General features: G+C 43.6%; 93 protein-coding genes and 2 tRNA genes (1 of these 95 cut by a window edge). 48 read left to right on the forward strand and 47 right to left on the reverse strand.

The genetic code is table 11. The features are described from left to right. Positions 1-29: 29 nt before the first annotated feature. The 9 genes from ppdK to ACDC99_RS04110 all read right to left on the reverse strand — a co-directional run bounded on the left by ppdK (position 30) and on the right by ACDC99_RS04110 (position 13,647). Positions 30-2,750, reverse strand: coding sequence for a pyruvate, phosphate dikinase (gene ppdK, locus ACDC99_RS04070; protein ID WP_042519919.1), 2,721 nt, complete (start codon positions 2,748-2,750; stop codon positions 30-32). A 259-nt stretch (positions 2,751-3,009) separates the two neighbouring features. After that, positions 3,010-4,029: a rhamnogalacturonan acetylesterase gene (locus ACDC99_RS04075; protein ID WP_231556906.1), complete on the reverse strand. Its 1,020-nt coding sequence runs from the start codon at positions 4,027-4,029 to the stop codon at positions 3,010-3,012. A 295-nt stretch (positions 4,030-4,324) separates the two neighbouring features. Then, on the reverse strand, positions 4,325-5,686 hold the full coding sequence (hisS, locus tag ACDC99_RS04080; protein ID WP_022316004.1) for a histidine--tRNA ligase: 1,362 nt from the start codon (positions 5,684-5,686) through the stop codon (positions 4,325-4,327). A gap of 22 nt (positions 5,687-5,708) precedes the next feature. Further along, positions 5,709-6,983, reverse strand: a complete 1,275-nt coding sequence (locus tag ACDC99_RS04085) for an adenylosuccinate synthase (protein WP_303222612.1) — start codon at positions 6,981-6,983, stop codon at positions 5,709-5,711. A 271-nt stretch (positions 6,984-7,254) separates the two neighbouring features. Beyond that, entirely contained in the window at positions 7,255-7,866 is a 612-nt protein-coding gene (locus ACDC99_RS04090) for a DNA alkylation repair protein (RefSeq protein WP_022316002.1), read from the reverse strand. A 21-nt stretch (positions 7,867-7,887) separates the two neighbouring features. Then, complete coding sequence (locus tag ACDC99_RS04095) at positions 7,888-9,843, reverse strand: dipeptidyl-peptidase 3 family protein (RefSeq protein WP_330071027.1); 1,956 nt, start codon at positions 9,841-9,843, stop codon at positions 7,888-7,890. A 107-nt stretch (positions 9,844-9,950) separates the two neighbouring features. After that, a complete protein-coding gene (locus ACDC99_RS04100; RefSeq protein WP_022316000.1) occupies positions 9,951-10,418 on the reverse strand; it encodes a helix-turn-helix domain-containing protein in 468 nt (155 codons plus the stop codon). Between the two features lie 592 nt (positions 10,419-11,010). Next, the gene (locus tag ACDC99_RS04105) at positions 11,011-11,886 is read right to left on the reverse strand and encodes a glycoside hydrolase family 25 protein (RefSeq protein WP_082026291.1); all 876 of its coding nucleotides are present in this window, start codon (positions 11,884-11,886) and stop codon (positions 11,011-11,013) included. A 111-nt stretch (positions 11,887-11,997) separates the two neighbouring features. Further along, on the reverse strand, positions 11,998-13,647 hold the full coding sequence (locus ACDC99_RS04110; protein WP_022315998.1) for a diphosphate--fructose-6-phosphate 1-phosphotransferase: 1,650 nt from the start codon (positions 13,645-13,647) through the stop codon (positions 11,998-12,000). Between the two features lie 385 nt (positions 13,648-14,032). On the opposite strand from ACDC99_RS04110, the gene ACDC99_RS04115 reads away from it, so the two are divergent. The 20 genes from ACDC99_RS04115 to ACDC99_RS04210 all read left to right on the forward strand — a co-directional run bounded on the left by ACDC99_RS04115 (position 14,033) and on the right by ACDC99_RS04210 (position 38,187). Continuing rightward, positions 14,033-14,305 carry a hypothetical protein gene (locus tag ACDC99_RS04115; RefSeq protein ID WP_022315997.1) on the forward strand — a complete coding sequence of 91 codons (273 nt, stop codon included), beginning with the start codon at positions 14,033-14,035 and terminating at the stop codon, positions 14,303-14,305. 20 nt (positions 14,306-14,325) lie between these two features. After that, complete coding sequence (locus ACDC99_RS04120; protein WP_044065841.1) at positions 14,326-14,889, forward strand: 1-acyl-sn-glycerol-3-phosphate acyltransferase; 564 nt, start codon at positions 14,326-14,328, stop codon at positions 14,887-14,889. Positions 14,890-14,968: 79 nt separating this feature from the next. Continuing rightward, positions 14,969-17,689, forward strand: a complete 2,721-nt coding sequence (locus ACDC99_RS04125) for a golvesin C-terminal-like domain-containing protein (protein ID WP_370755914.1) — start codon at positions 14,969-14,971, stop codon at positions 17,687-17,689. A 147-nt stretch (positions 17,690-17,836) separates the two neighbouring features. After that, positions 17,837-18,157: a hypothetical protein gene (locus tag ACDC99_RS04130; RefSeq protein ID WP_022315994.1), complete on the forward strand. Its 321-nt coding sequence runs from the start codon at positions 17,837-17,839 to the stop codon at positions 18,155-18,157. After that, the gene (locus ACDC99_RS04135; protein WP_022315993.1) at positions 18,157-20,277 is read left to right on the forward strand and encodes a YgiQ family radical SAM protein; all 2,121 of its coding nucleotides are present in this window, start codon (positions 18,157-18,159) and stop codon (positions 20,275-20,277) included. Before ACDC99_RS04130 ends, ACDC99_RS04135 begins: the two co-directional genes overlap by 1 nt. Beyond that, positions 20,204-21,016, forward strand: a complete 813-nt coding sequence (locus ACDC99_RS04140) for a hypothetical protein (protein ID WP_370755916.1) — start codon at positions 20,204-20,206, stop codon at positions 21,014-21,016. Before ACDC99_RS04135 ends, ACDC99_RS04140 begins: the two co-directional genes overlap by 74 nt. Positions 21,017-21,084: 68 nt before the next feature. Next, positions 21,085-21,840: a 3-deoxy-manno-octulosonate cytidylyltransferase gene (gene kdsB / locus ACDC99_RS04145; protein ID WP_044080070.1), complete on the forward strand. Its 756-nt coding sequence runs from the start codon at positions 21,085-21,087 to the stop codon at positions 21,838-21,840. A gap of 308 nt (positions 21,841-22,148) precedes the next feature. After that, positions 22,149-23,483 carry a TolC family protein gene (locus tag ACDC99_RS04150; protein ID WP_288745044.1) on the forward strand — a complete coding sequence of 445 codons (1,335 nt, stop codon included), beginning with the start codon at positions 22,149-22,151 and terminating at the stop codon, positions 23,481-23,483. A gap of 82 nt (positions 23,484-23,565) precedes the next feature. Then, positions 23,566-24,744, forward strand: coding sequence for an efflux RND transporter periplasmic adaptor subunit (locus tag ACDC99_RS04155; RefSeq protein WP_044072447.1), 1,179 nt, complete (start codon positions 23,566-23,568; stop codon positions 24,742-24,744). Between the two features lie 501 nt (positions 24,745-25,245). Beyond that, the gene (locus ACDC99_RS04160) at positions 25,246-26,271 is read left to right on the forward strand and encodes an IS110 family RNA-guided transposase (protein ID WP_370755918.1); all 1,026 of its coding nucleotides are present in this window, start codon (positions 25,246-25,248) and stop codon (positions 26,269-26,271) included. Between the two features lie 98 nt (positions 26,272-26,369). Beyond that, on the forward strand, positions 26,370-27,122 hold the full coding sequence (locus tag ACDC99_RS04165) for an ABC transporter ATP-binding protein (RefSeq protein WP_042519608.1): 753 nt from the start codon (positions 26,370-26,372) through the stop codon (positions 27,120-27,122). Positions 27,123-27,140: 18 nt separating this feature from the next. Continuing rightward, positions 27,141-28,379 carry an ABC transporter permease gene (locus tag ACDC99_RS04170; protein ID WP_042519609.1) on the forward strand — a complete coding sequence of 413 codons (1,239 nt, stop codon included), beginning with the start codon at positions 27,141-27,143 and terminating at the stop codon, positions 28,377-28,379. Beyond that, positions 28,376-29,488: a sensor histidine kinase gene (locus tag ACDC99_RS04175; RefSeq protein WP_044065852.1), complete on the forward strand. Its 1,113-nt coding sequence runs from the start codon at positions 28,376-28,378 to the stop codon at positions 29,486-29,488. The genes ACDC99_RS04170 and ACDC99_RS04175 overlap by 4 nt, the downstream gene beginning before the upstream one ends. Beyond that, the gene (locus ACDC99_RS04180) at positions 29,463-30,176 is read left to right on the forward strand and encodes a LytR/AlgR family response regulator transcription factor (RefSeq protein WP_370755920.1); all 714 of its coding nucleotides are present in this window, start codon (positions 29,463-29,465) and stop codon (positions 30,174-30,176) included. Before ACDC99_RS04175 ends, ACDC99_RS04180 begins: the two co-directional genes overlap by 26 nt. A 316-nt stretch (positions 30,177-30,492) precedes the next feature. Next, positions 30,493-30,565 (forward strand) — tRNA-Pro (locus ACDC99_RS04185). An 86-nt stretch (positions 30,566-30,651) separates the two neighbouring features. Next, positions 30,652-30,724, forward strand: a tRNA-Pro gene (locus ACDC99_RS04190). 182 nt (positions 30,725-30,906) lie between these two features. Further along, the gene (locus ACDC99_RS04195) at positions 30,907-32,520 is read left to right on the forward strand and encodes a CTP synthase (RefSeq protein ID WP_044072024.1); all 1,614 of its coding nucleotides are present in this window, start codon (positions 30,907-30,909) and stop codon (positions 32,518-32,520) included. A 50-nt stretch (positions 32,521-32,570) separates the two neighbouring features. Beyond that, entirely contained in the window at positions 32,571-34,466 is a 1,896-nt protein-coding gene (gene yidC, locus ACDC99_RS04200; RefSeq protein WP_370755921.1) for a membrane protein insertase YidC, read from the forward strand. Between the two features lie 81 nt (positions 34,467-34,547). Then, entirely contained in the window at positions 34,548-36,713 is a 2,166-nt protein-coding gene (gene dpp5 / locus ACDC99_RS04205) for a dipeptidyl-peptidase Dpp5 (RefSeq protein ID WP_042519670.1), read from the forward strand. 61 nt (positions 36,714-36,774) lie between these two features. Beyond that, positions 36,775-38,187, forward strand: a complete 1,413-nt coding sequence (locus tag ACDC99_RS04210; protein ID WP_370755923.1) for an MFS transporter — start codon at positions 36,775-36,777, stop codon at positions 38,185-38,187. A gap of 668 nt (positions 38,188-38,855) precedes the next feature. Here the strand turns inward: ACDC99_RS04210 and ACDC99_RS04215 are convergent. Continuing rightward, positions 38,856-39,239: a DUF3127 domain-containing protein gene (locus ACDC99_RS04215; RefSeq protein ID WP_288761690.1), complete on the reverse strand. Its 384-nt coding sequence runs from the start codon at positions 39,237-39,239 to the stop codon at positions 38,856-38,858. Positions 39,240-39,458: 219 nt separating this feature from the next. Here ACDC99_RS04215 and dnaN point away from each other — a divergent pair, with 219 nt between their 5' ends. From dnaN to rho, 14 genes are all read left to right on the forward strand, one after another. Then, positions 39,459-40,583 (forward strand): DNA polymerase III subunit beta, encoded by a 1,125-nt coding sequence (gene dnaN / locus ACDC99_RS04220; RefSeq protein ID WP_370755926.1) that lies wholly within the window; start codon positions 39,459-39,461, stop codon positions 40,581-40,583. A gap of 370 nt (positions 40,584-40,953) precedes the next feature. Beyond that, a complete protein-coding gene (locus ACDC99_RS04225; protein ID WP_044072567.1) occupies positions 40,954-41,817 on the forward strand; it encodes a 3'-5' exonuclease in 864 nt (287 codons plus the stop codon). Beyond that, positions 41,811-43,052, forward strand: coding sequence for a bifunctional phosphopantothenoylcysteine decarboxylase/phosphopantothenate--cysteine ligase CoaBC (gene coaBC / locus ACDC99_RS04230; protein ID WP_022316418.1), 1,242 nt, complete (start codon positions 41,811-41,813; stop codon positions 43,050-43,052). Before ACDC99_RS04225 ends, coaBC begins: the two co-directional genes overlap by 7 nt. Before the next feature lie 38 nt (positions 43,053-43,090). Next, positions 43,091-43,999 carry a type IX secretion system protein PorD gene (gene porD / locus ACDC99_RS04235; RefSeq protein WP_022316419.1) on the forward strand — a complete coding sequence of 303 codons (909 nt, stop codon included), beginning with the start codon at positions 43,091-43,093 and terminating at the stop codon, positions 43,997-43,999. A gap of 73 nt (positions 44,000-44,072) precedes the next feature. Beyond that, positions 44,073-45,734 carry a DNA repair protein RecN gene (gene recN, locus ACDC99_RS04240; protein WP_022316420.1) on the forward strand — a complete coding sequence of 554 codons (1,662 nt, stop codon included), beginning with the start codon at positions 44,073-44,075 and terminating at the stop codon, positions 45,732-45,734. Between the two features lie 63 nt (positions 45,735-45,797). Beyond that, positions 45,798-47,477 (forward strand): tetratricopeptide repeat protein, encoded by a 1,680-nt coding sequence (locus ACDC99_RS04245; RefSeq protein WP_288744728.1) that lies wholly within the window; start codon positions 45,798-45,800, stop codon positions 47,475-47,477. A 145-nt stretch (positions 47,478-47,622) separates the two neighbouring features. After that, positions 47,623-48,036 (forward strand): 2-amino-4-hydroxy-6-hydroxymethyldihydropteridine diphosphokinase, encoded by a 414-nt coding sequence (locus ACDC99_RS04250; RefSeq protein WP_022316422.1) that lies wholly within the window; start codon positions 47,623-47,625, stop codon positions 48,034-48,036. After that, positions 48,036-49,325: a M64 family metallopeptidase gene (locus ACDC99_RS04255; protein ID WP_370756906.1), complete on the forward strand. Its 1,290-nt coding sequence runs from the start codon at positions 48,036-48,038 to the stop codon at positions 49,323-49,325. Before ACDC99_RS04250 ends, ACDC99_RS04255 begins: the two co-directional genes overlap by 1 nt. After that, entirely contained in the window at positions 49,322-49,990 is a 669-nt protein-coding gene (locus ACDC99_RS04260; RefSeq protein WP_022316424.1) for a tetratricopeptide repeat protein, read from the forward strand. Before ACDC99_RS04255 ends, ACDC99_RS04260 begins: the two co-directional genes overlap by 4 nt. A gap of 107 nt (positions 49,991-50,097) precedes the next feature. Beyond that, on the forward strand, positions 50,098-50,370 hold the full coding sequence (locus tag ACDC99_RS04265) for a hypothetical protein (RefSeq protein WP_044073918.1): 273 nt from the start codon (positions 50,098-50,100) through the stop codon (positions 50,368-50,370). 29 nt (positions 50,371-50,399) lie between these two features. Further along, positions 50,400-51,002 carry a riboflavin synthase gene (locus tag ACDC99_RS04270; RefSeq protein WP_022316425.1) on the forward strand — a complete coding sequence of 201 codons (603 nt, stop codon included), beginning with the start codon at positions 50,400-50,402 and terminating at the stop codon, positions 51,000-51,002. A gap of 137 nt (positions 51,003-51,139) precedes the next feature. Next, a complete protein-coding gene (gene yihA / locus ACDC99_RS04275; protein WP_022316426.1) occupies positions 51,140-51,751 on the forward strand; it encodes a ribosome biogenesis GTP-binding protein YihA/YsxC in 612 nt (203 codons plus the stop codon). 126 nt (positions 51,752-51,877) lie between these two features. Then, a complete protein-coding gene (gene abc-f / locus ACDC99_RS04280) occupies positions 51,878-53,671 on the forward strand; it encodes a ribosomal protection-like ABC-F family protein (RefSeq protein WP_022316427.1) in 1,794 nt (597 codons plus the stop codon). Positions 53,672-53,924: 253 nt separating this feature from the next. Then, positions 53,925-55,976 carry a transcription termination factor Rho gene (rho, locus tag ACDC99_RS04285; protein WP_370755931.1) on the forward strand — a complete coding sequence of 684 codons (2,052 nt, stop codon included), beginning with the start codon at positions 53,925-53,927 and terminating at the stop codon, positions 55,974-55,976. A 241-nt stretch (positions 55,977-56,217) separates the two neighbouring features. Here rho and ACDC99_RS04290 read toward each other — a convergent pair whose 3' ends face one another. The 11 genes from ACDC99_RS04290 to ACDC99_RS04340 all read right to left on the reverse strand — a co-directional run bounded on the left by ACDC99_RS04290 (position 56,218) and on the right by ACDC99_RS04340 (position 67,515). After that, positions 56,218-56,745, reverse strand: a complete 528-nt coding sequence (locus tag ACDC99_RS04290) for a 30S ribosomal protein S16 (RefSeq protein ID WP_022316429.1) — start codon at positions 56,743-56,745, stop codon at positions 56,218-56,220. A gap of 154 nt (positions 56,746-56,899) precedes the next feature. Next, positions 56,900-57,574 (reverse strand): lipocalin-like domain-containing protein, encoded by a 675-nt coding sequence (locus ACDC99_RS04295; protein ID WP_288967260.1) that lies wholly within the window; start codon positions 57,572-57,574, stop codon positions 56,900-56,902. An 83-nt stretch (positions 57,575-57,657) separates the two neighbouring features. Continuing rightward, positions 57,658-58,464 carry an MBL fold metallo-hydrolase gene (locus tag ACDC99_RS04300; protein WP_022316431.1) on the reverse strand — a complete coding sequence of 269 codons (807 nt, stop codon included), beginning with the start codon at positions 58,462-58,464 and terminating at the stop codon, positions 57,658-57,660. A 357-nt stretch (positions 58,465-58,821) separates the two neighbouring features. Next, positions 58,822-59,409, reverse strand: a complete 588-nt coding sequence (locus ACDC99_RS04305; protein ID WP_370755934.1) for an IMPACT family protein — start codon at positions 59,407-59,409, stop codon at positions 58,822-58,824. 112 nt (positions 59,410-59,521) lie between these two features. Beyond that, positions 59,522-60,769, reverse strand: a complete 1,248-nt coding sequence (locus tag ACDC99_RS04310; RefSeq protein WP_042519625.1) for a DUF1015 domain-containing protein — start codon at positions 60,767-60,769, stop codon at positions 59,522-59,524. A gap of 44 nt (positions 60,770-60,813) precedes the next feature. Continuing rightward, entirely contained in the window at positions 60,814-61,734 is a 921-nt protein-coding gene (locus tag ACDC99_RS04315) for an NAD(P)-dependent oxidoreductase (protein ID WP_022316434.1), read from the reverse strand. Between the two features lie 127 nt (positions 61,735-61,861). Then, positions 61,862-62,929: a 3-phosphoserine/phosphohydroxythreonine transaminase gene (gene serC / locus ACDC99_RS04320; RefSeq protein WP_022316435.1), complete on the reverse strand. Its 1,068-nt coding sequence runs from the start codon at positions 62,927-62,929 to the stop codon at positions 61,862-61,864. Between the two features lie 286 nt (positions 62,930-63,215). Continuing rightward, positions 63,216-64,292: a tRNA 2-thiouridine(34) synthase MnmA gene (mnmA, locus tag ACDC99_RS04325; RefSeq protein WP_370755937.1), complete on the reverse strand. Its 1,077-nt coding sequence runs from the start codon at positions 64,290-64,292 to the stop codon at positions 63,216-63,218. 33 nt (positions 64,293-64,325) lie between these two features. Continuing rightward, complete coding sequence (locus tag ACDC99_RS04330) at positions 64,326-64,901, reverse strand: Maf family nucleotide pyrophosphatase (protein ID WP_022316437.1); 576 nt, start codon at positions 64,899-64,901, stop codon at positions 64,326-64,328. Positions 64,902-64,910: 9 nt separating this feature from the next. Continuing rightward, positions 64,911-66,509, reverse strand: a complete 1,599-nt coding sequence (locus ACDC99_RS04335) for an OmpP1/FadL family transporter (RefSeq protein ID WP_370755939.1) — start codon at positions 66,507-66,509, stop codon at positions 64,911-64,913. A 43-nt stretch (positions 66,510-66,552) separates the two neighbouring features. After that, positions 66,553-67,515 (reverse strand): hypothetical protein, encoded by a 963-nt coding sequence (locus ACDC99_RS04340; protein ID WP_370755941.1) that lies wholly within the window; start codon positions 67,513-67,515, stop codon positions 66,553-66,555. Between the two features lie 218 nt (positions 67,516-67,733). Between ACDC99_RS04340 and prmA the strand changes: the two genes are divergently transcribed. The 5 genes from prmA (at position 67,734) to serS (ending at position 73,294) form a co-directional block, all read left to right on the forward strand. Continuing rightward, positions 67,734-68,636, forward strand: coding sequence for a 50S ribosomal protein L11 methyltransferase (gene prmA / locus ACDC99_RS04345; protein ID WP_370755943.1), 903 nt, complete (start codon positions 67,734-67,736; stop codon positions 68,634-68,636). A 172-nt stretch (positions 68,637-68,808) separates the two neighbouring features. Beyond that, positions 68,809-69,126 (forward strand): 50S ribosomal protein L21, encoded by a 318-nt coding sequence (gene rplU / locus ACDC99_RS04350; protein ID WP_022316441.1) that lies wholly within the window; start codon positions 68,809-68,811, stop codon positions 69,124-69,126. A 21-nt stretch (positions 69,127-69,147) separates the two neighbouring features. Further along, complete coding sequence (rpmA, locus tag ACDC99_RS04355; RefSeq protein WP_022316442.1) at positions 69,148-69,411, forward strand: 50S ribosomal protein L27; 264 nt, start codon at positions 69,148-69,150, stop codon at positions 69,409-69,411. 288 nt (positions 69,412-69,699) lie between these two features. Further along, entirely contained in the window at positions 69,700-71,913 is a 2,214-nt protein-coding gene (locus ACDC99_RS04360) for a RelA/SpoT family protein (RefSeq protein WP_370755945.1), read from the forward strand. Positions 71,914-72,004: 91 nt separating this feature from the next. Beyond that, positions 72,005-73,294: a serine--tRNA ligase gene (gene serS / locus ACDC99_RS04365; RefSeq protein WP_022316444.1), complete on the forward strand. Its 1,290-nt coding sequence runs from the start codon at positions 72,005-72,007 to the stop codon at positions 73,292-73,294. Positions 73,295-73,430: 136 nt separating this feature from the next. On the opposite strand, the gene ilvA is transcribed toward serS, so the two are convergent. Further along, a complete protein-coding gene (gene ilvA, locus ACDC99_RS04370) occupies positions 73,431-74,624 on the reverse strand; it encodes a threonine ammonia-lyase (RefSeq protein WP_288744740.1) in 1,194 nt (397 codons plus the stop codon). Positions 74,625-74,721: 97 nt separating this feature from the next. Continuing rightward, the gene (locus ACDC99_RS04375; protein WP_278839706.1) at positions 74,722-75,642 is read right to left on the reverse strand and encodes a glucosaminidase domain-containing protein; all 921 of its coding nucleotides are present in this window, start codon (positions 75,640-75,642) and stop codon (positions 74,722-74,724) included. A 182-nt stretch (positions 75,643-75,824) separates the two neighbouring features. On the opposite strand from ACDC99_RS04375, the gene ACDC99_RS04380 reads away from it, so the two are divergent. Continuing rightward, the gene (locus ACDC99_RS04380; RefSeq protein WP_042519633.1) at positions 75,825-76,214 is read left to right on the forward strand and encodes a thioesterase family protein; all 390 of its coding nucleotides are present in this window, start codon (positions 75,825-75,827) and stop codon (positions 76,212-76,214) included. Between the two features lie 322 nt (positions 76,215-76,536). After that, on the forward strand, positions 76,537-76,962 hold the full coding sequence (locus tag ACDC99_RS04385) for a hypothetical protein (RefSeq protein WP_044075325.1): 426 nt from the start codon (positions 76,537-76,539) through the stop codon (positions 76,960-76,962). 27 nt (positions 76,963-76,989) lie between these two features. Here ACDC99_RS04385 and ACDC99_RS04390 read toward each other — a convergent pair whose 3' ends face one another. The 4 genes from ACDC99_RS04390 to ACDC99_RS04405 form a co-directional block, all read right to left on the reverse strand. Beyond that, positions 76,990-77,715, reverse strand: coding sequence for a DUF5932 domain-containing protein (locus ACDC99_RS04390; RefSeq protein WP_370755949.1), 726 nt, complete (start codon positions 77,713-77,715; stop codon positions 76,990-76,992). Positions 77,716-77,762: 47 nt separating this feature from the next. Then, the gene (locus ACDC99_RS04395; protein ID WP_370755950.1) at positions 77,763-81,290 is read right to left on the reverse strand and encodes a DUF5112 domain-containing protein; all 3,528 of its coding nucleotides are present in this window, start codon (positions 81,288-81,290) and stop codon (positions 77,763-77,765) included. A 4-nt stretch (positions 81,291-81,294) separates the two neighbouring features. Then, on the reverse strand, positions 81,295-81,963 hold the full coding sequence (locus ACDC99_RS04400) for a bifunctional 4-hydroxy-2-oxoglutarate aldolase/2-dehydro-3-deoxy-phosphogluconate aldolase (RefSeq protein ID WP_022316451.1): 669 nt from the start codon (positions 81,961-81,963) through the stop codon (positions 81,295-81,297). 102 nt (positions 81,964-82,065) lie between these two features. Beyond that, a complete protein-coding gene (locus tag ACDC99_RS04405; RefSeq protein WP_022316452.1) occupies positions 82,066-83,091 on the reverse strand; it encodes a sugar kinase in 1,026 nt (341 codons plus the stop codon). Positions 83,092-83,298: 207 nt separating this feature from the next. Between ACDC99_RS04405 and ACDC99_RS04410 the strand changes: the two genes are divergently transcribed. From ACDC99_RS04410 to ACDC99_RS04440, 7 genes are all read left to right on the forward strand, one after another. Continuing rightward, on the forward strand, positions 83,299-84,363 hold the full coding sequence (locus tag ACDC99_RS04410; RefSeq protein WP_022316453.1) for a LacI family DNA-binding transcriptional regulator: 1,065 nt from the start codon (positions 83,299-83,301) through the stop codon (positions 84,361-84,363). A gap of 99 nt (positions 84,364-84,462) precedes the next feature. Then, positions 84,463-85,959 (forward strand): UxaA family hydrolase, encoded by a 1,497-nt coding sequence (locus tag ACDC99_RS04415; RefSeq protein WP_370755952.1) that lies wholly within the window; start codon positions 84,463-84,465, stop codon positions 85,957-85,959. A 431-nt stretch (positions 85,960-86,390) separates the two neighbouring features. Then, complete coding sequence (locus tag ACDC99_RS04420) at positions 86,391-87,686, forward strand: Na+/H+ antiporter NhaC family protein (RefSeq protein WP_022316455.1); 1,296 nt, start codon at positions 86,391-86,393, stop codon at positions 87,684-87,686. Positions 87,687-87,762: 76 nt separating this feature from the next. Then, a complete protein-coding gene (locus ACDC99_RS04425) occupies positions 87,763-88,476 on the forward strand; it encodes a hypothetical protein (RefSeq protein ID WP_370755954.1) in 714 nt (237 codons plus the stop codon). A gap of 56 nt (positions 88,477-88,532) precedes the next feature. Beyond that, entirely contained in the window at positions 88,533-89,249 is a 717-nt protein-coding gene (locus tag ACDC99_RS04430; RefSeq protein WP_042519637.1) for a glycoside hydrolase family 25 protein, read from the forward strand. Positions 89,250-89,331: 82 nt separating this feature from the next. Then, positions 89,332-90,498, forward strand: a complete 1,167-nt coding sequence (locus tag ACDC99_RS04435) for a zinc ribbon domain-containing protein (protein ID WP_288771764.1) — start codon at positions 89,332-89,334, stop codon at positions 90,496-90,498. 35 nt (positions 90,499-90,533) lie between these two features. After that, positions 90,534-92,234 carry a bifunctional metallophosphatase/5'-nucleotidase gene (locus ACDC99_RS04440; RefSeq protein WP_370755957.1) on the forward strand — a complete coding sequence of 567 codons (1,701 nt, stop codon included), beginning with the start codon at positions 90,534-90,536 and terminating at the stop codon, positions 92,232-92,234. Between the two features lie 9 nt (positions 92,235-92,243). On the opposite strand, the gene ACDC99_RS04445 is transcribed toward ACDC99_RS04440, so the two are convergent. From ACDC99_RS04445 to ACDC99_RS04540, 20 genes are all read right to left on the reverse strand, one after another. After that, positions 92,244-93,245, reverse strand: coding sequence for an AMP-binding protein (locus ACDC99_RS04445; protein ID WP_370755959.1), 1,002 nt, complete (start codon positions 93,243-93,245; stop codon positions 92,244-92,246). Next, a complete protein-coding gene (locus ACDC99_RS04450) occupies positions 93,224-94,255 on the reverse strand; it encodes an o-succinylbenzoate synthase (protein ID WP_370755961.1) in 1,032 nt (343 codons plus the stop codon). The genes ACDC99_RS04445 and ACDC99_RS04450 overlap by 22 nt, the downstream gene beginning before the upstream one ends. Before the next feature lie 88 nt (positions 94,256-94,343). After that, a complete protein-coding gene (gene menB / locus ACDC99_RS04455; RefSeq protein ID WP_022316462.1) occupies positions 94,344-95,171 on the reverse strand; it encodes a 1,4-dihydroxy-2-naphthoyl-CoA synthase in 828 nt (275 codons plus the stop codon). Positions 95,172-95,177: 6 nt separating this feature from the next. Then, positions 95,178-96,890 carry a 2-succinyl-5-enolpyruvyl-6-hydroxy-3-cyclohexene-1-carboxylic-acid synthase gene (gene menD / locus ACDC99_RS04460; RefSeq protein WP_044072405.1) on the reverse strand — a complete coding sequence of 571 codons (1,713 nt, stop codon included), beginning with the start codon at positions 96,888-96,890 and terminating at the stop codon, positions 95,178-95,180. 45 nt (positions 96,891-96,935) lie between these two features. Continuing rightward, positions 96,936-97,991, reverse strand: a complete 1,056-nt coding sequence (locus tag ACDC99_RS04465) for an isochorismate synthase (RefSeq protein ID WP_156136929.1) — start codon at positions 97,989-97,991, stop codon at positions 96,936-96,938. A 62-nt stretch (positions 97,992-98,053) separates the two neighbouring features. Beyond that, complete coding sequence (locus tag ACDC99_RS04470; protein WP_022316465.1) at positions 98,054-98,476, reverse strand: PaaI family thioesterase; 423 nt, start codon at positions 98,474-98,476, stop codon at positions 98,054-98,056. A 140-nt stretch (positions 98,477-98,616) separates the two neighbouring features. Then, positions 98,617-99,885: a phosphoglycerate kinase gene (locus tag ACDC99_RS04475; RefSeq protein ID WP_370755964.1), complete on the reverse strand. Its 1,269-nt coding sequence runs from the start codon at positions 99,883-99,885 to the stop codon at positions 98,617-98,619. 273 nt (positions 99,886-100,158) lie between these two features. Further along, positions 100,159-100,965, reverse strand: a complete 807-nt coding sequence (gene rsmA, locus ACDC99_RS04480; RefSeq protein WP_288967287.1) for a 16S rRNA (adenine(1518)-N(6)/adenine(1519)-N(6))-dimethyltransferase RsmA — start codon at positions 100,963-100,965, stop codon at positions 100,159-100,161. Between the two features lie 51 nt (positions 100,966-101,016). Continuing rightward, positions 101,017-101,490 carry a cytidine deaminase gene (gene cdd / locus ACDC99_RS04485; RefSeq protein ID WP_022316468.1) on the reverse strand — a complete coding sequence of 158 codons (474 nt, stop codon included), beginning with the start codon at positions 101,488-101,490 and terminating at the stop codon, positions 101,017-101,019. Positions 101,491-101,517: 27 nt separating this feature from the next. After that, positions 101,518-102,957 (reverse strand): right-handed parallel beta-helix repeat-containing protein, encoded by a 1,440-nt coding sequence (locus ACDC99_RS04490; protein ID WP_370755967.1) that lies wholly within the window; start codon positions 102,955-102,957, stop codon positions 101,518-101,520. 193 nt (positions 102,958-103,150) lie between these two features. After that, on the reverse strand, positions 103,151-105,091 hold the full coding sequence (locus ACDC99_RS04495) for an NAD(+) synthase (RefSeq protein ID WP_337478462.1): 1,941 nt from the start codon (positions 105,089-105,091) through the stop codon (positions 103,151-103,153). Between the two features lie 28 nt (positions 105,092-105,119). Further along, on the reverse strand, positions 105,120-106,208 hold the full coding sequence (locus tag ACDC99_RS04500) for a DUF2027 domain-containing protein (protein WP_370755969.1): 1,089 nt from the start codon (positions 106,206-106,208) through the stop codon (positions 105,120-105,122). A gap of 21 nt (positions 106,209-106,229) precedes the next feature. Then, complete coding sequence (locus ACDC99_RS04505) at positions 106,230-107,447, reverse strand: S-adenosylmethionine:tRNA ribosyltransferase-isomerase (RefSeq protein WP_370756907.1); 1,218 nt, start codon at positions 107,445-107,447, stop codon at positions 106,230-106,232. A 188-nt stretch (positions 107,448-107,635) separates the two neighbouring features. After that, on the reverse strand, positions 107,636-108,316 hold the full coding sequence (locus ACDC99_RS04510; protein ID WP_370755971.1) for a phosphatase PAP2 family protein: 681 nt from the start codon (positions 108,314-108,316) through the stop codon (positions 107,636-107,638). 9 nt (positions 108,317-108,325) lie between these two features. After that, positions 108,326-110,893, reverse strand: coding sequence for a BatD family protein (locus ACDC99_RS04515; RefSeq protein WP_370755973.1), 2,568 nt, complete (start codon positions 110,891-110,893; stop codon positions 108,326-108,328). A 47-nt stretch (positions 110,894-110,940) separates the two neighbouring features. After that, positions 110,941-111,630, reverse strand: a complete 690-nt coding sequence (locus tag ACDC99_RS04520; protein ID WP_156132542.1) for a tetratricopeptide repeat protein — start codon at positions 111,628-111,630, stop codon at positions 110,941-110,943. Between the two features lie 24 nt (positions 111,631-111,654). After that, a complete protein-coding gene (locus tag ACDC99_RS04525; protein ID WP_370755975.1) occupies positions 111,655-112,674 on the reverse strand; it encodes a vWA domain-containing protein in 1,020 nt (339 codons plus the stop codon). Positions 112,675-112,803: 129 nt separating this feature from the next. Further along, entirely contained in the window at positions 112,804-113,802 is a 999-nt protein-coding gene (locus ACDC99_RS04530) for a vWA domain-containing protein (protein WP_042519651.1), read from the reverse strand. Positions 113,803-113,812: 10 nt separating this feature from the next. Then, entirely contained in the window at positions 113,813-114,877 is a 1,065-nt protein-coding gene (locus ACDC99_RS04535) for a hypothetical protein (RefSeq protein WP_370755977.1), read from the reverse strand. A gap of 30 nt (positions 114,878-114,907) precedes the next feature. Next, a protein-coding gene (locus ACDC99_RS04540; protein WP_042519654.1) for a DUF58 domain-containing protein crosses the window boundary here: on the reverse strand, positions 114,908-115,343 show its 3' portion. The gene runs 434 nt beyond the window's last position; the window shows 436 of its 870 coding nt (coding positions 435-870); its start codon lies beyond the right edge, outside the window; its stop codon occupies positions 114,908-114,910.

The raw sequence follows: 115,343 nt of genomic DNA on the forward strand, positions 1-115,343 counted from the left end.
TCGATTCGCTAATTTTCAGCATTCTAGGATTATTCCTCCACAGCAGCCTGCGCCGCTGCGAGACGTGCGATTGGCACGCGGAATGGAGAGCAGCTTACGTAGTTGAGACCTACTCTATGGCAGAACTTGACTGATGAAGGCTCACCACCATGCTCACCGCAGATACCGCATGTAAGGTTTGGACGGGTCTTACGGCCATTGTCGACTGCCATCTCTATCAACTGACCGACACCTGTCTGGTCGAGCACCTGGAATGGGTCTACGTTCAGAATCTTCTTGTCCAGATATACTGGCAGGAAGCTTGCGATGTCGTCGCGGCTGTAGCCGAAAGTCATCTGAGTAAGGTCGTTTGTACCGAAGCTAAAGTATTCAGCCTTCTTTGCGATGTAACCAGCCGTAAGGGCTGCACGAGGAATTTCGATCATCGTGCCGACCTTGAATTCAACTTCAACACCAGCCTCCTCGAAAATCTTATTGGCTGTAGAGCGGATAACTTGCTCCTGCATGTCGAACTCGTTGACGATACCAATGAGCGGCACCATGATTTCCGGCTCCGGATTGAAGCCTTCCTTCTTCAGCTGCACGGCAGCACCGAGGATTGCTTTTGTCTGCATCTCTGTGATCTCTGGATATGTGTTTCCGAGACGGCAGCCGCGGTGTCCGAGCATAGGGTTATGCTCGCTCAGGCTGTCAACGCGCTTCTGAATCTCTGCTACGGTAAGACCCATCTCCTCTGCCATTGTCTGCTGACCTGCGAGATCGTGTGGCACGAACTCATGCAATGGTGGGTCGAGCAAGCGGATGTTTACAGGGCATCCGTCCATGGCCTTGAGGATTCCGTAGAAGTCCTTAGTCTGATAAGGCAGCAGCTTCTCGAGCGCCTTCTTGCGTCCTTCTACTGTGTCGGAGAGAATCATTTCACGCATTGCCTTGATCTTCTCGTTGTCGAAGAACATGTGTTCTGTACGGCATAGTCCGATACCTACGGCTCCGAAGTTGCGTGCAACCTGGGCGTCGTGTGGTGTGTCTGCATTGGTACGAACCACGAGTCTCGTATATTTGTCGCAAAGCTTCATGAGGTCGGCGAAATCACCTGTCACCTCTGCTGGCTTTGTCTTCACCTCGCCGAAATATATTTCACCTGTAGAACCGTTGAGCGAGATGTAGTCGCCCTCCTTGAGTGTGACACCGTCGATTTCTACAGTTCTTGCCTTATAGTCAACGTTCAACGCACCGGCACCTGAAACACAGCATTTACCCATACCTCGGGCCACAACGGCTGCGTGTGATGTCATACCGCCACGTGCGGTTACAATACCCTCTGCGGCAGCCATACCTGCAAGGTCTTCAGGACTTGTCTCGATGCGCACCATTATGACGCGTCGACCAGCCTCATGCCATTTTTCTGCGTCGTCGGCAAAGAATACGATCTGTCCGCATGCTGCACCTGGAGATGCAGGAAGACCGCGTGTGAGGACCTTGGCTTTCTTCTGAGCGTCTTTGTCGAATACGGGGTGTAGGAGCTCGTCAAGTTTGTTTGGCTCACAACGCTTGAGTGCTGTCTTCTCGTCGATCTCGCCCTCGTGGAGCAGGTCCATGGCTATCTTTACCATTGCGGTACCTGTGCGCTTTCCGTTACGTGTCTGCAGGAACCACAGTTTGCCCTCCTGTACGGTGAACTCCATATCCTGCATATCGTGATAGTGCTTCTCTAGCTTGTGCTGCAGAGCGTCCAGCTGAGCGAAGATTTCCGGCATGGCCTCTTCCATTGAAGGATACTTGGTTGCACGCTCCTCTTCTGGTATCTGCTGCTGCTCAGCCCAACGCTGTGAGCCGAGCTTTGTGATCTGCTGTGGTGTGCGGATACCTGCTACCACGTCTTCGCCCTGTGCGTTTACGAGGTACTCACCGTTGAACACGTTCTCACCAGTCGCGGCGTCGCGGCTGAAGCAAACACCCGTTGCCGATGTGTTGCCCATGTTTCCGAATACCATAGCCATTACAGAAACGGCTGTTCCCCACTCTGCCGGGATTCCTTCCATCTTTCTGTAGAGGATGGCACGCTCGTTCATCCAACTGTCGAACACGGCGCAGATGGCGCCCCAGAGCTGGTCCATAGGATCTGTAGGGAAGTCCTTGCCGGTCTGCTCCTTAATGGCTTTCTTGAAGAGGTCTACGAGCTGCTTGAGCTCGTCTACTGTCATTTCGTTGTCGAGAGAGATTCCGCGCTGTGCCTTCACTTTCTCTATGATGGCCTCAAACGGATCGATGGCTTCCTTGTTTACTGGCTTCATTCCGAGCACCACGTCTCCGTACATCTGCACGAAGCGGCGGTAGCTGTCGTATGCAAAACGCTCGTTGCCGGTCTTCTTTGCCAATCCCCTCACAACTTCGTCGTTGAGACCGAGGTTGAGGATTGTGTCCATCATGCCTGGCATTGAAGCTCTTGCCCCTGAACGCACGCTGACGAGCAATGGATTCTCAATGTCGCCGAACTTGCTGTTCATCAGTCCTTCTATATGGTGTACCGAAGCGATTACCTCATCTCTGAGGAGACTTACTACGGTTTCCTTTCCTTTCTCGAAGTATTCATTACAAACGTCTGTAGTGATAGTGAATCCTGGAGGTACTGGTACGCCGATAAGGTTCATTTCCGCCAAGTTGGCACCCTTACCTCCGAGCAGGTTTCTCATGTCTGCCTTACCTTCAGCCTTACCATTGCCGAAGGTATAAACTCTTTTTTCGCTCATAGTTTAATAAAAATTACGTGTATTTAGTTAGAATTATTCTCCGTTTTTCTGAATTATTTTTCTTAGTTCTTTAGAATTATGGTTCAGTTTTATTGGAAATATGTTTCCTTTGTTCTGCAAAAATAATAAATTAGGGAATAAAATGCAACATTTCAGACAAAATCTTAACATTTGTGCATGTTTTAATTTTTCAAAAAATGATTTATATCAAAATACTCCTTATGTTTATGACCATTTTGCAAACTCTACTTTATAAATATCAAAGGAACTTTGCTCCTCGTGTCAACACGAACTTCACCTTCTTTCCCTTCATGGCCTCAGGCTTTTTCCATTCTCCTCCCGACACGGCGATTGTGACTTTCCTGCCTTTTGGAGCGCTTGCCACCGCAGACTCGAGGTCGTCAAATTGTCCGCTGCCGTTTTTCGACACATAAATGTCATAGTATACGTGATGTTTTGCCAGCTCGGCCACTTGTCTGCAAAGGGCGTCGGCGAGCAATCCTGCAACCTTGTTGGCGCCAAAGATGTTATAGTGTGTGTTGTCTTGCCTTCCGTCTGGCAGCGATGGAGTTTCTCCCGGCTTGAATATCATGTGCAGTTTCTTGGAACCTTCTTTTCCCATCGACTGTTCCAAATCGTGTGTAATCTTGTTTGCGTCAACGAAGACTACACCCATTTCCTTGGCCACGCGCCTTGGCGAGACGAGATATTCACCGTGGGTGTCTATCAGGGTGTCGCCCTCGGCGAGTTGTTTTGAGGAGTTGTCACGCAGGTCATCGTCGGCAACAGCCGTCTTTGAGTCGCTGAAGTTGCGGCGCACCACGCTGTTCATGAGTATCGGCGTGGCGCCCTTTTCTCTTGCTTCCCTTACAAAGCGTCTGAGGTTGGCGTCGAAGGTGGTTCCTGGTGTGGTGTGGCGAGCCGAGTCAGTTTTCTCGTCGTTGTGGCCGAACTGTATTATGAGGTAGTCGCCGGGCATTATCCTGTCGAGCACAGCTTTCCATCTGCCTTCGTTGATGAAGCTCTTCGATGAGCGTCCGTTCATGGCGTGGTTGTCCACGATGATGCCGTCGTCGAAATAGTTCTGCAGCATCATTCCCCACCCTCTCTCTTGCTTGTCTCCGCTGATGTCTTTGTTAGCCATCGTTGAGTCTCCTATCATGAAGATTGTCTTTGTCTTGTCTGCCCTGAACGACGAGATGGCAAGCACTGCAAGGACCATTGTCAGAATCGTGTGCAATGGAGTTGCCAGGTCTGCAATCGATTTTTTAATTTTCATTTGTTTTATGTTATAAATGTATTTGTTTTGGTATTTGAAATTGTGAATTGCCTCGTAACGGATAGTGAATGGAGTACTGGCATCCTGATGGAATGCCATGATGACAGATGCCGGATAGGCTTTCAGAAATCCTACTACATAATATACATAATATATATGGTGGCGATTATGCAATAAATCATATTATGATGGTCTTCAAAATTTCCAGGCACTATATGCCTACTATAATTACGCTGGGGGCTTAATCGAAAAAGTGCCGACAGAAACTACTTACTGCCGGCACTCGATATACGTATTATCCCTTCACAATTTCTATCAGTTGTTCTGGTGTTACTTGTTCCTGCTCTCCTGTTTCCATATTCTTGAGCGTCACCACCCCTTTCTGTATCTCGTCGTCGCCGGCGAGAGCCACATATGGTATGGCGTTGGCATTGGCGTATGCCATCTGCTTTTTCATCTTCGCTGCATCAGGGAACATCTCCGTGCGTATTCCGTTCTGTCTGGCTTTGGCAACGACAGGAAGACAATAGCAGGTTTCTTTCTCTCCAAAATTTATGAAGAGCAGTTGGGTGTCGGTCGTTATCTCCTTTGGATAGAGGTCAAGAGTGTTAAGCACATCATATATTCTGTCGGCTCCGAATGAAATTCCCACTCCACTTATTCCTGGCATTCCGAAGATTCCTGTGAGGTTGTCGTAGCGTCCTCCGCCTGTGATGCTTCCCATTGGAGTGTCCAACGCCTTGACCTCAAAGATTGCCCCTGTGTAATAGTTGAGTCCACGAGCCAACGTGAGGTCGAGCTGAAGTTCGTTTTTCAGGTCAACCTGTGATGCGGCATTCAGAATAAAACGAAGTTCCTCTATTCCCTTCATGCCCACTTCAGACGAAGCAAGGAAGTCTTCCATGACCTTGAGTTTTTCTTCATTGCTTCCGGATAAAGTTATGACAGGCTGCAACTTGGCTATCGCCTCTTCACTTATTCCGTCAGTTCTCAATTCTTCGTTCACCTTGTCGAGACCGATTTTGTCGAGCTTGTCGATAGCCACCGTAATGTCCACTATCTTTTCAGCCTCTCCTACAATCTCGGCAATTCCTGATAGCAACTTTCGGTTGTTGATTTTTATCTGTACTCTTATTCCAAGACGCTGGAATACGGTATCCATTATCTGCACCAACTCCACCTCGTTGAGCAGCGAATCGCTGCCCACGATGTCGGCATCACATTGATAGAACTCTCTGTAACGACCTTTCTGTGGACGGTCTGCTCTCCACACAGTCTGAATCTGATAACGCTTGAAAGGCAACTGGATTTCATCTCTGTGCATCACGACAAAGCGTGCAAACGGCACGGTGAGGTCATAGCGCAATCCTTTCTCGCAGATTTTTGAAGAGAGTGCAAGCGAATTTCGTTCTGCCAGCTGTTCGTCGCTCACCTTGGTGAGATAGTCTCCGCTGTTGAGCACACGGAAGAGGAGTTTGTCACCCTCCTCGCCATATTTTCCGAGCAACGTCTGCAACGTCTCCATAGCGGGTGTCTCTATCTGCTTGAAGCCGTAGAGGGCGTAAACGGAGCGAATTGTATCGAAAATATAGTTTCGTTTCGCCATCTCCGCTGGAGTGAAGTCGCGCGTGCCTTTGGGTATTGATGGTTTGCTCATCTGTTGTATTTATGTCTATATGTTAATTTCTTACGATTGTCTGTTCTCTATCCGGACCGACCGACACGATTTTTATAGGAGTCTCGAGTTCAGCCTCCAGGAATTCGATGTAGTCTTTGAATTCTTTCGGGAACTGGTCTTCTCTCGTTATCTTTGTCATGTCTTTTTCCCATCCTGGCAGTTCTGTATATACAGGCTCTATGCCATGCTCGATATCGAATGGGAAATCACGAGTCTCGACTCCATCCTTGCGGTAGGCCACGCAAGCCTTGATTGTGTCGAATCCGTCGAGCACATCGCTCTTCATCATGATGAGCTGTGTAACTCCGTTTATCATTATAGCGTAGCGAAGTGCAACGAGGTCGATCCATCCGCAGCGGCGCTCTCTTCCTGTAACGGCTCCATATTCGTGTCCGATATCACGCAGTCTGCTTCCGGTCTCGTCGAAAAGCTCTGTAGGGAACGGACCAGCTCCGACACGTGTACAGTAAGCCTTCATAATGCCGTAAACCTCTCCAACCTTGTTGGGGCCTATGCCGAGTCCTGAGCAGGCCCCCGCACAAATAGTGTTTGAAGATGTTACGAACGGATAGCTACCGAAGTCAACGTCGAGCATAGTGCCCTGTGCGCCTTCGCAGAGCACGGTTTTGCCGTCTCTCAGCACCTTGTTGATGACATGCTCAGAGTCAACAATCTCAAACTGGCGCAAGTATTCTATACCTTCCATCCATGTCTTCTCCACGTCGGTTATGTCGTAGTCGGTATAGCCGAGGTCTTTGAGCATCTCTTCATGGCGTGCTTTATGCTGCTGATATTTCTGTTCGAAGTTGTCGAAGATATCTCCTACACGAAGTCCTGTACGTGAGATTTTGTCTGTATATGTCGGTCCGATGCCTTTTCCTGTCGTTCCGACCTTGTTCTTGCCCTTTCTTGCCTCGTATGCGGCGTCGAGCAGTCGGTGTGTAGGCATGATGAGATGGGCTTTCTTTGATATTTTCAGACGCTTGGTGAGCGGGTGTCCGCTTTTCTCCAGTTCTTTGGCCTCAGCCATGAAGAGGTCAGGAGCCAGAACTACTCCGTTTCCGATGATGTTTGTCTTTCCACCCTGGAAAATACCTGACGGGATACTGCGCAGTACGTATTTCTCTCCTTCGAACTCCAGCGTGTGTCCAGCGTTTGGACCGCCCTGGAATCTGGCAATGACATCATAGTTTGGTGTCAGTACGTCTACAACTTTTCCTTTTCCCTCATCGCCCCACTGCAAACCGAGCAGGACATCAACTTTTCCTGTTTCCATTTTTATATGTTATTTTTATTAGCCGAAGAGTTGAAAATTGGCAAATTGAAAGTCAACGGAATTCTTTGGACCAAAACAAATCTAATGAATTGGTGACAACAAAACTTCATGACGTTGACGGACGACATGCCGACGGTCAACCTTCGCCTTCTGTTATTTCCTGTTCTTTGCCACGGTCAGCACTTTTAAAAAACGTGCATGAACCGTTTCTGCGTACAAAAATACTACTTTATTTTATATTTACGTGTACTACACGAAAAAAAGTGCACTTCTACATGCACTTTCTCATTGCCGCCTCTACTATTTTTTCCTGCAACTCCCCCATATCTGCAAAAGCCACGAGACTGTTGTTTGCGGCATGTCTCACAGCCATGGAATTGTCGGCGAGGGCCGCTATTGCCTGGTCTAAAAATTCATTGATGTCTCTATCATCTGGTTCTGCTCCTTTTCTGAAGAGACACGAGAGCAGGTTGAAACCGCAAATCTGCTCCAGAGTCTTGTCTGAAGCTATCCACGCAAAGGCATGGAGCGACGCGCTGTCCGTATATTGAAACAGGTTGAATGTGGCGTATTCTGCCATCTCTTGAGTCGTAGTCTGCTCCATCCAAAGGTCAACGAGGTCTGAACTCATCCTTTCGGCTGGCATTATCAACGTGGCTAGGATCTTACACTCTCTGACGTTTTCTTTCCACAGGGCAGCGGCCAGGTCATAATCCTTGCCGTACTGTTGTGCTATGTTGCGGAGCGCTGGCAGCTGGATTCCCCAATTCAGGTATCCCCCGATGCCTTTCTCTCTCATCGATGCCGACGCCACACCATTCATCTGCAGCGAGAAGCCTCGTTTAATAAGTTTTATGGTATCCTGTACTTGTTGCTGTTCCATGTCTTGTATGGTTTCATAATTCTACAAAGCTCCATATTCCTTGCCGTATCTCATCATCTGCTGGTCGTAGTCCTCAGAATAGTCAACAAGAATATCCTTTACATCCCCTCTGTCGTCCGTAACAGGCGTGAGCTTCGGATTCAGAAAGCCCTTATATGGCGCAAGGTCAAGCCTGGCATATCTGTCGAGTACTTCTTTGTGGAGTTTCTCGTCCACATTCACGCCATAAGTCTCCACGAGCAGTCTTGCCGCCTCGAGGTCTCCCTCGCTTTTCACGCGTTGTATCTCAGCAAGGAGTTGGGCAAACAGTCGGCGGAGAGCCTCGTAGTCGTTTATGCGCAAGTAAGTCTTCCCGTTGTCGGTATATAACTCGGCCACACTGTTCTTCTTTCCCTTCTCATAACACCACCTGGCTATTAGAGCCCTGTTGCGCATGTGTGCCTCCTCAATCTTGTTGCCTGGCGCAATTCTCACGAGCTGAGTCATGAGTCCGTTGAGCATATAAGAATAATATGCTGCATGATATGCCTCGCTGTTGTCCAGGAGTCCGAGCTGCAGCAGCTTTGGATCCGCTATGAAATACAGACCGAAAAGGTCCGCCCTCGCCTCCTCTATCGTGCTGCCATATGATTTGAGTGCGTCCGGCGACACTCCGTCAAGCAGTTTCCCGCTTCCGTGTCCCAGACATTCGTGCAGATCGGTGTGCAGATTGTCGCATTGGTCACCCCATTTGTCTATCAATTCCACCATCTCCTTGTCTTGTATGAATTCTTCTTTGAATCCGTTACCGTGTGCAGCCTTATTGTATGCGTCGATAAGATTGCTTATCGTGACGCTCTTGCTGCCGTGTGCAGCCCTTATCCAGTCGGCGTTCGGAAGGTTTATGCCGATTGCCGTTGACGGATATTCGTCACCGCCGAGCATTGCGGCCCTCACCACGTGTGCCGTCACTCCCTTCACTTTCTCTTTCTTGAAGCGGAGGTCTACGGGCGAATGGTCTTCAAACCACTGAGCCTCATCGCTTATAGTCTTGGTGCGCCGTGTCGCCTCCTGGTCTTGGTATTCCACTATGCCCTCCCACGAGCCTTTCAGTCCTAGAGGGTCGCCATACACTTCGATGAACCCGTTTACGAAATCAACGTCGGATTCATGCTCTCCTACCCATTCTATGCAGTAGCGGTTGAAAGTATTCAAGTCGCCTGTCTCATAATATTTCACAAGTGTCGAGATGTATTGCGCCTGTGATTCGTTGAGCGCCAGCTGTTGGGCTTTCTTGAGCCAGTATATTATATGACTGATGGCCGGAGCATATTTCCCTTGAGCGCTCCACACGTCTTCTCTGATTTGTCCGTCGGTGCCTTTCACAAGCGTAGAGTTGAGACCGTGCGACACCGGTTCCGGTCCGTCATCTTTTGCCTGGTCACGATAGTATTCTTCCACTTCTTCCTGTGTCAGCCCCTGGTAGAAATTGCATGCCGACTCTTTCACGATGTCTACGCCGTCTTCTGTACACACGCGTTTAGGCATATAGTGTGGGTCGAATATTGGGCGGCGCAGCTCTTCAATGAGCCCATCAACGGTCTGCCCGTCGTCTAGCGGCAATTGGCTGGCAGGCAATGCCCTCACCTGCGTTTCGAAGAATTCATCTGAGAAACGAGGTTCAAACTTCTCGCATCCATAATGATGATGAATTCCATTTGAGAACCATACCCTTCTGAGGTACTCTTCAAACGACCTGTACTCTTCTTGATTTCTGTCGCCCTTGAACCCGCTATAGATTGCTTCAAGGACCTTTCTGATCTTGAGATTGTGGAATCCGAACTGGTCGAAGGTGATGTCGCGCCCCCATAGCGTTGCCTCAGAAAGACAATATATAAGTTTCTTCTGCTGCAATGACAATCGTCCGAAGCCTTCAAGTCTGTATCGTAGTATCTGTATGTCTGCGAACCTGACGTCTGTGTATTTATAGTTTTCCATTTCTTCCTTTTGGTGGTTATGGGAAATCTTTCCCAATGCTGCCAGAGCCTTGGCTGTCTACTGCTATTGTCGCTACTGCGACTGCATCTCACGTAACCATGTTCCCGTTACTGCTCCTGTGTGTCCTGCTCTATCGGCTCAGGCACCTTCATTTTCTCAGGCTTCGGTTCAGACGACAGCTTATACTGTCTTGGAGTGATGCCTTCGAAGCGGTAGAAGGCAGCGTAGAACGATTGCCGGTTTGCGAATCCCACCATGCTGCTTACATCCTCCATCGTCATCCCACGATACCGGTCGTCCTTGAGTATCTGCATAGCCTCGGAAACGCGGTAGCGGTTTACGAACGAGGTGTAGTTCATGCCGAATCTAACATTGAGCACAGCAGACACATATCTAGTGTTAGTACCGATGTCATAAGCCAGGCGCTTTGCTGAATATGCCTTCTCCTTATACATCTTCTTGTTTCCTATATAGTCGATGATTCTGTTTTCCAGTGTTTCCATCAGCTCAGGATTCACAAGATTAAGATAAGTCACCTCTTTTGTTTTCTTTTCTCTAATATTATATTTTGCCATACCTATTAAATGTTTTGGACCATTACGGTCTTTCCTGCTACAATTTATATACCTTAGTATTATGTTTCACGTGCATTATGTCTTACGTTCGATACGCAGACTATCGTCTCATGTGCCATGTTTGCCTGTAAGCAAAAGGCTTGGACCCTTGATTGAATTTATCTGTTGATACGACGCATCCCGGAAATGAGGGAACAGAATGAAATGAATCCATTCATTTCTTATCCCGAGCCGAAGCTTATATTATGCAAAGATAATGCAAATTATTTACAAACAAAAAGATTTTGTTGAGCTTTTTGTTTTTTTTAAGTTGACATGTCATGAGAATTCTTGGGCTTTGGCTTTTGTCTTGATTTACTATTTCTTCTGAAAGTCATTCATTCCAAGACCTATATCATCTTCGATAAAGCAGACAAACAAAACATTAAAAGCTTTTCAGCAAGCAAAAAAGCAACGTTTTGACAAACATAAACCGCCTTCTTGTATCAGAAGAATAATAGGTTTACGCAACACAAACAAGGGGAATAGAAACAGGAAACAAGGCAAAGAATTAAAGGATTCTCAAAGATTGCCTCAACAGCCCAAAGTGACATTAATCTATGCAGAGCCTTTTCAAATCATAGAATGACCCATTGTAAATGTTGAAGTCAACGTAGCCCTTGATGCCTGGAAGTTTGCCGGCATCGGTATGCTGCCAGAACTTCCATTCGCCCTGGTATTCTATTTTGTCCACATAGTAATGAGCAATCCAGTAAGGATAGTCGTCGAAGACGGGAGTGTCGAGATACTGCTTCTTGAATTTATAATATGTATAGATTATCGGCTTTACATGATACCTGTCTTCCACGATATGAAGCCATGTGAGAATGTCCTGCTGGAAATCCTCCACGCTCTTGTCTTTCGGCTTGTGCTCAACATCGAGCACTGGCGGGAGATCTCCCGACTCGAGAGGTACGTTGTTGAGAAAGAAATAAGCCTGCTGACGAGCCGAAGAATGGTTGCTCCAAAAATGATAAGCTCCTCGGATATAGCCATATTCCAGAGCTTGTTTGAAGTTATACTTGAATGAGGGATCTATCTTGCTTGAGCCCTCGGTAGCCTTCATGACAATGAAACGGATGGGACATTTCTCTATCATGGCATTCTGCAGCTGATCCCAATCTATATCTCCCTGATAGTGGCTGATGTCGATGCCTCTGATTTCATAGCCGCCCGGATAGTTTGCATCACCATAGAGAGCTCGCCATCTGAATCCGAATGGACCAACGAAGAAATAATAGAATGCCCAAACATACGCCACAGCTATAAGTATTCCTCCCGTCCACCATGCCAACCTTGCACGCGTACCGAAGAGTAGCCCAAACAACCCTCCAATCTTGTGTTCAGAGCGTCGCTTTGTTACGGGGCGATGCTTCGTTGAGGAGCGTCGCCCTGTTGGCTTTACGGTTCTTCTTCTGTTGGTTGTCATGGTTTAATTTATTATAGATATATAAACATCCAAACCTCAAACCGGCCTTACCCCCATAAAAGGAAGTGTAGAAAGGTTTGAGGTCTGGATTATCATATTCAGGAATCTTCCCTACGCTTTTCCTCCTCTCTCTAATGCGAGAGTCTTGGTAGTGCGGTCACAGAGCTCAGAAGGTCCCCAATACTGCACAGGTCCGGGATATACGAACGATGTCTCCTTCGACCACTCATCGCGGTGTTCAACCAGTTCCTTGAACGGCCTGCCGTTGAGGTCAACAAGCGCCTTGCGTATAACAGGCTTCATCTTGCCATTGCGTCGTTCCACGTTAAAGAGCGACGTGATAGGCACTCCACCCGCTTTCCAATCTGCTGGTTTGGCTGTAGTATTGCGCACCACTGCCATATAGCCAGTCTTGCCGTTGGCGATGAGATGGGCTGCACTTGCTCCAAGAGCATAGCAATAGTTTGCGTCGAAATTGGAAGGCGCAGCGCAACGTCCCTCATAACCGAAGAAATGATGGATAGAGTTGAAGCTTCCATTAAACTTCCCTTCTTTTTTCCAGGCCTGCAGCTTTGCATCCACCATTCTCGAAAGCAGACGTTCTGTCTCGATAAGCGAAACCTGAACGTTGCCGTGTGGGTCGCGATCTAGCGAGAGTTGTCGTGCCACGTCATCGGGTAGCGTTTCAAACGTTTTGAGGTTCTCTTCAGATAGATGTTCTAAAATATATTGCTTCTGCTCCATAGGCGAGAGGTCCTTGTAATCCTTGCCATGAAGGGCGAGCAGATCATTTAGTTCGTCAATGAGTCTGCCGATTGCCGGAATGAACTCAATAAGTCCCTCAGGAATAAGCACGACTCCATAGTTCATGCCACGGTCAGAACGATATTTCACCATACGGCAGATGTCTTCAACGATATCGTTGAGGCTCAGATCCTTTGCCTCCACCTCTTCTGATATCAGGCACAGGTTAGGATGGCATTGCAAGGCACACTCCAAAGCAATATGCGAAGCAGAACGCCCCATGAGCTTCACGAAGTGCCAGTATTTACGGCTCGAGTTGCAATCGCGCTCAATGTTTCCGATAAGTTCTGAATAAACTTTCGTTGCCGTGTCAAAACCGAAAGACGCCTCTATCTGCTCACATTTAAGGTCGCCGTCGATGGTTTTCGGACATCCTATCACTTGAACAGGATAGTTCTTCATCTTGTAGTACTCTGCCAACACGCATGCATTGGTGTTGGAATCGTCGCCTCCAATGATGACAAGCGCCTTGATGTTGAGGTATTTCAGTATTTCGTATCCTTTTTCAAATTGGTCTTCCTTTTCGAGCTTGGTTCTTCCGGAGCCAATCATATCAAAACCGCCCGTGTTACGGAAGTCATTGATGTAGGTCTCAGTAATTTCAATATACTTGTGATCTACCAGTCCGCCCGGTCCGAGCAGGAATCCGAAAAGTCTGCTATGTGGATTGATTTTCTTGATGGTATCGAAGAGTCCGGTTATTACGTTGTGACCGCCAGGAGCCTGTCCACCACTCAGGATTACACCCACGTTGATAGGATCCGTGCCTCGCTCCTCGCCTTCTACGAACTCCACGACAGGCATTCCGTATGTGTTGGGGAACATTTTCTTTATCACTTCCTGATCAGCAACGCTTGTCGTTGCCTCACCTTCCTTAATACCTACTGCTGTCCGCAAGCCAACCGGCAGAACCGGCGTGAAGGCATCTCTGACTTGCTGGAAAACACTTTTCTCCATAAAAAATACTTTAAATTGTTTGTTGTTGTCAGTCTGATAGTGATTGCGCCGCAAGCGACGCTGAGCATCATGAAAAGAAAGCGCTACAACCTACATCGGGAATGTTTACTATTCCCAAGCCATATTGCTCTTTACGCTTTGCTCCACTGAACATTAATATATGTCTAACACCTAATGACGTTCGTCCGCAGACATACGGGATCAGCACCCTGCCTGCTTTCTTCGTGCAAATGTAAGATTTTTATTCTGAATAAGAAAAAAAAATCACATTTAATCATCATTAAAACATTTTTTATTGCATTTATTGTTTTACATCAAAGAAAAAAGGCTATATTTGTCGCTGATTATAAAACGTATTTGTTTAATCTAAAATTTCAACAATATTATGGCAAGTAAACGTGATTTGAAGAAAAACATCAATTATATATGCAGCGAGCTTTTCGCCGAGTGCGTGGCAAGTTCAATATACAGCGCCAAATGCTCGAAAGAGAATTCCGACGCATTGCTCCACTCCATTCTGACTATCCACAACGATTTCGTATGCCGCATCTCGCACCCGGAGCCAGGAATGGAACCTAAGAAATACTTCGCTGACCTAACCAAGAATTTCAACTCGCAAATTAGCGAGATAGTCGATCAGATTGCCAATCTGAACTAACAGAGGAGGACAGGCAACACATGATAAGAACAATTTGCAAATGGATGCTCTACAAGAAACTGGGATGGAAAAAGACAGTAACAGTAGAGCACCCTGATAAATTTATTATATGTCTGGCACCGCATACGAGCAACTGGGACTTCTTCTTTGGACAACTCTACGAAAGGGCTGAAGGACTAAAAATCAATTTCCTGATGAAAAAGGAGTGGTTTTTTTGGCCTCTTGGACCGATTTTCAAACATATGGGAGGAATTCCAGTATGGAGGTCGAAACACACAAGCCTGACGGACAACTTAGCAAATACGGCATTGGACAGAGAGGAGTTCAGACTATGCATCACGCCGGAAGGCACAAGAAAAAGAGTGGAAGACTGGAAAAAAGGTTTCTACTTTATAGCCCTGAAGGCCAACCTGCCGATTCTGCTCTATGGCGTGGACTATGAGAAAAAGGAAATAACATGTACGGAATGTTTCCATCCTACAGGCGATGTGGAAAAAGACATGAAGCACATAAAGCTGTATTTCAAGGACTTCAAAGGAAAGAAACCGGAAAATTTCTCCATAGGAGACGCAGCTCAAGAATAGAAGTGAGCAATAACTTATTGCAACTGCTCAGTGGTTCCGGCCATCATCGACTCGGAAAAATGAAACACACCGGAAAAAGATGAAAAAGAAGATTGTCATATTGGCGGCAGTAGCAATGCTTTGTGCATGCGCAAGCCACCGCGACTCCTCAAAGACAAAATGGAAGGAGACCCCCTACGCTTCTGTGAAACAAGACGGCAAGGGCAAAAAAGAAAAGAAAAGCAAAAAGAATAAGAAAGATAAGAGGAATAAGCAGGAAGCCTCAACAGAAAACAAGACCACACCCATTGTACCGGCAAAACGAGGTAAAGAATATGACGGGGAACAATGGGTGAGAAATATGTCGTGGCCACTTAAGCCAACGAAAGGCCTGCTGAACAAGCATTTTGCCGTGTGGGCAAGTCATGGAAGATACTACGACAAGAACAAAGACAAATGGGAATGGCAAAGACCAAACCTATACTCCACGACGGAGGATCTGTTCACACAGACAATCGTAGTGCCTTATCTTATTCCCATGCTCGAAAATGCCGGGGCAACGGTGTTCTCTCCAAGGGAAAGAGACTGGCAACCAAGTGAGGTGATAGTGGACAACGACAACCCACAACTGCCCTACTACACCGAAACCTCACTACAAGGACGTTGGACTGATGCAGCAACGCCGGGTTTCGCTGGAGTAGCGCAAACTATATTATATGGTAATACAAATCCCTTCACATGGGGAACTACCCGCAAAACGAAGGCAGACAAAATGCCTACATGTATGATTTCATACCAACCTCGAATAGAAAACGAAGGAAGGTATGCCGTATACGTAAGTTATCCCACGCTCAAAAACAGCGTGGACGATGCTGAATACACCGTTTACCACAAAGGAGTCAAGACTGTATTCAACGTGAACCAACGCATGGGAGGCGGAACATGGGTTTATCTCGGAACATTCGAATTCGGGAAAGGGTGCTCTTCTGACAACCGTGTAGTACTTTCTAATTCAAGCCGCTGCAAAGGAGTAGTAACGGCGGACGCCGTACGCTTCGGAGGCGGTATGGGAACGGTAAACCGCAACGGCCAGACAAGCGGAATGCCAAGGTGTCTGGAGGGCGCAAGATACTATGCACAATGGGCTGGAGCACCTGAAAACGTATACAACTCATATAATGGAACTGACGATTATAAAGACGATATAAACACCAGGTCGAAAATGACGAACTGGCTTGCTGGAGGTTCTTGCTTCGTTCCTGACAAGGACGGAAAGGAAGTGCCGCTTGAGATGTCACTTGCAGTACACAGCGATGCCGGATACGCCCCCGACTTCAGGTCTATATTCGGTTCGCTGGCAATATGCACAACGCAATTTCACGACGGACTTCTCGCTGACGGTTCATCGAGACAAACATCAAAGACTCTTGCTCAGAACCTGCTTTCCGGATTGGACAACGACATGAAGCGGCTATTCGGCAAATGGAACAAAAGGGATCTCTATGACCGGAACTATTCGGAAACAAGACTGCCAGAAGTACCGTCGGCCATTATAGAGACCCTGTCGCACCAGAGTTTCCCGGACATGATTATGGGACAAGATCCTAACGTGAAGTTTGTGATAGCAAGAAGCTTATACAAGACGATACTGAAATTTACAGCTGAAAGACACCGCAACGACTACATCGTGCAACCACTCGCCCCCAAGAACGCCTATCTTCGTTTCGTTGACGAAGGAGTGGTGGAACTGACTTGGGATGCACAAGCTGACCCACTGGAACCATCAGCAAAGCCAACAGGATATATTGTATATACCGCAGCTGGAAGTCAAGGGGGATTTGACAATGGTGAGCTTGTACAAGGCAGGAAGATACGAATAAAACTATCGCCTGATGCCGTTTATAGATTCAGGGTTACAGCGACGAACAAGGGAGGAGAAAGCTTCCCCTCAGAAACTCTGACAGCTGTTTATCACCCAGGAGCTACTAAAAGCATACTGATAGTTAATGGATTCTACAGACTGGCGGCTCCTGCCATAGTGAAAAACGAATGGCAACAGGGATTCGACCTGGCATCTGACCCTGGTATGCAAATGGGAATGACAGTGGGATGGAGCGGACAACAGATAAACTTCGACAAGTCGCGTCATACCACTGTAGGACCTGATGGGTTGGGATATAGCGGTACGGAACTGGAAGGACGTTTCATAATGGGAAATACCTTCGACTATACCGCTGAACATGCCGAAGCAATGGTTCCGATGAAGAAATACAATGTGGTGAGCGCATCGTCTCATGCTGTTGAAAACGGAAGGGTGAATCTTTCAGAATACGCATGCGTAGACCTTATATTGGGCAACCAGAAATATACCTCCACGGCGACAGAAGATTACAAGACGTTCACATATCTGATGCAGAAGGTTCTTGAAGACTATGTCGCAGCAGGTGGCAACATACTGGCAAGTGGTTCCTATATCGCCTCAGACATGCAGTCTGACAGAGAAAAGACTTTTCTGCGTAACGTGCTGCATATTGATGATTATGCAGAAGATACCGGACAGTCTGTGTCGGGAATGGGAACAGCATTCGACATTTATGATTCACTCAACGACAGGCATTACGCCGCAACAAGAGTAAACGTGGTAACACCCACTCCACAAGCATTCTGCACGCTTACTTACGCCAATGGCAAGTCGGCCTGCGTGGCATATAAGGGAACCGCCAACAGGACTCTCGCAATGGGTTTTCCTTTCGAATGCATAACATCGGCAAAAGCAAGGAGAATGATAATGAGGGGATTCCTGACATTTCTAAATGAATAAATAAACAAGAGGGAACAAATAAACAAATTAATTTGACCCGGCAAATGGTCAAGTAAACCTCCTCATTCACCTGTCAGACCATCGACAGACAGAAGGAGAAATACTTGTCTGACCCATTAATTTGAAAACAAATAAAAACAAAATTAAATGTACAAGATTCAAGCTAACGCTTCGGGAACAAGAAGCATAAACGTGACAGACGAACATCTGGCAACAGTAAAGAAATATTCATTATTAAGAAATCTCATCGACAGCACAGGCTTCATTGACGAAACCGTACTCGACAAACTCAAACTCAACATGAGGTCGATGCTGGAGTCGAACATGGGAGCAGACAAAGGGTTGATAGACCTGTGTCTCGACGTTATTTACAACAAGAACATGAAAGCTTTCGGACTACACCAACTCGTACTCCTATATATAGAATGGGACGAGAAAAACAACGGTGAAACCGAAATGGAGGACTGATGGCAGAACTGAGACTAACAGATTGGCTGCCAACGACAAAGAAGGAAGTAGAGCTCAGGGGATGGGATGAACTAGACGTCATTCTGTTCTCTGCAGACGCATACGTAGACCATCCGTCGTTTGGAGCGGCAGTAATAGGAAGAGTGCTTGAGGCCAACGGATTGAAGGTGGCAATAGTGCCACAACCCGACTGGCACGGCGACTACCGGGACTTCAAGAAACTTGGAAAGCCGAGACTGTTCTTCGGAATATCTCCTGGCTGCATGGACTCAATGGTGAACAAATATACGGCAAACAAAAGACTGAGGTCGGAAGATGCATATAGCCCCGACGGAAGACACGATTGCAGACCGGAATATCCAACCATCGTATACAGCAGAATCCTAAGAGAGATTTACCCAGACGTGCCTATAGTGCTAGGCGGCATAGAAGCTTCCCTGAGAAGACTCACCCATTACGACTACTGGCAAGACAAGCTCATGCCTTGCATTCTGAAAGAAGCCGGGGCAGACATCATAATATATGGTATGGGAGAGAAGCCCATCGTGGAACTAGCCAAGCAACTCGTTGACGGCAAAGAAATCAAAGAGATTAAAGACATTCCACAGACAGTTTACATTTCACCAGAAGATGGAATAAGCGGAGGAATAACAGAAAAGGACATCGTTATCCACTCCCACGAGGAATGTCTGCAAAGCAAAAAGGCAGAAGCGGAGAACTTCAGACACATAGAGGAAGAGTCAAACAAAATCCATGCACAGCGCATCATACAGGGATTGGGCAAAGAATACGTAGTGGTGAATCCTCCTTATCCACCGATGGACACTAAGGAATTGGACATGGTCTTCGACTTGCCTTACACTCGTTTGCCACACCCTAAATACAAGAACAAACGCATTCCGGCATACGAGATGATAAAATTCTCCGTTAACATCCACAGAGGATGTTTTGGAGGATGTGCCTTCTGCACCATAAGTGCGCATCAGGGCAAATTTATAGTTTGTCGAAGCAAAGAAAGCATACTGAAAGAAGTGAAGAAGGTAATCCAGATGGATGGTTTCAAAGGCTATCTCAGCGACCTTGGTGGTCCGTCAGCAAACATGTATGGAATGTCTGGACGCAACAAGAACCTATGTGAGAAATGCAAGAGACCATCGTGTATCAACCCACAGATATGTCCGAACCTCAACACGGATCACACGGCTCTGCTCGACATCTACCATTCTGTTGACGCTCTGCCTGGAATAAAGAAAAGTTTCATCGGAAGCGGTGTGAGATACGACTTGCTGCTGTACAAAAGCAAGGACGATAAAGCGAATAAGGCTGCACGAGAATATACAAGGGAACTTATTTGTAAGCACGTAAGCGGACGACTGAAAGTTGCTCCAGAACACACGTCAGACAATGTGCTGAGGCTTATGAGAAAGCCATCATTCGAACAGTTTGGAGAATTTAAACGGATGTTCGATAGAATAAACAATGAAGAGAACCTGAACCAGCAAATTATCCCCTACTTCATAAGCAGCCATCCTGGTTGCATGGAGGAAGACATGGCGGAACTCGCGGTAAAGACAAAAAGACTGGATTTTCATCTGGAACAGGTACAGGACTTCACGCCCACTCCAATGACGGTAAGTACAGAAACATGGTATACAGGTTTTCACCCATATACACTCGAACCTGTGTTTTCAGCCAAGACACCGAAAGAAAAACTCGCTCAAAGGCAGTTCTTCTTTTGGTATAAGCCCGAAGAGAGACGAAACATTGAAAGAGAGTTGAAACGAATTGGAAGAGCTGACCTCATAACCCAACTCTATGCTAACGTCTACAGACAGACATCTGCCGGTCCACGCACCAGCAACCAATGGAAGGACGACGGACAAGATTCACATAAAGGCAACGGCCGAAGCCGCAACAAAAAAGAATATGTTCACAACGACAATGGATATTCGAAAAATAGCAGCGACTATGTATGGAGTAAGAACAGGTACGGAAAGAACACAGGCAGAACGGGAAGACTTACATCAAGCAACAACGAAAAAGGAAATGACAATCATAGAACAAAAGACGGAAGGAAAGGCGGGCAGGCTGCTAAACGAGGACGGCATAACGGCAGATGACAATTTCGTTGCCGTCGTAGACGGAAGTACAAGCAAAACAGAACTGAAAGTTAACCCTGAGATGAGTAACGGCAGATACTGCATGCTCGCTATCATAAAAGCCATCAAAAAGATGCCACGCGACATCTGTATGGAGAGATTTTGTGAAAAGGTGACAGAAGAAATCCGTTCCATATATAATGCACATGCTGTTGACATTCAGAAGTTGAATGATGTTCCAACGAACAGGATGACGGCAAGTGCCATCGTCTTCAGTCTCAGCAGGAAGGAGATATGGATGGTGGGCGACTGTCAGTGTCTCGTTGACGGTAAACTATACGAGAATCCTAAACCAGGGGAAAAAGAAATTGCAGCCCAAAGAGCGCTGATAATTAGAAAATCCTTGAAAGAAGGTATGTCAGAAGCCGAAATGAGAAGAAATGACATCGGGCGCAAAGCAATATTGCCAACATTGAAGAAAGCATGTCTGGAACAGAACAAGCTCTACCCGGTAATAGACGGATTCAATATCCCTACACATCTCGTGAAAGTTATACCCATAGATGACAAAACGCATGAAATAGTGCTTGCCTCTGACGGATACCCAAAGTTGATGCCTACGCTAAACGAAAGCGAAGCAGAGCTACAGAGACTGCTTGAAGAAGACCCGCTATGCATATACGAAAACATAGAGACCAAAGGCCTCAATGAGGGACAAACTTCTTTCGATGACAGATCATATATAAGGTTCAGAATTTGATGTCAAGTCACCCACAAACGCACTCAATGGAATTCCATTGTCAATTTAAAACTAAAAAAAACATAAATATGAAATTCGTAGGAATAATACCGGCAAGATACGCATCACAACGTTTCCCCGGAAAACCACTCGCCATACTTGGCGGTAAGACTGTGATTCAAAGGGTCGTCGAACAAGTAAAGAAAGTGCTCGACGACGTATATGTAGCTACTGATGATGACCGCATTTTCAATGCGGTAGCAGAATTCGGCGGAAATGCCATTATGACTTCCACTAAACACAAGAGCGGAACTGACCGTATTGAAGAAGCAGTAGAAAAACTCTGTGAGGAGTACGACGTTGTGATAAACATACAAGGCGACGAACCGTTTATCCATGAATCACAGATAAAAGAACTATGCCGTTGTTTTGATGACGACAACACTCAGATAGCGACACTCGGAAAGCCCTTCACAAAAGATCAGGACATTGTTGATCTTGACAATCCGAACTCTCCCAAAATAGTTAGAGACAACAATGGATATGCAATGTATTTCAGCCGTAGCGTGATTCCATATCTCAGGAATGTGGATCATGGTGAATGGCTTCAGAACTTCAACTATCTGAAACACATCGGCCTCTATGCCTACAGAAGAAACGTACTGAAAGAAATAACCAAGTTGCCACAGTCGTCACTCGAAATGGCAGAGAGTCTGGAGCAATTGAGATGGCTGCAGAATGGATACAAGATTAAGGTGGGACTGACCGATGTTGAAACCGTAGGCATTGACACTCCAGCAGACCTGCAGAGAGCTGAAGCCTTTCTGACAAAGAACAAGGGATAAATCCTTCATCATCCTAACCTTCTCAAAGGAAGAAACAAATTATCAAAGCAGACTACGAATAGACCTATTCTGTCTCATATATGCACAATAAGATAATAGGCTACAGTTTCTTACTTTGAAAAGATTAGGATGATTTTTCACAATCACGCTCGTCCATGAGTCCGTATTTCTGTTAAAAAACAGTTAATTTAGAGGTTCTACATCAAAGAAACAAAACTTTTCCTCTACTAACACACCCCTTATATCTATTTCATTATCATGCAGGGAATAGAATGCCTATATTTGCAGAGTAATCAAAGAAAGCAAATATGAACAAAATCATTATGACTACAGCCTTGGCATCTTTGTCGATAGTCTCCTCTCTTGCGCAAAGTACAAAACAGTGGACTCTTGAGGAATGCATTGACTATGCCATGGCCAACAATATCTCATTGAAGAAGAAAGCACTCGATAAGCAGACTGCACACGAGAATACTCTCCAGGCAAAAGCCCAACTGCTGCCATCTGTGAATGCAAGCACAACTCAAGGGGTGGGATTCAGGCCGTGGCCAAACGAAAGCATGGGTATGGTGAGCAATGGTACAGTACAACGCAGCGTAGACAAACTGTCGTATAACGGTACATACGGAGTGAATGCCAACTGGACAGTATGGAACGGCAACAAAAGCACCAACACTCTGAAATTAAGCAAAGTGGCAGAAGAACAAGCCGCTGCCGACTCTGCCATAACGGCAAAGACAATCGAAGAGCAGATAACACAGCTCTACGTACAGATTCTCTATACCAACGAGGCCCTGACAGTAAACAAACAATCATATGAGGCAAGTCTGGCTAATGAGAACAGAGGCAAAGAGATGGTAAATGTAGGAAAGATGTCGAAAGCAGATCTGGCACAACTCTCAGCTCAGGCAGCAAACGACAAATACGGCATAGTGGAAACAGAGAGTAATCTGGCAAAATACAAGTCACAACTTAAACAACTGTTGGAGATTACTGCTGAAAGTGGTTTTGAAATAGTTTTACCAGAAGCAACCGACGCCCAAGCCACAGCAACAGTTCCAGCCCTTAGCTTTGTCTATGAAAATGCCATTACAAACAGACCGGAGATCGTATACAGCCAGCTTGGAATAAAAGGCAGCAATCTGAACATCGCCATAGCAAAGGCAAGCTACATGCCTACGATAAGTCTCACAGGATCAGCGATGACAAGTTCCTCATCGATGAACGAGAACTCATGGGTAAACCAGATAAAAACGAACTTCGACATGGCGCTTGGAGCTACAGTAAGCATGCCTATCTACGATCAGCGACAAACAAAGACAGCATTGAACAAAGCTCGTATTGCAAGAGAAAACGCATTGCTGGAACTGGACGACCAGAAGAAGAAAATATGGAATACCGTTGAGGGATACTGGATAGATGCCAACAATAACCAACAGAAATATCTGGCAGCAAAGAGTAATGTTGAAAGCGCGCAAATGAGCTACGACCTTATGAGCGAGCAATTCAGATTAGGATTGAAGAACATTATAGAATTGATGAACAGCAAGACGAATCTGATTAAGGCCCAACAGGATATGCTACAAAGCAAATACATGACAATTCTCTCAAAACAGATGCTTGACCTTTACGGCAATAGATAGCCAACAAGCAATCTATCCGTGAAGTAATCTTACATGATAAAAAAAAATCAAGAATATCAAAAAACAAGAAAGTATTAAGAATATGAAAAAGATAAGCAAAATATGGATTGGGATTGGCATTATAGCAGTCCTCGCGATAGCAACATGGATGTTCTCCGGAGGAAAAAAAGAACAGGCGGTGACATTTGACACGGCAAAGGTTGAACTTGCAAATATCAAGAACAGCGTTACGGCTACGGGAAGCGTAGAGCCTGTGACTTCAGTAACTGTGGGTACACAAGTATCAGGAATCATCTCAAGACTGTATGTTGATTACAATACAGTGGTGAAGAAAGGACAGATAATAGCAGAATTGGACAAGACAAACCTCATTAGCGAACTGAATACCGCAAAGGCGAACTTGTCGAGTGCACAGAGTTCACTGAACTACGAATCTGCAAACTACAAGCGCTATGCAACATTGTTCAAGAAAGGACTGGTAAGCGCAGACGAATATGAATCGGCAAAGCTGAACTTTGAGAAAGCTAAAGACCAGGTTGCCCAGTCGAGAGAGATGGTCCAGAAAGCCCAAACCAATCTCAGCTATGCCATCATCACCTCACCAATAGACGGAGTTGTGATTTCCAAGTCTGTAGAGGAAGGACAGACCGTAGCCGCAAGCTATGCCACTCCTGAACTCTTTACTATTGCCAAAGACCTGAAAGATATGCAGGTTGTGGCAAACGTAGATGAGGCCGACATCGGCGACGTGAAAGAAGGCGAGCGCGTATCATTCACCGTCGACGCCTATCCTAACGACACTTTCGAAGGAGTCGTGAAACAAGTAAGACAGGAAGCTACAACGACAAACAACGTAGTAACATATGAAGTAGTGATAAGTGCCCCAAACAGCGAACTGAAGCTGAAGCCAGGCCTCACAGCCAACGTCACGATCTATACGGCAGAACGGCAGAACGTGTTGTGCGTTTCCACAAAGGCTTTGCGTTTCACTCCGACCCAAGATCTGATTAAAGGCTGCAAGATAGTTGACTGTAAGGGGAAAAATAAAGTATGGACACGCGAAGGCAACACTTTCAAGGCACATGCTGTACAAATAGGTATGTCTGACGGAATACATACCGAGATTCTGAGTGGTGTGAGCAAAGGACTGGAGATAATAACCGACGCTAAGGCTGCCAACGGAAATGATGATGAACAGGCTGAAAACAACAGCGAGAGCAGTCCATTCGCTCCTAAAGGTCCACGCCAAAAGAAGAAATAACAACAGTTAAGTTTCACATCAATGAAATTCACCGGTTCCATAAACCCAAATCGGTCATTAGGCCGTTTAATGTATAATTTTAATAACTGCTTGCAGTCTTTTGTTTTTTATAAGGCGCCTTTTGCTTGTTTTTAATTCGCAATAGCTCGCTATTACTCATTAAAAGCCAAACAAAACCACTCTTCTAAAATAACAAAATCCAAGCAAGCCTAATGACCTCTAAGTTTGCAGAAGATTGCGACGAAGTCGCATAAACTCCAAAATAATCAAGGTAAAACTATGATTGCTAAAGACAGTTTCGTACCTTTGTTGTAAAAAGGTAGAATCGGTCTGTCGAAGAGGTAAACCAGCTAATGACCCAGCCGTAAAGCTATAAATCGTTTAGGTCCTCATCGACATAGTTGCAAAGACCAGATAGAAAGTTATCGGCTCTGAGCCTTGTTAGAGTGTTAGTCCATACAACTATTGACCAATTCTACACAATATAACTCGTACAAAGTTATGAAGAATTTATTTATCGGAGTTGATTTTTCGAAAGAAAAAGTTGATGTGGCTATCCTTTTTGCAGACGGACTGGCAGAAACCGCTGCTAGAGTGTTCAACGAGTTCAAGACAACCGTGTCTGGCTATAGGCAGTTGGTCAAGTGGGTTGAGCAGAATTCCTGCGGTATCGACTCGTCCTTGTGGCTCTTCTGTGGCGAGAACACGGGCGACTACAGCAAGGGACTGTGCAACTTCCTCTACGGTAAAGGCTACGACATGTGGCTTGAGAACGCAAAGAGCATCAAAGACGCATCTGGTCTTAGACGATTGAAGTCTGACCGTGCTGACGCCTCGATGATTGCAGAATACGCCATGAGGAATTACGATAAAGCCGTTATGTACGAGCCTCTTAGCGAGTCGCTTACACAACTGCGTGAGCTGTTCCTATACCGTCAGATGATCGTAAGACACAGATGCAGTTTCCAGGTGCGTAGAGGCGAAAAGCGACTCACTATGGAGAAGTCGCCAGACAAGACAATGATTTCGCAGAGCGGACGGCACATCGTCTCTGAACTCAATAAGGAGATAGAGAAGATAGATAAGCGCATTGCCGATCTCATCAAGTCGGACGAGGAACTCACCGAGGTGTTCACCATCGTGACCTCGGTGCCTGGCATAGGAACGCAGAACGCTGTGTGCCTGATGGTGTACACCGACAACTTCCGGCGTTTCAACTACGACTCACGCAAGATTGCCTGCTATTACGGCCTAGCTCCATTTGGCAAAGATTCGGGAACCAGTGTGCATTCCGATCCGCATGTACATTATATGGCTAACCGCCAGATAAAGGCCATGCTGACGCAAGCGGCACTAGCTGCCGTCAACTTCAATCCCATTATGGCGAGGTACTACATGCGCCTCGTAGAACGAGGAAAGAAGAAGCAGGTTGCACTGAACAATGTCAAGAACAAACTTGTACATTTGGTCACAGCCATGGTCAGAAATCGCCAAACATTCACCCCTGAATATAAAATCTCAGCATAAATTGAAAATAATGGTCAAAACATTTGGATATTAACATAGAAAGCGATTTGGGATAAAAACGTGCTTGGAACTTGAATAAATTCATGAATCAGAACAATATGGACAGTAAAAAAGTCGTTATAGAATTACAGAACGTTAAAAGAGAGTTTCTTGTAGGCGATGAGATGGTACATGCCTTGAGGGGCGTCTCTTTCAAGATATACGAGGGTGAATTCGTAACCATCATGGGTAAGTCGGGCTCCGGAAAGTCTACATTGCTAAACCAGCTCGGATGCCTCGATACTCCATCAAGCGGTGAATATCTGCTCGACGGGGTATCGGTGAGAACAATGTCAAGACCACAACGAGCCGTGCTGCGCAACAGAAAAATAGGTTTCATATTCCAGAACTACAATCTGTTGCCAAAGACCACCAGCATAGAGAACGTAGAGCTTCCCCTGATGTACAACTCAGACGTTTCGTCAACAGAAAGACATGACAGGGCAATTGAAGCCCTCAAGGCAGTGGGATTGGGTGACCGCCTATACCACAAGTCCAACCAGATGTCAGGTGGACAAATGCAACGTGTGGCCATAGCCCGTGCCTTGGTGAACAACCCTGCCGTAATACTTGCTGACGAAGCTACAGGAAATCTCGACACGAGGACATCGTTTGAAATCCTCGTGCTCTTCCAGAAACTCTTCGCTGCAGGAAGAACTATAATATTCGTGACACACAATCCCGACCTGGCCAACTATTCGAGCCGTAACATCATGCTCAGAGACGGCAAGGTGATAAGTGACGAATACAACAACAACATACAGTCGGCAGCCGAAGCACTTGCACAATTACCGCCAAGCACCGACGAATAAACCAATGAGGACAGAACAATGAATTATAGCAATCTTTTCAAGATAGCCCTCAGAGCTATAGCCGCCAATAAAATGCGGTCTTTCCTTACAGCCCTCGGCATTATCATTGGCGTGGCTTCGGTCATTGCCATGCTTGCCATAGGCCAGGGATCAAAGAAAAGTATACAAGCAAACATTGCCGAGATGGGCTCTAACATGATAATGATAAACCCTGGAGCCGACATGAGAGGCGGAGTGAGACAGGATGCCTCATCAATGGAAACCCTGAAACTTGCCGACTATCAGTCGCTTAAAGACGAATGTAAGTACATTTCAGCAATAAGTCCGGTGGTGAACAAAAGCGGACAATTCATCTACGGCAACAACAACACCCCATCTACTATCTATGGAGTGAACACCGACTATCTCTCAATCCGCCAACTCAGCGTGAGCGATGGAGATATGTTTTCAGATGAAGACATAAAGTCAAGCGCAAAGGTATGCGTTCTAGGACAGACCGTAGTTGACAATCTCTTTCCCGACGGCAGCGATCCCATCGGGCGTGTGGTGCGTTTCAACAGCATACCTTTCAGAGTCGTCGGAGTGTTGAAGAAGAAAGGATACAACACGATGGGTATGGACCAGGATGATCTCGTGCTTGCCCCATACACTTCTGTAATGAAGAGGATACTCGCACAGACTTATCTCGGAAGCATCAACTGTTCTGCAATAACAGAAGGGCTTACAGACAAGGCTACAGACGAGATAACCACAATACTGCGTCGTAACCACAAACTGAAAGAGGCCACAGACATGCAGGAGGCCGACGATGACGACTTCAACATACGCTCACAAGAGGAACTTGCATCAATGATGAACTCAACCACAGATATGATGACCATTCTGCTGGGATGTGTGGCAGGCATTTCACTTATAGTGGGCGGCATCGGAATCATGAACATCATGTATGTGAGCGTGACAGAGAGAACCAAGGAGATAGGACTCAGAATGAGCGTTGGAGCACGCGGAGTGGACATCCTTAACCAATTCCTCATCGAGGCGATACTGCTCAGCGTGACAGGAGGCATTATCGGCGTACTGATAGGAGTCTGTTCATCATATGCCATCAACCTCATTGCCCACTGGCCGATATACATACAGCCATGGAGTATCGTCATGAGCTTCGCCGTGTGTACCTTTACAGGTGTGTTCTTTGGTTGGTATCCGGCAAAGAAAGCAGCACAGCTCGACCCTATCGAGGCTCTCAGATATGAATGATTAAATATAAGAAGAACAAACTCAATGCCATGAACTCATACAAGAAGGCCCTTGTCGCTATCCACGTTGCCGTATGGCTCGTGATATTAATATCCCCGCTCACATTCTTCGATAGAGGTGACCGTTTTGAAGCAGACAAGCTGATACCGATGTTTTCCACACCAATTGCCATGATGCTGGTGTTCTACACCACTTATCTATACCTCACGCCCAAACTGTTGCTCAAAGGACAAAAGCGTAAGTTCTGGACATATACCATAGCATTGGTGATACTAATGGGATTAGGGCTACATATCTGGTTTCAAGTGAGCCATAGGGTATTCTTCCATCCGGAACATCACCTGCATCCGATGAAAAAGATGAGAGAGCCGAATGCGTTGATGGACTTGATATTCATTTTGAGAAACGTTTTCAACATGACTGTTACTGCAGCCATAGCAGCCATGTCGATACTGTCAATCAAATGGCAGTCGTCAGAAACGGCACGTCGGGAAGCAGAGATGGCAAAACAGGATGCAGAGCTGAAGAACCTGAGGAATCAGGTCAATCCTCATTTCCTGCTCAACACCCTCAACAACATCTATGCCCTCACAGCCTTCAACCAGCAGAAAGCACAAGAGGCGATACTGGAACTCAGCGGTATGCTCAGGCATATCCTCTACGATAACCAGCAGGACTTCGTCAGACTCGACGATGAGATTAAGTTTATCCACAGCTATATCAACCTTATGAAAATCCGCATTCCGAAGACTACCAAGATACAAATCCAGGTCAACGTGCCCAAAGACACGGAACTGAGGATTGCTCCCCTAATTTTTATCTCGCTGATAGAGAATGCCTTCAAGCATGGTATAGGAACGGCAGAAAACAGTTTCATACACATAAACATATATGCCGACCGCAACCATATCGCATGCGAGATAGAAAATTCAAATTTCCCTAAAAACGACACCGACAGAAGCGGTCACGGCATCGGCCTTGAACAGGTGGGCAAACGCCTCGAACTTGCCTACCACAAAAAGTATACATGGGAAAAAGGAACAAAAGACAATAACAAGATTTATTATTCTAACATATATATTTATGACACTAAATTGCGTGATAATTGATGACGAGCCGCTGGCAGCAGAGCTGCTGGAAAGTTATGCTCAGAAGGTGCCCTTCCTCAGAGTGGAAGGAGTGTACAACAGTGCCATACTAGCAATTAAGACAATACGCGAAAGAAAGATCGACCTGATTTTCCTCGACATCCAGATGCCGGAACTCAGCGGACTGGAATTTGCAAGGATAATCAGCAAGGAAACGAAAATCGTGTTCACTACGGCTTTCAACCAATATGCGATTGACGGCTACGATGTCAATGCTCTCGACTATCTTCTGAAACCCATCAGTTTCGAGAGATTCCTGCAGACTGCAAACAAGGCTCTTGAGTGGTTTGACATTCAAGACAGACAGAAGACAATGCGCGAAGACCGGTTCGTGTTCGTGAAAAGCGAATACAAGCTGCAGAAAATCAACTTCGACGACATCCTTTATGTAGAGGGTGTTAAAGACTATGTAAAATTTTATTTCACTGACAGTTCTAAAAACATCATGTCTCTAATGAACATGAAGAAGGTGGAGGAATACCTTCCTTCGCCAGAATTCATGCGCATACACAGATCATACATCGTACACATGCCCAAAGTGGAACTGGTCGATCGCTTCCGCATTGTTATCGGTGACCAATATCTCCCCATCTCAGAAAGCTACAAAAACGAAATGCTAAAATACATTGACAGCCACTCACTAGTATGAGGATAATACAACAATAATGCTTGCAAACCAACAAAGGGGATGTGACAGACCACCATTCGTCTATAATCCATCCCCTTCCCAGCTCTGATATTAATCAGACAATTGCAATACGGGTAAGGTAAAAACAATATTTAATAATGTAGAAATTGTGTTTTTAGGAAAATCTCTGTAAACTATTAAAAAAAGAGCATACAATTTAATGCTTTTTTCTTGAAAAGTTTTGCAGAAACAAAAAAAATCCGTACCTTTGCACCCGCAATCAAGAAACAAACACAACAAGAGTTGCAGGAACAAGAAGATTGTCAAGACAAACAATCGGGGTGTAGCGCAGTTGGTAGCGTTCCTGGTTTGGGACCAGGCTGTCGCAGGTTCGAGTCCTGTCACCCCGACACAAGGAGAATGATATCGGTCATTCTCTTTTTATGTAAGTAAAACACCACTGTGTTGATAACATAAAGACATTAAACAAAACAATCGGGGTGTAGCGCAGTTGGTAGCGTTCCTGGTTTGGGACCAGGCTGTCGCAGGTTCGAGTCCTGTCACCCCGACATAAGGAGAATGATTTCGGTCATTCTCTTTTTTTTATTCTTCTAAACCAACCTCAATCCGCTGACCCATAATTCTTCATAGAAGAAAAAAGCGAAAAAAAGCTAATCCTTTGGCTATAAATGTTTTTATTGTTAACTTTGCAAATCGTTTGAATATTATAAACAATAAAAACAACAAGACCGTGACTGAAACCAAGTACATCTTCGTCACTGGCGGTGTAGTATCATCGCTCGGCAAGGGAATTATCTCTTCTTCAATAGGTAAGTTATTACAGGCAAGGGGCTACAACATCACAATCCAGAAATTCGACCCCTACATCAACATCGACCCAGGAACCCTGAATCCGTATGAACACGGTGAATGCTACGTCACCGTGGACGGTATGGAAACAGATCTCGACCTCGGACACTACGAGAGGTTCACAGGCATTCAGACCACAAAGGCGAACTCACTCACCACAGGACGCATATACAAGGCTGTGATAGACAAGGAGCGACGTGGCGATTATCTGGGAAAGACGATTCAGGTAGTTCCGCATATCACGAATGAGATAAAGAGGAACATAAAGTTGCTCGGAGAGAAGAACCACTACGACTTCGTAATAACGGAAATCGGAGGAACGATAGGCGATATAGAAAGCGCCCCATACCTTGAGGCGATAAGACAGATGAAATGGGAACTGGGCAAGAATGCAGTATGCGTACATCTAACCTACGTACCCTATCTCAAAGCAGCCGGAGAACTGAAGACCAAACCAACTCAACACTCCGTAAAAGAGCTTCAGAGCGTCGGCATACAGCCCGACATTCTCGTGCTGCGAACCGAGAAACACCTCGGAGACGGAATACTCAAGAAAGTGGCATCCTTCTGCAACGTCGACTTCGACTGCGTCGTACAAAGCGAAGACCTGCCTTCCATCTATGAAGTGCCCGTCAATATGCAGAATCAGGGACTCGACTCGGCAATCCTCAAGAAGATGGGCATTGAGCCGGGAGAGACTCCTGCACTCGGACCATGGAAGAGCTTCCTCGAAAGAAGACAGAAAGCCACAGAAGAAGTACATATTGGTCTTGTCGGCAAATACGACCTTCAGGATGCATACAAGAGCATCAGGGAGAGCCTCTCTCAAGCCGGCACCTACAACGACCACAAGACCGTCATTACGTTCATCAACAGCGAGAAGCTCACTGAGGAGAACGTGGCAGAAAAGCTGCAGGGAATGGACGGCATAATGATATGTCCCGGATTTGGACAGCGTGGAACAGAAGGCAAGATCGTTGCAGCCCACTACACCAGGACTCACGACATTCCAACTTTCGGCATCTGCCTCGGAATGCAGATGATAGTTGTGGAATTCGCGAGAAACGTGCTTGGCTATGAAGATGCCAACAGCCGTGAACTCGATGAGAAGACGGAGCACAACGTGATCGACATCATGGAAGACCAGAAGAACATCACCGACCTGGGTGGAACGATGCGACTCGGCGCCTATGAATGTGTACTGAAACAAGGATCACGCGCCTTTGAAATCTACAAGAAGGAACACATACAGGAGCGCCATCGTCATCGCTATGAGTTCAACAACAGCTTCGAGCAGGAATACGAGCGTGCAGGAATGAAATGTGTGGGACGCAACCCAGAGAGCGACCTCGTTGAAATCGTGGAGATACCAGGACTGAAATGGTATATCGGAACACAGTTCCATCCGGAATACTCAAGTACGGTGCTCAAACCGCATCCTCTTTTCCTTGACTTCGTGAAAACAGCTATAGCCTGCAAGAAGGGTAAGAAATGACAACCGGTTAATAACGCAATATTTATCAGAAAAACAACTTATTTTTGACAATGGATAAAAACACCATCACGGGCTTTGTGCTCATCGCAGCATTGCTCATCGGTTTCAGTTGGTACAACAAACCGTCAGACGAGGAAATAGCCCAGCAGCAGAGAGTGCAAGACTCCATAGCCAATGTGGAGAAGAAGAAAGCAGCAGCAAAACAGGCTGCCGATGCAGCTGCAGCCAAGGCAAACGCCCAGGCGCTGGCAACAGACACCACATCCCTCTTCCATGAGGTGATGTCTGGAAAGTCAACAGACGTGACACTCCGCAACGAAAAGGTAGAACTCACGCTCAACACAAAGGGAGCCACAGTACAGAAAGCCGTAATCAAAGGGTTCGCCGACCGCAACGGCAACAATGACGTGACGCTCTTTGACGCTAAAGACCAGCAACTCAAATTCATGCTTGCAGGCAAGGAGACAAACCTCGTGACGAGTGACATGTATTTCACGCCTTTAAACGTCACCGACTCTACGGTAACGTTCACTGCAGCAACAGCTAACGGAAAATCGCTCACTATTTCATACAAGCTCGGCAAAGACTACATGCTACATGCCTCTATACAGGCAAACGGCATGGCAGGAATGTTCTCTCCAAACTACAACACGATTGATGTGGAATGGACAGACAAATGTCGTCAGCAGGAGAAGGGCTTCACTTTCGAGAACCGTTATGCGTCGCTCACATACCATCTGACCGAAGGCGGAACCGACTATCTTAACGAGGGCAAGGAACTGACCGACGAGACTGTTGAGGACAACATCGACTGGGTGGCATTCAAGAACCAGTTCTTCAGTGCCGTAATGATAGCAGAGAAGGACTTAGGCAAGAATGCCAAGATGACAAGTATTCCGCAGGAGAAGGGTTCTGGTTATCTGAAGCAGTACGGAGCAAAGATGAAAACATTCTTTGACCCGACTGGAAAGCAGCCTACAGAATTGGAGTTCTACTATGGTCCTAATGATTTCCGTCTGCTGCAGAACGTAGAGGAAGAGAGCAAGTTCGGCAAAGACCTTGAGATGCAGCGCCTGGTTTATCTGGGATGGCCTCTGTTCCGAATCATCAACAGATGGTTCACCATTTACGTTTTCGACTGGCTCACCAAGCTCGACATTAATATGGGTATCGTATTGATTCTCATCACTATGCTCCTCAAGTTCATCACATTCCCGCTTGTGAAGAAGAGCTACATGTCTTCGGCCAAGATGCGTGTGCTGAAACCAAAGCTCGACGAGATAACGAAGAAATACGACAAGCCAGAAGACCAGATGATGAAGCAACAGGCAATGATGGCAGAATATTCCAAGTATGGCGTCAGCCCTCTGAGCGGCTGTCTGCCAATGCTCATCCAGATGCCTATCTGGATTGCCATGTTCAATTTCGTGCCTAACGCCATACAGCTAAGAGGTGAGAGCTTCCTCTGGATCAGTGACCTATCTACCTACGACCCAATCATAGAGTGGCACACCAATCTGTGGCTCATCGGCGACCACTTGAGCCTCACGTGTATCCTCTTCTGTGTAGCCAACGTATTGTATTCAATGATGACAATGCGCCAGCAGAGAGACCAGATGGTAGGCCAGCAGGCTGAACAAATGAAGGCAATGCAGTGGATGATGTATCTCATGCCAGTGATGTTCTTCTTCATGTTCAACGACTATTCTGCCGGACTGAACTTCTACTACTTCATATCACTCTTCTTCAGCGCTGCCATCATGTGGACATTGCGCAAGACCACAAACGATGAGAAGCTTCTGTCTATCCTCGAGGCCAAATACGAGGAAAACAAGAAGAATCCTAAGAAGACCAGCGGACTTGCCGCACGACTCGAGGCCATGCAGAAGCAGGCCGAGGAACTCCGCAAGCAGCGCGATGAGATGGAAAGAAGAAAGGGCCACTAAGTATCAAACAACAAGTCTGTAAAGGATTCCAGGCGTTGCATAATGCCGGAATTCCTCGCAGTTTTTTTTACCTTCTATATTATGAAAAAATCAATTATCCTCGCCATGGCTCTCTCATTGGGATGCCATAGCCTAAAAGCACAGACCACAGTGGAAACAATCGGAAAGAGCAACGTCACGCTCAGCAGCAACAAGATGACTCCCGAGGCCCTTTGGGCAATGGGACGAATTGCATCTGCCCAGGCGTCACCCGACGGAAAGCTCATCGTATACCAGGTGGGCTACTACAGTGTGAAACAGAACAAGAGTCGCCAGGTAATCTGCATCATGGATGCCAACGGCAAGAACATCCGTCAGCTCACTACAGCTTCTGCAAGCGAGACTGATCCAGCATGGATAGAGGGTGGCAAACGCATCGCCTTCATTTCCGGAGGACAGGTCTGGTCTATGAATGCCGATGGAACAGACCGCAGGCAGCTGACCCACGACAAGACCGGCATAGACGGTTTCAAGTTCTCGCCAAGTGGCACACAGGTAATCCTCGTGAAACAGATAGCCTATCATGAGAGCATCAAGAAGAATCCGTCAGACCTGCCTCTGGCCAGCGGAAGGCTCATCACCGACCTGAACTACCGCCACTGGGACGAATACGTGGAGACTATCCCCCACCCTTTCTTGGCTGATGTCACAGCCGAGGGCATAACCGAAGGCACAGACATCCTTGCCGACGAACCATACGAGTGTCCCATGAAGCCATTCGGAGGTGTGGAGCAGCTGGCATGGAGCCCTGATTCAAAGAGCATTGCATATACATGCAGAAAGAAGTCAGGAGTGGAATATGCCACTTCTACAGATTCTGACATATATCTCTATGAACTGGCTACAAAGCAGACCAAGAACCTCTGCAAGCCAGCCGGATACGTAGCACCCAAGAACGACACTTCAAAGTCAAAGAAATTCCAGGCTGTGAACTCTGCCGAGAATCTGAAGAACAACCCTGGCTACGACATCAACCCCAAGTTCTCGCCCGACGGCAAACGCATTGCATGGCAGAGCATGGCACACGACGGATATGAGAGCGACAGAAACAGACTCTGCGTCTATGACTTCGCCACCGGCACAAAGCAGTATGTCACAGAGAAGTTCGACTCCAACGTGGATGACTTCTGCTGGATGGCAGATTCCAAGACCATCACTTTCATCGGTGTATGGCACGGATGCGTGAACATGTATCGCACCGACCTGACAGGAAAGGTGGAGCAGATGACAAACGACTGCGCAGACTTCGTGTCCGTATCTCTTGCCAACAGCGGCAACAAGCTGCTTGCCATCCGCCAGAGCATGTCGGCACCAAACGACATCTTCGTGGTGACACCAGAGAAAAAGGCTGAGAAGTCGAAGGTACAGCAGTTGACTTCGGAGAACAAGGAAATCCTTTCTCAACTCTCTCTCGGCAAGGTGACAGAGCGCTGGGTGAAGACTACCGACGGCAAGGACATGCTCGTATGGGTGGTATTGCCTTCTGATTTCGACGAGAACAAGAAATATCCTGCTCTGCTCTTCTGCGAAGGCGGCCCACAGAGTCCTGTATCACAGTTCTGGAGCTACCGTTGGAACATGCAGATAATGGCAGCCAACGGATACGTGGTGGTTGCTCCTAACCGCCGCGGACTGCCAGGTTTCGGTTCTGAATGGAACGAGGAGATAAGCGGCGACTGGACTGGCCAGTGCATGAAAGACTATCTCAGCGCTATCGACGACGCAGCCACACTGCCATTCGTTGACAAAGACCGTCTCGGTGCCGTTGGTGCAAGCTTCGGCGGCTTCAGCGTTTACTACCTCGCAGGCCATCACGACGGACGTTTCAAGTGTTTCATCGCCCACGACGGTGCTTTCAACCTCGAGTCTATGTATACCGACACCGAGGAGGCCTGGTTCAGCAACTGGGAATACGACGATGCCTTCTGGAACAAGGACAAGACTGCCAATGCCAAGAGGACATACGACAACTCTCCTCACCATTTCGTTGACAAATGGGACACTCCTATACTCTGCATCCATGGCGAGATGGACTACCGCATCAATGCCAACCAAGGTTTCGGAGCCTTCAATGCAGCCCGCCTGAGAGGCATTCCTGCAGAACTGCTGCTCTTCCCCGACGAGAACCACTGGGTTTTGAAACCACAGAACGGCGTTCTCTGGCAGCGCACATACTTCAACTGGCTTGACAAGTGGCTGAAGAAATAAACTTTTCAAATGAAAATATAAAAGAAAAAGGAAAATAAAAACAATTAAAAAAAGAATTAAAATGGTTCAAAAAGTTAAACAACTATTAAATGACAAGGCATGGGCACGCTGGACAGCCCTCATCCTTATCGCTTCCATGATGTTCTTCGCCTACATGTTTGTCGATGTAATGTCACCAATCCAAGCTCTCATGGAGAGCGAAAAAGGCTGGGGTCCTGACACGTTCGGAACTTATGCCGCTTCTGAGTATATCGTCAACGTGATGGGCTTCCTCATCATCGCCGGTATTATCCTCGACAAAATGGGCGTTCGCTTCACAGGAGTCCTGTCTGCCTCTATGATGTTTATCGGAGCGCTAATCAAGCTCATCGGAATCTCTGATTGGTTTGCCACGACCGGTTTTCACGACTGGCTCAACACCTGGTGGGTGTCTCTTCCTGCCAGCGCCAAGATGGCATGCTTCGGCTTCATGCTCTTCGGTTGTGGTTGTGAGATGGCAGGAACAACAGTTTCAAAGGCCATCGCAAAGTGGTTCAAGGGCAAGGAGATGGCTCTCGCCATGGGTCTCGAGATGGCTATCGCCCGTGTGGGTGTGTTCGCCATCTTCTCAATCTCACCAATCATCGCGAGCAAATTCGGCACTGTAGTAGCTCCTATAGCATTCTGCACCGTCCTCCTGCTCATCGGTCTGATCACGTTCATCGTGTTCACATTCATGGACAAGACACTCGACAAGCAGCTCGGTGTGTCTGAAGAGGCTGGAGAGTCTGAGGAGGAATTCAAGTTCAGCGACCTTGGCAAGATTTTCTCTTCACAGGTGTTCTGGATAGTTGCCCTTCTCTGTGTGCTCTACTATTCTGCCATCTTCCCATTCCAGCGTTATGGTGCAAACATGCTGCAGTGTAACCTCGACGGAATTTCTCCATCCGATGCTGCCAACATCTTCCGTTGGTTCCCTATCGGTGCTGCTGTCATCACTCCATTCCTGGGCAATTTCCTCGACCGCAAGGGCAAAGGCGCTACGATGCTCATGGGCGGTGCGCTGATTCTCATCTGCTGCCATCTCGTGTTCGCATTCGTATTGCCAGAGACAAAGAGCCCGCTGATTGCCTATACCACCATCGTGCTCCTCGGAATCTCATTCGCTCTCGTGCCGGCTGCATTGTGGCCAAGCGTTCCAAAGATTATCGACGAGAAGATTCTCGGTTCTGCATACTGCCTTATCTTCTGGGTTCAGAACATCGGTCTTTGCTTCGTGCCAAAGCTCATCGGCAACCTGCTCGCTTCTACCAATGAGAACAACCCTGCCGTTATAGCAGCCAAGAAGGCGGGTGCAGACTTCATTCCTTACGACTACACGGTGCCACTCGTAGTGTTTGCGAGCTTCGGCGTTGTTGCCCTTCTCTTCGCCATCTATCTGAAGGCACTCGACAAGAAGAAGGGCTTCGGTCTGGAGGAGCCAAACATCAAATAATGACGCACATCATGTGGGGTCCTTTATCAGAAGCCCATATAGCATAATTCTTGCCTTGACATAAAGGCGCATCGGTCATCAGGTGATTGACGGATAGGTCTTGAAGACTTTCCACAATTCCTGATGACCGATTTTTATTAGCATATTGGAAACCGACTTTTGGAACATTATACCATGTAGTTATCTACGAAAAATGAATAAAAATACTTTCAGAGGCTACCGACGATGAACATATTGTAAAAGTGAATCCATCCGTTTGAATCCGTTTGTTTTACAAAATAGTACCAATAGTCCCAAAAGTCCCAAAGTCCCAAAGTCCCATAAGTGTACTATATTTTGTAAATATAATGATAATACATTGATATATAATATATTATAGAAAATGAAGAATCATCTTGGGACTTTGGGACTTTGGGACTTTTGGTACTATTTTGTAAATTATTTTCAACCACTTACATATTCCATTCCATTAATAAGTACTCATATTTCCTAATTGTTTCAAATAAATTTGCAATTCTATCGTTGTCCGGTTATTCACATATATGGGAAAAAACGAACAATTGCGGACACAAAAAAATGCCGCAAGAAGCATTACACCTCTTGCGGCAATATCAATTCCCTGTCACTACAACGGGAAAAGCCGTTTGCTCAATCGACGGTTTTCTGCTTTAGAAAGGCAGATCATCAGTAGACTCGCCTGTAGCGGCAGCTTCCGGCTGTGCAGGCGGGAATGGTTCCGGAATTGCCTGTTGAGGAATCTCTGCCATTGGCTCCTGCACTGGCAGCTCCACTTTCCATGCACGGATAGAGTTGAACCAACGGTCATTCCACTGGCGTGCGTCGATATCAAACGACACCTTGACAGTGTTGCCAACAACGAGCATGGAGGCAAACTGGCTGATTCTGTCGTTGCCGAAGATCTCAAAACACATCTTCTTGGGGTACTGCTCCTCTGTCTCTATCACATACTCCTGCACCTTCCATGGGTTGCCCGTCTTTGAGGTTCCCTCACGAGGGGCAAGCACAGCTATAACTTTTCCTTGTATTTCCATTTGTTTTTCGTTCTTTATGATTTGGTCTGCGAAATTACCAAAATAGTTTTAAAAATAAAAACATTTCATTTTATTTTTTGCTCACCACAAGGTTTTTTTGTATTTTTGTAGTCGTTATCTGCCAGACGCCAACAGGTCGTAAAATAAGAAGAAAATAGCGTCCGGCAAAGCAAGGACAACGATAAACAACAATAAAAAACAACAATAAAATACACAATAATGAGAATCACATTGTCATGCGCGGTGCTAAGCAGCCGCCTTCTTACACTGTCGAAAGTGCTTAACAGCAAGAACTCACTACAGATTCTGGACTGCATCCTTTTTGATGTAAAGGACGGAGTGCTCACGCTCACCGCTTCTGACAAGGAGAACGAGCTCACCACCAGTGTGGAACTCGACGAGGCTGATTCCGACGGAAGGTTCGCCATCAGCAGCCGCACCATCATCGACGCCGTTAAAGACCTGCCGGAGCAGCCAGTCACGCTCACAGTAGACCTGAACACCTACTCCGTGAGCATTACATTCCAGAACGGAGGCTATACCTTCACGGCACAGAATGCCGATGAATTCCCTATGTCACAGCCAGTAGGCGACGGGGCAACGACAATCACCATACCATCCGGCATCCTCGCCGACAACATCTCGCGTACATTGTTTGCCACAGCTAACGAGGAAATCAGACCTGTGATGAACGGTCTCTATTTTGACCTCAACCAAGAGGCATTGGCAATCGTGGCAAGCGACGGACACAAGCTTGTGAGAAACAAGATACTGAGCATCACCAACGAAGAGCCTGTGTCGTTCATCTTGCCGAAGAAACCCGCCACACTACTCAAGAACGTGCTAACACACGACGACACACCTGTAGAGATACGCTTCGACAACCTCAATGCAGAGGTGACATTCGCAGCAGGCAACCTGAAGTGCAGACTCATAGAAGGCAGATATCCCAACTACAACTCCGTGATTCCAACCGACAATCCATGCCAGATGACCATCGACCGCAGGGCTCTTCTCGGTTCGGTGAAGCGCATCCTGCCATTCGCAAGCGAGAGCAGCCAGTCCATCCGTCTGCGCCTCGGCATCGGACAGGTGGAGGCGTCGTCAGAGGACATCGACTTCGCGACAAGCGCAAAGGAAACCATAGTATGCGACTACAACGGAACTCCTATGAGTATAGGCTTTAAAGGCCCTTCGCTCGTCGAGATCCTCTCAAGCCTGACAAGCGACGAAGTGTTGATGGAGCTTGCCGACCCAAGCCGTCCGTGCCTCATTTTCCCATCAGAGCAGCCTGAGGGGCAGAATATCCTTATGCTCATCATGCCGATGCTGCTGAACGACTAAAACCAGAAAGGGCAAACATATATAGGCAACAAACAAAACGGCAGGGAATACCGGGGAGCACCGACAAGCCAAGAAGGCCGAGCACCTCTCCCCTATGCCAGACGACAAGGAATAAGAAAAGGAATTAACACAGCCTGACACCATTCTGAATGGCAAAAGACTATGACGTCCTTCTCTTGTTCCTTGGTTCAGATAAGGCATAAACACCATCAGAAAACGTGTACAAACCCTTTGACAACAGAAAAAAAGCTGGTTGCTTGTCAAAAAACAACCTGGTTGCGTATAAAATAATGGTGAGTTGCCCATCTAAAACAGGTAGATTGCATTGACAAAACAATATTAAATTAACCATAACACACATAATATAGAGATGAAACTGAATCTGACAAGGCCACTCGTAGTGTTCGATCTCGAGACTACAGGACTCGATATAGTGAGAGACAGAATTTTCCAACTATCATATATAAAGGTATATCCCGACGGAAAAGAAGAGAGGGAGAATATCTTTGTGAACCCAGGAAAGGAGATTCCACAGGAGGTGGTTGAACTGACCGGCACATCAAACGCCGATGTGGCAGACAAGCCCACATTCAAGGCCCTAGCCCCGGAACTGGCAGAGAAATTCGCAAACTGCGACTTCGCCGGTTTTAACTCCAACCACTTTGATCTGCCGATGCTCGCTGAGGAATTCTACCGTGCAGGCATCAACTACGACTTCAGCCAGTGCAGACTAATCGACGCCCAGACGATATTCCACAAGATGGAGCGCCGTAATCTGGCTGCAGCGTACAAGTTCTATTGCGGAAGGAAAATGGAGGACGACTTCGACGCCCACCGCGCCGACCAGGACACTGAGGCTACATATCGTGTGCTCATGGGAGAACTCGACATGTATGCGCCTGGGAAGCAAGAGGAAGAAGAACGCCAGCTGGAGAACGACATGGACGTTCTGGCACAGTTCTCAAAACAGAACGACAACGTGGACTTCGCCGGACGCGTAGTATGGAAGGAAATGAAAGACGCCAACGGACAGCCTATGCTGGACGCCGACGGCAAGCCCATGAAGCAGGAGGTGTTCAACTTCGGCAAATACAAGGGAGTGCCCGTTGAAGAAGCATTGCGCCGCGATCCGGGTTACTACAACTGGATGCTCACAAGCGACTTCACGAGCGACACCAAGCAGGTACTGACACGCATCAAGATGAGAGATCTGAGGAGGGGGCAAGGATGCTGAAAGGAAAGAAAATCGTTCTCGGCATAACAGGTAGCATCGCGGCATACAAAGCATGCTACATCATCCGTGGACTGATAAAGGCTGGGGCAGAGGTTCAGGTCGTGATAACGCCATCAGGCAAGGAGTTCATCACTCCCATCACGCTGTCGGCACTGACCCACAAACCGGTCATCAGCGAATTCTTCTCTCAGAGAGACGGCACCTGGAACTCACACGTAGACCTCGGTATCTGGGCCGACGCCATGCTCATAGCACCATGCACGGCATCAACGATTGGAAAGATGGCAAACGGCATTGCCGACAACATGCTCATCACCACATATCTCTCGATGAAAGCACCAGTGTTCGTAGCTCCCGCCATGGACCTCGACATGTATCGCCATCCGTCAACACAGCAGAACATGAATACGCTTCTGGGCTATGGCAACCATATCATCGAACCCAAGAGCGGATTTCTTGCCAGCGGACTTGAGGGCAAGGGCAGAATGGAAGAGCCGGAAGAGATAGTGAGACAGCTCGACGCATTCTTCGAAGACAATGACAACGCGTTTGAAGACACGTGCCACACTCCTGCCTGCAAGGAAGGACTGCCACTCAAGGGCAAGAAGATAATGATTACCGCCGGACCTACATACGAGAAAATCGACCCTGTGCGCTTTATAGGCAACTACTCAAGCGGCAAGATGGGCTTCGCCCTGGCTGAAGAATGTGCGAGAAGAGGCGCTGAAGTAACGCTTATCGCCGGACCAGTGACGATGAAATGTTCTGACATGATAAAAAGAATCGACGTTGAGAGCTGCGATGAAATGCATAAGGCAGCCACAGAATGCTTCGCCAGCCAGGATGCAGCGATATTGTGTGCGGCAGTTGCCGACTTCAAACCTAGCCACGTGAGCGACAGGAAGATAAAGCGTGAGCACGACAACCTCGTGATAACGCTAAGCCCGACCCACGACATTGCCGCCGCTCTCGGCAAGGCAAAGCAGGCTGGACAGAAGCTGATCGGATTTGCACTGGAAACAAACGACGAGGAGATGAACGCAAAGAAGAAACTTGCGAAGAAGAACCTTGACTTCATAGTGCTCAACTCCACACGCAATGAAGGCACCACTTTCAGAAGCGACGACAACATGATTTCCATTATTTCGCCAGACGGCAAGAAGGATTATCAGAAAAAGCCGAAGACAGAGGTGGCAAGCGACATTGTAGACGAGATGGAGAAACTTTGGAAATGATGATTTCTCTAACAAAAAGACATAAACCACTACACATCATGAGAATACGACTGATTTGTCTGTATGCACTGCTCATCGTGGCAACGGTATCCGCCGGAGCACAGGAGCTGATAGCCAAGATAACCATCAACCACAACCAGATACAAGGCACCGATGCCAGTGTCTTCGACAATCTGAAGGAGACGCTGGAGCAGTTTGTCAACGACAGGCAGTGGACGGATTATCAATTTCAGAAAAACGAAAGAATCGTGTGCAACTTCAACATAACGGTGACTAAATACGACCAGTCATCGAACAAGTTCACATGCAATGCACTAATACAGGCAAACAGACCGGTATACAACTCGGCATATAACACTACCTTATATAATAATAAGGACAACGACTTCAACTTCGAGTTCGCACAGTTCGACCAGCTCAACTTCAATGAAGAACAGATAGACAACCAACTGACGGCTCTATTCGCCTATTACGCCTATCTCATCATCGGACTCAACCTCGACAGCTTCTCACCAATGGGAGGTGAAGACATACTGCAGCGCTGTATGAACCTCACCAACAATGCCCAGAACCTGAACTTCACGGGATGGAAATCATTTGAGACCGACAGAAACAGATTCGCCATCATAAACGACTACCTCGACGGAGCGATGAAACCGTTCAGACAACTGCAGTATGACTACTACAGAACTGGACTCGACGAAATGGCAAACAATGTGGAACGCGGAAGGACGAACATCACCACCGCTCTCGAAACCAATCTCAAGAAGGCTCATGACGACAAGCCGCTGAGCAGTCTGCCTGCTATATGGACTGACTTCAAGAAAGACGAGCTGGCAAACATCTATAAGGGCAAGGGCACGCAGAAGGAGAAAGAGGCCATATACGAACTGCTGTTCTCCATCAACCCATCGCAGAACAACTCGTGGGAAAAGATAAAAGAATGACAAGGAGGAAGATTTTCAAATGATTTTCTTACCGAATATACTCTCTATACAACCACTTTAGCAGAAAACAGAAATGCTGAAACAACTATATATCAAGAATTTCGCACTCATAGACACGCTCGATATGGAATTCTTTCCTGGGTTCTCTGTGATAACAGGAGAAACAGGAGCCGGAAAAAGCATCATACTCGGAGCCATAAACCTGCTGCTCGGACAGAGAGCTGACTCCAGACAGATAAAGAAAGGAGCTGACAAATGCGTAATCGAAGCTCATTTCGACCTCTCGAGATACGACATGAAAGCGTTTTTCGACGAGAACGACATTGAATATGATGCCAACGACACCATACTGCGAAGGGAACTTCTGGCTTCAGGAAAGAGCAGGGCATTCATCAACGACACACCGACATCACTCGCCATTACGAGAAAACTCGGCGAACAGCTCATCGATATACACAGCCAGCACCAAAACCTCATGCTAGGCAACGAGGACTTCCAGCTGAAAGTGCTCGACATTATGGCACAAAATGCAATATTACTTGAAGAATACCACTCGGCATACGACAAATTGCAGAAAGCGCGCAACAATGTGGCTGAAGCAAAAAGGGAAATGCAGAAAGCCATAGAGAACGAGGAATTCTACAGATTCCAGCTAAATGAACTGCAGGCTGCAAATCTGCAACACGGAATGCAGGAACAACTGGAAGCAGAACAAGAAAAGCTGAACCATGTGGAAGACATAAAAGGCACACTGTACCAAGTGGACGTCATGCTGAACGGGAACGGCGAGAGAAGTCTCGTAGACGACATACGCGAAGCTGCAAGGACGTTGGCTGGCATCAGCAACGTGTATCCCGAAGCTGCCGGCATGGTAGAGAGAATGGAGGACTGCCATATAGAACTGAAAGACATAGCACAGGAAGTGGGGGCAAGCATGGACGGAATAGAGATAGATCCGGAGAGACAGAAACAGGTAAACGAAACCCTCGACATGATTTACTCACTGGAACAGAAACACCACACGGACTCCGTGGACAGGCTCATAGAAAAAAGAGACGAACTGGAACAGAAGATCCTAAACATTGACAATGGTGACGAAAGACTGAAGGAACTGGAACAGAAACTCTCCGAGGCTAATGCAAACTGCAAGGAAGTGGCTGGCAGACTGACGGCAACAAGACGAAAGGCAGCGACAACGGTGGAGAGAGGAATGAAAGACCGGTTAGTGCCTTTGGGAATACCAAAGGTGAGATTCAGCATAAGCATCGAACCGAGAGAGTTCCAAAGAGACGGCTGTGATGCCGTGGCATTTCTATTCAGTGCCAACAGCAGCAGCGACATGATGCCTATTTCACAGGTGGCATCAGGAGGAGAAATCGCAAGAGTGATGCTCTCGCTGAAAGCCATGATCAGCAACGCCGTGAAACTCCCGACAATCATCTTCGACGAGATTGACACCGGAGTGAGCGGAAAGATTGCCGAAAAAATGGCACTGATAATGCAGGAAATGGCCCAAAGCGAAAGACAGGTGATAAGCATCACCCATCTGCCACAGATTGCAGCAAGGGGTACTACCCACTACAAGGTGTATAAGGAAGAAACGGAGAACGGAACTGAAAGCACAATGACAAGACTCAATGATGAGCAACGCGTAAATGAGATAGCGCAGATGCTGAGCGGATCAGACATCACCGATGCAGCAAAGCATAATGCCAAAGACCTGTTGGGAGCATGAAATGCCCGTAAACCCGTTTGCTTGGCAAGAAGAATCCCTTATCAATTCGTCAACTAATTTAAAATGAAACATATAACAATTTTCAAACTGATATTCTCATTGGCAGCATTAATTCTGCCAGCAACAGTAAAAGCACAGTCGGCAGCCGTAAAGAAAGCATCGGAAAGCGTGTTCACGCTGACCACATTCAATGCGGACGGAAGCATACATGCCACAAGTCATGGAGTGTTCGTAGGCAAAAGCGGTGAAGCAATAAGCGACCTGAAACCATTCTTAGGCGCCAGCAAAGCTGTAGTAATCGATGCAAAAGGAAACAAGAAGGACGTAACACGTATCTTGGGACTGAACGATATTTATGATGTGGTGAAATTCAAAGTGGATGGCAACACGAAACCTGCAGCCATCGCCAACACTGCAACTACGCCAGGCGGCAAACTGTGGCTTCTGCCCTACTCCAACAAAAGTACGAAACCAGAAGCAGCGACAGTGAAGAGTGTGGAGAAATTCATGGATAAGTTCTCATACTACATCTTCGACTATTACGCAAAGGAGACAACTGAAGCATGCCCATTCGTCAACGACAATGGTGAAGTGGCAGGACTGTTGCAGACATCAACGACATCGACGGAAGCTCACGCCACAGATGCAGCCTTCATAATGCAGCTGACAACAAGCGGACTGTCGGTCACCGATGACACATACAGGAAAATAGGTATACCTGCAGCATTGCCAACGGAAAAGAATCAAGCCTTGCTGGCTCTGATGCTCGCCACACAGAGCAACGACTCCCTGAAGAGCGAGGCGACAACAAGCGACTTCATAACCGCCTTCCCCACCCTTGCAGACGGCTATGTGGCAAAGGCTGAAGCTGAGGTAAACAGAAACGACTTTGAAGCAGCACGCAAGACAATGGAGACAGCTGTGGACCGCACAGAACCCAAAGACGAAATCCATTACAACTACGCAAAGCTGATGTATATGAAGGAGTTGTACAGAAGCGATATCGCCTACGCCCCATGGAGTCTTGACAAGGCCATCGACGAAGTGACAAAGGCTTACAGCATAAACGCGCTGCCAATATACAAAGATCTGGAAGGACAGATCCTCTTTGCCAAGAAAGACTACCAGAAGGCTTATGATACATTTATGGCGCTTACAGACAGCAAACTGAAAAACGGCGATCTGTATTACAATGCAGCTCAATGTAAGGACATGATGAAGGCTCCAGACACAGAAGTGCTCGCATTGCTCGACAGCGCAGTGAACAACATCGACACGCTCAACGTGAAAGAAGGCGCAAAATATTTCATCATGAGAGGCGACGTATATAACAGGATGGAGAACTACCGTCAGGCAGTGTTCGACTATACACGCTACGAGGTGATTGAAGGAAAAAGACAAACTCCCCAATTCTACTACGTCAGAGAACAAGCTGAAGTTAAGGCAAAACTCTTCAAACAGGCACTGTCAGATATCGACATTGCCATATATCTAGCCCCTGATGAAACATCCTTCAAGGCTGAAAAAGCATCACTGCAACTCAGACTCAACCTTATCAGCGAAGCCATGCAGACTGCTGAACAATGTGTGAAAGAAGCTCCTGACTATTCAGACGGATACCTCATCCTCGGATTGGCACAGATAAACTCCGGCAAAAAGGAGGAGGGACTGGCAAACCTCGACAAGGCAAAAAATCTGGGTAACAGCCAGGCTACTTCACTGATAGAGAAATACAAGAAATGAAAACAGAATTGATTGACAAGAAACAATAATGAGAAATGCGGTTCTGTAGATTCCACATCCAACGACAAGAGGATAGAATTATCACTTGAACATGGACATGAAATCTACAGGACCGATTCCAGGACCTTATACTAATACGAAGAGGATGGACAAAGGAACAAGAATCATCGTCTCAATAGGCAGCAACTTCAACGCCAAGGAGAATATCACACTGGCAAAGCGGAAACTGGCTTTCATGCTGGGCAACGATACCGTGTTTACCAAAGAAATGTGGACAGACCCCATTGGAATAGAATCGGAGAAGTTCATAAACTGCATCTGTTTCTCCACGACGAAGCATACGTTGTCGCAAATCACGAAAGCATTCAAACAACTAGAAAAACGATGTGAGAGAAGCAAGAAGAATGACTTGATGAACAGAATAACTCTCGACATCGATATTCTGATGTATGGAGAAACGAAACTGCACATAGACGATTGGAACAGAGACTATATCAAGACTCTAATGAACGACTATGACAACAACAAGGAATTATTCATTATAGACAAGACACTATGATCAAAAAGCTATTATTACTCTCAGTCGTGGCTCTTGGATGCCAGACGACATCATTGAAGGCACAAGACTTCAACAAGTATTTCACAGAAAACACCCTGAGAATAAACTGTATCTTCGGAGGTAACGCCAACGAGCAGCATATCTTCGTGGACAACATGAATTCCATTCCAGGATGGTATGGAAGAAAGACAAGACTCGGAGAGTTTCCGGTGGAGGGAAACGCTCAATTTGAAATGAGAGACCACAAGACAGGAAAGGTGATTTATAGAAACTCCCTCTCTACCCTCTTCCAGGAATGGCAGACATACGACGAGGCCAGGACATCAAACAAATCGTTTGAAAATGTCATCCTCATGCCTATGCCTAAAGATTCCGCCGAAGTGACCATCAAACTGAAGAACAACAGGAGAGAAACCGTGGCTTCAATCACTGAGACCATTGCCCCCAAAGACGTGCTGATAAGCAAAAAAGGCAGTCACCCTACGCCATACGACGTCATTCACAAGGCTGCAGACACCTCAAACTGCATCAACATTGCCTTCCTTGCAGAAGGATATACAGAAACCGAAATGGAGAAATACATCAATGATGTCAAGATTGCGACTGACGCAATCTTCGCTCACGAACCATTCTTGGAATACAAAGACAGATTCAATGTCATTGCTGTGAAGTCGGTATCAGAAGAGAGCGGGACGAGTGTACCGTCCAAGGGCATATGGAAGAACACTGCATTGGGATCCAACTTCGACACTTTCCACAGTGAGAGATACCTTACGACACTGAACCTGAAAAAGGTACACGACTGGCTCGCTGGTACTCCATACGAACATATTATCATATTGGTAAACACCGATGTTTATGGCGGAGGAGGTATACTGAACTACTATAACCTGAGTTCCACAGGACACAAATCATTCAAGCCTGTCATCGTACACGAGTTCGGACACAGCTTCGCAGGACTCGCAGATGAATACGCCTACGATTGGGAAGAGATTCCGATGTTTCCTCTCGACGTGGAACCATGGGAGGCCAATATCACCACCCTTGCCGACTTCAAAGGCAAATGGGAAAGCCTCATAGAGAAAGGAACTCCGATACCTACACCTGAGACAAAAGACGAAAAGAAGGCAAAAAACAAAGTGGGATACTTTGAAGGAGCTGGATACAGGACCAAAGGTGTATACAGAGGGGTGCAGGACTGCCGTATGAGAACGAACGCCTGCAAGGAATTCTGCATCGTATGCAAAAACGCTCTCACAAAACTAATTAAATTCTATACTGGAGAATGAGAGGCATCAGAACTCTGATCATCTTCATGTTCATCACTGCTGTCTGCAACACAAGACTGCCAGGACAAACAGTCAATGGCATGCCTGACAAAGAACAGCTGACAATAGCACTGGAATACTTCAGCAGCGGCAAATACATCGAGGCGCGAAATATACTGACGCGCCTCGATAAAAGATACAAGCTGAACCCCAGGTTCAAGGCGTATATTGGATTATGCTTCTATTATACCTGGGAATATGACAAAGCCTGCAGATACCTTGACCCGTATATAGCAGACCTGGAAGTTTATGCCCCACACGAAAGAAGCGTGTACTTCTTTGCAGATGCAGAAAGCCATTTCCTGCTCGAAGAATACGACAGGGCCATACCGCTATATGAGAAAACGCTTACCGTATGCTATGGCAAAGAAAAAGGCGATGTGTTCTTCAGGCTAGCCTACTGCTATATGAACAGCAAAGAATGGCAGAACACTCTCGATTGTCTAGACTCCGCATTATCATTTTATGAACAATTCGGATATCCGGAAGACAAAAGCGCAAGAGTGATTCAGATACAGAAGATGATTGCAGGATGCAAGAAAAAACTCAAACAAGGAAACAAGACAAACAAAGATAATGTAAAGCAAGAAAACACGACTGAAAAAACTAAGATGAAATGCGATTGAAACATAAGTGTATCATGAGAGAAGACAAAACAATTTTCATGTCTTGTTGTAAATGAAAAGCAAAATTTAATGCAAATAATTTGCAATAAGAGAAAATAGCATTATCTTTGCAACACGAAAGAAATACAAAAGAAATAGACCGTATCGGTTCGATCGGGATACTCATCAATAATAAAACGAAAACCGAGATGATTTCTTTTGCTAATGGCGGGCCACATTCCCCAGCAATGAGGATAGCTGTAAAGCCGGTGGATTACAAAGGCGGAGAACTCTCAAATCTTTCTAGCTCGGAGTTTCATCACATCATCGGTGCGGTCTTTTTTTTAAATACAAAAGCGGTGGCACTTCGTCAAGACACGAAACACCGCTTTTCTTCTTGAAATTTTAAATCATAAAAACTTTTATAAATATGTTCTCAGGAATAGTAGAAGAATTCGCTACTGTGACCAACATACACAGATATGGTGGCAATATCGATTTTACACTCACATGCTCATTTGTAAACGAACTCAAAATAGACCAAAGCGTATCTCACAACGGTGTATGTCTGACCGTAGTGGAGATAAAGGACAATACATACACCGTGACGGCTATGAAAGAGACACTTGACAGAACGAATCTCTCACTACTCGAAGTGGGAGACAAAGTGAACGTGGAGAGGTCGATGATAATGAATGGAAGACTCGACGGACATATAGTGCAAGGACATGTTGACGAGACAGCAAAGTGCATCGACATGAGAGATGCCGACGGCAGCACATATTTCACCTTTGAATACAAGAACAACAAAGAGATGGCACAGCGTGGATATTTTACAGTGGACAAAGGTAGCGTAACGGTGAACGGAGTGTCGCTCACGGTTTGCGAACCAACCGACAATACCTTCACTGTCGCCATCATACCATACACAAGGGAAAACACGAATTTCTGCGATATACAGGTGGGAACAGTGGTAAACATCGAGTTTGACATTCTCGGCAAATATATAGCAAGGCTGAAACATTTTGACTGATAATGTTTCATGTAAAAAAAGTGAAGCAAAACGACACATAAAGCCTAATCATGAAAACCATACGAAGGAGTCTATGATAAATTGCCATACCCTACACATTTTTTCATGACAGGACAATAACAGAGAAAAACATAAACATGGAAATAAACAAATCGGAATTCGTCATAAGCAGTGCTGAGACAACCAAATGTCCAAACGACAACAAGCCGGAATACGCATTCATAGGCAGAAGCAACGTTGGCAAATCTAGTCTCATAAACATGCTCTGCAGACACAAAGGATTGGCCAAGACATCTGCCACACCAGGAAAGACCCTGCTCATAAACCATTTCATAATCAACAATGAATGGTATATAGTTGACCTGCCCGGATACGGATATGCCAAGAGGTCCAAGACCGTGCAACGTAAGCTCGAACAGATGATACAATCATATATCCTGCAGAGGGAACAGCTTGTAAATCTATTCGTGCTTATAGACATCAGACACGACCCACAGAAAATTGACACCGACTTCATAACATGGTTGGGACAAAGCGGCATACCATTCTCTATAATCTTTACCAAGGCTGATAAAATAGGAAACATGCAGAAGGCGCAAAAAGCAGCCAACAAATATATGGACACCCTAAAAGAAACATGGGAGGAACTGCCTCCCTATTTCGTGACAAGCAGCGACAAGGCTTTGGGAAGAGACGAAGTGCTCGACTACATTGAAGGAATAAACCGGGAATTGACAACAGAAGATTAATATTTGATGAGCATACAAACAAACGAGTTGACAAGACATTACTCAGAAAAACGACAACAAACATAAAATGGTGTGTCAACTTGTCTACTCGTCAATTTGACTATTCGTTTACTAAATACACACACTATGGCAAGTCAGAAACCTTTTCTTGACGTACAGAACCTGACAAAGACATTCGGAGCACAGGTGATTTTCGACAATATATCATTCAGCATTGCAGAGGGACAGAAAGTCGGACTAATAGCAAAAAACGGAACAGGAAAATCCACACTGCTATCCATACTGACAGGCAAAGAAGACTACGATGCGGGAAACATTGTATATAGCAACGGAATAAAAGTAGGATATCTGGAACAATCGCCGACCTTCGACCCAAACGAAAGCGTGCTCGACGCATGCTTCAACCACGACGGCAAAGAAGAAAAGATACTCAAAGCGAAACAGATCCTCACACAACTGAGGATTGCCGACCTCAACCAGCCTATGGGACAACTAAGCGGAGGACAGCAAAAAAGAGTGGCGTTAGCTAATATACTCATCAACGAACCCGACATGCTCATTCTAGATGAACCTACCAACCATCTCGATATAGAAATGACAGAATGGCTAGAAGGATTCATCGGCAGAGGAAACAAAACGCTGCTTATGGTTACACACGACAGGTTCTTCCTCGACAGAGTATGTTCCATAATACTGGAACTCGACGACTTCACTATATATAAATATAAAGGCAACTACAGCTACTATCTGGAAAAGCGACAAGAGCGGATAGACAATATGAGAACTGAAGTGCAGAGAGCTAACAACCTTTATAAAAGGGAACTGGAATGGATGAGAAGAATGCCGCAGGCGAGAGGACACAAAGCGAAATACAGAGAAGACGCATTTGTAGAGCTTGAGAAAGTGGCAAAACGGAAAATCGAAGAAAGACAACTCCGACTCAAATCAAGCAATGTTTATATCGGAAGCAAGATATTTGAATGTCAATACGTGTCAAAGGCTTTTGATGACAAAGTGATACTCAAAGATTTCTACTACAACTTCGCCAGATACGAAAAAATGGGTATAGTCGGAGACAATGGAGCAGGGAAATCAACATTCATAAAACTTCTGTTAGGAAAAATACAGCCAGACTCAGGAAAATTTGACATTGGAGAAACTGTGAAATTCGGGTACTTCTCACAGGAAGGACTCAAATTCAATGAAGAACAGAAGGTGATAGACGTCATAACAAACATAGCTGACTATATAGACGTGGGAGGCAAGAAACATTTGTCAGCATCACAATTCTTGCAATATTTTCTTTTCACACCAGAACAGCAACACAACTACGTGTATAAGCTAAGTGGAGGAGAAAAGCGAAAACTATATCTTTGCACGATACTGATGGCAAATCCCAACTTTCTCGTACTCGACGAGCCAACAAACGATCTTGACATCCAGACACTACAAGTGCTTGAAGAATACCTTGTGGACTTCCCCGGTTGCGTTATCGTAGTAAGCCATGACCGTTATTTCCTCGACAAAACCGTAGACCATCTACTTGTATTCAAAGGAAATGGAGAGATAAAGGATTTTCCAGGAAACTACACCCAATACCGTGATTGGAACAGCATAATAACATCTGAAGAAAGAGAAAAGAAGGAAAAAGAGAAAAAAGTCACCGTACCCTCAAAACATAAAGAAAGCCAACAAGGAGGGAAAAGGAAAATGACTTACAAGGAGAAATGCAAATATGAACAACTGGAAAAAGAAATTACAGAGTTGGAAAAAGAACAGAGACACATAGAAGAGGCTCTCAACTCAGGCACACTAACTGTGGATGAACTGACCAATAAGAGCATCAGATTCTCTGAAATTAAACAGATAATTGACCAAAAGTCATTAGAATGGCTCGAATTGGCTGAGATTGAAGAATAAAACAAAAATATAGATTTCAACACGACAAACATAGAGGATTCTATAAATTGATTTCAAGTCGCGTCTGAATATAATGATATTTACGACATGACAAGGAACCGCAAGTTAAATTTGGTTAACCAATAGGTAAATTACCAATTAACAAAGCAAATGTTTGAAGAATGTTTTGTATATTTGCAAAATCATTAGAAACACCCTTTGTTTCTGTTTTTTTGAAACGAAAATCATATAATTTTTTCACACATAATTTATTATGTATAGCAAAGACGAATTACTATCGAAGGATATCTCCGAATTGGAGGATATTGCTAACAATATTGGAGCACAGACCAATCCGTCTGACTCAAAAGAGGTTATTGTATACACTATCCTGGACAAACAGGCTGAAGTGGAAGGCAACAAGAATCCTCTTGGCACAAAACGCAAAAGAACAAGGATAACGAAAAAGGAAACTGACAAAGTTTATTCAGTCAAAGGTGCTACTGGGGAAAACTTCGACTTAAAGAAAAGCAAGACGACACCAGCAACCAGCCAATTGCCGCTTTTTGAGGAGCCTGTTGCCGACAGCAAAGACTCTAAGTCTGCAGAAACAGAATCGGCAGAAGAGGCCACTCCTAAAAAAAGGACAAGAAGGACAAAAGCCCAGAAACAAGCTGATGAACTAGCAAAAGAAGCTGCTGAGACCATTCAGGAGATTGCAGAAATGAAGCCAACTCCAGAATCAACCGAGACTGAAGAAAATCAAAATATAGGTGAGACAACAGAAACCATCGCCCCTTTGTCAGCAAACGAAGAACCAAGCATGGAAGAGCCCTCAATATCTAAGAAAACAGATAACACAGACGACATCATGACCGCCACACCTGAGGCACAGTTCGCATTAAGCGACAACGACAGCGAAGACGGTGATATACAGGCTGACCTTATTGCACAGCTTCAGGCGAAAGTGAATGCCCACAACGAGAAAATTGAAGAGTCATATGAAGCAGGGATTGCAGAAAATAAAATTGACGAAGTGTGGGAAGGAGATCCTGGTGATGGTACCGACTTCATAACTATAGTAGACTTGCCAATAGAAGACCAAACAGCAATGCCCAACTACGACATGTTTGACAATCTAACCGCATCGGTTACAAATGACAACATGTTTGCAGTTGACGAGAAACAGGAGACTCAATACAATTTTGACGACATAATAACGGCAAACGGCGTATTAGAAATTATGCCTGATGGATATGGTTTCCTAAGATCCAGCGATTACAACTATTTGTCATCGCCAGACGACATATACGTCTCGAACGCACAGGTTAAGAACAACGGACTGAAGACTGGTGACGTGATAGAATGCCATGTGCGACCACCACACGATGGAGAAAAGTATTTCCCTCTGACATCAATAGATAAAATCAACGGAAGGACTCCATCAGAAGTGAGAGACAGAATGCCTTTTGAACACCTCATTCCACTATTCCCTGAAGAGAAGTTCACATTATGCGGCAACCCTGCAACAACAAATCTAAGCACGAGAATTGTAGATCTCTTCGCTCCAATAGGTAAAGGTCAGAGAGCCTTGATCGTGGCACAACCAAAAACCGGTAAGACCGTACTCATGAAAGATATAGCCAACGCTATAGCAGCTAACCATCCAGAAGCTTACCTCATGATGCTGCTTATTGATGAACGTCCGGAGGAAGTTACCGACATGGCCAGAACTGTAAATGCAGAAGTAATCGCCTCTACTTTCGACGAGCCAGCAGAAAGACACGTAAAGATAGCAGGCATCGTATTGGAGAAGGCCAAGCGTATGGTGGAATGTGGCCACGACGTAGTGATATTCCTCGATTCAATAACACGACTAGCACGTGCATACAACACTGTTGCTCCTGCAAGTGGAAAAGTTCTCACCGGTGGTGTTGACGCAAATGCCCTGCAGAAACCGAAACGTTTCTTCGGTGCAGCACGAAACATCGAAAATGGTGGCTCGCTGACCATTATCGCAACAGCTCTTATTGACACTGGCAGCAAGATGGACGAAGTAATCTTTGAAGAGTTCAAAGGTACAGGAAACATGGAGCTCCAACTCGATCGCAGCTTGAGCAACAAACGTATATTCCCTGCAGTAAACCTTGTTGCGTCAAGTACACGTCGTGACGACCTGCTACATGACTCTACTACACTGGAACGCCTGTGGGTAGTAAGAAATTCCATTGCCGACATGACTTCCGTAGAAGCAATGAACACTATCGGAGAGTATATGAAGAAAACAAGATCCAACGAAGAATTCCTAATGGCTATCAATTCGTAAAAGGACTTATCAAAACTGATTATACTTCACAATAGACGAGAAAACAAGCAGAAGAGTTAATGTGAGAGTTTTCAGAATATCTGGAACTATTCAAGAAGACAATTTTCCTTGTTTTCTCGTCTTTACTTTTATACACTCGTCAACATTAGTGTCCCTATTTTAACGGGACACTAATGACGGAAAGTCAATAAAAAAAGGAAGCCATGTGGCTTCCTTAAGTCGTTTTGCAGAAAAGAATAATTTATTCTGCCTCGTTTGAAGTCTCCTCAGCAGGTGCTTCAGATGCTTCGCTTGCCTTAGCAGCTTCAATTGCAGCTTTCTTTTCTGCAACTTTCTTGGCGATAGCTTCATTGACTTTCTTCTCCTCGGCCAAATTCTTCTCGTAAGTTGCCTTCTTTTCATTGGCGACACCATTACGAACTGAATCGAGCTTGGCTGCCTTCTCTGACTTCCAAGCGTCAAACTTAGCCTGTACAGCAGACTCGTCAAATGCACCCTTCTTAACACCACCGCGCAAGTGCTTCATCAAATAAACGCCCTCGCCTTTCAAGATGTTACGAACAGTGTCAGTTGGCTGTGCACCAACTTCTACCCAATAAAGAGCACGATCAAAATTCAAATCTACTGTGGCTGGATTAGTGTTTGGATTATAAGTACCAATCTTTTCAGTAAACTTTCCATCACGTGGAGCTCTAACGTCAGCGATTACGATGCTGTAAAAAGCATAGCCCTTACGACCACCGCGCTGTAATCTGATTTTTGTTGCCATTTAAATTTTTATTTTTAGGTTTGAATTTAATGCCATTAACTCGTAGTGGCGTGCAAAGTTAATAAAATAATATGATTTGTCGAATGTTGTTTTGTAATTTTGAGTATATTTTAACAAATATCACTAAAAAACATCAAGCATTGATTAAAATTAACTATTTCGACTTCTCTAATCTTACTCCGCATTCCATTCCCTCGACACCTGACAGGTATGAACTGATTGTGCCAAGCATAGAATTATTGTACATTGCTCCTGCAGCACTTGCAAATTTAAGGAGCTTTGTCGCATCCATGACAATCAGCAATGAATTACCGTCAATCTGTGTGGTTCCCATTATCTGCTGAATTCCACCTGAATATGTCAGTTTCACATTCTTGCCTTCAATGGTATAGGTCCCGGTGACAGTTTTCTTGGCAATTGTCTGTGTAAAATTGCCTTTCTTGTCAAAGGTCATCTTGAACTTCCCTGCCTTAATGCCATATTTGTTAAATACAGTGTTAAGTTTATTCTCAATAGCTGTTGAAACTAGCTTTCCTCCTGCTTGTTTCAGAAGGCTTGAGCTTTCAAATACCACAGCTGGTTCTTTATAAACCCACGTTCCGACAATCTTGTCAGCAGTAGCGACTTTGCTGTTTTGGAAAATAGATGTAAGCCCCTCATAAATATCTGAAAGCTTACTTCCTTCTGTCTTACTGCCGTTTTGCTTGTTTGACATTCTGTCAGCTACGTTACCCAAGATTCCACCTAGAATATTCTGAGATGATGCAACTGATGCCCCTCCAAACCACAAAGAAGCGACTACCATGGTCTTGATAAATAAATTCCTCATGTTCGTTTTGTTGTTAAATTAACTAAATAATATATGTTATAGTCCTTGTCCTGCAGGATTCATTGCTTGCTCTCGCCAGTGTATCATAACAAGTTGAAAATGCCGGTTGGCTGTCTGCGTCGAAGAATATCTACTTCTATATCGCCTCCCATACGCAAGCCATTTTCTTGAAATTCCTTTTCTATTGTCTTTCTCAATAGCTCAGGATGATTGTTCTCTTCACTTAAATGGCAGAGCCAAATGTGCTTCAAGCCTTTCATATAGCATTCACATATAGTCTGAGCGCATTTTACATTGCTCAAATGTCCATTCCCACCTGCTATTCTATCTTTAAGATATTGTGGATATGGACCATTCTGTAACATCGATTCGTCATGGTTGGCTTCCATAACCAGATAATTGCATTTTCTTATATTGTCTCGGATAGTATCTGTAATATGTCCAATATCTGTCATGAGGCCAAAAACGACGTCATGATATTCTATTGTATAGCCCACATTACCACAACTGTCATGCGGAACGTCAAAAGGAGTGATCTTGAAGTCACCAATCTCTATGGTGTCATCTCCAGGTAAGAAAACCCGTTTGTTTGCCGCATTAATTTTCTTTCGTACACAATAGTTTTTTTGTATTCCTTTGTGGACTGCTTCTGTAGCGTAAACAGGAATCTTGAAATCATTACTTATTGCCCCTACTGACTTGACGTGGTCTGCATGGTCATGTGTCACAAGTATAGCGTTGATTTTAGTAAAGGACAATCCATATTCCTGGAAATATCTTTTCATGGATCTTATACCAACGCCAGAATCCAACATTAATATAGTATTATCCGACATTAACAGATAACTGTTTCCGCTGCTACCGCTGCCAAAAGATATAAATTTTAGCATTTCGTTCGTTATTTTATTCTTTAAATGTGCAGTCTAAAACCTATATGTATTTACCTATCGAACTGCATTAATCGTGCAAAGGTACAAAGTTTTAGGTTAAATAATAAAGAAAACAAAACATTAATTGGCATTTCGCGGAAGTTTTACGCTGGAAAATATGCGACAAATGTACGACATTGGTAATTATTCTATTAAAAGTAGCTTACATTTAAATGAAAAGTAACCTATATTGTGGATATAAGTAACTGTTTTAAATGTGCAGAACAGCTATTTTTATACGCCAAAGAATGCATATTGCGACGACATTGTTTTAAAGACCAACATATCCAATGACTTTGATAGAAGTGTGCCTAAATATCATTCAAAGGACAAGCTGTTCAACTTATTTTTCAGTTCCTCTGCCTTCGATCTCCTTATTGAGAGTGTAATCGTACAGGTGTTGTCAAACTCTTGCGAAATAATCTGTGGTTCCATTGTTTTTACTACTTTCATGACCCCGTTCATCATGACATATGGGAAAGTGAATGTTATTTTTTCCTTAATGTACTTCTCTTCAACAACGCAATGTGACAATGCATCTGCAGCTGCGGTTCTATACGCTACAATCAACCCTCCGGTGCCAAGATTTACACCTCCATAATATCTTATGACGACTATAAGAATGTCAGTGAGGTCATTTGATACTATTTGTCCATAAATCGGTTTTCCTGCGGTGCTGCTTGGTTCTCCGTCATCATTCATTTTATAGTCTGCCTTATCAGCCCCTAATACATATGCATAACAGACATGTCTTGCGTCATAATATTTTTTTCTATAGATAGATAATATTTCTCTTATTTGTGCTTGTGATTCTACATGATGGGCAAAAGCAAGAAACTTGCTGCGTTTCTCACTGTAGAAGCCCTCCCCTATTGTTTTTGTGATTGTCGTGTATTTATCTTCCACTTTTAATACTGTAATTTCTTGATGACGATTATCCTTACTCTGTTTTAATCAAAAGTAGGCGCACCAATAATAAAATTATTGAGTGCGCCTTATTAAGTGTGTTCCCTGTTTCTTATGCTAATTCATGGATGATAAGTCCTGATCTGAGTTTAGGTTCAAACCATGTTGCCTTAGGTGGCATGATCTTGCCACTGTCTGCGATATCCATTATTTGCTTCATTGTTACAGGATAAAGTGCCAAAGCCATCTTCATCTCACCAGAGTCGACTCTGCGCTTAAGCTCTTCCAATCCTCTCAAACCGCCGACAAAGTCAATTCTCTTGTCTGAGCGGAAATCCTTAATTCCAAGAAGTTCGTCGAAGATAAGTCTGCTTGACACATCAACGTCGAGAACACCAATTGGGTCATTTGGATTATAAGTACCCTCCTTAGCAGTCAGACTATACCAATTTCCGTCAAGGTACATAGAGAAATTGTGCAATGCTGTCGGCTTGTACTGGTCAGTTCCCTTGTTTTCAACGATAAAGTTCTTCTCCAAGGCCTTGAGGAAATCCTCTGATGAGTAACCGTTCAAATCTGTCACAACCCTGTTGTAATCAAGAATTGTCAACTGAGAAGCCTGGAAACAAACAGCCATGAAGTAGTTGTACTCCTCATTGCCTGTGTGGTTAGGATTCTGTTTTGCTTTTTCTGCACCAACCAGAGCTGCAGCTGCAGAGCGGTGGTGACCATCTGCAATATACAAAGACGGCATTGCAGCAAATTCATTGGTAATGAGATCTATGTCTTCCTTGTCTGAAATCACCCAAAACTTATGGCCGAAGCCGTCAATAGGAGCTATGAAATCGTATTCCGGCTCTGTCTTCGCATATTTTTCAAGCAGGGCATTAAGCTTTTCGTTATCAGGATATGCAAAGAAAACCGGCTCAATGTTAGCGTTGTTTACGCGAACATGCTTCATACGGTCTTCCTCTTTATCTCTACGTGTAAGCTCATGCTTCTTGATTGTGCCGTTCATATAATCCTCTACACGAGCACCAACCACAATACCATATTGTGTCTTGTTGCCCATTGTCTGAGCATAAATGTAGTAGTGCTCTTCGTTGTCCTGAACCAGCCAGCCGTTATCCTTGAATTTCTTGAAATTCTCAGCTGCCTTATCATAAACACGTGGGTCATACTCACTTGTACCTGGCTCAAAGTCTATCTCTGGCTTTATGATATGATATAGACTCATTTCATTATCGCCAGCTTCTGCTCTTGCCTCTTCTGAATTAAGAACATCATATGGTCTTGATTCTACCTTCTCAACGAGGTTTTTCGGAGGTCTGATGCCTTTGAATGGTTTTATTGTTGCCATATCTTTATGTCAAATTTGAATTATTACAAATATGTTATCAAATATTATTTGTTAACCTGGAACTTTGTACAACCCTCAGCAAAATAAGCATTGATCTGTTTAGCGGCTGCTATACCTGCATTAATGTTAGCCTCTGCTGTCTGAGCGCCCATCTTCTTAGGGGTGCTGAAATAACGACCTTCTGCCTTCTCTGCAAATTCTGCATCAAGATCAGGCTTGATATCTGTAACGAACTTGAGGTCTGTGCGCTCCTGCAAAAGTGCTACAAGTTCCTCTTCGTTGATAACTTCTTTTCTAGCTGTGTTAACAAGGATACCACCCTTCTTCATCTTGGAAACCAGCTCCTTGTTTATGCTCTTCTTGGTCTCGTTTGTAGCAGGGATGTGTAGTGAAACGACATCACATGTAGAGAACAACTCTTCCTGGTTGTCAACAGCATGAACGCCACTCTGCTCAATTACTTCCTTAGGACAGAATGCGTCATAAGCATAGATATCCATACCAAAGCCCTTAGCAATGCGAGCAACATTTCTTCCTACGTTGCCATAAGCTAAGATACCAAGTTTTTTACCCTTCAGCTCTGTACCAGCCTTGCCGTTGTAGAAGTTTCTGACAGCGTAAACCAATAGACCAAATACCAACTCAGCAACTGCGTTTGAGTTTTGTCCTGGAGTATTTTCAACCACAATACCCTTTTCTTTTGCGTAAGCAGTATCAATATTGTCATAGCCAGCGCCTGCACGTACTACAATCTTAAGCTCCTTAGCTGCATCAAGCACTTCTGGAGTAATCTTGTCTGAACGCACGATAAGTGCGTCTGCATTGGCTACTGCGTCAAGAAGCTGCTGCTTTTCTGTATATTTCTCCAACAATACAAGTTCATGGCCTGCATTGTCAAGCTCTGCCTTGATTCCATTAACTGCTACTGGTGCGAATGGTTTTTCTGTTGCTACTAGAATTTTCATAATTATAAGGTTTAAATTATTACACTTTAAGGTTGACTTATGATTAAATAGTCGAAAGTATTTTTTTAAATCAAAACCCATGCTTCAGTATGGAGCACGGGTTTGATTGATATTGTCTTATTCAGAATTAGTTCTGTGCTTCGAATTCCTGCATGCACTGAACGAGAGCCTTAACACCCTCTACGCTCATTGCGTTGTAGCAGCTTGCGCGGAAACCACCTACTGAGCGGTGACCCTTGATGCCGACCATGCCCTTAGATGTTGCGAAATCAAAGAACGCTTTCTCAAGTTCCTTGTACTCATCGTTCATAACGAAGCAAATATTCATGAGTGAACGGTCTTCTTTTGCTACTGTGCCACGGAACAACTTGTTGCGGTCAATCTCTGCATACAGAAGTTCTGCTCTTTCGTGCGCTCTTCTGTCCATTTCTTCAACACCACCGTTCTTCTTGATCCAACGAAGAGTCTCAAGGCAAGTATAGATAGGAACTACTGGAGGAGTATTGAACATACTGCCCTTGTCAACATGAGTCTGATAGTTCAACATCGTAGGTATCTCACGTTCAACCTTACCCAGAGCTTCATCCTTAACGATAACCAATGTTACACCAGCCATAGAAAGGTTCTTCTGAGCACCAGCGTAAATACAATCATATTTTGCAACATCTACAGGACGGCTGAAGATATCTGATGACATATCACCAATCAGAGGAACGTTTACGTTTGGCTCCTCGCGCAGCTCAGTACCGTAGATAGTATTATTAGTTGTGATATGAAGATAATCAACATCATCTGGACAAGTCCAACCCTTTGGAATGAAGGTGTAATTGTCATCAGCAGAAGAAGCTACTTCAACAACCTCTCCAAAATGCTTAGCCTCCTTGATTGCCTTCTTTGACCACACACCAGTGTTCAGATAGGCAGCCTTCTTCTTCAGGAAGTTACATGGAATCATACAGAATTCCAATGAAGCACCACCACCAAGGAACAGAACTGAATATCCTTCTGGAACGTTAAGCAACTCTTTAATCAAAGCTGTTGCCTCGTCAATAACTGGCTGGAAATCCTTTGATCTGTGGCTGATTTCTGCCAAAGACAAACCAATACCGTTAAAATCCAGAATCTGCTTTGCAGTGTTTTCAATTACTTCTCTTGGAAGAATTGAAGGACCTGCGTTAAAATTGTACTTCTTCATTCGAAATAATAGTTTTAGGTTAATGTTTTTCAATTGCGAAGTTACGCCTTTTATTCGAACTCGCAAAATATTTTGAAGGAAATTTCGTTTAAACTGATAAAGACTTCATCTTATTTATATAATAATGTGGGATGATTGTATCAGAAACAACACATAATGACGGTAAGGTAATCCTAATGGAAAGTAAAAACTGTTGAGACACCACGAAAAACGCTCTAGACGATTTCAGAATGCGCAATCAAAATGATTGTTAAGGCTTGAAAAGTATTTAAAAATTTACAATTTGTCAAATGGCTGTGATTTCACCACTACCGTAACACCTATGGTGATTTTCGTCATAGATGACACAAAACTGTCCTGGTGCAACACCATGGATGAATTCTTCTGCATGAACAACAAAATCCGAATCGCCTGTTATCTCAATTCTTCCTTTATGATACTCTGGTGTATGGCGTATTTTAAAAGTTATTTTATCCATATTGACCCTTTCTGTCAAATAATGAAAATCCATAACGGGGAATTCTTTCTTGTATGCAGTCTGAGGGTTATAGCCATGGCTGACATAGAGGATATTGTCTTGCACATTTTTCTTGACAACGAACCATGGTCCACCTCCAAATCCAAGACCTTTACGTTGGCCTATTGTGTGGAACCACAATCCGCGATGTTTGCCAATTATTTTTCCGGTTTCAAATTCTATTACGTCGCCTATGTTTTCACCTAAATACCTGCGTATATATTCATTATAGTTGATCTGACCTAAGAAACAGATTCCCTGACTGTCTTTTCGCTTTGCATTTACAAGTTGTTCTTTTTCAGCGATTATCCTTACCTCGTCTTTCTGGAAGTGACCTATTGGGAATATAGCTTTCCGTAATTGCCATGAATATAGTTGTGCTAAAAAATCTGTTTGGTCTTTTACAGGGTCTGGACTGGTGACAAGCCATTTTCTTCCATTCTCGTCAATCTCAGTCTGTGCGTAATGTCCTGTTGCAATCAGATCATATTGGTAACCAATCTTTTCATGAAATGCACCGAACTTGATCAAACGGTTGCACATCACGTCAGGATTAGGCGTAAGACCTGCCTTGACTTTTTCCATCGTATAACGAGTAACCTCATTCCAGTATTCTTTATGGCAATCGATTACAGCAAGTTTACATCCGTATTTATGAGCTACAGAGGTTGCCATTTCCAGATCTTCTTCTGATGAACAATCCCATTCTTCCTTCTCTTCTGGGCCGATTTTTATGTAAAAACAGTCTGGTGTCAGACCTTTTTCCGCCAGTTCATATAAAACGACAGAACTGTCTACACCACCAGACAATAATACTGCTATTTTCTTATCCTCTAATTTTTCCATTATTATGCTATACAGATATTTGCGTACATTTTACTAGAACTCTTCAGTTAGCGTCTGATAAATACGCTGCACCGGTAATCCCATCACATTGAAATAACTGCCATCAAGATGTTCCACTCCCACATGTCCTATCCATTCCTGTATGCCATAGGCTCCTGCCTTGTCAAACGGTTTGTATTTAGAGACATAATAGTCTATCTCAGTGTCTTGAAGTCGTTTAAATGTCACATTGGTGTTAACGGAGAAAACTTTTTTCTTTTCCTTAGTTGATATGCAGACCCCTGTGATTACTTGATGGGTTTTCCCACTTAACATTTTTAGCATCCTGACTGCATCATTTATGTCGTGGGGTTTACCAAGTATTGTATCATCACAAACGACTATAGTATCTGCCGTTATAACCATAGTGTCACCTGACAGGAGGTCGGTATAAGCAGAAGCCTTCTCTTCGGCAATATAGCGGGCAACTTCCTTGGCCGGCAGGTCTTGAGGGTATGTCTCTTTTATCCCTTCACGTACTAAAACTCTGAAGTGGAGGTCCAAACCGCTAAGGAGTTCCTTGCGGCGCGGACTTCCACTGCCTAATATGATATTATATTGTTTGATCATAAACACAATTTAGAAATGATAGCCCAATGTCAACAGCAGCTGATGCCGCTTGTTGCTTACCTTTACGGCATCACATAGATTAGACATGTCTTTTACTTCTGATATATAATCTGTGAAAGCATGGAATTTTCCATTCTGTACAGAATACTGATATGCCAGATCAAGCGAGAATTTGTTCAAGGTATAGCCAATTCCGCAAGTTACACGATTGATGGACTCCCAATTGGTATAATCCGTTGTAGACGCATAATAAGACCCTGGAGAGTTGATTGTTCCGTCCTTATAACCCACACTCTCGTATTTAGGGGAAACATAATTGTAGCCTAGGCGTATTGCCAAATTATCATCAGCCTTGAACTCCATTCCGAGTTTCAAGGTACTTACGCCTTTCAGAGTGCTTTCTGTATGGTCGTTCATCTCTCCGTCTGACGAACTGTTCGAATAGTAAGTATCATAATACCAGTCATAATCGCCACCATCGTTAATTCTTGAATCGAGCGTACTGTAATCCGAATATTCATAACCTGCACCTATGGCTAGATAATTGCCGAAGGTAGTACCAAGGCTCAAGCCGAACTTCCAAGGAGTGTACAATTTGAAATCATATGACTCCCCGATATTTCCCGTGTCGTAATAGCCGAAATTGTCAGCTAATGAGCGGTTGTCGATAGTGGTGTAATTTGTTGTAGTCAGATCATACCAAATTGGAGTAGCTATCGATAGACCTATACGGAAGGGCGAACTTTCTACCGGACGGAATATAATACCAGCTTTGACATCAAATCCTGTACCAGTCACCTTTCTGTTGTCCGACAATGATGTTTTACCAATACTCTTGTCCGAACTATCTAATAACGCCTCCGTGTATTCTCCATACGATTTGTAGTGAACGTCATGAATTCCAAATGTTATTCCCAAATACACACGGTCATTTATATTGCCACTCAAGTTGAAATCGTATGTTCCGATATATCCACTGTGAGTCCTGTTGAAATCAAAGTCTGAAGCTCCTAAATAACCGTCGATGTACCCCTTGTTCTTATCGTCAAAAGCAACAGGCAAAAGGGTATTTGCATAAAGGTAGTCGACTTGGTTGAACGAGTTGTCGTTTCCGACATAAGCCCCACCCTTGTCAGAAAGGTCAAAGTACTGGTCTTGACTCTTCAGGAATGTTTGCTTGTTTTGCGAAGACAAACCATCCAATTTGCCGGTTGCAGACAATATAAAGTCAAAATTCTTACTTTTGTGATAATTGAATGCGAAATTCATGAACGAGCTACGACCTGTACGCCTGGAATACACGAATCCAATCTGGTCAAAGCTGAGATTTGTCTTTTTACCATTTGCAAAGGTCTTACAGTCTTGTTGCGATACGATGCCAAATGAAACATTGGCAGAAGAGTGTCTGAATAGTCCAATGCCAGCAGGGTTTGAAGATATGGTGGATATATCAGCCCCCAACGCATCCAGAGCACCTCCCATACCAATATATCTTGCAGTGCCATTTAAATCCTGATCTGCAATTTTTGCATTTTCATATGTCTCCTGTGCCATGGCGCTAGAATATGCGAACAATGCTACAGCAGAAAACAAAGCTATTTTTTTCATAATCAAATATTATATTTTAAAGTCCAATAATAACGTGTATTTGCTATCTCCTTCCTCCAAAGTGTCCGCCACCGCCGGAGCGACCGCCACCACTGAAACCACCAGAGCGACCGCCACCAAAGTTACTTCCGCCAGTGAAGCCACCTCCTCTGTTTACGGAAGATCCTGTGTTGAAAGACGAGTTGTTACGGTACGTAGAATTGCTATCATATTCCCGTGTCCTTATGGTTCTATTCTCTCCAAATTCATTGTTGTTGCGGTTGTTGCGACGATATCCAGAGTTATTGGTGTTCCTCATTCCCTGCCTGTTATAAGCATCTGTATTTCTTCTGTTCGTGCTGGTGCTTCCTCTGTACCCGCTAAAGTTTGTTCTGTTATTGCGAGGATTACCAACCCATCCGTGGTTAGTCGTTCCTGAAACGCCTCCATTGTAGGGATTATGAGCAACAGTTACTCCAAAATACGGCTTGTGCCAACCAACTAACCAAGGGTCATACCAGCCAGTCCAATAAGTATAATACCAAGGGCTATACCATCCTCCATACCATCCGTATCTATAAGGCCATCCCCATCTATATCCATAATAGTCATACCAAGAGGCATAATACAAAGGACTTCCTGTTATCCACGGGTCATAAAACCATAGGTCGTCAAAATAACGCCATCTGTTTAATCTTGAATAGTAGTCCCATTCTCCATTATAGTCAATATCACAAGGGGCATCATCATAAAAATATGCAGAATCCGTATCAACACCGTCAATATTAATGATGTCATTAGTCAAAGAGTCATTGGTCACATATTTATAAGTGTTGCCTAATCCTCTCCTATTGTATTCGTCAACATCCCGGGTGGAGCCAGCGTCGTATTTTGGGGCTTTATCCCCCATGACAATCGTAGTTTTCTCCTTCTTGCTTTGTTTGGGTGAAAAATACATGTCGTCCTGTGCCATTGATACTGAAGGTAAAACTACAGACAATAATAAAGTGAAAACTAATCTTTTCATGTTTTTATCTCCTAAATCTTATATTGCTTGGGATATATATATCCACAAGTGCTGTCGTTAATAATTACTAAATGCAAAAATAGATTACTTTCAAATGCAAAAATACGGAAAAACCCTATATCATGATAGGTTTTCTCCTATTTTTTATAATTTTGCAATAAAATTTACGGAAAGAGAAACAAATTCTCTTCAGAAGAATACAACTAACAATTCAAATAATGAAATATTACAAGACTGTTTTTTTCATAAAAAATACTGATGGGAAAAAAACAATACAGGGGCCGTCTTTTTCCATGGCATGCGATATCTGCGCCGCCTTATGCGGTACGGTAGGATATGAGTCATTTGAAGAAAACGAAGGTGGAATTTCCGGATACATCCAGAAAGAGCTATACGACCGTTCGTCTTTGGAAAAGACTTTGGAGGATTTTCCTTTGGACACCTTCTCCATTTCTTTTGAAACAGAAGAAGTAATAGACAAGAATTGGAATGAGGAATGGGAAAAAGGAGGGTTCAATCCGATTATAATCGGTGACCAATGTATTATACATGACTTGAAGCACCCTTCAGACAAATCATATCCCATAGATATTACAATAGATGCATGCCAGGCGTTTGGCACCGGTACACACAACACCACAAGGATGATTGTTGAAGAATTGCTGAAAATGACATTGCAAGACAAACGTGTGCTGGATTGTGGATGTGGAACTGGTATTTTATCGGTTACCGCAGCAAAATGCGGTGCAGTAGCTGCATATGGATATGATATTGACGAATGGAGTGTTAGCAATACGATACATAATGCCAAACTGAACAGTCTGGAGAATGTTTCAGCGTTGAAAGGGGATTCAACGTTATTGTATGAGGAATTAATGGGGAAATATGATGTTGTTTTGGCAAACATAAACCGCAATATTCTTTTAAACGATTTGCCAACATTAGCAAATTCAATGGCAGACAATGGCACTCTCATAATTAGTGGCTTTTATAAAGAAGATGAATCTGTTCTTATTGCAAAGGCTCGTGCGTTGGGGCTAGTTGAAGAAAAGAGAAGCTCTTCAGATAATTGGGATATGATTAAATTCGTAAAAAGACAAGTCAACTTTAGTAAGCATTAGTTTTTCTAATATTAGTTAATATTGCTTAACTAACGATATAAAAATACATTCAAGAGAAAGGAAATTAATTTTAAATGAGTAATTTTGCATCCGATTTTTATCTGTCAAGGCTCAAATAAGACATAACACGAGGTTATGCGCCTTGCAGACCAAACCCGTTTTATATAACAAAATGTACGCAATTGTAGAAATTAACGGTCAGCAGTTTAAGGTTGAAGAGGGCAAGAAATTGTTCGTTCACCATATCCAAAATGCTGAAGAAGGTCAGACTGTAGAGTTTGACAAAGTGCTTCTCGTAGACAACGAGGGAGCTGTTAAAGTAGGAGCACCTGCAGTAGAGGGTGCGAAAGTTGTTTGTGAAGTGGTTAACCCACTTGTTAAAGGTGACAAGGTGATTGTCTTCAAGATGAAGCGTCGTAAAGACGAGCGCAAACGCAATGGTCATCGTACACACTTCACACAAATCGCAGTTAAACAAGTAATCGCTTAAAACAAAGGAGGACTAGTAGAAATGGCACATAAAAAAGGTGTAGGTAGTTCTAAGAACGGCCGTGAGTCAGCTTCACAGAGATTGGGCGTGAAAATTTGGGGTGGTCAGAAAGTCATCGCAGGCAACATTATTGTTCGTCAGCGTGGTACTAAGCACAACCCAGGCTTGAATGTCGGTATTGGTAAAGACGATACTCTTTATGCACTTGTTGACGGAGTAGTAAACTTCCGCAAAGGTCGCAAGGACAGAAGCATCGTTTCAGTACTTCCAGAAGCTGAAGCTTAAATAAAAACAAACTTATTCCAAACAAACATAAGAGTCTCATTAGAGGCTCTTTTTTTTATATAGGCAATTTAGATTGTCTTTTTAACAAGTTATAAGTAGAAAATCTTTATTCCGTTGATATTTTCTATGAGTTTTGCATTATCTTTGCAAATAATTATCAGAATGCAGGGAAATCAATTTCATACCCTATCAGTTCTTGTCGCTTGGTTATAACAGGTTTTTAATCAAAATACGGCATACTTGATTTACATATTTGAATTTCAACAATATTTAATTTGACCTTTGCTTATGGACAAAAAACTGTTTTTTACGAATAACGAGAAATCTCAAGTTCTTGAAGCCATAAAGGAATTAAGAAATTCGCAAAACTATGTATTGACAAAGTCTGATGAATTGAAAGTCTTTCAGTCTTTGAAGCAGGCTATAATACAAAAAAGAATACAAAGAGATATTTTTGGACTTAATCCAATATTGTCAAGCATACAGACAGCATTAATAGCCATTGAAGAAATTGGACTAAAACGGGATGGAGTTGTAGCTGTTTTGCTTTATTCGTGTTTTACGGAAGAAACGGAAAATGATTATGATAAATACGAAAAAGAATTCGGCAAGACAGTAGTAAGCATTCTTAAAGGACTTGTACACATACAAGAGTTATACAAGAAAAATCCCGTAATAGAAAGCGAAAATTTCCGTAACCTTCTTCTTTCATTTGCAGAAGACATGCGTGTGATCCTTATCATGATTGCCGACAGGGTAAATCTGATGAGACAGATTCGCAATACTGAATGTGAAGAAGAAAAAAAACGCGTGAGTGAAGAAGCAAGCTACCTCTATGCTCCACTTGCCCACAAACTAGGACTCTACAAACTCAAAAGCGAGTTAGAGGATCTTAGTCTTAAATATCTTGAGCATGATGTTTACTATATGATAAAAGACAAGCTCAACGAAACGAAAAAAAGTCGCGATAAATATATAGAAAACTTTATCAAGCCTATAAGGGAAAAGTTGGAAGCCGACGGATACAAATTCCACATGAAGGGGCGTACCAAAAGTATCCATAGCATTTGGCAAAAGATGAAAAAGCAGAAATGTGAATTCGAAGGAATATATGATCTTTTCGCCATACGTATTATTATTGACGCTCCTTTAGAATTGGAAAAGATACAATGTTGGCATGTCTTCGCTTTGATAACAAATATGTACCAACCCAATCCAAAGAGATTGCGTGACTGGCTGAGTGTGCCCAAATCTAACGGATATGAAAGTCTTCACATAACGGTGAAAGGACCTGAAAACAAATGGGTTGAAGTTCAGATAAGAACAGAAAGAATGGATGAAGTCGCAGAACGTGGACTTGCAGCTCACTGGCGATACAAAGGGATAAAAAGTGAAGGGAGCATGGACGAATGGCTTACGAGTATTCGTAGAGCTTTGGAAAACAATGACGACATGCAGGTCATAGATCAATTCAAAATGGACTTGTATGAAGACGAGATATATGTCTTTACCCCCAAAGGAGATTTGATGAAATTTCCTAAGGGCGCAACAGTTCTTGACTTCGCTTATCGCATTCATTCTAACATAGGCAATCACTGTGTCGGTGCCAAAATAAATGGTAAAGTTGTTACTTTCAGACATATCCTGAAGAGTGGAGATCAAATAGAAGTAATGACATCAACCGTACAGAAGCCTAAACAAGATTGGCTCAACATCGTTAAAACCAGCAGAGCTAAGGCAAAGATACGCCTTGCACTTAAGGAGACACAAGTGAAAGACGGGCTATATGCAAAGGAAATGCTTGAAAGAAGGATGAAGAACCGTAAGATAGAAATGGATGAGGGCACTATGTCCCATTTGATCAAAAAGCTCGGTTTCAAAGAAACAAATGATTTCTACAGGCAGATTGCTGATGAGACATTGGATATCAATCATGTAATTGAAAAATATCAGGAGATTCAAGCTTATGACAACAACCTCCAAGGTCAACAGCAGACAAGAAGCGCAGACGAATATAGCTTTGAGAATTCAATCAAGAATTTTACAAAATCCAATGGAGATGTACTTGTCATTGACCGCAATCTGAAAGGCATAGACTATCAATTGTCAAAATGTTGCAATCCGATATATGGTGATGATGTCTTTGGCTTTGTAACAGTAAGCGGTGGAATAAAAATCCACAGAAAAGATTGTCCAAATGCTTTGGAGATGCGCAAACGTTTTGGGTATAGAATTTTACAAGCCAGATGGAGTGGCAAAGCTGACTCTAAATACACCATAACATTAAAGATAATAGGCAATGACGATATTGGCATTGTCAATAACATTACAAGTGTTATATCCAAGGAGGAGAACATAATGATGAGAAGCATTAATATTGATAGCCATGACGGACTGTTCAGTGGAAATCTTGAAATAAACGTCGAAGATACTTCCAAATTGAACCAGTTAATAAAAAAAATGCGCGTTATAAAAGGCGTAAAACAAATTATAAGATTATAAATAACGTTTTTTTAATCAAAAACATTAATTTTGCATAAAGAATACGTGCTTATTCTCAGAATGATAAAACATTAATTTAATACATAAAAATATGCTTACACTTAAACTTGTCAGTGAAGAAACTGAACGTGTAATTAAAGGTCTGGAGAAAAAACATTTCCCTGGTGCCAAACAAGCAATTTATGATGTCTTGGCTCTAGACAAGATGAGACGCGAAACTCAACAGAAACTTGACAAAGAACTCCAAGAGGGTAAAAAGAAAGCTGCCCAGATAGGCGCTCTGATGAAAGAGGGTAAAAAAGATGAGGCAAATGCTATAAAAGAAAGCGTAGCCGCATTGAAGGAAGAGTCAAAATTACTTGAACGAGAATTAAACGATATACAGCAGAAGTTAATCGATCTTCTGCGAACAATTCCGAATATCCCTTGCGATGAAGTTCCTGAAGGAAAAGACGCTTCTGACAATGTCGTAGTTAAGGAGGGTGGAGAAAAACCGAACCTTCCTGAAGATGCTATGTGCCATTGGGATCTTTGCAAGAAATTCAACCTTATTGATTTTGACCTTGGAGTAAAAATCACAGGAGCAGGATTCCCTGTATACATTGGAAAGATGGCTCGTTTGCAAAGGGCTTTAGAAGCATTCTTTCTTGAAGAAGCAAGGAAAAGTGGCTATCTCGAGGTACAACCTCCATACGTTGTAAATGAAGCTTCTGGTTTTGGTACCGGACAGCTTCCAGATAAAGAAGGTCAGATGTATCATTGTAACCTGGACAACTTGTATCTTATTCCTACAGCAGAGGTGCCGGTGACGAATATTTTCAGAGATGTCATTCTTGATGAAAATGATTTGCCAATCAAGCGTTGTGCCTATTCTGCATGTTTCCGTCGTGAGGCTGGCTCTTATGGCAAGGACGTGAGAGGATTGAACCGACTTCATCAGTTTGACAAAGTAGAGATCGTACGTATCGACAAGCCAGAACACTCATATGAGTCACTTAAGGAAATGTTAGATCATGTAGAGAATCTGCTCATTAAGCTTGAACTCCCTTATCATATTCTCAGACTTTGTGGCGGAGATATGAGTTTCACATCTTCAATATGCTACGACTTTGAAGTATGGAGTGCTGCTCAAGAAAAATGGTTGGAAGTATCTTCTGTCAGCAACTTTGAAAGCTATCAAGCAAATCGCTTGAAATGTCGATTTAGAAATTCTCAGACCAAAAAGACAGAATTGTGCCACACATTAAATGGTTCGGCTCTTGCATTGCCGCGAATTGTCGCCGCTTTGATAGAAAACAATCAGACACCAGAAGGTATAAGAATACCTAAGGCATTGGTACCTTATTGTGGATTCGACATTCTTGATGACAAAAACTTCTAAAAAATTGAGAGTTGGATAACTTAAGATTGAGACATTTTTAAAGGGAGAAAGTTTTCAAAGCTTTCCCCCTTTAAAATTTAAAAGGATAGTCATGATGCTTCAATAATTATCCTATAATTACATAATAGTGTAAACCTTAAACAAGTTTAAATCCACTTTCTCTCAGTGCGTTGTTTATAGCTGCGACATGCTCCTGGTTACGAGTCTCGCAGATTACTCTCAAGATGCAGCTGTTAACCTTCTCGCTATCGCTATTCCTGTCGTGATAAACATTTGTGATGTTAGCACCTGCCTTAGCGATAACTGAAGCCACCTCTACTAATTTGCCAGGTTTGTCATCAAGCTCGACATTGATGATTGCAATTCGTCCACTCTTTGCGAGTCCACGTTCAACAACACGATTGAGAATAGTGACATCAATGTTGCCACCGCTCACAATGCAAACTACTTTCTTACCTTTAACAGGTACCTTGTTAAACATCACTGCAGCAACGCTTGTCGCACCAGCACCTTCTGCTACAACCTTTTCCTTCTCAAGCAACTGAAGGATAGCTGCACAAATCTCGTCTTCAGATACAGTAACAATGTCATCAACATACTTGCTGCAGATTTCATAAGTCAATTCACCAGGCTCTTTAACGCAGATTCCATCCGCTATGGTTGAAACGGAAGACAGACACTCTCTCTTATGAACATGCAGACTTTGAACCATGCTAGCAGCACCGGCCGCCTGAACGCCATATACTTTGATGTGCGGATTAAGTGTCTTCAATGCGAAGGCAACTCCACTGATAAGTCCACCACCACCGACAGGTACTACTACTGCATCCATATCTTTCACTTGATCGATAAGCTCAAGACCAATTGTTCCCTGGCCTGCAATTACATTCGGGTCGTCAAACGGATGCACGAATGTGTATCCCTTTTCATCTCTCAATTCGATAGCCTTCTGGTATGCATCGTCATAAACTCCAGGAACAAGACAAACGTCTGCTCCATATCCTTTCGTAGCTTCTACCTTGCTGATAGGTGCTCCTGCTGGCAGACAGATAAGAGACTTGATTCCATGTGCTGTAGCTCCCAAAGCCACGCCCTGAGCATGGTTACCGGCTGAACAAGCGATTACTCCGTGAGCCTTTTCCTCATCACTAAGCTGTGAGATCTTATAGCATGCGCCACGTACTTTGAAAGATCCTGTACGCTGCAGACATTCCAATTTGAGATAAACATCACACTCTGGATTTACTTGAGGCGCTTGGACAACATCAGTTTGTCTGATTACTTTACTAAGCTCATAACGGGCTTTGTAGAAATTATCTAACTTCAACATATAGTTTGATATTTAATGTGTGTATTATATTGTATTAGTTTTAAACGATGCAAAAGTAATAAAAAAATAGATGCAACAAGCTAAATAATGATTTTTTTTATCTCACTCTCAGTTTGTCACCCACTTTTATTGAGTAATCAGGTGTCAAACCATTCATTTTATAAAGACTCTTCAGCCTTATGCCATATAATTGGGCTATACTATACATACTTTCGCCTGCTTTTACACGATGTGGGCGGCGCTTGTATTGTTTTTCTGCTTTCTTTTGCTTCTTCTTAAGGTATATCACCTCACCTTTTTCTAATTTGTCATTCTTTCCACGTTCATTAAAAGTGGCAATCTTCTTATATGACAATCCAAGTTCCCTGCCAAGAGATTTAAATGTGTCACCAGAGCGTACGATAATATAATAGTTATTGTTATACATGTGGATAGGATGTTCTAATCCTCCATTAGCCGACTTGTCGTCTTTAAAGGATCTTCTCTCCATAAATCTGTCAAATTTCTTCGCTTTGTCATATTCATGAAGTTTATAGAGTTCAATTATACCAATAAGTTTCTGGGCGTACGTAGGACTTGTGGCATAGCCACATTTTTTTAGTCCCTTTGCCCATCCTACGTAATCTTTTGGATTTAAAGAGAACAGACCTTTATATCTAGGCTGCTTTGTAAGCAATAGACTATGGTCTTCATAACTTTCGAAAACATTGTTGTATGCTCTGAAGCATTCTTGCTTTTCATCATCGTCATGGTATGTTGTTCTGCCTGTCCATCCATGACACTTGATGCCGAAGTGGTTATTGCCCTTCATTGCCAGTTCGCTATATCCGGCCCCACTTTCCAGGAGTCCTTGGGCTAGAGTGATACTTGCAGGTATTTTGTATTTGAGCATTTGCTCAATAGCGAGGTCACGGTATTGATTAATATATGTCTGATAACGTTGATTCCATTTCATTTGCGCTGACAATTGCAGCACGTTCAGTATGAAAGTCAATATGATGATAAGTTTCTTGGTCATGTTGCATTTTTATTTATTCTACAAATATAAAAATAATATAGTAAATTACAAAATGAACTAGTGTTTTTTTATACTTTATGATAAATATGTATCTTTGCAAAAAATAACAGTATCCTTGCACAGTCACTGATTTTTTCGGTCGTGTTGTGCTTGGTCTGCAATATTAAACAATTTAAATCAATATGGAATCAGGAATTAAATTTACATTAGAAAAAGTAGTTACCAATGAAATGACAGCTCGCAATATGGCAAGTGGTACATTGGATGTTTTTGCAACTCCCTCAATGATAGCACTCATTGAAGAGACTGCATGGAAAAGTGTCGCCCAAGAACTTGAAGAAGGAATGGGCACTGTTGGAATAAGCCTAAACGTAGAGCATGTAGCTCCTACTCCTGTGGGAATGAAAGTAAGATGCGAAACGGAATTGGTGAAAGTAGATGGTAGAAAACTGGATTTCAAAGTTGAGGTCTACGATGAGTGTGATTTAATCGGCAAGGGAACACACAGTCGTTTCATTGTAAAGAACGATAAGTTTCAGATAAAAGCAAACGGCAAACTTGGAAAAGCTTGATTTCTTATCATACACTAAAAGAATGGTTTAACGCATCAAGGCCAAATAGTTATTCTCCTTGCTGATCATTAAAGTTGCAGTCTTTAAGATATTCATCCAATTTGGCCTTGATGTTTTTCATTTAACATCCAAGAATTTTACCATTAATTACACATGTCAAGGAATAAATGTATAACAGAAAGAATAGTAAAGCTGATTTGAAAAGACATACATCAAAATAAGTGGTGAGAATATTCTCATTCCATAAATCATGCATTCCACTGCATTTACCAATGTTGTTATACGTCGTGTTATAAAGCCTGTAGTCAAAGAAGTGACAAGCATGGCAAAGATGACAACTGCAACCAGACTGTTGCTAAAACAGCTAGGAATCAGATTTCCTGTAGAACTCAACAAAATGGCCTGCGGTAAGGTCGTGAGCAGCAACATCACTGTCAATATTAGTATGACTTCTACTACAAACACTAAAAAGGCCATTCGTTCTCTGAAGGTACAAGCTTTGAGAATCAATGATTTCCTCATCAATGATGAAAGTCCACTCTTCACGAATACTCCATATGCTATACTAGAAAGAATCATCCATACAAGGATATCCTTGTTGAGATTGCTTGTGAAACTTCCGAAAAACCACCTGATGCCCTCACCATTGAGCATTGATTTTATATGGGAATACGGAAATGTAGAACTTAGTATCCATGAAAGCAATATCAATGCAAGTTCTCCGATAGCCAATATACATACGCAATAGGCTGTAACCTTGATTGTTCTGGTTTCGTTATTCCTCATCTGGATGCAAATTGTCTAAATCTATAATTCTAAGTTCCAAGGCGCGAACAACGAGACGAGTTGCGTTAACCCCAAGTCCTCCATTACCTTTTGGAAACAGTTTCTGTACGAGTTCGTTCTGTCTTTTCTCCAAACTCTTCACTCCAAACGGTATTCCACGCAAGTTTGTTATCTGCTCTTTGGTGTAGCCCAAAGCAAGATGTCTAAGAAAGCGTTCGTCATATTCGTCAATTTCATAATTGGCAAGAGCCTCCTGCCGCATTATGGCAGACTTGACGTCATGTTTGAAATGCTGTAATATTTTCTCCATGATAGGCTGATTGAACACATTTTTCTTTCCTGACATTACACTTTCTATATATGCACGCGTCAACATCTCTCCAGTCTTCAAGATTATTCCGTTGCATCCAGCATCCATGACATCAAGCCAAAGTTTTTCGTTAAGTATTTCACCAGTAAAAATGAGGACTTTCGTTTCAGGGTATCTGGCTTTCGTTTCACGGCATATCTCAACACCTATTGTTGTAGAACCACCCAAGCCTAAATCCAATAGCACCAAATCAGGCACATTATCCTTCATTATCCGCCAATATTCCACTTCATTCTCTGCAGTTCCAACAATCTTGGCTTCTGGAACATCCGACTTTAATATGCCTTCAGTACCTTTTAATTCCAGAGGTACATCTTCGACTATAATTACTTTGAATTCTATCATATCTTTATTTGGATTATTATCTTTGGTTAAAAAAATTATTATTTTTGTTACTGCAGGCTAATAACGCGTGGGAGTGTTATTGTAATATCAATGTTGCCATCGGATTCAATCGCAGAAATGCCACACCCACACAAATTGGTGACATTACTTATCTCCCGCAATATTTGTCTGATGATTAGAAATGGAATATTTGCATGATTAGGAACGAATGGATTCTCCACTCCACCTGGTCTTTGGCCTCTCGGAACAGATGTGTATAGTTTTATATACGGCCCCCTTTCTGCTTTGTATTTATATGAAGGTTGCACGCCTTTATTCATTCTTCTTATTATTAGAAACATATAAGAAAAAAGTTCTTTGTCTCCAACAGTTTTCAAGTCACATCCTTTAAGATATTCCGACATGTTGATTTGGCTGCAGGCGAAGCGATAGGAACCAACTTGCATCTCAACCTGTGTGCAAAGAATTCCATACAATTCCTTATAATAATTCACTAATGCAGACAATTCATTCAAATCAGTATTAGCTTTTGTCAGGCCGTCTGGCAATGTTATGCGCGCTATGCGCTTTTTCGTGTCGGGGCTTTCCAAATAATTGTATATCCGCGACGGATAATACATGGTCTCATGCTTGATAGTGCTCAAACAATTATCCAATATGTTATTGCAAACATAAAGCCTGTCTATTTCATAATTCAATTTGCCAAGAGTGTCTTCTAGTATTTGAAGATTGTCTTTCAAATTATATTCTTGTTCAACCGTACTATGATATTCAGACAGAATTTTTGTAAATTCTTCTTTTATTGACTTGTCGGTTATACTATCGCTTATTCCAAGCAAGAAAGACAATTTGTCTTTCAGCTCTTTGTCACAGTCGACAACATTTTCTAGACGTTTCTTCAATTCTTTTATAGAACTGATTTTCATAGCATGCCTGTAATACAGCGTATAAGCTGCCATGAATAGCGCAATTAAAAGTATTACAAGAAGTACAATCGCTATGTTTTTATTCGTCTCTGATTGTTGCATGATTCTACAATACTCTCCAAGAGATTTGTCCGAATAAACTTCTTTGAAGAGTTTTGTATATATCGAATTGTTGTATTCGTATAAACCCCATTCGTGAAGGGCAAGTGCTGCGATAGCACTTTCATTTCTTATGTCAAGTATTATCTTATAGTTTGTACGGATACCCATCCTAAACCATTTCAGTTCAGGAGAATTAGTTGTGCTCGCACCGATTCTGTGCATAAACTCATGCCCATTCTTGTAAGTGCTGGCATAATGTCTGTTCAGCCATATTCTGGCAGAATCGGTAAACTCCAGAGTTTTGGAATAAGAAGCGTTGACATTTGAATAATAGGCAGAATCAGCGTATGTGGCTGCCATTTTAATGCAATAGTCAAAATCACTGTTTTTATGTTTAAATTTATAAATTGAACCGTTTGCGATTCCTAATGCAGGCATCATAAGCAAACATAACGCTGTTACTATTCCTTTAGGCAATTTGAAGAAGAAGCGACTGCCCTTCCCTACTTCGCTTTCTGCAGACAATTCACAAACATTGAATATCTTGCTTGATTTGCGGTATTTGTTAAGAATGCCTTTACAGTTCATGAGCCCGAAACCATGCCCGTCGCTTACCTTTCTGTTGAACACGCAAGACAATTCTTCACGGCTCATTCCCTTTCCATTGTCTTTAATGGAAATCTCAACATAGTCGTCTTTCTCTTCAGCAAAAATTCGCACCATGCCCCCAGGAGCGGTGAATTTCCTGGCATTGTCCGCTATTGTGTTTATCATGAATAATGTCAACACCCTATCTGCTTTCACGCAGACACTTGTCTGTTCTACAACGAGAGAAATGCCTTGTAGTTCAAATACAGTTTTACTTTTGTTAACTATGTCAAATAGATCCTGAAGCTTGAAACTGACAATTTTGAGATATATCTCGCCCTGCTCTAACTTTATCCAATCCGTAAGAGTACTATTGTATTTCTCGATTGTCTGTGACAGTTCGGATATGTATGTGATTCTTTCTTCTCTATTTTGTGGTCTTTCTTTTCTTTTCATCAGTTTGTCAACCTCGTTTGCCATACGGTCAATGAGGGGCATGACGCTGTTTACAAGAAATACTTTCGATCTGTTTTCTATATTCCTTCTTTTGTTGTTCTCAAGATGTAGCTTCGCTATTGATATGTTATCTTCAGCGGCTTCAATTTCATCTTCTAATTTTCTTATTAATAGAGTGTTATCACTCTTTGACTTAAGCAATAGTTTGTCAAAGAATTCATATGGTGTACTATCAGCCGAGCGATGTTGTAGTAATTTGTAAATCAAAAGAGAAAGACATATAATCAACACGATGACAACAAGAATCATTATATTCATCGTTCTTGATGTCTGCTCTAGCATAGAGGCTCTTGCATCTAGCTCCATGTCCTGCCTTGTTTTATCCTGAAGATCTAAGTAAAGGTTTCTGTTTACGTCACTGTTGTATTTATCATCCATTGAAGAATATACAATGCTCAACTGCTCATAAATGCTCGCTACAAGGTCTGGAGCCTGTCTTATTTTCTTGTCTGCCAATGATTTCTTCAGACAAATCAATGCGCTTTCATTATCTCCTATTTCCCTATAACATGCAGCAAGAGTTCTCAAAGAGCCTGCAGTCTGATATTCATCTCCATAATCCTTAAACATCTCCATTGACTTTTGTGCAAGATATCCAGCGAGTAGGGAGTCTGGCATGTTGTCACTGTTTAGGAAACCTATAGAAACTCTGTTGTTGTCAAGGATTATGGCTCTGTCAGACAATGACGTAAGGTGTTCGCTTACTGCTTGCATAGAGTTAGCTTCCCAGTAAACAAATCCGCTTTTTTTTGATAGCAGATAGCATTCAACAAGCATTTCATATTCAATCTGTTTTGTCTCTACCCTGTTCTTACTGTGTATTAATCCACCACTACCATATTGATATAGCATATTTAGATACTGACTTGTATCCTTTTGCATCAGTCCTTCTATATCAATTGATTTCAATTCCGCTAGAGACTGCTCAAACATTCTTACATAATAATAGTATGTAGATGCAACCAATGCATACTCTGTTTCAGCGTATATCAATCTTTTCTCATCTTTTGGCAATAGGTTATCACGCTCTTCGTTGATTCTCTTCAATCGCTGCAGAGCACGTTCTTTATAGTCATAGAACTCTTTGTTCTGGGCTTTCCTTTGGCAAAGCCTCATATACTGGACATCGGCAATAAGAAGTTCTATTTGATTGTTCGTCAGTTCCAGGACGCTATCAAGTTGACAAGCAGCGCGATCATAATCCATTTTTGCTATGCTTACAAAAGCCAAATTATTTAGGGCCTCCGCTTTGCCCGAAGAATAATTGTCTGAGGCTACAAATGCTTTCATTGCATAGCAATAAGTTGAATCCAAATTTTTATAGTGGAAAGCATAAGATATTTCGTTCAGCCTGTCTGCATACTCGTGGCGAGAGTCAGTACATGCCAAACAAAGATAAAGGCTCCATAGGCAGACAACGCCTATGAAGCCCTTGTATGTCATAATATTATCCGCGAGCCTTAGCAATGTATCCGAGAGCTTCTGCACATTTGTCTGAAATAGCTTTCCAGTTCTTGGCAGCTACAACATCCTTAGGGAACAACTTAGATCCCATTCCTACGCAATAAACACCCGCCTTAATCCAGGAAGTGAGGTTTTCCTCATCAGGAGAAACTCCACCTGTTACCATGAGTTTTGACCATGGCATTGGCGCTTTCAAACCCTTAACCAGTTTTGGCCCTAAAACATCGCCAGGGAAAATCTTGCACAAATCACATCCGACTTCCTGAGCAGCGCCTACCTCAGACACGCTTCCGCATCCTGGAGTGTATGGGACGAGGCGACGGTTGCATACCTTTGCCACCTCAGGGTTAAACAATGGGCCAACTACGAAGCATGCTCCAAGTTGAATATAGAGAACCGCTGTCGCAGGGTCAACTACCGAACCAACGCCGAGGGCCATCTCTGGACATTCTACTGCAGCGAACTTCACCACTTCTTCGAATACCTCATGAGCGAAATCACCACGGTTAGTAAACTCAAAAGCACGAACTCCACCCTCATAGCAAGCCTTAACTACTTGCTTTGCCACTTCAGCGTCTTTATCATAAAACACAGGCACCATACCTGTCTGGCCAATCTTGTTCAAGACTGCCAATTTGTCAAATTTTGCCATATTTATATTGTTGCTACTATTTTAAAAATTAAAATTAATACTGCGGATATTGACAGATAGTTTTAAACTGTCACCATCTGATGTTTTCCTTGTTCTCCGTTTTTATCGCTGTACACGACCTGAAGCATCACCACCGGCAAGATTCTCCACCTCTTCTTTGCTCATGAGGTTGAAGTCACCAGGAATTGTATGCTTCAAAGCAGAAGCAGCTACTGCAAACTCGAGAGCTTTGCCCTGATCTTCAGGCCATGTCAGCAAACCATGTATAAGTCCGCCTGCGAAGCTGTCGCCACCGCCTACACGGTCAATGATTGGCATGATATCGTAGTGTTTGCTCTGATAGAAGTCCTTTCCGTTGTAGATAAGGGCTTTCCATCCATTGTGAGTTGCAGAGTAAGACTCGCGAAGGGTCGAAACCACGAATTTGAATCCGAATTCCTTCATCATTCCCTGGAAGATTCCGTAATATCCCTCAGCGTCGGTCTTTCCACCCTCTACGTCAGCGTCTGGCTTAAATCCAAGGCAGAGTTGTGCGTCCTCTTCGTTGCCGATACAAACGTCAACATACTGCATCAAAGGTTTCATGATGCTTTGAGCTTTCTCTGAAGTCCAAAGCTTCTTACGGAAGTTCAAATCGCAACTTACTGTTACACCGTGACGCTTCGCTGCCTCACATGCGAGTCTTGTCAGCTCTGCAGCTTTGTCGCTTATTGCTGGAGTTATGCCGCTCCAGTGGAACCACTGTGCTCCCTCCATGATTGAGTCAAAGTCAAAATCCTTGGCATCAGCCTCTGCTATAGAGCTTCCGGCACGGTCGTAAACGACCTTTGAAGGACGCATAGAAGCACCTGTCTCAAGGAAATAGATACCAAGACGGTTACCTCCGCGTGCTATGAAATCTGTATGTACACCATATCGGCGAAGAGCGTTTACTGCGCACTGGCCGATCTCGTGTGTAGGAACTTTAGTTACAAAGTAAGCCTCATGTCCATAGTTTGCCGCACTTACAGCAACGTTAGCCTCGCCACCGCCATATACGACATCGAATGAATCACTCTGGATAAATCTCTTCTGTCCAGGAGAAGAAAGGCGAAGCATGATCTCGCCCATTGTTACTACTTTAGCCATTTGTTTTTGATAAATTAATTATTTAAGAATGTTTTTGCCTAATTTTTCGTTTACAAAATTACAGTTTTACACCCATCCACACAAATAAAAATTGAAAAAATTGCGATTTTGTCAAAAATGAGCTTTAAAATAAGGTATATTTAAATTATTCTTCTTATTTTTGCAAATGAACAATCAAAAAAGTAGTTGACTAAGACCTCATTTATAATGACAGAAAAGGTTAGGATAAAAGATATAGCTGAAAAGTCTGGCGTATCGGTCGGAACTGTTGACCGAGTGCTTCACAACCGTCCAAACGTATCAAAAAAAGCACGTGAGAAAGTAGAAAAAGTGCTAAAAGAAATAAACTACCAGCCCAACATGTATGCAAGCGCTCTTGCATACAACAAATCATATCAGTTTTACTGTATTATCCCCCAACATGACTCAGAAGCATATTGGGAGGAAATTGAAGACGGAACAGCAAAAGCCTGTGAGACGAGGCGGGATTTCCATATAAGCACGGAAATTATGTATTACCAACGTTATGACATCAAGTCATTTGTCCAGACAACGAAAGAATGCCTGGAGAAGAAACCGAATGGGGTAATTGTCGTGCCTGCTGATATCAAGGTCACAAAACATTTCTGCGAGACGATGCATGAAAGGAAAATTCCGTTTATTCTGCTCGATTCTTATATTCCCGACGTCAACCCCCTGACATTTTTTGGCCAGGATTCATTCTCGAGCGGCAAATTCGCTGCCAAGATGCTGATGCTCCTGGCTGTTAATGATAAAGAGATAATGCTTTTCAAACGCATGAAAAACGGCAAAGTGGCAAGCCGTCAGCAGGAGAACCGTGAATTGGGATTCCGTCATTATATGAATGAACATTTTCCGAATGTCAGGATTGCCGAGCTTGACGTACCCGTTGAAGGAAGTCCAGAGAGCAACGAGAAGAAACTGGAACAGTTCTTCTCTGCCCATCCCGGAATTAGAAACTGCATCACCCTCGGCTCAAAGGCCCATATCGTTGGTGAGTTTCTACTCAAGACCAATAGAAGAAGTGTACAGATAATGGGATATGATATGGTAGAAAAAAACGCTCAATGCCTGAGGAAAGGCTCCATTTCGTTTTTGATAGCCCAGCATGCTTATATGCAAGGTTACCACTGCGTTGATTCTCTTTTCAAGGCAATAGTGCTTCACAAGAAGGTGGATCCGACCAACTACATGCCAATAGAGCTGTTGTCGAAAGAAAACGTTGATTTCTACAGAAGAACTCAGTTGTAAGCCTGATGTAATGCATACTGAATCGACATCATTATGTGAACTGTTAAAAGACGGAAATTCAATTATAAAAACAAAATAATACAAATCAAAAAAAACATCATGAATATTTCAGCATTCATCAAAATCAACCCTGCAGACTCTGTAGTGGTTTGTCTGCGCCCTATTGATAAAGGTGAGACAATCAATGTAGACGGAAAGGAGATAACCGTGCTCCAGAATACGCCTGCCGGCCACAAAATTCTGATCAAGGATACGCCTGCTAACGTGAACATCATTAAATATGGTTATCCTATCGGTCATGCTAAGGAGGACCTGAAGCAAGGCCAATGGGTAAACGAGAACAACCTGAAAACAAACCTTTCAGGTACGCTTACATATGAATATTGCCCCGTAAATGAGAAACTCGACATAAAGAAAGACAATCGCACGTTCCAAGGCTACGTTAGAAAGAACGGAGAAGTGGGCGTAAGAAACGAAATTTGGGTTGTGCCGACCGTGGGATGTGTCAACGGCATTGCCGAGCGCCTCGCCAACATGATTGAAAAGGAAACAAACTTAGAGGGAATCGACGCTGTTCATGCCTGGCATCACAACTTCGGTTGCTCACAGTTGAGCGAAGACCACGAAAACACCCGCAAGGTGCTGCGTGACATCGTTCTCCATCCTAATGCGGGAGCAGTGCTTGTCTTGGGTCTCGGATGTGAGAACAACCAGCCTGACCAGTTTGAAGAACTACTTGGCGACTACGACAAGGAGCGAATAAAGTTCATGGTTGTACAGAACGTGAAGGGAGACGAAATAGAAGAAGGCATGAAAATTCTACGCTCGCTTTACAAAGTCGCCAAGGAGGACAAGCGTACAGACTGCCCGCTGAATGAACTCCGCATCGGACTCAAGTGCGGAGGAAGTGATGGCTTCAGCGGAATCACGGCAAACCCACTTGTTGGTGAACTGTCCGATTATATCGTAGCACAGGGTGGTACGTCAATTCTTACTGAGGTGCCAGAAATGTTTGGTGCAGAAACTATACTGATGAACCGTTGTGAGAATGAAAATTTGTTTGAGCAAACTGTAAAACTCGTAAACGATTTCAAGGAATACTTCCTCAGCCATGGCGAACCTGTTGGTGAGAATCCTTCACCAGGCAACAAGGCTGGTGGAATATCCACTCTCGAGGATAAAGCTCTTGGGTGCACACAGAAATGCGGACGCGCACCTGTTAGCGGAGTACTCGGATATGGCGACAGACTTCAGGTTAAGGGGCTGAATCTCCTTTCAGCACCAGGCAATGACCTCGTGGCAGCAACGGCTCTTGCAGCTTCCGGTTGCCAGATAGTTCTCTTCACGACAGGTCGCGGTACGCCTTTCGGCACATTCATACCGACAATGAAGATTTCGACAAACAGCAACCTGGCCAATAACAAGCCTAACTGGATAGACTTCAACGCTGGCGAACTTGTAGAAGGTACAGACATGCCTACATTGCTTGATAAATTCATTGACAAAGTGATTGCTGTGGCAAGTGGAGAAAAGGCCAACAACGAGAAGAATGGTTATCGAGAGATAGCAATTTTCAAGAATGGCGTTACGCTGTAACGAAAGATTATCCATCCGTTTTTGTAGCTTTGCATTGACTGGATGAGAGATTACGAATAAGAAGGAGTCAACAGAGCGTCAAGTTCTTGACTCCTTCTTGTAAGTATATAATCAAGGCGGATATCAACAACAGGTCCCTGAACCTACAGTCAATTCGGAAGCAAAATGCAATTGGCCACACCATTCAAGAAATTGTTATGCTCCAATTATAATCCTACGGATTTCAATGCATAAAGCAGCTGCTTGCAAACAAAAAACAGCGGGGTTTTAATACCTAACTCTATGAGTTGTAAATTCAAAGCGGCTGTTCACTATTTTCAAATAACAGAATAGTTCAGATTCTATAGTTAAGGAGTATTTGGAATGAACATGTTATAATAAAGTTTAACCATTAATATAAAAGAAGATATTCCCTAAAAGTCATAATAAGAATGCAAAACGAGAATTTAAACCATAAGAAAGGGCTTTTGGCGTTGTCACCGCTTATTCTCTTCGTGATAGTTTATTTCGTGTCGTCATTAATAGCAGGCGACTTCTACAAGATGCCTATCACCATTGCTTTCATGACAGCCTGCATATATGCAATAGCCGTGTCGAGAGGCAAAGCCTTCAAGCAGAGAATAGATTCCTTCTGCATCGGAGCTGGGGCAAAAGACATCATGCTTATGGCATGTATATTCATTATGGCCGGCGCTTTCGCAAATTCGGCCAAGACAGCTGGATGTATTGACGATACTGTGAATTTCACATTGAGCGTCCTTCCTGACAACATGATAATGCCAGGCCTCTTCATTGCGGCTTGCTTCATTTCGCTTTCCATCGGAACAAGCGTAGGAACAATAGTGGCTCTCACTCCTATCGCTGCAGGACTCGCCCACTCCACCGGCACGAGCGTCCCGTTAATGGTGGCAGTCATAGTAGGTGGGTCGTTCTTTGGCGACAATCTCTCGTTCATATCCGACACGACTATTGTTGCAACCAATACTCAGGGATGCAAACAAAGCGACAAATTCCTTGTGAATTCATATACCACAATTCCTGTCGCGATAATAGTAATGGTGGTATATATGTTTGTTGGCCAGGGAGTGAACTCACCAACCAACATCCCTTCGGCAAATATAATAAAAATCATACCTTATCTGATTGTCATCATATCAGCCATCTGTGGACTAAATGTTCTGATAGTTCTTACGTTAGGCATACTTTCCACAGGTGTTGTGGGCATGGCATTCAATGCGTTTGACTTCTTTGGCTGGTGTCAGTCGATGGGCGACGGCATTACGGCGATGGGAGATCTCATAGTAGTTGCCCTGTTAGCGGGAGGATTGCTCAAAACGCTGAGCGACAATGGCGCACTTGACTATCTGATACGCTTGATAACAAACAAGATAAGCAACAGAAGAAGTTGCGAGCTTACAATTGCTTCGCTCGTAAGCATAGTGAACGTGTGCACGGCAAACAATACTGTAGCCATTCTGACCGTTGGCTCCATATCAAAGGATATTGGCGACAAGTTCGGTGTAGACAACAGAAAAAGCGCCAGCATACTTGACACATTTTCCTGCTGCATACAGAGCATACTGCCATACGGCGCACAGATACTTATGGCTACAGGACTCGCAGCCGTGAGTCCGATGGATATCATCAGCCATCTATATTATCCATTCGTGCTTTTTGCCGTTTCTGTAGGTTCGATATTGTTCAGATACCCTAAAAAATACAGTTAACATGAATACCGTACTTGATAATCTCATATCATTGTTGGACGATGGCGCATTCGGATCAAGACACGAGATTGAGCCAATGACAGCATTCAAATGGGGAGTTCTTTATAAAATATCAGTCATTGAAGACGTTGTCCCAATCGTCTTCAAGGCGATTGTAGCCCACGAAAGTGACAAGCATCTCGACATGCCATACGAAATAAAAGTACTATTCGCCAAAGGCACATTCTCTGAAAAAGACGGGGTGTCCTCGGATTTTGACTTTGAAGACCTTGAAATGCAAAACCTTAACTATATCGTCAAGAAGTATGTACTGAAAGATATCGTCTACAAGGAAAGACATAGTATTGACACTTCGAAGATATCTCTGGATTTTCTCGGTTTGATACTTCAAAACGCGAATATCATACTGCGTCATGGGATACGTTTGAGAGGCATGATAGAGTTAGGGGTGTTTCTAAAGACAAAGGGACAGCTCGTTGACTTTGTGAAAGTGGAAAGCTGGATCCAGCGTCTGAAACTTAAGAAAATGGCAAGTCTCCAAGCAAGCGTATTGATGAAATTGTTTTCGTTCGAGACAGACGAGTTTCCATATATAAAGAAGTTTGACAAGCATGCACGACTGTTGACAGACCAATCGCTTATGAGAACATACAAGGCAAACAAGTTTGGTCGCTCATTCGGTAAATATAACATCACCAATTGCGTAAGATTCTATAGCTATTCACATTCTGAATCCTTATGCAAAATAATGTCGAACATATCAAAAAGTCTTTCAGAAATAGAGGAATAACTAATTAAGTTTAATTTATTTTGTCAAGCCTGAAGAATGAAGTAACTTTGCAAATCATGAAAATATTCAAAGAAATTAAGATTCTGACGTTGGGCATAATTTCATTCTGTTCCACTTCAGTCAGTGCGCAATCATATGAATCATACGTGCAATGTGAAGACACATGCCGCCACATACATGGTATAGACTTGAGCCACTATCAAGGAGAGGTGTTTTGGGAAGCAGTTGGTGACAACAGCAAAATGGCATACGTTTATCTGAAAGCTACAGAGGGCGGGACACGTATAGACCCTACATACAAAAAGAACATCGAATTGGCTCATCGTTATGGGCTGAAGGTTGGTTCATACCATTTCTTTCGTCCAAAGGTGGATCTGGTTCAACAGATGGAAAACTTCAAATCTCAATGTAGACCAGGCGATCAGGATCTTCTACCAATGATTGACATAGAAACGACAAGCGGACTTGGTACAGAAGAATTCTGCGACTCGCTTATGAAGTTTCTGATTCTCGTTGAAAAGGAATACAGACAAAAACCGCTATTATATACTGGTACGAACTTCTACAACAAGCATCTGAAGGGAAAGATAGACGGCTACAAGTTGATGATAGCCCAATACTCCTCAAGAGAACCCAAACTTGCTGACAACAGAGATTTCGACATGTGGCAATACACAGCTAAAGGAAGGATAAACGGAATCAACACGTATGTAGACAAAAGCCGGTTCATGGGACGTCATAGCATGAGAGAAATACGTTTCAGGCATCATTAACGGCAGTACACAGAAATAATCCGATTATTGGGAGTATTAATAACAAAACATAGAAATATTCATTAAATAACAATAAATCATCATGGCTATTATAAAATGTCCAGAATGCGGCCACCAAATCAGTGACATGGCTGCAAGTTGTCCCAATTGTGGTATCAGAATACAGGGCAACATTCAGAGATGCCCACATTGTGGAAACGTATATATCAAAGGACAACCAGTTTGTCCTGTATGCCATATGGCTCCAGACACTCCGGCAAGCCAAGGCAACACTGCTTTCACTCCGCAAGGCAACCAAGCCTATCCACGACAAAACAATACAACCCAGGGGAATGTTCCAGCTAATCAAGAAGCTATAGTTACGCCACAGCCAAACCAAAGCAATAAAAAGAATATGATTATTGCTATTGTTATAGGTTTGATAGTGATACTCGGAGCAGGAATCTGGTATGCCTCTTCTATGAATACTCTTCATGGAGATGAGCAGGAGGCATATCTTAATGCTATGGAAAGTTCTGACCCGGCGGTGCTACAAGATTATCTTGACAGCTTCAGAGACGCTCCTCAGGAACACAGGGACTCCATTGAAGCGCACTTGAAGATTCTACAAATGAATGACGCAGAGTGGACTAACGCATTGTTGAGCAATTCCAAGAGTGCGATTCAGGCATATCTTGAAAAGCATCCTGACACTATGCACAAAGCAGAAGCTGAGCATAAGATAGACTCCATAGACTGGGCAACCTGTGTAAGACAGAATACTCCGGAAGCATTCCAGGCTTATCTCTCTGAACATAATGACGGAGAGCACGCTGTTGAAGCACAAGAAAGGCTGGACAAACTGGATGCCACAACTGTTAATGGTGAGGATAAGCAGTTGATTACTAGCATATTCCGACAGTTTTTCAACGGTATTAACAGTAATGATGAGATGGGACTGACGTCTGCTGTGAGCAGCACACTGCATTTCCTCAATAATGCTAACGCAACAAAGAATGATGTAATAACGTTCCTCCACAAACTCTACAAGGATGAAGTGAGGAGTCTTACATGGCGTCCTAACGGAGACTACAAAATAAAGAAAAAGGATATGGGCAACAACACATATGAGTATGACGTTGAATTCACGGTAGACGAATCTGTAAGTAATATCGATTCATCAAAAGACAAATTCAACCAATATAAAGTTGTAGGCCACATCGATTCAGACGGTAAGATATCAAGCCTGCAGTTAATCAAAATCGGATAAAGCCGCAATGTATCCCCACTGCAGATAAACAGAACATGCCTGATGTAATAATAAAAATTATACAGACTGGTGACATTCACGGTTGCTTCTTTTCCTATGATTTCATAAAGCGGAAAGAAGCAACCGCTTGTTTATCACGCATTTCATCATATATAGCTGGCGAAAGGCTGAAACTTGGCGACAAACTTATTTTGCTCGACCTCGGAGATATACTGCAAGGTCACCCTACATGTTATTACTCATCATTCGTAAATCGCTCTCATACATGTCTTGCAGCCAGAGTTCTTAATCATTTGGGTTACGATGCTGTATGCATTGGCAACCATGATATAGAGACAGGTCATGCGGTTTACGACAAATGGATAGCAGAGACACAAGCTCCTATACTTTCAGCCAATTATATCCGGAAGAAAGATAATAAACCTTATTTCAAACCTTACACCATTATTATAAGAGATGGCATACGCATAGCTGTGTTAGGAATAACTACAACGGCTATTCCATATTGGCTCAGCAGTTCGTTATGGCATGGCATAAGCCTTGAAAATCCTATTGAAAGTGCCAGACGTTGGATTAACACTATTAGAGAAGAAGAGCCAGACCTCATTGTCGGTCTCTTTCATACAGGATGGACTGGTGGCATCAACGATGGTGATATGATTGAAAACGCATCCAGAGCCATTGCTGAAGAGGTTGATGGCTTCGACATCATCTTTTTCGGACACGACCACAAAAGCTGCAAAAAATGGATACGCAATAGAGAAGGGCGTGAAGTGCTATGCCTCAATGCCTCAAGCGACTCAATACTATTCAATGAAGTGGAAGTGACATTCAGTTCGGATAAAAAGGACCTAAGCGTGAACCATAAATGGTTTAAAAGACTAATGCAAGAACGACAATTATTCTCTGAGAATTATCCTGTCAACAGTGATTTCGAAAAGCTTTTCAAAATTGATATCAACGAAGCGAAAGCACTCCTCGACGAAAGAATAGCTAATATTGATATACCATTACGCACTAGAGATTGTTTCTTCGGTGCAGCACCTCTGTCCTCGCTTATCCATAAAGTACAATTAGAAGCAACAGATGCTGAAATTTCATTTGCCGCTCCGCTTGCCTTTGATGAGGAGATAGGACCGGGTGATGTGAGAATAGCAGACATTTTCAACATATACAAATACGAGAATTCTATATTCGTATTGAAAATGACAGGAAAAGAGATCAAAAGATACCTTGAATACAGCTATGACTTATGGATAGAAACCATGTCGTCACCCTCTGACCACATAATGAAGATGATGACATACGAATACGAAGACAAGTCGTTTACATTCTTCAAAAACTTAGTTTACAACTTCGAGACGGCTGCAGGCATCAACTATACTGTTGATGTTACCAAGAACTATGGCAATCGGATAAATATAAGAAGCCTTTCTTCTGGCAAATCCTTTCGCTTTGACACATATTACCTCGTGGCAATGCATAGCTATCGTGGCAATGGCGGAAACGAATTTTTGCTCAAGGGAGCAGGAATTTCTCATGAACAACTTAAAAGGAGAAAAGTTGCCGAGAGTAAGGAAGGTGAAAGAAATTATCTGATAAAAGAATTCAGGAAGGAACTCGTTCCTAATGACATATCATTCACAGCCAACTGGCACTTCGTCCCATTCGAATGGACTAGAGCAGCCATTGAACGGGACAAAAGATTATTATTTCCTGATGAATCATCTGAATGATATCAGATGTTACATTTTCTCAACTATATCCTGCAATGCGCTGCGGGCAATCTTGCCGGTAGCAGTCATAGGAATCTTGTCAATTACGACATAGCGTTTGGGTTGCCAATACATGGGCAAAGTGGCTTCTATCTGTTCTCTGATGTTAGATAAATCCGCTTCTGTAAATGACCCCTGTACTACCATCACAACAATTTCTCCGAACTTCTTATCCGATTTTTTTGTTATGGCAAAGGGAGGGGCAATAATGGGCTCTAACATCTTTTCCACCTCCTCAATATGTATTTTGACACCACCGCTAATTATTACATTGTCTATCCTGCCAAGGACTTTAAATCGGTGTCCTTCAGAATCAAACTTCACAATATCATTGGTTTGCAACACTTCCGGACATATCTTCGGGGCATCTATGCAGAGACACCCCATTTCATTTACAGACAAATGAATTCCATCAAGTGGAATGTAATATTCAGAAGCAGTGGGGCCATTCAAACGCCTCATGGCTATATGCGACAAAGTTTCAGTCATGCCATAAGTACTCCACACGGCATTAGGGAAATGCTGAAGTTTACTGTATAGAAGATCATTGACTGGACCACCACCAATAATCAGGTTCTTTATTCTTTTCAGTTTGTCAGCCTCTTCAGGAACAGACAACGAGTTGAACACCTGCATAGGTACCATTGCGGCAAATGTAGGAATATCTTCAAGATCTTTAAGCGGATGACTTGTTGGAGGGATGGAAATCAGTCTCATGCCAGAAACAAGAGTCCTCACAACTACCATCTTGCCGGCTATATATCGCAAAGGCATACAAAGCAAAGCAGAATCGTCAGAAGTAAGCCCAAGGAAAGAGCATGTCATCTTAGCACTTTCAATCATCCGTGACTTCTCGACTCTCATTGATTTCGGTTTTCCTGTAGACCCACTCGTGTTCACTATAACTGTGGACAATGCGCTATTCCATTCTTTATAAAACTCATCAAGAGTCATTTCTTTCCTGTCATCCATATCTTGTCTCCACGTATCTCCGTCTGTGATGGCAGGTTGTCGGCAAACAAGGCACCTGTTCCGAGCCCCTGGGCCATCGTTATGTCATTACCGTAAATGTCGGATGTGAGCTGTGCTATGGCACTCAGACCAACACTGCTCTCCAATGCACTTGTTATCCAACTGTCTACATTCCTTTCTCGAGACTTCTCTATCCACTCACGTGTACCCTTCATTCCACCATGCAATGTGGGTTTCAGCACAATATATTGTGGCTTGATATAATCAAGAAGATCATCCTTCATCTTTGGAATATTTACACCTATAAGTTCTTCGTCAAGAGCAATTGGCACTGGAGTATTTGCACACAGGTACGACATCTCATGCCATTGCTTCTGTCGTATAGGTTGTTCGATTGAATGAATATCGTATTTCGATAGCTCTTCTAGACGTGACATTGCATCATCAGCAGTGAATCCTCCATTGGCATCTACCCTTAGCTCAATGGCAGACTTCGAATATCTCTTCCTGATACTCTTTATCAGTGTCATTTCACTATCAAAGTCGATTGCCCCGATTTTTAGTTTCACACATCTGAAGCCTTCTGATAATTTGTCCTCTATACGCTTGTTCATCTCATCGAATGATCCCATCCATACGAGTCCGTTGATAGGAATACCAATCTCTCCTCGCGAAAATGGTGTATCGAAAAGCTTATCTCCATTCTCAAGATTCAGAAGAGCTGTTTCCAATCCAAACAAAGCCGACGGATAGGGTCGCATGAGGGAATAATCAATCCTGCCATTCTGCTTGAAAATTGAGCACAATTCCAGCAATCTTTCATCAAAATCGTCTGAAGCATCACAACTAAGATCAGGAAGCGGAGCACATTCTCCGATTCCCAATCTTCCTGGAATTTTATCGGAAGCAAGCTTTATCAGCCATATATCTCGTGTGGTGTAAATGCCACGAGATGTGCCAGCAGGCTGTTTGAAATGTAATCTCTTCTTCTCAATACTAATCTTATACATATCTACTGATAGCTTTAACTTCTAAAGTTTAAAATCAAAAGTATAGAAGTATGTATTTAAAAAATGGATACTCACTAATACTTGTAAATCAAGGCAGTTTAGGATACTTCCCAAAATCAGGCTTACGCTTCTCCAAGAATGCCTTGCCACCTTCCTGTGCCTCATCAAGGAAATAATAAAGCATGGTTGCATCACCCGCTAACTCCTGAATACCTGCCTGTCCATCGAGCTCCGCATTAAGTCCTGCCTTTATCATTCTCAGAGCCAATGGACTACGTTCCATCATTGTGTGGGCCCACTCCATACATTCGTCCTCAAGACTATCGAAAGGCACTACCTTGTTTACCATTCCCATTCTCTCTGCCTCTTCCGCAGAATATTGTCTACACAAGAACCATATCTCTCTAGCCTTCTTCTGCCCAACGATGCGAGCTAAATAAGAAGCTCCGAAACCTGCATCAAATGATCCCACCTTTGGACCTGTTTGCCCAAAAATGGCGTTTTCGCTGGCTATCGTCAGGTCACACATCAAGTGAAGCACGTGTCCTCCTCCTATCGCATATCCGTTTACCATAGCGATAACAGGTTTTGGCAAGGAGCGAATCTGCTTCTGTACATCGAGCACATTCAGACGTGGCACTCCGTCATTACCTACATATCCGCCCCTTCCTTTAACATTCATGTCGCCACCAGAACAGAAGGCTTTGTCGCCTGCTCCTGTGAGCAATACGACAGAGATATTCTGAGCCTCTCTACAGTAAGCGAAGGCAAGGCTCATCTCATGTGTGGTAAGTGGAGTGAAGGCATTTCTATATCGTGGGCGATTTATAGTGATTTTTGCCACGCCTTCACACTCTTCGAACAATATCTCCTTAAAATCGAATCCTTCGATTTTGTTCCAAATTCTATTTGCCATATATTTTTAAAATTTACTTTTTATCATTTTTTTCAATCCAACGAAAGCTTGCCGATCATCATCTGGAGATGTAAACACCTCAAGCACTATTGGACGATTTGTTTTTTCAATCAAGAAATGTGCCATTGAAATGCGCAGTTCCTCCTCATCTCGCACAGCCATGTATCCTATGTCATTTTGTTCGCATATACCCTTGGCCGTAGCGGTGTGTCTTCCCTCAACATACTTCATGATGTCATCTGGAATATTTAAGCCTTTCAACTGGGAGAATATTCCTCCACAATTATTATTAAGGATCATCACTCTAAAATTACCTTTCAGGTGATTATTCCAAAGTGCATTCTGATCATAGAAAAAACTCAAGTCGCCAGTAATGCAGAACACCATCGAGGATGTAGTAAGTGAGAAGCCAGCAGCAGTAGACACACTGCCCTCTATACCATTCACCCCTCTGTTACACCATATGTAATGCGGTGAATACAGGCATCCTATGCGTATTTCCATGCTATTTGCATAATGAACTTCACTTTCATACTCCATGTCTTCTAGAGACTGCTCGAAACAACGTATCGCAAGCATTTGAGAATAAACGGGCACATAATCATCTATACACATTTCAATATGTGTTATAGCTTTATCCCAATGCGTCTTCAGAATGTCTTGTGAAATTTCATTGTCAGCATTTCCTGTTTTTTCTGTTTGCTTTTCTTTGTAATTCTCTTTTGTCAAACGCAGTAGTGCTTTAAGGAAAAGTTTACAAGAACAGTCAATAATGCCAGTCTGACTCATAAACGTGTCGTGTATTATTCCATTATCGTTGATTTCCCAAAGAGATGATATTTTCTTAGTACGCAAATACCTCTTGGTATTTTTGCTCACCAAGGTATTGCCAAGAGAGAGCACCATATCAATATTCTCTATGGCGGAATTATCTTCGAATATATCTACTATGGCGTCAATCGGTTCAGCAGAAGCCGTGGACAATTGCTCACACATAACGATATAATACATCTTCAATTCTTTGACAATCATGTCGATTTCCTCATCATGGTATGGTAGTTGTCCAATGACAATAATCTTCCTTTCCGAAAGGATAAAATCTTTGATTATCTCCATTGCCCTGTATGGCAACACTTTTTCAGCTTGTAAAAATTCTATATCTTTTTTCACTGGCAAAGAAGTCTTGTTAAAAACAAATAATGGCTCATGCAGATGAATATTGATATGAACTGGCCCCCTATTGTCTCTAAGTGCTGCATTCAGAGCATTATTAATCAGTAGAGAAGAATAATTTTCTGCCTCGCCATTACTAATGTCATTTACATCAACCTCAGAATTGAAGAGACCATATGTCGGACCACATTGAACCATGGTCTGTCCATCATTTCTCTCTATCCATTCTTGCGGACGGTCTGCTGATATGAGGATTATAGGAACTTGCCTGTAATGTGCTTCTGCAATGGCAGGTAGTGTATTAAGAAAAGCGGAGCCTGAAGTAACGCACACTATGGTGGGTGTCCCTGTAGCTAACGACACACCAAGAGCATAGAAAGCTGCACTTCTTTCATCAATCACAGAGATGCATTCTATCTCCTTGACAGTTCTGAGATTACTTATAATAGGTATATTCCTTGAACCAGGACATACTACGGCTTTTTTGATTCCTTTTGCAATCAAAAGAGATGTTAGCAAATTGACTATGTTTTTGTCAGAATACATGTATTTTTAGTGTTTAATTCAATTAACAGGTCGTTGCAACCTGTCTCAGATACAGTCCATCATTGTCTTCATTTTCAGTTCCGTTTCTCTCCATTCTTCCTCCATATTGCTTTCGGCAAGGATTCCGCCTCCTGCATATAGTTTATAACAATCGGAGAAAATTTCCATACATCTCAAGGTAACAAACAAATGACTGTCTCCATCTGTATCCACTACTCCACAGAATCCGCTGTAATATCGACGGTCATTATGTTCTTTGCTATTGATAAGACTGTATGACTCACCTGCAGGAACACCGCAAACTGCCGGCGTTGGATGTAATTGCCTTACTATATCACCAGGGCTTATTCTTGCAATACTATCTACTTCTGCGAAAAAATCACTTCTTAAATGCACCACATTGCCTGCAGATACTGTCGTAGGTCCAAGTTCTTCTATTTCAGAAAAAAAATAGGATAACCGTTTTTTTATATAAGAAGAAACGTATTGTTGTTCCCAGATGTTCTTGTTGCTCCAACAGGATATATCTATATCTGAAATCTTGCCAATCGCTTTTGATTCGTTATCGGATATAACCAGTCGTTTGTCCATCGTTCCGGCAAGTGCTATGGTGTGAAAGACATTTCCACAACGTTCTAAAAGAACTTCAGGCGTTGCTACAAGCCATACTCCAGTTTGGTCTGACGAAATGAGAACGATGTATGAATCCGAATTGTTCTCACATGCTTTCAGAAACATTCTTATCACATTCTTCTTGTTGTCGTCCTTTAAAACTAGACTTCTAGACAGAACGGCCTTATCAATCCTCTTCTCCCTAATCGCAGCTTTGAAACAGTTGAAATCTTCTTCGTATGATTTTCTATCATAGAGTTTTCCATTGTATGGCTTAAGTCTTTCATTTTGAACGCAACAGTTGCCATTATACATTACCTCTCTGAGGATATTATCATAATCAAGCTCTGTCACACGGCGGATAGGACTATCGAAAAGCACAGCCGGAGTGTCTTCTGTTATACAGAATGGTGCAAATACGAAACCATCAGCCTTTCCCAATTCTGAAAAGGAATGCAGCTTCTTGAGAGAACTTTCATCTTGTTTCACAATAACACATTTGTTCCCTGCTGAAGGGTAACGATATATCACAAAAGCGTCTTTCACGATAATTAGTCTTGAGAGTCTTTAGGAGTTAATACATAATTTGTGACATGAACGGTGGAAATCAGTTCCCCATGAGAGTTCACTATCGAAACCTCCCACACGTGAAGTTTATGTCCTTTGCTCACTAGGCGAGCGTTAGCAGTAACTGTGTCTCCTTCCTGCACTGCTCTCACATGTTCTCCACTTACGCTAATGCCGACACATATTTTGTCCGGACATATTGAGCATGAGCCAACGCCAGCCAGATTCTCCGCCAACGCCAAGGATGCGCCACCACTCAAGAACCCGAATGGCTGACGGTTACGCTCATCAACTTTCATTGTAGCCTTGCATGTGTCCTGTTCTGGAGTAGAAATGAAATTCATCCCGAGAGCAGTGGAGAGGTTAGGCTTACGCTCTATTATCTTTTTTACATTTTCTATATCCATTATCTGATTGCAATATATATACAAAGGTAATGGAATTATGTTGAACCAACAAAAAAAGGTGTGCAAATAATGCACACCAATTCATATAATGTAGAATAATGAATCGTCATATTCTATAAAAAGACAAATCCGGCCTGTCTTTATTTCTCTATGGCAGCAACTCCAGGGAGCTCCTTACCCTCGATGGCTTCGAGCAAAGCACCACCACCAGTTGATATATAAGACACCTTATCGGCAAGACCGAACTTATTTACACAAGCTACAGAATCTCCACCTCCAATCAGAGAGAAAGCACCTTCTGCGGTTGCCTTTGCGATAGCTTCACCAATAGCGCGTGAACCAGCTGTAAATTCATCACACTCGAAACATCCTGCAGGACCGTTCCAAAGGATGGTCTTCGCTCCTTCGATGGCTGCAGCAAACTTGGCACGACTATCCGGACCAGCATCAAGACCATCCCAACCATTCTCAATCGCATTTGAAGGGAACACCTTGACCTGAGCGCCATCCTTGACTGAGAACGTCTTGAAATCATAGCCAGTGCAACATACAGAATCTGTAGCGAGCACAAGCTCTACACCGTTCTCCTTTGCCATTTTCTCCACGTTGAGTGCGACATCCAGTTTGTCAAGTTCAACAATAGAGTCACCTATCTCACCACCATGAGCCTTAGAGAATGTATATGTCATACCACCGCAAAGGATGAGCTTGTCAACCTTGCCAAGTAGGTTCTCGATGATGCCAATCTTAGACGAAACCTTTGAACCTCCCATAATGGCAACGAAAGGACGTTTTATATCCTTCAGCACATTGTCAACAGCATGAACTTCCTTCTCCATCAGATATCCAAGCATCTTACTGTCCTTGCTGAAGAATTCATCAATTACAGCTGTTGATGCGTGCTTACGATGTGCTGTACCGAATGCGTCCATTACATAACAGTCTGCATAAGAAGCCAATTTCTTGGCAAACTCTTTCTGCTTGTCTTTCATCTCAGCTTTTGCCTGAGCGTAGGCTGGATCTTCCTTGTCAATACCTACAGGCTTGCCCTCTTCCTCTGCGTAGAAACGGAGATTCTCGAGTAGCAAAGCTTCACCGGTCTTCAGTCCTGCAACTTCCTTGTCTGCATTACCACAATCTGGGGCAAACTTCACGTCAACGCAAAGAGCTTCTGAAACGTTCTTGACAATCTGGCTGAGAGAGAGCTTTGGATTAACTTTACCTTTGGGCTTACCCATATGGCTCATCATGATGAGACTACCACCATCAGAAAGGACTTTCTTCAGTGTTGGGAGCGCACCACGGATACGAGTGTCGTCTGTCACATGTCCGTTCTCATCCAATGGAACATTGAAATCTACACGAACGATAGCCTTTTTACCTGCAAAGTTAAAATCTTCGATTTTCATAACTGTTTGTTTATCTATTAAAATTAAACTAAGTACCTTTGAATCAAGTCAGGACTTTACACTCGCACAATTGTGCATAAGTCCTTTCATACTGCAAAAATAATAAAAAATGATTGTTTAGAGAAACGTATCTGTGATTATTTTTCCTTTTTAATAGGCAACGAATTGTATTTGCAATATCGACCTTGCAAATACAAAGAAACGGAAAAGCCTGGCAAAGACCATTCCATCTCTCTGTTGTCTTATAAATATTTGTTCTCAGTAGACATCATATCATTCCACGTTTCCGTTTTTCAACTGGTTGTCAACCAAATTTGTCAACTCTACGAATTGCAGTATCGTCAGTTGTTCAGGACGCTTTGTCATTAGTTCATGAGTAAAGAATTCATCATCATTCTTCAATTTTGAGAATATTTGCCTCAGAGAAACGCGTAACATCTTGCGCCGCTGATTGAAAACGGTTTTTACTACACGTTTGAAAAGATTCTCATCGCAACCGATATTCTGAACGTCGTTACGCGTCATCCTTATAACAGCACTTTTTACCTTTGGTGGAGGGTTGAACACATTTTCGTCTACTGTGAAAAGATACTCAACATTATACCATGCCTGAATAAGCACACTAAGTATACCATATTGTTTGTTTCCTGGCTGCGAAGCAATTCGCAGTGCTACTTCGCGCTGTATCATTCCTGTGCAGCATGGGATAATGTCGCGATTGTCAAGCATTTTGAAGAAAATCTGTGACGATATATCGTAGGGATAATTGCCTGTCAATACGAAAGGGCTGCCAGAGAATACGGCATGCAAATCCATTTTGAGGAAATCTTCACCGATTATGTTATCTCTCAGCATTGGATACGCTTCATTGAGGTATTCCACTGATTCCCTGTCTATTTCCACCACCTTGACTTCTCTTCCCTTTTGTGTGAGATATTGTGTGAGGACTCCCATTCCCGGGCCAACTTCAAGGATCGGAATATCCGGACAAGCGTCAACTGTGTCTGCTATCGCCTTTGCCACATTTAGATCCGTAAGGAAATGTTGTCCTAAATTTTTCTTTGGTCTTACAGCTTTCATCAATCAGTTTCGTTTCTATTTCAATTGTATTGTGATGCAGGAGAGGTCATTTCAGTCTAGATTCTCAAATGACAACGGCATCAGATTCTTAATCGATTCAATCACATATATAGCATTCTCACCATAAAGCACAATATGCAGTGGCTGTTGATATCTCTTTTCTATCTCTACCATCACCTGCCGGCATGATCCACATGGTGATATTGGCTGTTTAGTGAATCCGTTTTCGGTTCTTGCCGCTATGGCAATGGCCAGAATAGCCTTTCCCGGTTGTTGTGCCTGGGCGGCGAATATTGCAGAACGCTCAGCACATAGAGTGACACCGAAGGCGGCATTCTCCTGATTGGCGCCGATGATGGTGCTGTCGTCAGACAATCTTATTGCTGCTCCGACTCTGAAGTGGGAATATGGCGAATAAGAATTGGCCGTAGCCTGTTTTGCCAAATCCACAAGTGCTTTGTCCTGTTCGTTGAGCTCATCATATACGCAAGACAATATCTCGATTTTTACATTGATATTTTCCATGATGTCTGTTCATTTTATGGTTTCATTTTATTCTTGTTCTTTAACTGGCTCCACATATTCATAACATCCCAAGTCTGGTTCATCGTCCCTCTTTCGTCCTTCTCTGTCAGTAGGCATGTAATAATTGTCTTCCTTGGTGCCCTTCCCGATGGCTTTGGAAACATTGCTCAGATGAAAATCAAAATGCTGTTTGTTAATATCCACCAGTTTGAAGTTTTTCTCTCCACCATAAACCGTGTCGGTAGCTACGGAATCAGCATCCTCCCATATCACATTCTTGATGTTATCTCCATTGTCGATGGAGTCAGTCCTGAGAATACAGTTCTGGAACTTGTATGTATAAGAAATTGTGGAGTCTGCGACAGAACCCATCACTACGTCATCAGCATATCCTGTCACGATGGAGTTGATGCAATCCATTTGATACAATGGGTATTTGTGGAGTGTTTCCCCGTCATTTTCACCATTGCTGAATCTTAAGGCAGCACCTCTGTTGGAGTCGAACGGATAGAATTGTGCTATGGTACAGTTCAGAAGCAATGCCCCTCCACCATGTATGGCAACGCAATCATTGAGAGTATTTGTCAACTGGCTGTTTCTCACATCGACTACACTGTTTACAGAACGTAGTCCGTAGCCTTGACAGTTATGCACTATGCTGTTATAAAATTTCAGCTTTAGTCTGCTGACATCTGAAGAGTCGCAGACGATGCCATTGAAAGTACTGTGCACATCGGTAAAGTTCATAACGTTTTCGTATGATGACGAATGGAAACGGATACCGTTCCATTGTCCGCTTACCATGTCATAGGGCAGATAGTCGAACATACGGTCGGTACGGTCGCCTCTGAACACAATGTTTTTTTCCGGAGTGCCTTCTGCCACGAGTCTGCCATAGACGTCAAGCCCGGCTTTTGAATGGAAATACAACGTTGTTCCTGGTGCTATGGTTGCAGTTGCAAGGCTATCGATGCGCATGTTGCCGTAGACTACAATCGGTCTGTCCGAAGATATCAACGTATCGTGGCTTACTTTGAGATCTTTCAATATCTCGGCATCCCACGAATATGCGTTGAGATTGATCTTCTGCTCCACGCCGCTTTCAAGTCTGAACACAAGATTGTCTTCTATTAGCTGAGGGTCAACCTTGTTTGTCATAGGGGATGTCAGTTCCACATTGACAAAAACACTGTCCTTGTTTCTTATTTCCAGATTTGCAGTCTGAAATCCGGATTCCTTGCCGAGATATGTACCGTCGACGTTCACACGGAAACCAGACTGGTTCCCATTAGCGAGTCTGACGTTAGAGCATCTGATGCCATCGCCCGATTTGTTATATACCCAGAAAAACCTTCTGCTTGTGGGCACTCTCGAGAAGACTGTGTCCATGCTTATAGTGTCTGTAGAGAACGTGAGAAGGTGGTCTGGCGACGTCGTGAAGGAGTCGTCGTCAGTACATGCGGACATAATGACTGTCGCTGCAAATGCTAATAAGAATTTGTTAACAGAATATTTCATTAAATACATTAACGATTATTACTCTGAATTATTGTATTTTCTTTCAATAATTGCATTATTGCATAGTATGCAAAGCCTCACGCCATCCTTTTGTTTTATGAGGTTAGGGCTTTGCCTTTCGGCAAAGTCCTATATGGAAAGCTTACAAACTATCTATTTCCTGCAGCCAGAGGCTGGAATCTGCATCTGACGGCATTCTCCAATCGCCTCGCGGACTAAGACTCACGCTGCCCACTTTGGGACCATCTGGAAGACAGGAACGTTTGAACTGTTGATTGAAGAAGCGTCTTGCAAATATTGACAGCCAATGCTTTATGGTATCATCGCTGTATGTTTCCACTCTATTGTCAGTTCCATCAAATGCCTTCTTGGCAAGCAGGAATATTCTTGACGGCCGATAGCCATAGCGGAGGAAATAGTAGATGAAGAAATCATGTAATTCATAAGGACCGACAAGGTCTTCTGTCTTCTGTGCGATGTTTCCTGCCTCATCGGCTGGTGTCAATTCCGGGCTGATAGGTGTGTCGATGATGTCGAGGAGTGTATCACGCGTCTTTTCATCCACCTCATTTTCTGCCACATGGCGCACCATATGCTTTATCAGAGTTTTAGGAATACTTCCATTGACACCATACATGCTCATGTGGTCTCCATTATAAGTAGCCCATCCCAATGCCAGTTCGGAAAGGTCGCCAGTGCCAATCACCATACCTGACAGCTTGTTGCTTAGGTCCATGAGTATCTGAGTGCGTTCTCTGGCCTGTGAATTTTCGTATGTCACGTCATGAACGTTTATATCCTGGCCGATGTCAGAGAAGTGTTGTTTCACTGAATCGGCGATGCCGATTTCCCGTATCGTAATTCCGAGTCCTTCCATCAGGGACATGGCATTAGAATAAGTCCTGTCAGTAGTTCCGAATCCAGGCATTGTAACTCCTACTATGCCTTTGCGGGATAACCCAAGTTTATCAAATGTCTTCACGCATACCAGCAGAGCCAATGTGCTGTCGAGTCCTCCACTTATACCGACTACCACGGTTTTGCAGTGGGTATGCACGAGACGTTTGGCAAGTCCCATCACCTGTATAGAAAATATCTCGTCACAACTATCGAACATATCATCTGTTAACGGGATGAAAGGCAATGGATTGATTTTTCTGATGAGCTCGAAATCTTTCTCTGCCACGGGTTGTGCATCTATTATTTCAGCCACATGGTCGCGTTGAGCGTTGGCATAAGTACTGTTTGAACGACGCTCATTGCGCAATTTCTCCACATCGATCTGAGAAATGACGGTCTGTGGGTCAAGGCTGAAGCGTTGGCCTTGAGTCAGAATGTTTCCGTTCTCGCAGATGAGGGCATTACCGCCATACACCACGTCTTGTGTGCTTTCGCCAAAGCCACAGCTACTGTAGACATACCCCGTTATCGTACGGGCGCTCTGCTGCGAGAGCAACTTTTCCAGATAGCTATGCTTTCCTATAAGGTCGTCGCTTGCCGAGAGATTGAATATCAGTTCTGCTCCAGAAAGGGCGAGTTCGTTGCTCGGCGGATTTGGCGACCATACATCTTCGCATATTTCCACGCCGAAAGTGACACCATCGTATGTACGGAATACTTTATGGCTTGCCGATAGTTTCACCGTCCTGCCTGCAAAACGTATTTCTGTGGGCTTCAGGTCTTGCGAAGACGAGAACCATCTTTTCTCATAAAACTCGCTGTAGTTAGGCAGAAATGTTTTCACTACCACCCCCAGGATAGTTCCTTTTTGAATAACCATGCCGCAATTGAGCAGCAAGTCACCAGCCACGATTGGTACACCAACTATGCTTATGATGTCCAGACTGCGAGTGAAGTCAAGGAGTTTCATCACCGAAAGCTCTGCCTGTTCAATAAGGAGCCGCTGGCGGAAAAGATCCTGACAGGTGTATCCTGTAATTGAAAGTTCCGGGAACACGATTATCTCGACGCCCTTGCCTTCTGCCAGGGCTATGGCATTCTCTATCTGCTGCACATTGTATTGGCAGTTGGCAACCTTTACCGACGGTATGGATGCTGCCACTTTGATAAAGCCGTTTTGCATGTCTCTTGGTATTTTTATGAAAAAATCATCAGTGGATGGTTACCTGTGTGGCTCCGTATCCGTACTCCTGGAATGAAGCGTCCTGATATGTATACTTTTTGTACTTGTATCTCAATTCTCTGATTATGGCATTTCGCAACACGCCTTCGCCCTTGCCGTGGATGAAGATGATTTTGAAACCTTTCTTTTGCTTGAAACTTTCCAAAGTCTCACGGAACTTGTCAAGCTGAAAATTCAGCATGTCTGTATGCGACATGCCCGCTGTAGTGTCGAGAAGTTCATCGATATGTAGGTCAACGACAAGCGGCTCATTGTCATTTCTCTTGTGAGCAGTCCGGGCAGGAGCGGTAATCTCGATGCGTTGCTTTTCTATTATCTTTTCCTTCAGGTCGTCTGCCTCAATGGTGAGCGTCTTCATCGGTACTCCGTTCTCGACGACAGACATCACGAGAGCGTCTTCATCAAAGAAGTCGTTTTCTCTGAATGTGTGGAGCTTATAAAACTTTACAGGGTCTACTTTCAGTTTCACATCTAAACTTGGCTGAAGCTTGAATGGCTTGTCCGTTTTATACGCGTTGATTTGAATAGCTCCATTCTGGAAATCCTGCACATCATCTAATGTAAGCTTTGATATGAGCAGTTTGGTATTAGGTTCCAGGACGTTATGCGCAAGGAGTTTGTAGTCGTCTCCCTGCTGAAGTGAATATGTGAACGAGAGGAAAAAATTGCAGTCATTGATGAGATACATGAAGAATTCCGTCTTACTGATATTTTGCTTGTCTTTTGGAACAAAACCCAAATACAAGTTTATCTGGTCTGAATTCTCACGCTCATACACGTGTAGAGCTTTGGGAACGTTGCAATTCTGGGCAACAGGAGCGTTTGCCATGGCATTGGCGTGTGACGCCGGAATGTCTGGTTCCTGAAATTTCGGTGTTGTGGCTCCTGATAGCATTTTCGCCTGTTTGTCGTCGTTCACCACTACAAGGTCTTGCACCTGAGTCGGCACCTGGAATCCGTCTTCGTCTTCCACAATAGCAATGTTGTTGTTTTGAAAGCCAACGACAACTCCACCGCCTTTCTCACTGATGAATCTTACTTTGTCTCCTATTTTCATTTTTATTGTTTTCTTTTTTCGTTATGGTATTAATAAAGAGCTGTCGCCATAGCTCAGGAATCTGAACTCGTGTGACAATGCATAATCGTAGATTGATTTCCAATCGCCGTTGACGAATGCGCTGACAAGCAGCAGCAGAGTGCTTTGGGGCTGATGGAAATTGGTGACAAGCATCTTGACAATCTTGTATTCGTAACCCGGTACGATAATTATCTGTGTGGAGAAATGAATGGTGCTTATCCTCTTTGCTGACATATAGTCAAGAATTGCGTTTATCGCCTCTTGTGGTTTGAGTTTCGGCAGGTTCTCGTCGTAAGGTTCCCATTGTCCTATGTGAAGCTTGGACTCTTCAATTTCTTTATCCGCGTGTAACTTTAGTCCCAGATAATATAGGCTTTCAAGGGTTCTTACGCTCGTTGTACCCACGGCAATAGTCTTGCAGTCGTGACTTATGAGCTTTTCGAGTGTACTCCTATGCACACAGATGAACTCAGAATGCATATCATGGCCTCCGATTTCTTCGGATTTTACAGGTTTGAACGTGCCGGCTCCTACGTGCAGCGTGATTTCCTCACGGTCGATGCCATGGTTGTCGAGATCGGAGAGCACAGAGTCTGTGAAATGCAGTCCTGCGGTCGGCGCAGCCACACTTCCCTTTATCTTGGAATATACCGTCTGATATGTGGTTTTGTCACTCTCCTGTGTCTCGCGGTTGAGATAAGGCGGTATAGGCAGTTCACCCATCGCCTCAAGTATATCTGCAAACGAGACCTTGTCGCCGTCCCAGGAGAAACGTATGAGATGCGAGGTATGATGTTCCTCAACATAGTTGGCGCGTAATGTCACGCAGATTCCCTTGATGTCAACCTCACGCTTCAATTCCTGTCCTTTCCATTTTTTCAGGTTTCCAACGATGCATAGCCATGAGCACTCTCTCGTGGTCTGAAACATCTGTTCATAGTCAGCGGGAGTATGGGGCTCAAGAAGAAATATTTCGATGAGAGCTCCTGTATCCTTTCTGAAGTGGAGGCGTGCCTGTATCACTTTCGTGTTGTTGAACACCATCATAGCACCCTTTGGCAAATGGCTTGATATGTTGTGGAAAATGTCTTCCTCTATCTTTCCGTGGTTGTATATCAACAACTTGCTTTCGTCTCTCTTTGCCAATGGGAATTTTGCAATCTTCTCATCTGGCAAAGGATAATTGTAATCGCTGATTCTTATCTGTTTTACGTCCATTTCCATATTTGATAAATTCTTTAAATTTGCTTTTATAACTTGGTGGATGCCATGTCTTGATGATATAGCCAAACTGTCTACATCAGGTAAACAGGTGGTTTGCATCAGACAAATAGGTTGATTACATGCAATAAACAGGCGGCTTATACCAGACAAACGTTATGTTTCCGACCTGCAAACTGGCTATTTTAACTTATAAACGATCTTAGTATGGCATAGAGAAACAAGAGTGACATTGTGAGCAATACAATGTCGATAGTAATTATTGTATAGCCTTTAGAAGTATACTGGCTGGAAATGAATTCCACATCGGGAAACATCCTGTCGTAGACCTTGAGATATACTAAATATAAAAGTAGTCCAACAAGTGCTCCCCAAGCCATGCCTACCAACACGTCGAAAGGATAATGCATTCCGAGGTACAGCCTTGTGTAGCAATTAATCAGAGCCCATGCCGTCATTGCGACAGTAAATTTCCTGTTTCTCACCAACAGTGAGAAGAACATTGTCAAGCTGGTGGTGTTTGCTGCGTGTGACGAGAAGAAACTGAAGTCTTTGTTGCTCATATCCCCTACTGTATATATTATTCCGTCAAGCATGTCATCGTTGATAGGTCGTGTCCTTCCTATCATAGGCTTGATGATAAAGTCACAGATTCCTCCAGAGAACATCACGCAACCGATTCCACACAGTATTATCAGCATTATCTTGGTCATGTTGTCATTGTTGCTTATCACGAGATAAAGCAATGCGATATAGAGCGGTATCCATGTGAACCCGGAAGTCAACGTAACCATCAGTCCGTCGAGGAACGATGATTCGCTGCCATTGACCATCTGCAATATGGCTAAATCTATATTCCCTGTCATTTTCGATATTTAGATTTTCTGAATTTGAGAAGAATGAAGCCATCCCTCCCTATTGTCACCTAGCTTTACGTGTTTCCAGTCTTTCATCGAGTCTTCTATGATGTCAACACGTGTTCCTTCATGTATTACTGTAACACTTTTCCCTTTATCATCAGGCACGTCTTTCAGCTGCAACGATGGCACTACCACGATTGCTCCTCTCCGATTCTGATACTGGCTCTTTTGTTGATATGCACAAATCTGGGAAAGTACGAACAGAACGGCGAAAAACATTCCTGCAAAGAAGCCAACTTTGCGTCTCGTTACCTTGACCGAAAGTAGATATAAAGTGAAGAATGCCAGAGTGAGCACGAGAGAAAAAATTGACAATGCCGCCCATGAGTCGATACCCATAATATTGACCAGCGACTTATACCATTGCACCAGGAACATCTCTGCTTCCGGTGTGATCTTGTCTATCGTCTTTGACTGTGCTATCTGCAGATTCAGCTTGATGTCGTCGTCGCTCGGCGACAACAATAGTGCACGCTCATAGCTGAGTATGGCAAAAGTAATGTTGTCTGTACGGTAATAGGCATTGCCAAGGTTATAATACAAATCAGCACTCTTCGTGGTCTTCAGCAACTCGTTATAATCTTTTATTGCCTGCTGATAGTTGCCTTTTTTGTACTCGTTGTCAGCATTCTCCTTTGTTATTGCGGATGCAGGCAATGCTGTCAGTACTAACAACATGAGGACGAGAATCAGTTTATTTGATTTTTTCTTGCTGTCCTTCAGTGAATCTTCTATCTGTGTTATCGTATTCATTGCATCTTCGAAAATAGTATTCATGTCATTCGACATAGAAGACTGTGAATATCGTTCCAGCTCACAGGCATCAATGATTCCGATGAACTTCGTTGACAATTCTTCTCCTACACCGTTGGCAAGCAAAACACTCTCCACGTTGTTCCTGTTGAGCTCTCCGGCTGAAAGATTAAACTTCTCTTCGGCATACCCCCACATGGCTTTCAGTATATCCTCATAGAATGTGGAACTATTTCCTTTCAGCATTGAGTCATTAGCTGCCTTCAAGCGCTTCAGGGCAAGCCTGTTTGCAAGACGACGCTTGCTTCTCACGGTGTCCTTGCCCAAAGAGATGTATTTTCTCGAGGCAACGGTCAGCAGTGAGAATGTCAGGATTATCATGGTGATGAGTACCCAATATCCTGTAGAACAGAAGAACATGTCGTCGAAATCATGCGAACTCTCGAAACCTTCGTGTATTGGTTGTATATCCTTGTTGCGCAGATCTGACTGATAGTCGCTCACGGACGTTCCGCTTCCATCACCTTTGCCTACTTTAATGGTGAATGGTTGGGTCTTTATTGTCTTGTATGAATTCGTGTTAGTGTCAAAATATGTGAACTCAATGGCCGGAATCGTATACTCGCCCTGATTTCTCGGCACAGCGATGAAATCGTATATCATGTTGCCTTCAAGTCCGTTGGCTGTCACCTTTGTCTTGTCGGTTATCTTTGGGTCATATTTATCGAAATCTTTAGGGAAGTTGACAACTGGAGTCTTGATGAGCTTCAAATTGCCCTTTCCGCTTACCACTACACGCAATGTGAACGGATCGTTGGCCTTGATATCAGACTTGTTCAGCTGCGCACTTATGTTGAATACGCCGACTCCTCCAGAGAACGTTGCCGGTTTGGCGGGCAGAGGCAACACATTTAGCGTTATTCCAGGTGCCACAATGTCGCGTTTCACTTCAACATAAGCCGATCCACCATTGAAAAAGGCTTCCACTGGGTCTACGTCTCTATTCTGCTGAACTACTGATCCCTTGAACACTATGCTTGGTATCTTCAATGCTCCGGACATCTGAGGATACATTATGTACTGGCTCCATGTTACGCAACGATATGGTCTGCCATTGTGGTTTTCGATATGAAAGGATTTCTGTTGAGGCAATGGCACTTCAAGCGTGTGGAAGCCTGTAAGGTCAGGCATGTCACCCTTAAGTGCGTTGAGATCTACCAGCGTATATACTTTGTATGTCAGTATCACAGGCTCCTGTTCATATACCTTGTTCTTGCTTGCACTTACCTTTATGAAGAGATCTGAATTGCGGATTTCAGATCCTGCAGTCCTCATACGTGGTTGGTCGTCAGCTCCATTGTGCATCCTTGGCGTGCCATTTGCCGACATGCTCTTGCCCGTCACCTTTATTTGTACAGAACGTGAAGCGAATTTTCGCCCGTTGGCCACTACTGTGGCAGAAGGAATTCTATACGAGCCAGCTTTCGTGGCACACAGAATATATGTGAATGTCGTAGATGATGAACTGCTGGCATGTCCGTTTATCACCTGATAGCTCGACTGAGACGAACGGTATGGACCCGTTATCACCTCGAGTGCTCCAGGTATGCCGCCGAGATGCAGGTCACCAACGTCTTGCGTGTCAATCACATAAGTCAGTCGGAAATTCTCTCCCGTTTGCACGTGGGAGGGAACTGAGACATGCAGCCCCTGGGCGTGACACAATGATATGGCAAATGCCAATAGTATATTCAGTATAACTTTCTTCATTTTATATGATATAAGTATTTCTGGCGTATAATATAATTATCTCTGGATCACCAATTCTTCTCCAGCCTCCTGGTCTGTTGTTGTTGGCGACTGCGGTTCAACCTTTCTTGAGTCTCTCGTTCCTGCTGCATAGCTGCATTAAGAAGCTGTTCAGCGTTGTCCTTGCTCATCTGAGGTTGATTCTGTTGCGGCTTATCTTGCTTCTGGTGCTTATCTTTCTGCTTTTCCTGCTTGTCTTTATTGCCTTTATCCTTGTTTTTGTCGCTCTGGTTCTGCTGTTTGTTCTTGTCGTTCTGCTTGTTGTCCTTCTGAAGCTTCTTACAGAGTACAAGGTTATAACGAGTTTCATTGTCTGAAGGGTTGTTGCGCAAAGACTCAGAATAAGCTTTTATGGCATCTGGATACATCTTACTGCCCTGACAGATGACGCCTATGTTATGATAAGACTTTGACTTTCTGAACTTGTTCTTCTCAGTGCTTGCTGCCTTTTGGAAGAATTTTACGGCTTCCGACATCTTGTTCTGCATCATGAGGGCACATCCAAGGTTATAAAGGGCTTGCGGGTTTTCGTGATTGATTGACAAAGCCTTCCTGTATCTCACTTCCGACTCAGGATATTGCTTGGCTTTGTAAGCCTTGTTGCCCTGCCGGATATAGTCTCGGTCGGTCTGTGCTGATGCAATCACGGGAATCAGCAGGAGCAATGCTATTATATATTTTCTTATTATCATCATCATTGGTCTCATGTTACATACTGGATGTTATTTCTTGAACAGTTTGATATTTCTGAACAGTGGGTTTTTCACTTCCAGCGTGAGTGCTTCGATTATTATAAGGAAAAGTGCCAGAAGTATAAAAGTCTGATACTGCTCGTCATATTCACTGTATACGGCATTCAACAGGTCGCCCTTCTTTAACTTGGCAAGTTCTTCGTCAAGTAACTCCTGTGCGCTGTTGGTGTTGTCAACATGGATATAAGAACCTCCGCCAGCTTTTGCAATCTGGCGACACATATCCTCGTTGAGTACAGACACGACTTCATTGCCGTGGTTGTCACGCATATATCCGCCATGCCCGTCTGGAATAAGTCCGCCTTTAGGCTGTCCGATTCCTAACACAAATACGTTAATACCCATTTTCTTTGCCTTCTTGGCAGCCTCTATGGCGCCTCCCTCGTGGTCTTCGCCATCGGTTATAAGCACTATGGCCCTTCCCAGATTGTTTTTCTTGGTAAAGCTGCTGCAGCACATATTGATGGCTCCACCTATGTCTGTTCCTTGTGTAGCAATAAGCCCGGGGGTAAGACTCTGAAGAAACATCTTTGCAGACACGAAGTCGGTTGTAATAGGCAATTGTATGAATGAACTACCCGCAAAGACCACAAGACCAACCTTGTCGTCTTTGAACCCATCGATCATATTTTCTATCAGCATCTTGCTGCGGTCTAATCTAGATGGGGCCACATCTTCAGCGAGCATGGAGTTGCTTATGTCCAATGCGACCATTGCCTCGATTCCGGCTCGCTTCTCATTGCTTATCTTTATGCCTGCCTGCGGACGGGCAGCAGCAATTATAAGCAATGCCAATGCCGTGAGCGTCATATAGAACTTTACAAGCGGCCTGTACTTTGAGCGTCCTGGCATCAACCCTTCTTGTAGTGCTTTGTCTACTATGCCGTTTATTTGTTTCTTCTTCCTTCTCGTCTGCACTGTCCAGATTATCATCAGAACCGGTATGACAAGCAGAAGATATAAATATTCCGGATTTGCGAATCTCAACATAATGTTTATGTTTTTTGCTTATATGCTATTTCCTGATTGTATGATGTTGACTCTCAAACTTCTAACGCAGTCTACTAAACTCAGAAAGTTTGTTGTCTCTATCGTTTTCTTGTTTATGTCCCTACGGTTTTAAGGAAGACGCCTGAATACTGTCAACCTCAGCAACATGTCGATTATCAAAATCAATACAGCCGCTATGGCGAATGGGACAAAAGCTTCAGAACGCTTGGAGAAGTTTTTCGTATTCAAACGAGTCTTTTCCAATTTGTCGATGTCCTTGTATATCTTTTTCAGTTCAGCAGTATTTGTAGCTCTGTAGAACTGACCGTCTGAAGTATTGGCAATACGCTGCAAGGTCTGTGTGTCTATATCTGCACGCATGTTAACGTATTTTACAGTTCCGCCCACATTGATTGGATAAGGAGCAAGGGATTTGCTTCCGATGGCGATAGTGTATACGCGGATATTGTAGCTTTTGGCAATCTGAGCCGCCGTTAGTGGTGATATGTCACCCATGTTGTTACTACCGTCTGTAAGCAAGATAACGACTTTGCTTTTCGTCTTGCTGTCTTTCAGACGGGCTACTGCGTTGGCAAGTCCCATTCCTATTGCCGTTCCATCCTGTATCAGAGAACGTTCGGCCAAGTCTGTTCGCACGTTCACAAGCATATTCAACAACGATTGGTGGTCGGTTGTCATTGGACATTGAGTGAAAGCCTCACCGGCAAATATAGTAAGACCGATATTGTCGTTCTCACGGTCCGATATGAAATCAGCCGCAACGGCCTTTGCTGCTTCTATTCGGTTTGGCTTGAGGTCCTGTGCGAGCATACTTGTCGATACGTCCATCGCCAACATGATATCGATTCCCTCAGTCTCTTTTTCGCCCCAACTGTTGCGTGTCTGCGGACGAGCAAGGACAATCACTATCAACACGAACACCAAGACGCGCAGCAGATGAGGCAATTCTATAAGCCGCAACCTAAGACTCTTGTGAACATTCTGATAGGCAAAGGTATCAGCCATTCGGAATGTTGGTTCGTATTTCTTCCTGTAGAGCAGACACCATAATATATATGGTATCAGCAGAAGGAGTAAAAACAAATATTCTATGTTTGCAAATTCCATGAAACTTTCTCTACACGATTAAATAAACCTTATATATCACTACAATCAACGCAAAAAGTGCAGCTGCCGTCAACACGACTATAGCCAGCTTCAATGTCCTGCGCTGACTCTTGACTTTCTTTTCTACTTCATTCTCTTCAACGACTAGCTTTACAGGTTTCTCTTCCTCTTTCTTGGTGTCATTGATGAACGATAGAGCATTGACGAGATTTTGGTCGTTCTCGTTGGCCAATACAGAATACTTTGCGAATTTCACGAGGTCTGCAGTACGGAAAAGACTAACCATCTCTTCAATCGCGCCCTCATTTTCATCCCGGAGCCTTTCTATAATTTCTGAGCTTGTCATTTCCATAGCATCGAAATTGAAGCGCTCAGCTATATACTGGCGAAGGATCATTGTCAGGCGGGTGTAATAACTCTTCTGATCTTCTGAAACAGCCGCCTTCTCTTCTTTTAGCTTTTCTATCTCGGTGATTGCCTTCTGATGGGCAGATACTTTCTTGATGAATTTTATCGGTTTTATTACAGACTTGTTGGTATTTAGTCTGTTTATCAGATATGCAAGCAGTATTAGCAATAATACAAACAATGTTGAATATCCGAAGACCGTTGCCCATTCGCCCCAGCTGAAAGGATTGTCCTGCACGTCCTTCGGACCGTAGAACTTCTCTGTGTGTACTGTATCCACAGGCATCGTCATTACTTTCAATGCGAGATCCTTAGTCTGATACGACTTTCCGTCTACCTTTATGCTCTGTGATGGAATGCAATATAATTTCTCGTCGAATGAAGTAAGCGTATAAGACTTGCTGTATTTTATGAGATTATCTTCAACTCCTAATGTGTCGATATTACTGCACTCCAGTACTTCCACTCCTGGGGTGATATATTGCGATCTTTCGAACTTAGGGAATGACACCTTATGATGCTTCTCATCAAGGGTGACACTAAGGGTCAACTTGGTCTGTTCACCTATCAATATCTGCATAGTGTCGATCTTCTGGTCTATGGTCACCTGCGACCATATCGACATTGTGAGCGACACAAACAATATAGATAGAAATAATCGTTTCATCTTTGTTATAAAATCTTATGAATAAAGTATTTACGACCTCAGCTTAAAGAGTTGTATGAGGCTCTTCACATAGTCTTCATTCGTAGCAATTGAGATATTGTCAGTATTGGTCTTGCTGAACAGTCTATCGAGTGACGCCCTCCTCTCCTGCCAATATTGGCGATGCGCCTGACGTAGCTTCTTGTCACTCGTGTCGATATACATCTCATGTGAAGTCTCGGCATCACATATCTTGATGAGCCCCACATCGGGCAGCTCTCTTGCGAACTGGTCGTATAGTTGTATAGCCACGACATCATGCTTCTTGCAGCACACTATCATCTGCTTCTCATAATCACCTCTGTAATAGAAGTCACTAAGAATGAAAGCGGTACAACGATGCTTCACGGCACTGTAAAGGAACTGGAGAGCACAGGATATATCTGTGCGCTTGCTCTCAGGATGAAAGTCAAGCATCTCGTGGATT

Origin of the sequence: Prevotella pectinovora (assembly GCF_041323955.1) — a bacterium.
GTDB lineage: Bacteria > Bacteroidota > Bacteroidia > Bacteroidales > Bacteroidaceae > Prevotella > Prevotella pectinovora.

Coding starts and splice junctions, on each gene's coding strand:
- ppdK (WP_042519919.1), bottom strand. CDS start 2,750: ATGAGCGAAAAAAGAGTTTATACCTTCGGCAATGGTAAGGCTGAAGGT.
- ACDC99_RS04075 (WP_231556906.1), bottom strand. CDS start 4,029: ATGAAAATTAAAAAATCGATTGCAGACCTGGCAACTCCATTGCACACG.
- hisS (WP_022316004.1), bottom strand. CDS start 5,686: ATGAGCAAACCATCAATACCCAAAGGCACGCGCGACTTCACTCCAGCG.
- ACDC99_RS04085 (WP_303222612.1), bottom strand. CDS start 6,983: ATGGAAACAGGAAAAGTTGATGTCCTGCTCGGTTTGCAGTGGGGCGAT.
- ACDC99_RS04090 (WP_022316002.1), bottom strand. CDS start 7,866: ATGGAACAGCAACAAGTACAGGATACCATAAAACTTATTAAACGAGGC.
- ACDC99_RS04095 (WP_330071027.1), bottom strand. CDS start 9,843: ATGGAAAACTATAAATACACAGACGTCAGGTTCGCAGACATACAGATA.
- ACDC99_RS04100 (WP_022316000.1), bottom strand. CDS start 10,418: ATGGCAAAATATAATATTAGAGAAAAGAAAACAAAAGAGGTGACTTAT.
- ACDC99_RS04105 (WP_082026291.1), bottom strand. CDS start 11,886: ATGACAACCAACAGAAGAAGAACCGTAAAGCCAACAGGGCGACGCTCC.
- ACDC99_RS04110 (WP_022315998.1), bottom strand. CDS start 13,647: ATGGAGAAAAGTGTTTTCCAGCAAGTCAGAGATGCCTTCACGCCGGTT.
- ACDC99_RS04115 (WP_022315997.1), top strand. CDS start 14,033: ATGGCAAGTAAACGTGATTTGAAGAAAAACATCAATTATATATGCAGC.
- ACDC99_RS04120 (WP_044065841.1), top strand. CDS start 14,326: ATGATAAGAACAATTTGCAAATGGATGCTCTACAAGAAACTGGGATGG.
- ACDC99_RS04125 (WP_370755914.1), top strand. CDS start 14,969: ATGAAAAAGAAGATTGTCATATTGGCGGCAGTAGCAATGCTTTGTGCA.
- ACDC99_RS04130 (WP_022315994.1), top strand. CDS start 17,837: ATGTACAAGATTCAAGCTAACGCTTCGGGAACAAGAAGCATAAACGTG.
- ACDC99_RS04135 (WP_022315993.1), top strand. CDS start 18,157: ATGGCAGAACTGAGACTAACAGATTGGCTGCCAACGACAAAGAAGGAA.
- ACDC99_RS04140 (WP_370755916.1), top strand. CDS start 20,204: ATGACAATCATAGAACAAAAGACGGAAGGAAAGGCGGGCAGGCTGCTA.
- kdsB (WP_044080070.1), top strand. CDS start 21,085: ATGAAATTCGTAGGAATAATACCGGCAAGATACGCATCACAACGTTTC.
- ACDC99_RS04150 (WP_288745044.1), top strand. CDS start 22,149: ATGAACAAAATCATTATGACTACAGCCTTGGCATCTTTGTCGATAGTC.
- ACDC99_RS04155 (WP_044072447.1), top strand. CDS start 23,566: ATGAAAAAGATAAGCAAAATATGGATTGGGATTGGCATTATAGCAGTC.
- ACDC99_RS04160 (WP_370755918.1), top strand. CDS start 25,246: ATGAAGAATTTATTTATCGGAGTTGATTTTTCGAAAGAAAAAGTTGAT.
- ACDC99_RS04165 (WP_042519608.1), top strand. CDS start 26,370: ATGGACAGTAAAAAAGTCGTTATAGAATTACAGAACGTTAAAAGAGAG.
- ACDC99_RS04170 (WP_042519609.1), top strand. CDS start 27,141: ATGAATTATAGCAATCTTTTCAAGATAGCCCTCAGAGCTATAGCCGCC.
- ACDC99_RS04175 (WP_044065852.1), top strand. CDS start 28,376: ATGATTAAATATAAGAAGAACAAACTCAATGCCATGAACTCATACAAG.
- ACDC99_RS04180 (WP_370755920.1), top strand. CDS start 29,463: ATGACACTAAATTGCGTGATAATTGATGACGAGCCGCTGGCAGCAGAG.
- yidC (WP_370755921.1), top strand. CDS start 32,571: ATGGATAAAAACACCATCACGGGCTTTGTGCTCATCGCAGCATTGCTC.
- dpp5 (WP_042519670.1), top strand. CDS start 34,548: ATGAAAAAATCAATTATCCTCGCCATGGCTCTCTCATTGGGATGCCAT.
- ACDC99_RS04210 (WP_370755923.1), top strand. CDS start 36,775: ATGGTTCAAAAAGTTAAACAACTATTAAATGACAAGGCATGGGCACGC.
- ACDC99_RS04215 (WP_288761690.1), bottom strand. CDS start 39,239: ATGGAAATACAAGGAAAAGTTATAGCTGTGCTTGCCCCTCGTGAGGGA.
- dnaN (WP_370755926.1), top strand. CDS start 39,459: ATGAGAATCACATTGTCATGCGCGGTGCTAAGCAGCCGCCTTCTTACA.
- ACDC99_RS04225 (WP_044072567.1), top strand. CDS start 40,954: ATGAAACTGAATCTGACAAGGCCACTCGTAGTGTTCGATCTCGAGACT.
- coaBC (WP_022316418.1), top strand. CDS start 41,811: ATGCTGAAAGGAAAGAAAATCGTTCTCGGCATAACAGGTAGCATCGCG.
- porD (WP_022316419.1), top strand. CDS start 43,091: ATGAGAATACGACTGATTTGTCTGTATGCACTGCTCATCGTGGCAACG.
- recN (WP_022316420.1), top strand. CDS start 44,073: ATGCTGAAACAACTATATATCAAGAATTTCGCACTCATAGACACGCTC.
- ACDC99_RS04245 (WP_288744728.1), top strand. CDS start 45,798: ATGAAACATATAACAATTTTCAAACTGATATTCTCATTGGCAGCATTA.
- ACDC99_RS04250 (WP_022316422.1), top strand. CDS start 47,623: ATGGACAAAGGAACAAGAATCATCGTCTCAATAGGCAGCAACTTCAAC.
- ACDC99_RS04260 (WP_022316424.1), top strand. CDS start 49,322: ATGAGAGGCATCAGAACTCTGATCATCTTCATGTTCATCACTGCTGTC.
- ACDC99_RS04270 (WP_022316425.1), top strand. CDS start 50,400: ATGTTCTCAGGAATAGTAGAAGAATTCGCTACTGTGACCAACATACAC.
- yihA (WP_022316426.1), top strand. CDS start 51,140: ATGGAAATAAACAAATCGGAATTCGTCATAAGCAGTGCTGAGACAACC.
- abc-f (WP_022316427.1), top strand. CDS start 51,878: ATGGCAAGTCAGAAACCTTTTCTTGACGTACAGAACCTGACAAAGACA.
- rho (WP_370755931.1), top strand. CDS start 53,925: ATGTATAGCAAAGACGAATTACTATCGAAGGATATCTCCGAATTGGAG.
- ACDC99_RS04290 (WP_022316429.1), bottom strand. CDS start 56,745: ATGGCAACAAAAATCAGATTACAGCGCGGTGGTCGTAAGGGCTATGCT.
- ACDC99_RS04295 (WP_288967260.1), bottom strand. CDS start 57,574: ATGAGGAATTTATTTATCAAGACCATGGTAGTCGCTTCTTTGTGGTTT.
- ACDC99_RS04300 (WP_022316431.1), bottom strand. CDS start 58,464: ATGCTAAAATTTATATCTTTTGGCAGCGGTAGCAGCGGAAACAGTTAT.
- ACDC99_RS04310 (WP_042519625.1), bottom strand. CDS start 60,769: ATGGCAACAATAAAACCATTCAAAGGCATCAGACCTCCGAAAAACCTC.
- ACDC99_RS04315 (WP_022316434.1), bottom strand. CDS start 61,734: ATGAAAATTCTAGTAGCAACAGAAAAACCATTCGCACCAGTAGCAGTT.
- serC (WP_022316435.1), bottom strand. CDS start 62,929: ATGAAGAAGTACAATTTTAACGCAGGTCCTTCAATTCTTCCAAGAGAA.
- mnmA (WP_370755937.1), bottom strand. CDS start 64,292: ATGGAAAAATTAGAGGATAAGAAAATAGCAGTATTATTGTCTGGTGGT.
- ACDC99_RS04330 (WP_022316437.1), bottom strand. CDS start 64,901: ATGATCAAACAATATAATATCATATTAGGCAGTGGAAGTCCGCGCCGC.
- ACDC99_RS04335 (WP_370755939.1), bottom strand. CDS start 66,509: ATGAAAAAAATAGCTTTGTTTTCTGCTGTAGCATTGTTCGCATATTCT.
- ACDC99_RS04340 (WP_370755941.1), bottom strand. CDS start 67,515: ATGAAAAGATTAGTTTTCACTTTATTATTGTCTGTAGTTTTACCTTCA.
- prmA (WP_370755943.1), top strand. CDS start 67,734: ATGAAATATTACAAGACTGTTTTTTTCATAAAAAATACTGATGGGAAA.
- rplU (WP_022316441.1), top strand. CDS start 68,809: ATGTACGCAATTGTAGAAATTAACGGTCAGCAGTTTAAGGTTGAAGAG.
- rpmA (WP_022316442.1), top strand. CDS start 69,148: ATGGCACATAAAAAAGGTGTAGGTAGTTCTAAGAACGGCCGTGAGTCA.
- ACDC99_RS04360 (WP_370755945.1), top strand. CDS start 69,700: ATGGACAAAAAACTGTTTTTTACGAATAACGAGAAATCTCAAGTTCTT.
- serS (WP_022316444.1), top strand. CDS start 72,005: ATGCTTACACTTAAACTTGTCAGTGAAGAAACTGAACGTGTAATTAAA.
- ilvA (WP_288744740.1), bottom strand. CDS start 74,624: ATGTTGAAGTTAGATAATTTCTACAAAGCCCGTTATGAGCTTAGTAAA.
- ACDC99_RS04375 (WP_278839706.1), bottom strand. CDS start 75,642: ATGACCAAGAAACTTATCATCATATTGACTTTCATACTGAACGTGCTG.
- ACDC99_RS04380 (WP_042519633.1), top strand. CDS start 75,825: ATGGAATCAGGAATTAAATTTACATTAGAAAAAGTAGTTACCAATGAA.
- ACDC99_RS04385 (WP_044075325.1), top strand. CDS start 76,537: ATGGCAAAGATGACAACTGCAACCAGACTGTTGCTAAAACAGCTAGGA.
- ACDC99_RS04390 (WP_370755949.1), bottom strand. CDS start 77,715: ATGATAGAATTCAAAGTAATTATAGTCGAAGATGTACCTCTGGAATTA.
- ACDC99_RS04395 (WP_370755950.1), bottom strand. CDS start 81,290: ATGACATACAAGGGCTTCATAGGCGTTGTCTGCCTATGGAGCCTTTAT.
- ACDC99_RS04400 (WP_022316451.1), bottom strand. CDS start 81,963: ATGGCAAAATTTGACAAATTGGCAGTCTTGAACAAGATTGGCCAGACA.
- ACDC99_RS04405 (WP_022316452.1), bottom strand. CDS start 83,091: ATGGCTAAAGTAGTAACAATGGGCGAGATCATGCTTCGCCTTTCTTCT.
- ACDC99_RS04410 (WP_022316453.1), top strand. CDS start 83,299: ATGACAGAAAAGGTTAGGATAAAAGATATAGCTGAAAAGTCTGGCGTA.
- ACDC99_RS04415 (WP_370755952.1), top strand. CDS start 84,463: ATGAATATTTCAGCATTCATCAAAATCAACCCTGCAGACTCTGTAGTG.
- ACDC99_RS04420 (WP_022316455.1), top strand. CDS start 86,391: ATGCAAAACGAGAATTTAAACCATAAGAAAGGGCTTTTGGCGTTGTCA.
- ACDC99_RS04425 (WP_370755954.1), top strand. CDS start 87,763: ATGACAGCATTCAAATGGGGAGTTCTTTATAAAATATCAGTCATTGAA.
- ACDC99_RS04430 (WP_042519637.1), top strand. CDS start 88,533: ATGAAAATATTCAAAGAAATTAAGATTCTGACGTTGGGCATAATTTCA.
- ACDC99_RS04435 (WP_288771764.1), top strand. CDS start 89,332: ATGGCTATTATAAAATGTCCAGAATGCGGCCACCAAATCAGTGACATG.
- ACDC99_RS04440 (WP_370755957.1), top strand. CDS start 90,534: ATGCCTGATGTAATAATAAAAATTATACAGACTGGTGACATTCACGGT.
- ACDC99_RS04445 (WP_370755959.1), bottom strand. CDS start 93,245: ATGGATGACAGGAAAGAAATGACTCTTGATGAGTTTTATAAAGAATGG.
- ACDC99_RS04450 (WP_370755961.1), bottom strand. CDS start 94,255: ATGTATAAGATTAGTATTGAGAAGAAGAGATTACATTTCAAACAGCCT.
- menB (WP_022316462.1), bottom strand. CDS start 95,171: ATGGCAAATAGAATTTGGAACAAAATCGAAGGATTCGATTTTAAGGAG.
- menD (WP_044072405.1), bottom strand. CDS start 96,890: ATGTATTCTGACAAAAACATAGTCAATTTGCTAACATCTCTTTTGATT.
- ACDC99_RS04470 (WP_022316465.1), bottom strand. CDS start 98,476: ATGGATATAGAAAATGTAAAAAAGATAATAGAGCGTAAGCCTAACCTC.
- ACDC99_RS04475 (WP_370755964.1), bottom strand. CDS start 99,885: ATGAAAATCGAAGATTTTAACTTTGCAGGTAAAAAGGCTATCGTTCGT.
- rsmA (WP_288967287.1), bottom strand. CDS start 100,965: ATGAAAGCTGTAAGACCAAAGAAAAATTTAGGACAACATTTCCTTACG.
- cdd (WP_022316468.1), bottom strand. CDS start 101,490: ATGGAAAATATCAATGTAAAAATCGAGATATTGTCTTGCGTATATGAT.
- ACDC99_RS04490 (WP_370755967.1), bottom strand. CDS start 102,957: ATGTCCGCATGTACTGACGACGACTCCTTCACGACGTCGCCAGACCAC.
- ACDC99_RS04495 (WP_337478462.1), bottom strand. CDS start 105,091: ATGCAAAACGGCTTTATCAAAGTGGCAGCATCCATACCGTCGGTAAAG.
- ACDC99_RS04500 (WP_370755969.1), bottom strand. CDS start 106,208: ATGAAAATAGGAGACAAAGTAAGATTCATCAGTGAGAAAGGCGGTGGA.
- ACDC99_RS04505 (WP_370756907.1), bottom strand. CDS start 107,447: ATGGACGTAAAACAGATAAGAATCAGCGATTACAATTATCCTTTGCCA.
- ACDC99_RS04510 (WP_370755971.1), bottom strand. CDS start 108,316: ATGACAGGGAATATAGATTTAGCCATATTGCAGATGGTCAATGGCAGC.
- ACDC99_RS04515 (WP_370755973.1), bottom strand. CDS start 110,893: ATGAAGAAAGTTATACTGAATATACTATTGGCATTTGCCATATCATTG.
- ACDC99_RS04520 (WP_156132542.1), bottom strand. CDS start 111,630: ATGATGATGATAATAAGAAAATATATAATAGCATTGCTCCTGCTGATT.
- ACDC99_RS04525 (WP_370755975.1), bottom strand. CDS start 112,674: ATGTTGAGATTCGCAAATCCGGAATATTTATATCTTCTGCTTGTCATA.
- ACDC99_RS04530 (WP_042519651.1), bottom strand. CDS start 113,802: ATGGAATTTGCAAACATAGAATATTTGTTTTTACTCCTTCTGCTGATA.
- ACDC99_RS04535 (WP_370755977.1), bottom strand. CDS start 114,877: ATGAAACGATTATTTCTATCTATATTGTTTGTGTCGCTCACAATGTCG.